This window comes from Pseudomonas sp. Z1-12, assembly GCF_051132015.1.
Lineage (GTDB): Bacteria > Pseudomonadota > Gammaproteobacteria > Pseudomonadales > Pseudomonadaceae > Aquipseudomonas > Aquipseudomonas zanjanensis.
This window is the reverse complement of record NZ_CP071647.1, coordinates 746,780-862,122: the sequence shown is the minus strand read 5'-3', so window position 1 is coordinate 862,122 and position 115,343 is coordinate 746,780. Positions and strand designations below refer to the sequence as shown.

Here is a 115,343-nt window from a genome sequence, read left to right as displayed (position 1 = left end):
TCGATGGTATTGATCAGCGGTTTGCTGGTCTCACCCATTTGAACCAGCGCCACCCCCATCAAGACAGAAAGCAGAATGACTTGCAGCATGACGCCATTGGAAAACGCACCGACAAAGGTTGGCGGGATGATGTTCATGAAGAAATCAACGGTGCCGCCCTGGGCAGAGGCGGCCTGGCTGTACTTGGCGATAGCACTGCCATCGAGTGTCTCGACATGGATGTTCATCCCCACGCCGGGCTTGGCGATGTTGACCACGACAAGGCCGATCACCAGCGCGATGGTTGAAAGAATCTCGAAATAGATCAGCGATTTTACGCCGATTCTTCCAACCTCTTTGATGTTGCCCATCTTGGCAATACCGACCACCACGGTGCCAAAAATAATCGGGGCCAACAGCATTTTGATCAGCCTGATAAAACCATCGGCAAAGGGTTGAAGCTTGGCGCCGAACTGCGGTTCGAAGTGACCAATTGCGGCGCCGACCACGATGCCGATCAGGACCTGCACATACAGCTGGCTATACCAGCGGGACTTGGAGATTTCCACGGGAGCACCTCATTTTATTGTTGTGATGGGCGTGTGGTGTGGCGTCAGTGGGTGACGCCTGATAACGGCGGCCCCAGGCGAAGAGGCCGCCGTTCGGGCTATCAGCCCTCGCCCAGTTCGCGCATGACGGCGTACAAGGCGGACTTGGCTTCGAAGCCGACGCCTGGAATATCCGGCAGCGCCACATAGCTGTTTTCGACGCGAATCCCGTCAGCAAAACCGCCAAACGGCTGGAACACATCCGGGTAGGATTCGTTACCACCCAGGTGCAGGCCCGCGGCGATATTCAGGGACATCTGATGGCCCCCGTGGGGAACGACACGACGCGAAGACCAGCCCATGTCTTCCATCACTTCCAGGGTGCGCATGTACTCGACCAGGCCGTAGGACAGCGCGCAGTCGAACTGGACGTAGTCACGATCGGAACGCATGCCGCCATGGCGCAGCAGGTTGCGGGCGTCTTGATGGGAAAACAGGTTTTCACCGGTAGCCATCGGCAGGTCGTAGTGCTTGGCCAACTCAGCCTGCAAGGCGTAGTCGAGAGGATCGCCGGCTTCTTCGTACCAGAACAGGTTGTAGGGTTTCAAAGCCTCTGCATAAGCAATGGCCGTGTCTTGGTCAAAGCGACCGTTTGCATCCACTGCCAGGCGACGCCCGTCACCGACCACCTTGAGTACCGATTCGATGCGACGAATATCGTCAGCCAGAGGCGCCGCGCCGATCTTCATCTTGACCACGTCGTAGCCGCGATCCAGATAGCTGCGCATTTCGTCCTGAAGCTTGGCGTCGTCCTTGCCTGGGTAGTAATAACCACCAGCGGCGTAGACCCAGACCTTGTCGTCGGCCACGCCGCTGCGGTAACGGTCAGCCAGCAGGCGATACAACGGTTTGCCTTCGATCTTGGCGACGGCGTCCCAGACGGCCATGTCGATGGTGCCCACGGCCACCGAGCGCTCACCATGGCCACCGGGTTTTTCGTTGGTCATCAAGGTTTTCCAGATGGCGAACGGATCGAGGTTATTGTGCTCTTTATCGATCAGCGACTCAGGGTCGGCTTCGGTGATGCGCGCCAGGAAGCGGTCACGCATCAAAGCGCCTTGGCCATAACGACCGTTGGAGTTGAAACCGTAGCCGATGACCGGTTTACCCTCGCGAATCACATCCGTGACGACAGCGACGACCGAGCAGGTCATTTTGGAAAAATCGATGTAGGCGTTGGCAATTGGCGAGGCGATGGAAACGGTTTTTTCACGGATGTCGACGATACGCATGATGGGGTCCTCTTGTTGTAGGTGACCCCACGTTATGCTTTGCGATGACACCCGCCCAATGCTAATAATGCCGCGCCCCATGCACAGGAGGCATTGCCCTTGGAACTCGTTTGGCTAGAAGATTTTTCAGCGTTGGCTGAGTACGGCAGCTTTGTACGTGCCGCTGAAGCACGCCACGTGACCCAACCGGCCTTCAGTCGCAGAGTCCGCGCATTGGAAAATTGGATGGGTGTCGAACTGTTCGTTCGCACGCCACAAGGCGCCACGCTGACCGAGGCGGGGAAGCAGATTCTGCCAAGCGCCCAAGAAACGGCCAGGCGCTTGTACCGAATGCGCAGCGAAGCCCAGGAAGTGGCGGGCATGGCGATCAAGACGCTGCAATTCGCGGCCACCCATTCGCTGTCGTTCACGTTCTTCCCAAGATGGCTGCGGAGCACGGAAAACGGCGCCCCCATCGAGGCGGTACGCCTGCATTCCGATAGCATGGCGGCCTGTGAGCAAATGCTGATTCAAGGCCACGTGCAGTTCCTGCTTTGCCATCGTCATCCCGATGTTCCACCGCTGTTGGCCCCTGATCAGTTCATCGGCAAAAAAGTGGGCGAGGACGTGCTCGTTCCGCTGGCGAGCGCTTCTGCCAGCTTCGCAAATGCGCCCGCATCGCTGCCCTACTTGGCGTATACCCAGGAGTCCGGTCTGGGACGCATCGTGGCTCATCGACTTCAGGGCAAGGAAGAATTCCTGCACCTCAAGCCGCTGTTCAGCAGCCACCTCGCAGCGGTGCTCATGTCCATGGCGCTGGAAAACAAAGGGGTGGCCTGGCTACCAAGAAGCCTGACCGAACAGGAAGTCGCCGACGGACGTCTTGTGCGGGCGCTCGATGAAAGCTGGGATATTCCGTTGGACATTCACCTCACTCGCCCAACGGGTGCCATTAGCCCATCGGCGGAGGAGTTTTGGGCGAAGTTAAAGGATTGCTGAAGTTGCTTCGCAAGCGTCGGGCCATTGCGCCTCGACGGTCATTTCAGGTGTGATCGCGCCTCATCTCTGCCCACTCGATCAACGCCTGGATCGACGGCCCCAGTGCATGTCCCATGGGCGTGAGCTTGTACTCCACTTTAGGTGGCACTTGTGGGTACACGGTCCGCTGCACAATGCCGTCCTTTTCCAACTGTTTTAGCTGTTGGATCAGCATCTTCTGGTTGATCCCTTCTATCAATTTCTCCAGATCCGAGAAACGCAGCGCGCCCTTCGCCGCGAAAAGCTGGCACAAGATAATGATCTTCCACTTCCCTTCCAGTACGCGAAGCGTTTCGGTTGTTGCCTCGGCCCATTTCCGACGATTTTGCGGGTCGCCGCAATCCCATTCCCGTTCCATTTCTTCCTCGATGGTGAGTTACACACCTTTTGGTAGGTACTTACCATTATCACACCAGCCTCCTAGAATCGGTGCAAGACAAATGACTCAGGAGGCTTAGCCATGAAAATCGGCATCATCGGAACCGGTAACATCGGAGGCACCCTCGCTCGCAAATTCAAGGCCGCCGGTCACGACATACGTGTGGCGAACTCTCGAGGCATCAACGGCGTTCGCGCATTCGCCGAAGAGATTGGAGCCAAACCGGTGGACATTCGCGGCGCAGTCGATGGCGCGGATGTGATCGTGCTGTCCATACCGCTACCGGCGTTGAGCGCGCTGCCTGCTGATCTGTTTGCCGCTGTACCAGATAGCGTCCCGGTGGTGGACACGAGTAACTACTACCCTGGCCTACGTGACCCCAACATTGCTGAAATTGATCAAGGGATGACGGAAAGCGTTTGGGTTTCGAAGCAGATCGGGCGACCTGTCATCAAGGCCTTCAACAATATTCTGGCCTATACCTTGGCGGAGTTGGGCAGCGCCCAAGGCACGCCAGGTCGCTTGGCAGCAGCAGTGGCCGGCGACGATGCCAAGGCTAAGGAAACGGTGATGTCCCTGGTCAACCAAGCGGGCTTTGATCCGGTCGACGGAGGTTCCCTGGAAGAGTCCTGGAGACAACAACCGTGTACGCCAGGCTATTGCTGTGACTACGACGCCGAGACGCTGCGCGACGCACTATTGGCAGCGTCCAAAGGGCAAGCCGCTGCGAAGCGAGAGGAGTTTCCTAAACACTTTGAGCGGCTCGGGCCCAACCCTAGACATGCCGATATTGTCGCGATGAACCGCTCCTTCAACGCACTGGATTGACGCAGTCCCAGGCTAATGCCTGTCAGTTAAATGGACACGCGGGCAAACACACAAACCGTGGCGAGGGAGCTTGCTCCCGCTGGGCCGGTCCGACGCTTCGGGCGAAGCGGCCCCAAGATTTTGCGGTCGCTGCGCAACCGAGCGGGAGCAAGCTCCCTCGCCATAGTTCTCTCTCTAGCCGTGACAATGCATCGAATGGACGGCTGGCTCAAACTCGTTGATATCTGTAAACCAAATGTAGGGAAATGCAGTCGCCAAAAGGCCAAAGCTCCTACATAAAGCTCGGAAAGCGGTGTCTTGTGACGCTTGAGCGGGACGGCCTATAGTTCCTTGTCGCCCCAATGGCGACTCGGGTTTGGCGACCCGGCAACGAGGTAGCTCCTTTCAACTGAATGAGGTCCTACCAATGAATCGATACATGCCCATCACCGGCATCGACTGCACCCCTGCTACCCTACTGATCGACACCGAAGCCCCGCTTGATGTCCTCTTCGAAACCGCTGACTACCGCATCCGCACCGTGACCCAACTGCTGGAAAACATCGCGTTCCGTTCGGAGATCAGTTCCGACACGCTGGTGCTTTCCGATTTTTGCAAAATGCTGACGATAGCGCTGCGCGACGGGTGTGATGTGATGGATGTGATTGGGGCGCAGGCGGCGGAGTAAGTGAAGACGGGCGACTATGGCCATAACGTAGCCCCCACCGTCGGGAGCAATTACATCTATCTACTCCGATGAGCTGTGGCGCAGTTCGTCAAGAACTGCGCCACAATCGCGCCAAAATCTTCTCAAACAGCGCCAACACACTCATGCCTTCGACCACCGACATATAACAGTATCCTGGCATCCAGGAGTGGGCGAGCCTCTCAGAGCTCTTGGCCTGGCACCCTAAATTTTCCGGCGAACGGCGCAGCGCATCCTTGCAAACCTGGCCGAAAGCAGCCAAATCACTGCACAGGGAGAAGGCAGGGCACGGCGTTATTTCGCAATAGGACACCCGGCTGAGACCCACACCCTGCCCTATTTTCAGCCTTTTGCCGACATCAATAAACGCTCCTCTCGACTGGCAGCGAATCTCCCCTTGTTCCGAGCCTACCTTTGTCCGCTGACCTTTCTGTATGTACCGGAGCAGGCCTACAGCCGAGCCACATTGGGCGTGTACGAAATGACCCGGGTAGAGCTGCTTCTCGACCTGTATATCTGGGCCTACGAACGCTCAACACTGGAATATCTGGCAATCAAGCAAGACCTTGCGGAGCCGGACCCTTTACGCCTGGCATGGCGAGACCTCATCAAGAAGACCATTCGGGAAATCGTCACTCACCCAGAGCTTGACCCGTTGTTCTGAATTCAACGCTCGGTAGCGGAATATGTTTCAGAAAGAGAACAGCCGGAAGTGCAAGCACTGATCGTCGAAGAACTCCGTCGCCTGCACGAAGGGGTGCTCGCGCGCTATGGGTTACGGCCATCAGAGTTCATGTCATGGAAGTCGCGCCATGGTCACTGATGGGAGATCACTGAGGTGATATTTGCCCTCTGCGTCGTCGCGTTGAACGCCACCATCGGTGTACTCATCAAAGTGTTGATGAACACCTTCACGATAGACAGGCTGACGGCCCTTGGGCCAGTCACCTATCCAGCCACACGGCCATCCACCTCTTAAATAGATGGCAAATATCCCCTTTTTCAGATGGAGCATGAGTTTTGTACAAGAAATTTACAGGGATCGTTTTTCTGTTATTGAGCGGCTGCTCACTGCATCCATATACCAAGGACGAACTGCTGAACACTGGCGTAACCAGCCCCGAGTACTGCCTGACGCAAGAGCGGGCGGTGGTCGAAGAGCGGGTGCAAGGCTACCTGAACCACTGCTTTCACCCACAAGTGACCGAGCTCACGACGGGGGAGACTCGTCAATACGATCCAATTGAAAGTCGACAGCAATGCCGACAGAAGCGACATGGTGCTATGGGCACCAACGATCTACGGCAGCCAGTTCTATATGAACGTGATCGTCTCGGAAAAGAACCCCGCTTGCAAAACCACCATGACTGCCGTGGCCTCAGGCTGGGGATTTGGACGAAATTTTCCGAAGATCCTGGATAGCGCGAATGGGGGAGACCCGTGGTGTCCGCTGTAACCACAAAAGAAGGGGATAGCAAAATAAAACTGCGCCATGAGCGAGCGATCAACAATCCGGCTTCTGTGGCGAGGGAGCTTGCTCCCGCTGGGCTGCGAAGCAACCCTCGCTATTCATCGCCAACCGACAGAGAGCAAACGCCCTTTCCACGATAAAACTATTGGACCGCCTGCCCGGCTGATCCAGAAGGCGTCGTTGTGACGGCCGGCTCTATAACTTTCGCCGAAAGACCTGTCTCGACATCACGAACTTCGTAATACCACCATTTCATCGACGAAATGCCATAAAGCCCATAGGTACGGCCACCGACCAAATCCACGGTCATTTCAATTGGACGTGAGTATCCAGTTCCAATAGCGTACTTAACGGAAAGTTTATGCTTTCCTGCGCCGAGTCGATACTCGGTTTGGCGGGCTAGCCAATATAGCGACGTATCGTCATCGATCTTGTCTATCGACAAATGCTTGTCGAACTGCCGAATTGTCGCAACCTCGGCCCAGGGTTTTCCTTCTGCGCTTTTATGTTCGTAATGAATGCATCCGGTCAGGGTGAAGCAGAATAAAGTCATCGCTACAAAGCGTAAAACAACGTCGTGTCGCATCAATGGCCCTCCAAGGCGCTTTTTTCATCTCGACTCAGCAAAACAATGGGAAAAGCGGACAGCTTATTTATAAACAGAGCAAAACCAACAAGCTAACCCCCTCTGCGCTCACAAAATAAATCTACCCCTTTTCACCACACCTCTTTCACCAAGCAGTTCGTTCGCTTTCTGACCCACAGTAATTACAAGGAACCGTTTTAATGCAACAACACACTTATTTGCTCCAGCAAACCAACAGATATGAATCCCCGCTCACCGTCATCAAACTCACCTACTTTTTTAAACAGCAAACCTTGCTTTTCAGAGAGCAAATAATGAAAACTCAAATCTTCCTCTACATCCCCCGACCACCCCTTATCAAGAGCAATTTGAACATCAAAACCCTTAGGGAGCGCAGCCACATATGAACAACGCTCTGCCTCAAGTACACTGGCGACGGTTTCAATAGACAGTTTCGACAGGCGCAATGCACCAAAAAACTTGATTTTTCCTTCCGCCTCGACAATGTACTCTTGCGAGTTACTGCCGCCTACAATCTCATACCCCCTAAACCTCAATGCCCCCCACAATTTTCGATGGCGGACAATCCGTGTATCTGGCTGCCATGCAGAACTACCTAAAAACAACCACAGATTGCAATCAGGAAATTTTTTCTCAATTAGATCATACAAATAACTTAATACTGAGGATACGGAATCGCTTGACGCCCCGGCAGTCAAAAAGCTTGCCACCGAGAGCACCCCGCCCTCTCGTTTCCTCGCACTGCGAATGTTAAACACCTCATTACTTACTAACAAATCAGGCGCACTTGTAACTTTAACATCAGTAGTCATAATGATTTCCGATTTCATCATTAAAGTGGGAGCCGCGATTTTGAGGATTCCCAACACCAAAGTCATGACCTCCCGCATCATCTCGGACTCTTACCGTTTTGGTACCGCCACCTGACGCAGGAACCTCGAACTCATAAATTGTTCCCGGCTGGGGATTACCTCGCTTATCGACATTCGGTAAAACCCGGCTTGGTTGCTGACTGGTGGGAATACCTGATTGACGCTTAGCTTCATTAAATGCACCACTGCGCCCCGCTCCTATAGGAGTCATATTTTCAGGAGCCGTGCCCTTTGCTTTATCCCCAACAACCCCAACCTTAACCCCGGTTGTACCACCCTTACCCCCAGCCGTCGACGAGAACAGCCCCCGGTCCTGACTCAATCCATCCGCCGCAAGCTCCGTCAGTAATGCAGCACCATCGCCTTTATCGGTACGCATCTTCTCGATGATGCCGGTATTGATGGCCCGCTCGTTATTTCGAGTAATTTCCCAAAGCGCTGCCGAACGATCGAGCCCGGCGCTCCTACCGTCATGCAGCATCTTCTCATTAGCCGGAATCTCATCCGCCAGCTGTCATTTTACTTACAACACCCGTTGGGTTGTTCCGTCAATACTGTCCGAACTCTTTGCTCCGAGCCGTATCGAGGTCGGTGTAATAGTCCCTGAGGGATAGGCAATCCGCTAGGGTGGCATTCAAATCCTTCCCTTTTGAGTCGATTTTCAATTCTATTCAGCCCCTTTCACCCCACTTCTAACAATTAATCTTCAATACTGAATTTAATCTGAGCACCATCTGGCAGGTCTCTGATTTGACTAGCTATATCAGCTCTAAGCTGCATCCCTTCCACAGCATCAGCCAAATACAAATTATCCAGCACGAACTCACCGCCAAGCACAAAAGGCACTTTTGGTAACAGACGCTTCCCCGCAGGAATTTGACCGTTCTGCTTTTGCCATTGATTCGCCAGCGGATGCCCTGTAAGCACATCAAAATCCACGAGAATACTTTTTGCCCAGCTTTCAACATCGTCAGCCAAGTACTCTAGCGAACCTGTTTCCGGGTCAAAAATATAGATTTTGCCATCTTTAAAACAGAACTGCCCACCAAAAACATCCTCAGCAAAAAAAAGGCATCCATCGGCCATACCTTTGTAGCCGCTGCGCCACAGAGCATCCGAATTCCAGTCATAAACTCCTATTTCTTGCTGATTAGAGTGTGTTGGAAATACGTGCAAAGCGCTTTCGAAAGCATAAAAACCGTTACGCCTGCGCAGCATTCCAAAAAACTGATCAGCTAATGTACCTAGCAACCCATGCGATAGATCTAATATTTTTGGTTCATGCTCGCTCAAAGATGAACTTGCGTTCGATAGTAAGGTATCCAAGCTAGTCATATTTTAATCCACCACATCTATTCGAATCTTCGTTCCGTTTGGCAGCTCTCTGCATTGAGCACCAATACAAGCGCCAGCCCCACGATTATCGCTAGGGTTGATATGTTTCACTGAAGAGCCTTGACCACCTTCTTGAAACATTGCAGGCGGATATTCATCACGATCAAGGCCTGGTTTGGTTTCAACACCCCGCAAAGAGTCACGTCTACGTGATGCTGCATTCGCGCGATCTATGGTCAGAGTACCAGGCTTACCCGCCTCAATAGCATCCTCGATGTGTTGCGCTGACTCAGGAAAGCGGCTTTTACTGACTGTCACAGTCTTTTCAGCATCGCTCCCAGCGGCACCGACACCTTTTGTTCCATCCTTTCCTACAACCCCAACCTTAACCCCGGTTGTACCACCCTTACCCCCAGCCGTCGACGAGAACAGCCCCCGGTCCTGACTCAATCCATCCGCCGCAAGCTCCGTCAGAAAGGCAGCCCCATCGCCTTTATCGGTACGCGTCTTCTCGATGATGCCGGTATTGATGGCCCGCTCGTTACTTCGAGTAATTTCCCAAAGCGCTGCCGAACGATCGAGCCCGGCGCTCCTGCCGTCATGCAGCATCTTCTCATTGGCTGGAATCTCATCCACCAACTGTTTCGTCACTTGCAAACAGCTCGCCGGGTTATTCCGGCAGTACTGTCCGAACTCTTTGTTCCGAGTCGTATCGAGGTTGTTGTAATAGTCCCTGACGGATTGGCAATCCGCCGGGGAGGCGCACGTATTGAGCTTCTGTTCTCTTTCGACCAGTTCGGCATGGAACAGATAGTTGAATTCCGTCGCTTTCTTGGCGATCGTCGAACCTGTATTCAGGTCGCCATCGACCGCAGCCGCTGCCAGAAGCCCCGTCAGTTGCGACAGCATTAGCTGCAGATCTTTGTTTTCACTCGCCACCTTGGCCATGCCGGGAATCAGCGCTTCATTCAAACCGGCGGCAACCGCACCGGTCTTGAAGTCGCTGCCCGTCAGCTCAGCCAGCAGGCCACCCATGATCGCGTGGGCAACAATTTTCTGGGGGCCGCCATCGGGGAACTTGATGGTATCGCCCACCCAGTTGAAGCCGGTCGCCATCGCCACATTGCCGGCCTCTCCCAGCAGGGCAGCATTGAAATTGCTGCCAAAGCTGCCACCATCGATCGCGGTGGAGATACTGCTGGAGATCACTGCTTGCCCGGTTGTGCGGATTGCAGTGTCAGTCGCGGTGTTCCAACGGAAGATATCCTTGGAGGAATTACTCGCGCTCGATGCCGAACCTGCCGAACCCGCCGACGGCTCGACGCCTTGAGTGGTCGTGCTGGAGCTGTCGGTACTACTAAACCATTCTTGGTCCGCGTATGCGGATGCATAGGCGGTAAAGCCGGCAATCGCCGCACTTTTCAGGCTATCGGCGCTGACTGTTTCCTTCAGCGCAAGTCCCAGGTTGCCTTTGTTCTCAATGGTGCTTGTAACCGCCGTGGTGCTCAGGCTGGTGGCGACCGCGAGATTGGTGCCCGACAGTCCGAAACCTGCCGGCCCCATGATGAACGACATCAAAATCGCGATGGCGATCTTGGCCCCGGCTCCCAGACCGGAGTTGTCATACTTGAAGCTGTCGTGGATTTCCTTCACCTGGCGCCAGTCAATGTCGCCACGCGCCTGGGCCTCTTTCATCCAGGCCAGTTCCGGTTCAGCCTTCACCATTGCATCGATGGTTTGGCTGACGCTCTGCTGATCCACTTGTTTGACATCGATGCGTAGCCCATCGACGGCCTTGATCACCAACTTACCTTGGGCAACCAGAGCACTCTGGCGCAAGGTTTCGTCGGTTCGCCCCTCGCCTTTCATCTTGTACCAGGCCAGGTCGCTTTTGCTCTTGGTATGGCTCTCGTCGTGGAAGTCCTTGACCCCTTCGAAGGTGATGCGCCCGCCGCTGTCGATGATCAGGTCGTTGCCGCTTTGCAGCTTCGCCACTTGATAGGTCTGATCGCCACCGCTGACCAACATCAGGTCGCCCCCGGTGCTGATCTCGCTTCCGACATGGGTGAGTTGCGTCACCTCATCGCGTCGTGCGGCTTTGCTGCCCCAGCTTCCCTTTTTCTTCATGTCATACAGCGAGTAATCACGGTTCTGCTCAGCCAGCAGACTCAGCTGCTTACCCGCCACCAGATACGCCTCGTTACCCGCCGCAATCTTGCTCGCGACCATCAACAGATCATTGCGCGCAGCAACCCTTACATCCCCTCCGGCATCGAGGGTGGTCGCCTGCTGCGAGACATGGTCTTCTTCCTTGTTGATCTTCTTGCCGCTGCGCTTGTAGCGGTACTCGCTGGAATTCTCGTTCGCCGCCGAGATCAGGGCGACCTCGTTGCCGCTCAGGTTGATATCGCCTTTGGCTTGGAGATGGCTGGCGACGACGGTCAGGTTGTTGCCGGCGGTGACGTTCAGGTCGCCGCCCGCCTTGACTTCACTGGCGTGCTGAACGGTCTGGCTCTGCTCCCAGAAGTGGCGTTTGTCCTGACGCATCGAGCCGCTTTCTTCGCGAGCCGCGGAGATGACGACGTCTTTGCCCGCACTCAAGTCCGCGTTGTTGCCCGCGGTGATCGCGCCGCCCACGTTGAGCAGATCGCCCGCTGCACGCAGGGTGAGGTTGTTGCCGGCCTCGATGCGCGCGGCGTTGTCGACAACGGAGGTTTTCGAACTGAAGCCCTTGCCGCTGTTCTCAAGGGTGGTGATGGTCCGGTCGTTGCGGATGTCGCCGGTCAAGGTCGAGAGCTCGACGTCCTTGCCTTTGAGGATGCCGCCTTGCATGTTGACCAGGTCTTTGCCCGCGACCAACTTGAGCCGCTCGCCAGCCTCGGCCAGGCGCGTGTTGATCAGATTGTTCCCGGCTGCCGCCGAGAGGTTCTCGCTGGCACGCAACGTCCCGGCGTTCTTCAGGTCGGTGCCCGCAATCAGGGTGAGGTTCTTGCCCTGGATCAACGCGCCATCGGCCATCAGCCGGTTGTTGGCCTGTGCCAGGTAGAGCACCGGCACCAGGACATGTTGACCATTGACGACCTGGTCTTCCATCCAGACGATGTCGTGGGTCAGCGCGGCGACTTGTTGCGACGTCAGGGTCACGCCAAGGGCCAGGTTCAGTTGTTCCTTGCTGGCGATGGCGTTGTTCATCAGGTACTTGAACATGCCTTCGTCGCTGGTCTGTCCGGCAATGAAACGCTGCCCAGTGCGGGCCAGCACCGCCTGTTGGATAAGGCGTTGTTCATACAAACCATCGCCCAGGCGCTTCCAGCTGGTATCGGGGTCATAACCCAGGTTACCCAGCAAGTAGTCCGAGCTCATGAACTTCCTGAGGTCGGTCAGCGCGGGGTTGGTTTCAATCAGGTATTTGGGGCCGGAGATGACCCGGCTGGCGTCCGAGCCCTGGACGGTGGCCCGGCTCTGGTCGTGGCTGTCTTGCGCGGCGGCCGCGCTGTCGACGACACGGAACAAACCATTCTCGCCAGTCGGCAAGGTGAACCCGGGCATGGTGGTCGGGTTGACTTGTTGTTGGGCCAGATCAGGCGGCAACTGCGGGTTGAGTACCACGACCGCTGGCTGTGCGGCGCTGGCCACATCGGTGGCCGCTGACTTGGTTGCGCCCGCCAGCGGTGCCTGGAACTGCACGATGCTACTGTTCTCCAGGCGCTGCGTAGCCTGGATGCTGATGTTGCCGCCCGATTGAACAACCGACGGCGCCAGCGACTCTCCTGGCGTTACGATCGTGATGTCGCCCACCTGGCGGAAACGGTTCAACGCATCGACCGGCAGTTGTTTCGGGTTGGCCTGGGCGTTGTAGGGAACGATGACCCTGCTGCGGAAACGCTCGTCGGTGCCATCGGTGACCCGGCCGGTGTTCCAGGTCCGCGTCCTGACGCTGGTGCCGGAAGCAGCGCCAACGTTGGCGAAGTTGTCGGCGGTAATCAGCAGGTCGGAAGCCGAGGCCATCACGCTGTATTGGTTGGTCACCGCAGAGCCATCAACAGTCAGCTTCGCCCCACTCATCAACGTGGCACTGGCCGATTCTTCAAGCACTGCGCTTTGGTAGGTTTCACTGGCCACATAGTCGACGTTGTGGTGGTCACCACCGCAGTCATAGCATTTGACACTGATGGAGCCCGACACCAGCTCATCGGTGGTGGAGAAGACGTCCTTGCGATTGATCAGGGTGTCGCTGCGCAGCGACATGTCCTTTGCCGATTCAAGGGTGCCGGAGATGTTCTCCAGCAGCACGCTGCGAGCGACGCCATCTCGGGCCGCGACATTCAGTGCCCCCAGGCTGTAGACGTCCGCACGATAGTTGGTGAAGCGATTGAAGCGCAGGGCCATGTCCGCGCCGCTGAAGATCAGGCCGCGCTCGTTACGGGCCTCGTTGGCAAGCAGCTCGACGGTATCGGCGCCACCCAGCGTGCCCGTATTGACCAGGCTCGTGGCGGCCAGGGAGAACTTGCCACCGCCAGTGATCCCGCCGGCATTATTCAGCGCACCGAGACTGGCGATGGTGGTCATGCCACCGCCGGCCAGGCGCGAACCGCTGGAGAGATCGAGGCTGGCGGCGCTCAGATCGAATTGATCGACACTGCTGAGGCGGCTGTTTTCGGTGCCGACATAAGCGCCGGTCAGCTTCAGATCAAAATCAACGTCGCTGCTGATGATGCCCGCGTTGTTCCAGGTGCCACCCGTAGCCAGCAGGCTTTGCACCGCGACCAACTTGCCGCTACTGGTCTGATTGAGCTGGCCCACCTTCAGGTTCAGGACGTTGGCTTGGATATCCGAGCTGTTGTCCCACCGCGCCGCGTCGACCGTCAGGGTGCCTGAGGTCATCAGGCTGCCTCCGATGTTGCTGAACCTGGCGAGGTCCACAGCTAAAGTGCCGGTGCCCACATGACGAACATTGCCGCCAGCATTGTTGAAGCCTGCCATCTGCAAGGACAGATCCTGGGTGGCCGCTTCAATGACGCCGCCCTGGTTGTCCAGCAGTTGATCAACCGTTAGCGTCGCCGTCCCCAGCTTGCCCACCGAGCGCAACTTGCCGCCCTGGTTATCAACTGACGCAGCACGGATCAGCAGGCCATTGGAGCCTTCCACCAGACCGCGCTGGTTGTTCAGTGCCCCGGTCAAACCAAAATCAATGGTGTTTGCCGCTGTGCGTCCGTCGATGTTGTCCAGATTCTGAGCACGTACAGTCAAAACCTGTTTGGCGAGCATTGCACCGTTGCGGTTTTCAAGCGTGGCGGTGGTGATATCAACGTCATCGGACAAAGCCGAAACCTGCCCGCCATTGTTGAGCACCGCTTGTTTCGCATCGAGATCGACGGACTGCGCCTGGATCAAGCCAGCTGCGTCGGCCGAGGCAAGCGACTCGCCGTTATCCAACACTTTGTCCAACGTGGTTTTCAGCCAACCGCCGACACTGGCAAGAACACCGCCACGGTTATCGAGACTGCTCGCCTCGATATCCACGTTCCCGGCCTGGGTGATGGCGCTGCCATCCTGGTTGAGGAAATCTCCGGTGATATCGACCTTCAGGTCACCTTGGCTAAGCAGACTGCCTTTGGTGTTATCGAGACCGCCGCCGCTGATCGTCAGTCCCTGCTCAGTACTGATGATCGCCTCGCTGTTATTGAGCAGTTGCTGGTAAGCGGTCAGGCTCATCGTCTTGACCGAGGCGATATAACCATCGTCGCTGTTGTTGATGTGGTCTGCGGTCAGGGTCAGTTTCCCCTGGCTGATCAACTTGCCGTCCTGCTGGTTGAAGCTTTTCAGCGTGGCAACGAGATCACCCTGGCTGGTGATTTGGCCGCCGCTGTTTTCAATGGCGCCGCCCTTGAGAGTCAGCGCGGCGTCGGTCGCAATTTTGCCGCCGCTGTTATCCAAGGTTTTCGCTTCGAGCTTCAGGAGGTCGTTACTGCTGATAACGCCCGCGCTGTTCTTTAGCTTCCCGGCGACCAGGGTCTGCTCGCCGTCGCTGGCGATAATGCCTTTATCACGGTTATCCAACGTTCCAGTGGCCAGCGCCTGAATTTTGCCTTGGCTGACCAGCGTGCCGGCGCGGTTATCGCTGTCCTTACTATCAAGCGTCAGGGTCTTGTCTGCGGAAAAGGTGCCGCCGCGATTGTCGAGGGTCTGCGTGGTCTTGGCTTTCAAGTCGCGACTGGCGATGACACTCTGCCCGCGGTTGTCGATATTCGCCGCGGTCAGCACGACATCGCCAACCTGGTTGCGGGTGTTATCGACGTTGACGCCCGCTTCAATGATGCCGAGGTTGTTGAGCTGGCCGTCGGTAGTCAGCGTGACCTTCTCGCGCGCCGCGATGGCGTGTTGGTTGCTGAGAGCGCCCTTGGTCGTCGCCTGGACATGGCTGCCGGCATAGATCGTCCCTTGGGCGTCCAGGCTTTGAGCCTTGATATCAACGGCACCCGCCGCCGTGGTTTGCGCCAAACTCAAATGCCCATTGGCATCGAGCTGAATATCCCCGCCACTGGCAACCATCTTGCCATCCAGCTTCACCCCGACACCCGCTTCGGTGCCCACCAACTTGATCGCCCCGGCATACATGCCGCCCAGCGCCGAAGAGTCGATCGCCAGTTCGGGCTTGGCGCTGCCGTCATCGGCCCGAGCGGTGGCATTCAGGGTGTTGGCATTAACATCATTGCGCCCAGCCACGATGGTCAGGTTCTTCGCCTGGATCTCGGCGTTGATCCTGGCGCTGCGAGTAATGATTTCGAAGCGGTCAACGTTGTTCGCGTTCAGGCCCGCGCCTTCAATGGCGACGCTGCCCTGGTCCACCTGATAGCGACCCACCTGGCCGTTTTCGATGATCGGCTTGCCCGTGGTCAGGGTCGCCTTGGGCGTATTGATAAACCCGCAACCGTTACAGGTAATGCCATAGGGATTGGCGACGATGACATGGGCCGACTGCCCCGCCACTTCGGTGTAGCCGCGCAATTGGCTCGGGTTGCCGCCGTTGACTTCGTTGAGGATGACTTTCGCGGCCGTACCCTTGAGGTTCGGGTTGCCAAGGATAACCCCGCCCAATTGCGTGGACTGGGCGGGGTTGGTGACGTTGTTGAGAATCACGCCGTTGCTGCCGACGTTGTAGTCCTTGAACTGGTTATGAGACAGGCCGTTGCCATTGGGCTTGGCGATGTTGACCACCGGCACGCCATTGCCGGCCTGGCCGAGGCTGGTGCCCGGCGCGCTGACCACGATGCCGCCCGCCTGGGCCCACATCGGCTGCCAGAACATGACGTTGGCCAATAGGAACGCCAGGCCACGCTTGGGCATGCCCCAGAAGGCGTCGCGGGTTTTCAGGGCAGCAGAAGGCTGGCGGGCCAGGAAGGCGTATTGGCGGTCGTCCATGATCAGGTCTCGTTGCAGCAAAAATTAAATGGATACATCCAAGCGGAAATAGATCGGCGCTTCGCGCTCGGTCAGGGCATCCGGACGTTCCAGGGAATGAGCGAAGGTGACGCTGGCGTTCAGGTGTTCACCACGGGCGAACAACCCCAGCGAATTGCTCGACATGCGCCCGTGCTCGTCGCCGTTGTAGCGAGTACCGCGAATCACGCCCTGGTCATAACCGAGGCTGGTGCCGTATTCAGCGAACACCGGGCGCAGCCACTCCAGTGTCACCGGACGACTCCAGCGCAAGTCGTTGCGCCAGTAGCCGCCGCTGTCGCCGGACAATGTCTGGTCCTTGTAGCCACGAATCGACGACAGGCCACCCAGGCTCATGCGCTGCGGGCTGAACAGCACGTCTTCGCTGCGCTGGCCGGTCATCAGGCTGCTGAAGCTGAAGGACTCGCCGCCCAGCATGAAGGGCTGCAAATAGCTGAGGGTCGCGGTGTATTTGCGATAGCGCGCATCCGGCACGCCAGGATCCGGCTCATGATCGCCCTGGGCATCGAGGGCACCGATACCCTGTTGCAAGCCCAGGTCGAGGTTGACGAAGGCATTGCCAATCCGCCGTCCATGGTTGATGCCGAACTGCGCCTCGCTGATGCGATTGCTGCTCTCGGCGAGCTTGCTGTCTTCGATGAAGTTGTTGGTGCGCAGGTACGAAAGGCCCGTGTTGAGTGAGGTCTTGCTCACCGCGTCGCGATGGACCACCCGCTCCAGGCGCACCTGATGGTTCTGGCTGTCGCCGCTCTGCTTGAAATTGAAGCCGTTGGCCTGGCCCAGCGCCCGGTACTCGCTTTCGCTGTAGGTGTAGCTCAGGTTCCACCAGCCAAACGGCAGGTTGTAATAGAGCATGCCATTGCGTGAGGTTTTCTGATGGTCGCTGACGGCATCGTGGCCGCCGCGCAAGGCCAGTTGGTCAGCCAGGCCCAAGGGGCTGTCCCAGTCCAGGGAGGCGCCCCATTGCTGCTCGCCGGTGCTTTTCTGCCCATCGTTATGCCGTGACAGGCCGGCGCGCCAAGGTTTTTGCGGGGTGTTGTTGACCCGCACTTCGCTGCCGCCGATGTTCTGCCCCGGCGTCAGTTCCATTTGTGCACGGTTGGACGGCAAACGGTTCAGTTGATCGACCATCTGCTCCATTTCACGCAGGTTGAGCAGTTCACCGGTTTTGCCGGGAAATGCCATCGCCAACTCGAGCTCCGACAGCTTACTGTTCTCGGCACCTTTCAATCCTTCCAGGCGCCCCTCGACGACCAGCACTTGCAGGTGACCGCTGGACAGGTCCTGTTGCGGCAAGTAGGCGCGACTGGTGACCAGGCCTTTTTCCAGGTAATGATCGGTGATGACTTTGAGCAACTGGTTAAGCTGCGGCACGCCCAGGCACTGGTTGAGAAAGGGCTTGAGCAGGCGCTGGCGCTCGCTTTCGGACAGGGCGTCGGCGCCCTTGAGCTCTATGGTCTTGATCGGGAAACAACGGGTATCGACAGGTGCCGTGGGCTGGGCCGGCTTCGCCTCCTTGCCAGGCAGGTCCTTGAGTTCTTCAAGACGTCGGCGCTGCTCTTCGAGCAGCCGGTCCTGACGCTCACGGATCAGGTCCGTATCGCCGGGGGTTGGCGCGGCGACGGCAATGTTCATCGCTAGAAAACACAGCGACGCGACGACTAGCCTCGTCCCTAAGGCAAATACGGACATGTTCGATCCCTCGATACAGAAATGGCAGCAGGCACGCACAGCCATGCGCGCACACCAGACCCTGCATATCGCCTTCGGTTCAAGAGAGCGGAAACTTTCTACGCAAAAAAGAGACGCGTCTCACAGACAGCGTCGACAATCACAGGGGAAAAAGACTTCTGTAAGGCACGAGCAGGTTCGCAACACTGTTCATTTAAGGCAGTGAAAATCCGTGGCGAGGGAGCTTGCTCCCGCTCGGTTGCGCAGCGACCGCAACATTGTGGGGCCCCTTCGCGGCCCAGCGGGAGCAAGCTCCCTCGCCACGGGTTCATCACTTTCTTAAGTGAATGGCTTCGACCTTGGTACGCACAGTGATGCGTTTTATCGGTTGACCGTTCCCATCATCTGCCTCACCGCTTGGCCTCGTTAAAAGATTGACCCTATCGAGCGTTAACACTGCGCCTATTAGCTATCTGGCAAAGGGGAACTAGCCTGAATTCAGGCTGGTGCAATCCGGCCGTGAAACCTGACAAAGAGATACGAAACGCTCAGAAACGTATTGGGCTTGCCGTGGGCCATTGCACTGGCAACTAGCGCACGTAGCCGTGTCGCCACACACGATCAGTTGAGCGAACTGTGAGCCCTGCGCCCTGTGTCATTTATTTCGCCTGTCGCTATCCGAAGCCCGGCCGGGCTGGATAGCTGGATGAATACGACCAAAGGTAGCTTCCCATGGCAAACGAATCGAAATGCCCGTTCAATCACGCCGCTGGCGGTGGCACGACGAACCGCGACTGGTGGCCGAACCAACTGAATCTGAAGATCCTGCACCAGCATTCCTCGCTGTCCGACCCCATGGGCGAGGATTTCAACTATGCCCAAGCGTTCAAGCGCCTGGACTTCCAGGCCTTGAAACAAGACCTCAATGCACTGATGACCAACTCGCAAGACTGGTGGCCGGCGGACTTCGGCCACTATGGGCCGCTGTTTGTCCGCATGGCCTGGCACAGTGCAGGCACCTACCGCACCGGTGACGGACGCGGTGGGGCGGGTTCCGGCCAGCAGCGTTTTGCGCCGCTCAACAGCTGGCCCGACAACGTCAGCCTCGACAAGGCACGTCGGCTGCTGTGGCCGATCAAGCAGAAGTATGGTCGCAACATTTCCTGGGCCGACCTGATCGTCCTCACCGGTAACGTCGCGCTGGAGTCCATGGGCTTCAAGACCTTCGGTTTTTCCGGTGGCCGCGCCGATGTCTGGGAGCCGGATGAAGACGTCTACTGGGGTTCCGAAAACAAATGGCTGGGGGGCGATGTTCGCTACGGCAAGCCCGACAAAGTCGCCATGCAGGATCCCGGCGAAGGCCAATTGGTCGCCGAGCCTGGCAACGAAGAAAGCCGCACTGACGACGGACGCAATCTGGAGAACCCGCTGGCTGCCGTGCAGATGGGGCTGATCTACGTCAATCCGGAGGGCCCCGAGGGCCAGCCGGACCCGGTCGCCGCCGGGCTGGACATCCGCGAAACCTTCGGCCGCATGGCGATGAACGACGAAGAAACCGTGGCACTGATTGCCGGCGGCCACGCCTTCGGCAAGACCCACGGCGCGGGACCTGCGGATAATGTCGGTGCCGAGCCCGAAGCCGCCGGCCTGGAGCTGCAAGGCCTGGGCTGGAAAAGCACCTTCGGCACCGGCAAGGGCGCCGACACCATCACCAGCGGCCTGGAAGTCACCTGGACCACCACGCCCACCCGCTGGAGCAACAACTACCTGGAGAACCTGTTCGGCTTCGAGTGGGAACTAACCAAGAGCCCGGCCGGCGCGCACCAATGGACGCCGAAAAACGGTGCGGGCGCGGGCATCATTCCCGATGCCCACGACCCGGCCAAACGGCGCAACCCAACGATGCTGACCACCGACCTGGCACTGCGCTTCGACCCGATCTACGAAAAAATCTCCCGGCGTTTCCTGGAAAACCCGGAGCAACTGTCCGACGCCTTTGCCCGCGCCTGGTTCAAGCTGATCCACCGCGACATGGGCCCGCTCTCACGCTACCTCGGCCCGGAACTGCCCAACGAAGAACTGCTGTGGCAAGACCCTATTCCAGCGGTCAACCATCCGCTGGTCGACGACAGCGACGTCGCCGCCCTGAAAGGCAAGCTGTTGGCCTCGGGTCTCACGGTTTCACAGCTGGTGTCTACGGCATGGGCCGCGGCTTCCACCTTCCGCGGCTCCGACAAACGCGGCGGCGCCAATGGAGGCCGCCTACGCCTGGCCCCGCAGAAGGATTGGCCAGTCAACCAGCCAGAGCAACTGGCACAAGTGCTGGCGATCCTCGACAAGGTCCGGAGCGCGTTCAACGCCGCTCAATCCGACGGCAAGAAAATCTCCCTGGCGGACCTGATCGTGCTGGCAGGCAGCGCTGGTATTGAACAGGCGGCGAAAAATGCCGGGCTCAGCGTGACGGTTCCGTTCGCACCGGGGCGCATGGACGCAAGCCAGGAGCAGACGGACGTCGAGTCGTTCGGTTTTCTCGAGCCCATCGCCGATGGTTTTCGCAACTACCTCAAGGGGCGGTACCGCGTGTCTGCCGAGGCGCTGCTGATCGACAAGGCACAACTGCTGACCCTCAGCGCCCCGCAAATGACGGCGCTGATCGGCGGTCTGCGGGTACTCGATACTAACGTCGGCCATACGGTGCACGGCGTCTTTACCCAACGGCCAGGGACGTTGAGCAATGACTTTTTCGTCAACCTGCTGGACATGGGGGTGGAATGGAAACCACTCTCTGACACTCAGGAAATCTTTGAGGCCCGCGACCGCAAGACCGGCCAGGTCAAATGGACCGGCACCCGTGTCGACCTGGTCTTCGGCTCCAACGCCCAGCTACGGGCCTTGGCCGAAGTCTATGCCAGCGCGGATGCGCAAGAACAGTTCGTCAACGACTTCATCGCGGCGTGGGTCAAGGTGATGAACCTGGATCGGTTTGATCTCAGGTGAAAAGTGTCCGAGGACATGGGGTCGTGCAAGGCGCCGGCCCCATGAACTTTTCTTCACCCTACGCCCCCGCGTGATTCGGTAAAGTCCCCTCGCTCATTCAAGAAACTAAGGTTTTAGCCCGCGCTCCCAGCGGGCTTTTTTTTGCCTGGCGTTCAGGCTGATGAAGGGCGTTGCCCGACACCGGTTGTTCCAAGGCCGCTCGCCCATAAAACAGCAACGCCATCAGCCAACAGCTCAACCAGACAAAGATCCCCGCCCAGAAGGTGTGGGACATGTAGTGCCAGCCCTGTAGGACTCGCGTCGTGCCATAGACAAACCCCAAGGCCAGCGCCCCATACATTACGGCTTTGGAGTGCCGCCAGCGGTAGCGGCGGGCGATGAAATACAGCGCCAACATCGTGAAGCCGCCGGATGCATGACCGCCGGGCCAGCAGCGACCATCACCGGCGACCTTCAGCAGATCGAAATTCTGGAACCATTCCCTGTGCTCGATCTTGCCGGCGTATTGGGTGGTTTCCACCGGGCAATACACGCTGGTGTGGCCCTTGAGGTAATGGATAACGCCCGTGCTGAGGGAAAAGGCGAAGACCACATAGAGAAAGTCGCGACGGTGCCTGTGGGCAAAGCGTAGGGGTTTGGTCAACCTGGCCTTGTCCAGCACACGAAGCAATACGGGGTGTTTCTCCGGCTTGAACAGCGGCCAGATAAACGACAGCAGTGCACCGACAATCGCCGCCTCGCCCGTCCAGTTCGGAATGACCCTCGCCCATTTGTGGGTGATTTGCTCGAACAGGCGCTCGTGCTGTAACGCAAAGACCTGGTGCAACGGGTCGTAGAAAAGATCGCTGATGGCGATGTCGATACGGGTCAGGTCGAACAGCAGGAACACCACGGCGGCACAGGCCAGGGGAATTCCGAGGTTGAGCCCGTAGAAACGGGCGCGAGCAGACGTCAGCATGAGCGGTCCTGATCGAGGGGAAAATTATTGGAATGTCACCGAGCGCCAATCGGAGGCTTCGATAAAACCGAGCAATCGTGGCGCTTGTGGCCGGGCGCTGGAAACGAACAACGAAGCCCCATAGCCGAACGAGGAAGTCGGGCGCTGGAGCGCGGTTTCCATCGCCTGCATGCATTCGCTGTGGGTGACCAGGATCAGGTTGCGCCCGGCCACCTTGTGGGCCAAGGCATTGCGCAGCAGATCGTGTCGGCAGTTGAATAGCCAATCGTCACCGGCACTCACCTTGTTGAACATGTACCCCGCCGTCTGCGCCGTGCGCACCCGTGGGCTGTTGTAGAGGTCGACGTTGTCCAGGCCCAGTTGTTCGAACCGGGCACCGAGGCCCACCGCAACGGCACGGGCGCGGTCGGTGATGCCTTCGCGGTCATTCAGGCACGCAGCCTTGGAGTGGTCGCAGCGCTCGACATGGCGCACCAGCACAATCATCTCGCCCTTGGCCCAGCCCTCGGCCAAGGCCCGGGCGCCAGCGACGTTGCCATGGGCCAGGTCCGGCACCGCCGCCGGGCTGAGTAGCCAGAAGACCAGCGGGATGACCAGCAGCGCCGAAGCCAGCACGACCATCGTGTTTTGGTAACGGGCGAAGCGACTCGTATCGATCGAGCGCGCCAGGCCGAAAAAACTCAGTCTCAGTTCCACATCAAGCCGCCCCGACGGCATCCACCCAGTGATTCGATGGCGCGACAGTAGAGAGGCCGACGTAGGCAGGCAGTGAAAGCGATGTGAAAAAAAACTTGGCGTGGGAGCAAAGCTTGCTCGCGAAACAGACACCTCGATTCTGTGGCAGAGCGCATCGCCTTCATCGCGGGCAAGCCTTGCTCCCACAGATACTCGGAAAAAAACTTTCAGATCCAGGACCAGCGGCCGATACAGGCCTGCACACGTTTTTGCTGGCTCTTAACAACAACAATCTTCCAGCGTACCGACGATCAAGCAGCACAACGTTCCTGGAGGAATTGATGAACAGCTGGTTTGGCAACATTAGCGTCAACATGAAATTGGGCCTGGGCTTTGGCCTGGTGCTGGTACTGACCTGCCTGCTGGCCCTGACCAGCTGGACCAGCCTCGGCGGGCTGATCGATCGCAGTAACTGGATGAGCGATATCACCCAGCTCAACGCCGGCCTGACCAAGCTGCGCGTCGTTCGCCTGCAATACATGCTGGCCAACGGTGACGAGACCGTCGCACAAAATGTGCAGACCACCCTCGATGGTTTCGTGGCGCAACAGAACGCCTTGCTCAGCAGCTTCAAGAGCCCGGCAAACGTCAAGCTGCTCAAGGAGCAGAGCGCAGTCATCGGCGCCTATCAGGTGTCCCTGAATAAGATGCGCAGCGCCTACCGCACCGGCAACAGCGCCCGCGATGTCATGGGCACCAACGCCGAGGTCGCCCACAAGCTGATCGAGACCATCGACGCCGACGTGCGCCAGATGGCCCTCAGCGACGAACGTTTCGCCCAGTTCCAGGCCATCACCGAGGCCAAGCAGGCCTTCATGCTGGCCCGCTATGAAGTGCGCGGCTACACCGCCAACAGCAACGCCGACACTGAACGCAAGGCCATCGCCCAACTGGACGCCGCCATCGCTTCGCTCAAGCCACTGAATGAACTTTTCTCCAGCACCCGCCAGGATGAACTGCGCCAGCTGGAAAACGCCCTGACCCAGTACCGCAGCGCTGTGCAGGCTTTCAAGCTGGCCACCGCCGACGTGGTGCAGGCACGCAAGGAAATGACCGACCAGGGCGCGACCATCGTGGCCCTGAGCGAGCAGCTGTACCAGATCCAACTCGACCGCCGCGACGCAGAAAGCGCCGAGGCCCGCACCCTGCAATTGATCAGCACCCTCCTGGCGTTGCTGGTCGGTGTCATTGCCGCCGTGATCATCACGCGCCAGATCACCGGCCCACTGCGCGAAACCCTGGCCGTGGTTGAACGCATTGCCAGCGGCGACCTGTCGCAGAACGTTATCGTCACCCGCCGCGATGAATTGGGTGTGCTGCAACAAGGCATCGCCCGCATGGGCGTGACCCTGCGTGACCTGATCAGCGGCATCCGCGACGGCGTGACCCAGATCGCCAGCGCCGCCGAAGAACTGTCCGCCGTGACCGAGCAGACCAGCGCCGGGGTCAACAGCCAGAAAGTCGAGACCGACCAGGTCGCGACCGCCATGCACGAGATGACCGCTACCGTCCAGGAAGTGGCGCGCAATGCCGAAGAGGCCTCCCAGGCCGCAGCCGCCGCCGACGGCGAAGCCCGCGCCGGCGATCAGGTGGTCAGCGAAGCCATCGCCCAGATCGAGCGCCTGGCCAGCGAGGTGGTGCGCTCTACCGATGCGATGACCGTGTTGCAACAGGAAAGCGACAAAATCGGCGCGGTGATGGACGTGATCAAGGCAGTGGCCGAACAGACCAACCTGCTGGCGCTCAACGCCGCCATCGAAGCCGCCCGCGCCGGTGAAGCAGGCCGTGGCTTCGCGGTCGTCGCCGACGAAGTCCGTGGCCTGGCCCAGCGTACGCAGAAATCCACCGAGGAAATCGAAGGCCTGGTGGCCGGCCTGCAGAACGGCACCCAGCAAGTGGCTGCGGTGATGAACAACAGCCGCAACCTCACCGACAGCAGCGTAGCGCTGACTCGCAAGGCCGGTGTGTCACTGGAGAACATCACCCGCACGGTGTCGAACATCCAGTCAATGAACCAGCAGATCGCGGCCGCCGCCGAGCAGCAAAGCGCCGTGGCTGAAGAGATCAGCCGCAGCATCATCAACGTGCGCGACGTCTCCGAACAGACCGCCGCCGCCAGCGAAGAGACCGCTGCCTCCAGTGTGGAACTGGCGCGGTTGGGCAATCAACTGCAGATGATGGTGAGCCACTTCCGCGTCTAATACCCGCCTCTATATCTGCATGACCCACTGTGGGAGCGAGCTTGCTCGCGAAGGCGTCAGATCAGCCAGCATTGAAGTTGACTGACCCACCGCCTTCGCGAGCAAGCCCGCTCCCACAGGGTTTGCATCAGCGCAGCCCACAAATCGCTCTTTCGTACAAATCTCCAGCCTCTAGTCCTACCGCCTTTCTTTGCCCACTCCTGTACGGTTTTCGCTTGGACAAGCACATTCCGTTCGCACAGGAGAGGCCCCACATGGACGTAAGCAACAACTTACTGTTGCACAGGCTCGTTGGCTCCCACGACGGCGAGGACGCCACAAAAACCGCTTTGAAAACCGCCCTGGAACAAATGGGCGTGACATCGGTGTTCGACATTGTGCGCATGAGCAAGGCGCAATTCGCCCAGGAAGTCGCCAGGTACTGCGATGCAAATGCCGAGCAGGCCTACGACAACGCGCAGAGCCATGCCCGAAGGATCAGTCGCTTATACCTTGAGCATCAACTCTCCTCCAGCAATACCAAGCGCCGTGTCCGACGCAGCCTGGGTTCAGACCCGACATCCGGGCCGATCAGCTATCAAGCGCTGTTTCAGGAAAACTGGGATCAATTCTGCAAAGACGGTGACATCGCCGCGATCGACTCGCCTGTGGCCTACCTGCGTGCGCTGTACCGGTTCGCCAGGCGGCTGGAAGGCAGCTCCACGGATGGCCGCAAGATATCCCTGGCATCACGTCGACCGGATCTCGACACACTGATGCTCGATCCACAGAGCGCCTTGGTTCCACGCCCGATGCTCAACATCGTCAACGACACGTTGCGCAGCCATATCGAGGCCAGTCTCAATGAGAGCACAACGGTTCATCAGGCCTTGGCCAGCGCACGCTATCCCTTTTCACTGCCCTATGACCTTCATCATCAGCAATGCCTGCTTGGGTTGGGCTCAGGCAAACCAGCCTTGGGCGAAGTGAATTACCGGATCAGTCTCAAGCTTCCGTTTTGCCAGGACGGCTCACCGTACGGATACGTTTCGCAACCACCCAGCGAGGCGCAAAAACTACTTTCAAGGCTCAGCCCGCAGCAGCAGAAAATCTTGCTCGCACCGCTCGCTTCGGATCTAGATTTCGAGGCACTGGAAGAAGCCTATGGCACCAAAGATCTCGCAGGCCTGCGAGACCTCAAATGCTTCAGGGAGCGCACCGGGCTATCGACGGAACAGGTCGAGCAGCTACTGGGGCATGGCAGATACAGCCCTCGTGTATCGTCCAATAACCCGCCCTCGACTCGTAACCGCCAGGACGCTACTTACATCAATGGCCCCTACGCGTCCCCGACGCTACAGCTTGAAACCCAAACGACCCGACAAGGGTTCAGTCACAAGTCCTTCGAACGTTTCGACCGCATGCAGCGAATGATCCGACTGCAGCAATGGACGGGCATTCCCTTTGCCGAACTGGATACCTTGCTCATCAACATCATGCATTCGGAAGGCAACACCGAAATGACACTCAGCGCCAATACCTTGCGAGCGCTTGGGGTCTATCAACACATGACGCGGCGCCATGGCATCACACCAGACGAGTTTGCCTCGTTCATCAGCGAAATGCCGACTCGCGCTAGCGCAGAGCGTGTTTCGTTGTTTGACCAGGTATTCAATCGCACCCGCCTGCTCGAAAGCCCTGCATGGGAAAGGCAGGCGACGGATCTCGAAACCACCGACCTGAATACGCTCAGCTACCTCGGCGCGGGCCTGGGACTTACCATCACTGAAGATGCGTTGTTGCTGCTTGTGAAACAGACTGAAAAATACCTGCCTTTGAAACAGGATTTGCCGACGATCTCCTCGCTCTACCGTCAGGCCCGTATCGCACGGATGTTCGGACTGTCGCCTCTTGAGTGCACGGAACTGGCTCGGTTACTCGGTGGGGATAAGTTCTGTCGGGCGTTGGTGACGGGGGCACTGGACACTACGTCCCCCGACATTCTCGACGTACTGATGGCGATGAATTGGGCAGTGGACTGGCTCAAGCAAAACCCTCTCGATGTGCTGGCGTGGTGTCGCCTGTTCGACACTTCCAGAGATGACTTACCGTTGAATCAAACTCTGGAAAACCGACTGGCCGCACTTCGAGAGCACGCCCAATCCACCAGTGACTACCCACGCCTGGTAGAAACACTGCTGCACGATATCGCTGACTTGTCCGCCGAGTACTCCCCCTGCGTGATGAAAATGGCCGAGACGAATGCCGAGGAAGTTGTCGACGCCATCATCTCAGCTGACGGCAAAGCCCCCCCGTTGCTGGCGCGCGTGCTTCGCACCGCGCAAGCCTGCCAGCACTTACATCTGAGCAGCAGCACGCTACAGACATTGATGGACCACCCCACGTGGTTAGCCTCGAACAGTTCGGGAACGCTTACACCTCAAACACTGTATCTACTCGAACGGTTCAGTCATTGCGCAAGACATCAGGCACAGTCAGAAGAGAACCTGTTGCACTACTTCCAACTCACCAATCAAGACCTGTCACAACATTCAGCAGAGACAGCCAACGGACTGTTGGCCCATCTGCTGGGCTGGAACGTTGAGCAAGTGAGTTGCCTGACAGCGCAACTGCCTTCAGGACGCGCCACCACGATGCAAGACGTAGATTGGGTCATGCGCTGCCAGGCGTGTTGCATCAGTACTGGCCTGTCGGCAAGCCTGCTGCTCAAGGCCGCCGCACTTAATGGCGACAGCCCGACCGAGGAGTGGAAAAACGTCGGTGAAGGGCTGATCGCGGCGTGCCATTGATGCGTCCATTTTATTCAAGGATTGAATATGACCGTTGCCATGAAAAAGCAGCTGGATGAAAGCCTGCGCGATGCGCAGTTGGCGTTCTACCTACACACGATCGCGCCGGGCAAAAGCTTGCCAGGAGCAGTGCGACTCAAGACTGCCCGAGACCTTTATGAATATTGGCTGCTGGACGTGCTGGTCAGCCAGGATGTGCCCACCACGCCCGTGGCGTGCGCCGTCGCCAGCCTTCAGCAATACATCAACCGCATCCTGATGAATATGGAGCCCGGTTACGACCGGGCAGGCATAACGCCCGAGCACCTGCAAACGTGGCGCAACGAGATGCATCAATACCCCATCTGGGCGGCCCATCAAAAGCTGCTTTATTTCCCGGCAAGTTATCTGGACCCCACCCTGAGGAGCAGCAAGAGCGACAACTTCCAGCAGCTGGAAAACGCCCTCAACCAGAACCGAATCCAGGCCGATGCGGTTCAGTCGGCGGTCATGGGCTACCTGACCCGATTCGAAGAAATCGCCAACTTGAATATTCTCAATGGCTATATCGATGGCGAGGACTTTGCCAACAGTACTTACTACTTCATCGCCAAATCCCGCACCGAAAACACTTATTTCTGGCGCTCGCTGGACATGGCGCAACGCCCGCTGAACGGTCCGCCACCACAGCCCCCTGCCATCGCCCCCAAACTGGATCAACCGGATCCGTATGCCTGGTCGGATTGGGAAAAAGCCGATGTGCCCATTCCCGAAAGTGCGGTGGAGCACACGATTCGTCCTGTCTGGTTCAACAACCGTCTGTTCGTTGTCTGGGCGGAATGCATCCATCAGGACCCGAAAGCCTCCAACATTGATTCCGCACATGCCCCTGCGCTGCAATCGGCGACAAGCCATCCGCTTTTTCGCTTGAGCTTTTGCTTCAAAAAGCAGAATGGAATATGGAGCACGCCGCGAATTTGTCTGCACCGGCATTGCGAGGACGAAGCGCTTTACGGCAAGGATATCAATGCTATCAAGCCGTTGTTATGTACCGTTGCAGAGCACCATCGCAACGGCACGCAGGATCTGCTTTTTCTGACATTGGGGGCCAAGGCCGACACGAAACCTGCATCCGACGACAACTGCATTTTTCTTGGAACCATTCGCATCAATAAAGACCTTAGCTTCCAGCCCTACTTGTCGGACTCTCCACCAGAAAAAACGGAAATCGAATTCAAGCATCTCAATGAAGCGCTCCGAGAAAAGTTTTTTAATGACCAGCGCATTCAAACCAAAAATTCTCTCCTCTTTACGCTCGTTCACGAAGATAAAGAAATAGCGGCCTTTCTGCCCGGGCTCCTCTTCTTACCTTCCAAAGCCAATCCAAAAATCACCGGACAATCGATAAGGGGTCAGGGAACTGTTCAGTTCCTGGACTTTTCCACATCCACTTTCCCTGACAAACCAAGTCAGCCGATCAGATTGAACACCACGTTCGCCGCAGAACTGATCCGCCGTACAGAGAACGGCCTGGATGAGTTGTTCGACTGGACGACACAACATTTGCCAGAACCGACCCTACCCGACGGCGTCAACAACGGGATGGACTTCCACGGCCCTTACGGCCGCTACTTCACCGAACTGTTTCTCTACTTGCCATGGCTGGTCGCCCATCGTTTGAACGCCGAGCAGCGCTATGACGAGGCCGAACGCTGGTTGCGCCGCGTCTTCGATCCAAGCCGCGGCAAAGAAGACTGCTGGAGGGCCGTTCCGTTAATCGATAGCAGCACGCCTTCGTATGCCGACCAGGCGCCCCACGACCCTCATCAGATCGCGCTCAGTCATCCAGCTCACTTTCGCAAGGCGCTCTACTTCCTGTACCTCGACATCCTGATCAATCGAGGCGACGCCGCGTACCGCGAACTGACCCCTGACGGCCTCAGTGAGGCAAAGCTGTGGTACGTACGGGTGCTGGATCTGTTGGGACCACGCCCGATCGTTCAACTCATCGATGATTGGGCGAGCATCAGTCTGCAAACGCTGAGCGAAGCGACCAACAAGAACTTGCGCGAATATGAACGATCGGAGCCCCACTCCCAGGCCTTATCGCCAGTCCGCGAGGGCACTTCGCACGCGTCATTGCCAGCCATCGATAGCCCGCATTTACGCCTACCGTTCCACCCGCAGTTGCTCCAGTGCTGGGACATTGCAGAAAGCCGCCTGTACAACCTGCGGCACAACCTCGATATGGCCGGCAAGCCGCTGCATCTGCCGATATTTGCAGCGCCGCTGGATCCTCGCGTGTTACTCAGTTCCGCGGTCTTGAATACTTCGGACAATACGGTTCGAGGGGTGCCGCCCACAGCTATCCCGCACTATCGGTTCTCGGTCATGCACAACCAGGCCTTGAGCGCAGTAGAAAGCCTCAGCCAATTTGGCACCACGCTGCTGTCGCTGATCGAGCGCAAGGAGCAGGCACAGCTACAAGAGCTACAGCAGCAGCAAGCCTGGAACCTGGCGAAAATTTCGGTCGACCTGCAACGCCAAGCAGTGAATATCGATCGTCAAAATCGCCAGGCGCTGCTCGCCAGCCAGGCAATAGCTCAAAACCGCTTAACCCATTACAAAAAACTGCTGGACGATGGCCTAAGTCGCAAGGAAATGGACGTCAGTGTGTACTCCATATCCAGCGGTTCGTTTGAGGCTGCTGCTTTGGCCTTCCAAGTGGCGGCGGCGGGGCTCATGCTGGCTCCAAACGTCGCGGGCCTCAGTTTTGGCGGCAGCCGTTGGGAGGGGCCGGCGCTCGCGGCCTCTGCGGCAGCCCATAGCGCTGCGATCATAAACCGCACGATAGCGGCCGACCTTGACCGTCAAGCCATATTCGATCGCCGCCGGGAAGATTGGCAACACACCTATGATCAATCACAGCTCGAACTGGCCCAGATTGACGCACAACTGGCGCAATTCACCGAGCAGGAAACCGCCACTCGCCTGCAACTGCGCCTGGCCGAATCAACCCTGAGCCAAACCAAGACTCATTACGACTTTCTCAGTAAGCGCTTTACCAGAGCTCAGCTGTATCAATGGCTGAACAGCCAGTTTGCCGCCCTCTATCGCCAGGCCTACGACACCACGCTCTCCCTGTGTTTGGCCGCCGAGCAATGTTGGCAATACGAAATCGCCGATTTCGACACGCGATTCATTCAGCCCGGCGCATGGAATACCACCTATCGAGGACTTGGCGCAGGCGAGCAATTGAAACTCAGCCTGTTGAACATGCACGCCGAATATCTGCGCCGTAACCAGCGAGAGCTGGAGATTCGCAAGACGATTTCATTGCGTCTATTGAAAGACCAGACCAAGACTTCAACGATCAACAAGCCATGGTTGGAAATGCATGCCGAACTGAAGAAAGGCCAATGCGAATTCGAGCTGTCCCAAGAACTGTTCGAGAGTGATTACAAAGATCAGAAGCACTACTTGCGTCGGATCAAAACCATCAGCGTTTCCTTGCCGACCGTTGTGGGTCCTTACGAAAACATCCGCGCCACGCTGACCCAGATCTCCAGCAAAGTATTCGTGTCTGCCGATGACCCGGGGCGGGTCATGGAAGGCTGGCGCGCCAACCAACAGATCGCCCTTTCCACCGGCGTCGACGACAACGGCCTGTTCACGCTGAACTTCAATGACGACCGCTACCTTCCGTTCGAATACACCGGTGCGGTCTCCACGTGGCAACTGAGCTTCCCGAACCCCGAAGCGCAAAAAGACCTGCTCGACTCGCTGACCGACGTCATCGTGCATGTGAGCTACACGGCCAGGGTCGGCGGAGGTGTGCCATGAATGAACAAACCGCACTGCCGATCACCGCGCCGTCGCTGCCCAAGGGGGGCGGCGCCATCCACAGTATCGGCAAAGGGTGGGGCGAAATAGGCGCTCATGGCACGGCTTCCTATGAGGTTGGATTGCCGATTTCTCCCGGGCGTGGCTTTGCTCCGTCCTTGACCCTGAATTACAGCAGTTCGGCCGGCAACGGCGTGTTCGGCACGGGCTGGGGATTGTCGTTGCCCAGCGTGGCACGCCGCACCAGCAAGGGCGTGCCGGCCTATAACGACGATGACGAGATTGTCGGCCCCAACGGCGTGGTCTGGTTGCCCGAACATGGCATCAGTCCAACTCAAGTCAATCGCTACAACGACCTGGACCTGGGCACGACCTACACAGTGACGCGCCACCTGCCAAGAATCGAAAGCAGCTTCGACCGGATTGAACATTGGTCGTCGGATGGGGATACGCCGGGTTTTTGGCTCGTGCACGGGGCCGATGGCAGTCTGCATGTCTACGGAAAAAATCCCGAGTCGCGACGAACAGATCCAAAAGACGCAAGCCGAGTAGGTGAGTGGCTGTTGGAGGAAAGCCTGAATACGCGTGGAGAGCACATTCAATATGTGTACGCGGGAAATGGCGGAGCCCAACGCTATTTGAGCCATGTGCGCTACGGCAATGTGAAGGCCGACACCAGCCTTTACGCTTGGAAAACAGATCCACCGAAGCCGGACCAATGGCACTTCGAGTTGGTGTTCGACTATGGGGAGCGAAGTACCGGGCATGAGGAGAAGCCGCCCTACGCAGGCCTGCAATCGCAAAAACGTAGCGATGCGTTTTCCACCTTTGCCTACGGTTTCGAACTACGTACCGATCGCCTATGTCGCCAGGTATTGATGTTTCATCGCTTCCCCGAGTTGAGCGCCGATCCTGTTCTCGTACGGCGTGTGCTGCTTGAGTACCGCGAGACCTCCCTGGGATATAACCTCCTGAGTGCAGCGCACGACCAAGCGTTCGGCGACGGAGCAGTGCCTCAAAGTCGTCCTCCCATGGAATTTCGCTACAGCGAGTTCAACGGCCTGACCGATGTTGGCGCCTGGAAACGTTTTGAGGGCGTGCTCGACGGCGAACAGGGTTTTCAACTGGTGGATTTGTACGGTGAAGGTTTGCCCGGCGTGCTCCATCGACGCGATGCAGGCTGGTATTACCGTGAACCCATGCGCGCTAGAGCCAAGACCGATGACGTGGCTTACGGTCAGTGGCAGGAGCTGCCCAAGACGCCTGTCACCGACACAGCGAAAACGCTGCACCAAACATTGAGTGACCTCACAGGCGACGGTCGCCTGGACTGGATCATTGCCCAACCGGGGCTCAGCGGTTTCTTTTCGCTCGGAGCGGATCGCAAGTGGTCGAACTTCGCGACCTTCCAGGCGTTTCCTAGCGAATTCTTCAGTCCGAAAGGGAATCTGGCCGACCTGATGGGTGAAGGGCTCAGCGACCTTGCCCTGATAGGCCCACGCAGCGTTCGCTTGTATGCCAACCAGCGCGAGGATGGTTTCGCTGCGGCGCGGGAAGTTCCTCGCGACGACGATGACGATGCCCTGCCGGTATTCAACGGGTCGCCTTCCGAACTGGTGGCGTTCAGTGATCTGCTCGGCAGTGGCCAGCAACACCTGGTGCGCATTCGCCACGACGAAGTGAAGTGCTGGCCAAACCTGGGCCAAGGGCGATTCGGCAAAGGCATCGTGTTGGATTTTCCGGGCCTCGCCTACCCCACCTTCGATGCCTCGCGCATCCGTCTCGCGGACCTGGATGGTTCCGGTGCCGCCGACCTGATCTATCTGCAAGCGGATCGAATGCTGATCTTCATGAACCGCGGTGGCAATGGCTTCGCTCCCGCAGTTGAGCTGCCCTGGCCGGCCGGCCTGCGCTACGACAATTTATGCCAGGTAAGCGTCGTCGACCTGCAAGGGCTGGGTTGCTCCAGCTTGGTGTTGAGCATGCCGCATCTGACCCCCGCGCAACATTGGCACTACGGTTTTGTCGACGAAAAACCCTATCTGTTGACCGTCACTTACAACAACATGGGCGCCGCCAACCGCATCACTTATCGCAGCTCGGCCCAGGAATGGCTGGACGAGAAAGCCTCGAGAGTCATAGCCAAAGAGTCCCTGGCCTGCCATGTACCGATGCCCCTGCATCTGGTATCGCGCCTGGTCCAGAGGGACGAGATCACCGGTAATCGCCTGACCCAGCGGTTTACCTATCGCCAAGGTTATTACGATGGCGTCGAACGGGAGTTCCGTGGCTTCGGCTTGCTGATCCAAACCGACAATGAAACCAATCCCAACGATGCCGATTCGCCAGGTTTCACAGAGCCTTGCTTGAAAAAAAGCTGGTTTCATACCGGCCAGGCAATGGACATGGACCCACGCGACTATCACGGTGCCGATTCGCAAGCCATGGCGTTGGGTAAAGCCATACTGTGCCGATACGACGAAAATAATAGTGAGGACGAACGGGTTGTTGCGACAGACGAAGCGACCAGACTTGAAATCTGCCGCGCCTTGAGCGGTCATTTACTGCGCAGCGAGACATACGCAGGAGGCAAAAACGAGACGCTGTATTCGGTCCAGGAAAACCGTTATCGGGTCCGTCTGCTACAGGCACCCCAAGGCCCGCGGCGCTATGCTTCCCTGTTGCCCCTGCTGCTGGAATCCATCGGTTATCAATACGAAGGCCAGAGCGACGACCCGCAGTGTCAGCACCTGATCAATTTGCAGCATGATCAGTACGGTGCAGTCATTCACAGTGTGAACGTCCACTACGCCCGACGCAAAACGGCTGCCGACACCCCGCCGTTCAGCGACCCAGACCCGCAACAATGGTGGCGGGATGCTCATGATCCGGCGCAACAGTTTTACCACCTGACACAAACTCGCGCCGAATTCATCAACCTGCAAACGCCTCAGGAGTGGCGCCTGGGCTTACCTTATCGCCAGCGGATAAACGCGTTGAAACTGCCCAAGGCGACTGAAGCCGGAGGGCTGGCACCAAAGGATATTTCTTTTGAGAAGATTTCCGAACTCGTCGCAAAGCCAAGCTGGACGACCCAGGCCGTTCTCACCAGCCTGTCCGTAACACGCTACAAGGAGGCTTCGGCAAACAGAACCTTGCCAGACGGCAAAGCCAGCTTCGAAGCCCTGGTTGACCATTTGGAAACCGCCGAGCTGGACGAAAACGCCCTGCAAGCCTTCGACCTGTTACCGGAAGGATCTCGTCCTGAGGGAGCACTGTTGAAAAAAATCGGTTATGAACCCATGACCGATTTCCTTCCCGCCAGCACCTCATCCAAGACGCTCTGGTCAGTCAAAAGTGGCTTCACGACCTACGCCGGTTTGGAAGGCTTCTACAAGACCAAGACCGTGCAGCCGAGCAACAGCCACGGCGTGACCAAGATCAGCTACGACCCATACACTTGCTTTGTAACCGGGTTCGAACTGCCTGATGGCTGCACGACCAAGGCGCAATACGATTACCGTACCTCCCTGCCCCAGCGCGTCGAAGACTCCAACGGTAAGGTGCAGGAAGCCCTTGCCGATGCCTTCGGCCAGGTACTGGCCAGCACCTTTTACGGCGACGAGAACAACAACGCTGTTGGCTTCAGACCGGTCGCAGCGTTCAAGCAATCGTCCAGGAGCGCGGCAGAAGCAATCACGCAAAGCCAGGACGCTTTGCAGGACGCCGCCACCGCCATCTATTACGCGCCATTCAGTTGGATGGGAAACGTATCGGCGTCAGCCCTGAAAGACACTGACTGGCTAGCGCGCTGTGTGAGCAACGGTGATGTACTGCCGACCGGGCATATTCGCGCCTCGGCTCGCGCCCGGCTGTCGAAACTCGAAGTAATTTCTGCCGACGATAAAAAACTGAAACGCGAAATTCGTACGTCGAAACGCGAGCCGATACACATTGCCACACTGGTCGCCGATCGTTACCCCAATGACGACCAGAAACAAATCCGCATCGCCATGACGTGCTTCGATGGCTTTGGTCGCCTGCTGCAAAGTAAGCAGCGAGTCGAATCAGGCATCGCTTACGTCGTGGATGCCAAGGGCGAACTGACACTCAACGAGGACGGCAAACCGCTGGAACAGATCACCGCAACGCGCTGGCTCGTCAGCGAACGGGTGGAATACAACAGCAAGGGCTTGGCGATCCGGATCTACCGTCCCTATTTTGCTGATCAGCATCGCTACATCAACGACAAATCCTTTCGGCAGTTCGGCCATTGCGACCAGCAGTTCTACGACGCATTGGGCCGCCCTACCCACACCCGTCTCGCCAGACAGAATGGACTTTCCTGGATGCGCCGGCAGACCCGTCATCCGTGGTACACCGTGGACGAGGACGAAAACGACACGCTGGAAGAAGTCATGGCCGAACACGCCCCGACAGTTGGAGGTGAGGCATGAGCCCACGACTTCATCGCAAGACTCCCGCCATCAACGCCGTCGATGGTCGCAGCCTGCCGGTGCGCCAGGTCGCTTACTGCCGAAGCAAGGAAGGCGAAAAATCCCAGATGCGCGCCAGCCGGCAAGAGTACGACGTCGCCGGGCGGCTGGTTGCCCAGCGCGACCCTCGGCTTGCCAACGCAACTGACGCCAATCTTGCGACCGTCTACAGCCTGTCCGGCAAACCATTGCGAGTAAACAGCGTCGACGCCGGATGGCGTCTGAACCTGCCCGGCGACGCCGGACAGATTTTGCGCAGTTGGGATCAGCGAGGAAACCACTGGCAATCGACTTACGACAACCAACTGAGACTGATCACAGTCGAGGAGCAAGCTGCGGGAAAAGAGCTGCGTAAAGTAGAGTGCTTGAGCTATGGCGACAGCTCGCAGGAATCGGCGGCGCTCAATCAATGCGGCGCGCTCATTCGCCACGACGACAGCGCGGGCACGTTGATCGTCGAGGCATATGCGTTATGCGGTAAACCGCTTGGCCAGACAAGGCACATGCTGATCGACGCTGCACAACCTGACTGGCCAACCGACTTGTACGATCGTGATGGTCTACTTGAAAAGGGCGAAGGCTACAAAACGAGTTGGTCCTACGACGCACTGGGACACATCATCCAGCAGACCGATGCCGCTCGACACGAACAGCACTACACCTTCGATGTCGCGGGCCAACTCAAATCCGCGAGCCTGAAAATAAAAGGCACCGAGGCCAAGAAAACGATCGTCGAGGACCTCGTCTACAACGCCTTCGGCCAAGTCGAGTCGCAAACCGCCGGCAACGGCGTGACGAGTCGCGCGGTGTTCGATCCGGCCAACGGGCGACTGACTTCGCTCAGCGCATCGGCGCCCGGCAAAACCTTGCAAGACCTCCACTACACCTACGACGCCGTGGGGAACGTGTTGCAAATTACCGACAACGTCCAACCGGAGCGTTTCAACAGCAACCAACGGGTAAAACCCGTCAGCACCTTCACCTACGACAGCCTCTACCAGTTGACCAGCGCCACGGGGCGTGAGGCGGCCGGACTGACGCACCCTCCCGCCCTTCCTACCGCCGGTACGATTCCATTCGACCCCACGCAACTGTTCAACTTTACCGAGCTATACACGTACGACAATGGCGGCAACCTGACCGAACTGCGTCATGTTCGCGAGGGGAATAACTACACCCGCACATTGAACGTGGCCGTCGCCAGCAATCGCCTCATGTCTTGGAGCCAGGGCGACGACGCAACCCAAACAACGATGGACTTCGATGACAACGGCAACCTGCAGGCCCTATGCCCAGGCCAGCCATTGAAGTGGAATAGCCGCAACCAACTAGATTGCGTGGTGCTGGTCAAGCGCGAAAACCGTGCCGACGACACCGAGCACTATGCCTACGACAGCAGCGGTCAACGTGTGCGCAAGATCAAGACAACCCATGCCGCTGCAATGATCCGCACTGAGGAAGTCCGTTACTTGCCGGGCCTCGAAATCCGTACCCGTCATAACGAACGCCTGGAGGTCATCACCCTGCAAGCCGGACGCTGCAGCGTGCGTTACCTGCATTGGACCGAAGGCCGACCGTCCGGGATCGCGGCCAATCAACTGCGCTATAGCCTTGATGACCACCTGGGCTCCAGCTCACTGGAACTCGACGACAAGGCCGACCTGATCAGCCAGGAAAGTTACCTGCCCTACGGAGGAACCGCTTGGGTGGCATCCCGCTCCGCCGTGGAGGCCGATTACCGGACCATTCGTTACTCCGGCAAGGAACGCGATGCCAGCGGGTTGTATTACTACGGGCATCGCTACTACGCGCCGTGGTTGCAACGCTGGATCAGTCCCGATCCGGCGGGGGCGGTTGATGGGTTGAACTTGTATTGCATGGTGGGAAACAACCCGATCAGGTATGTCGATCATCAAGGGTTGGTCATCACCGATGCCCAAGGGGTGGAAATCGACCCTGTCGAATGGACGAAACAGGATGGGGAGGAACGCTCGAAAAAAATGATGGCGCCACCCTCTCCAGCGAAGAAGGGCAAACAAGGCCCTGAAGCAGACCCCGATGCCAGCCCCGGTTTTAGCAAGACAAAACGCAACAACGTTATTGTTGTTCACTCCTATGGCGTTATTAAAGATCACGCGGGCGACAAAGATATGGCCATCATGGAGCATTACAATCTTCCCAAGCCAAAACCCAACGAAAACGGCGCACCGGGATATCGCGGGGTGGACCTGCATTATAATGGCTCCGCTACGAGCGAGGATTTCCAACTGAATTTCGGAAGCTACAAAATCAGCAATGCGGCTGATTACATGGAAAACCTGGCCCAAAATTACCGAGACAGGAAAAACGACCCACACTATCAGTTTCAAGTAGATGCCGATGCGCTGAGGCTGGACCCAACGCTAAGCAGAACAATGGACGACCTGTACGAACTTCAACAGCCAACCCGAGAATTTATCGAAAGACATATCGAGGCTTCCAATGGAATCATTCCAATACTAACTGGAGGACCAGGGGCTCATGGGGAAGTTGGAGCGCTGAACACCGTTATTGCGCTCTATCCGGGGAAGCGTGAAAGAATGCTTGCGGATACGACTCTGTTCACCGAGAAATTACAGAACGTGACGCAACCGGAGCCATTTACCGCCTGTTTCAATTGCAGCGGAATCATTCCACCAAACGTTAGTATCCCAACAGGCCGCCAACTGAGGACGCCACGTTTATATAATGTCCACGTAGCGTCGATCAATGAGTATCGTCAGTAAAGTTCAGCGCGGGTAACGACCAACCGATTGCCAAACGGATCGACCACCGCCATGTCCTGGCTACCCCGGGGCATGGCCTGCGTGAACGATCAGATCAAACCTAATTAGCCTGCCAGGGATTGATCACCTCAACCCCGGAAAACCCAAAATCCCGAACATTTCGAGTCGCAATCGAAGCGCCATGAGCTCGGCAAATAGCGGCGATCTGCGCATCGGCCATCGACACGCCTCGCCCCCTTGCTTCGCAGTTCGCCACCAGCGCCGCGTACTCAACGGCGGCATGGGCGTCAAACGGAAATATTCGCCCAACGAAGTCTTCTTCGAACATAGCCATCGCATGGGCTTCAAGTTTCTGTTTGCGCTTGCCGGATGGGAGCCGGGCAATGCCATGGAGAATTTCCGCCACGGTCACCGCAGTGATCGCAAGCTCCATCGCTGGCAGCACGTCGACCCAAGCCAACACTCTAGTGTCGGGTTCAGACCGCATGAACTCTGACAGGACATTGGTATCGAGCACGATCATTCGGAAAGATCCACCGCCTTTGCCTTCTCCTGTCGCGAAGGCAGATCGAGTTCAACCCCGCCGCTTGCACTAAACCTGCTGCGGATCCGGCTGCCAAGACCTCCTGCCTGGCTAACAGAGGCCAACGCCTTTCCCAAGATCAACCGGGCTTCTTCTTCCATCGAATGCCCATTATGGGCAGCAGCTATTCGCAGTTGTTCTTTGATCTGGTCGTCAAGGTTTCGAATCGTGATGCTGGCCATGATGCCCCCTGCAATCAATGAAATCATTGATTGAGGCTAACACACCTTGGGTCAGCAGGATCCAGAGAGTTGCTAAACGGCTCACACGTTAATCGCATTGGTAAACACCAACCGATTCCCGAACGGATCACTGATCGCCATGTCCTGGCTGCCCCAAGGCATGGCCTGGATCTGTGGGTGGGCGTAGCGGTATTGTTTGGCGAGCAATTGCTGCTGGAAGGCTTCCAGCTCATCGGTCTCGATCCGCAGCGCCGAGCCCGGCGTGCAATCGCCATGGTGCTCGGACAGGTGCAGCACGCAGTCCCCGCGGGAGACTTGCAGGTAGAGGGGAAAGTTGTCACCGAAGCGGTGTTGCCAGTCAACGGTAAAGCCCAGGAAGTCGACATAGAACGCCAACGCCTTGGCTTCATCGAAGATCCGCAGGATCGGGGTGGTTTTACCGAAGCTCATGGGGTGCTCCCTGGCTGAAAAGACCCAGTGTAGATGGGTTGACTCTAATGCTTCGGCTTTAAACCCGGCTTCTTTAGTGTCGCAATGCCATTATTGTGACGCCAATTAACACACTATCAGCCGCTTACACGCCATTCGATGGACCAAAGCCTCGACGCAGATCGCCTTCGCGCGCCAGGAAGCGCCCCTCCCGGCGTCCATTCGCCTGGCCGTCGCGATAGCTCAGGGCACCGTTGACCCACACACCATCAATGCCTTCGGCTGCCCGCTGGGGCTCATTGAAATCGGCAACGTCACGAATGGTGTGGGGATTGAACAACACCAGGTCCGCCCAATGGCCTTCACGGATTTCTCCTCGTTGCTTGAGGCCGAAACGCGCTGCGGAAAGGCCAGTCATCTTATGCACGGCGGTGTGTAACGGAAAAAGCCCGACGTCACGACTGAAATGTCCCAGCACCCGTGGGAAAGCGCCCCACAAGCGTGGATGAGGAAACGGGTCTTCGGGCAAACCGTCAGAGCCGACCATGGACAACGGATGGGCGAGGATCCGTCGTACGTCGCCTTCATCCATGCCGTAGTACACCGCGCCTGCCGGCTGTAGGCGCCGCGCCGCCTCCAACAGCGATACCTCCCAATCGCGGGCGATGTCGATAAGGTCGCGTCCGCCCATCGACGGATGCGGTGTCGACCAGGTAATGGTGATGCGATGGGCATCGGTCACTTGCTTGAGGTCCAAGGTCGAGGAGCTGGCCGCGTAGGGGTAGCAGTCGCAACCGACCGGATGGGTTTTCGCCGCGTTTTCCAATGCCGCAAGCACCTGCGGGCTTCGTCCCCAATTACCGGCGCCGGCGCATTTGAGGTGGGAAATGATCACCGGACTCTGCGCATGACGGCCGATCTGGAACGCCTCGTCCATGGCCTTGAGCACCGGTTCGAATTCGCTGCGCAGGTGGGTGGTGTAGACGGCGCCGAATGCGCTCAATTCTTCGGTCAGTTGCATGACCTCGTCAGTGGACGCTGCAAAGGCGTTGGCGTAGGCGAGGCCGGTGGACAGCCCCAAGGCACCGGCCTCCAGACTTTCGCGCAATTGCCGACGCATGGCGGTGATTTCTCCTACCGAGGCCGTGCGCAACAAATCGTCCATATGGTTACTGCGCAACGCCGTGTGCCCGACCAACGCAGCCACGTTGACCGCTGGCGTCGCCGCTTCCACCGCTGCGCGATAATCGGCAAAGCGTGGGTAGGCGAACGCCTGGGCCGTGCCGAGCAGGTTCATTGGATCTGGCGGATCGCCCCGCAGGCTCACCGGCGCGGCGCTGATGCCGCAGTTGCCGACGATCACGGTGGTCACGCCCTGGCTGAGCTTGGGCAGCATCTGCGGTTGGCGAATGACCACCGTGTCGTCGTGGGTGTGCACATCGATGAAGCCTGGCGCCAGCACGCGGCCGGCGGCGTCGATGTCGTCCTCGGCCCGGGCATCGCGCAGTTCGCCGATGCGTTCGATGCGACCGCCGTGGATCGCTACGTCGGCGTGGTAACCGGGCGTGTTGCTGCCGTCAATGACCAGTGCATTGCGGATAAGCGTGTCGTACAGCATGTCAGTCTCCCAGCGGCAAGTGATCGTCGCCGCCGCGGTAATCGTCCAGGGCGAGTTTGACTCGCCGCAGGCGCTCTTGATTGTCTTCGGGGTGGGCCAGCGCCAACTCGGTGGCGAGCACGTCGATGGCCAGCAGCATGCCGTAGCGCGCCGCCGTGGGTTTGTAGATAAAGGAAGTCTCGGCGCTTTGCAGGGGCAGCACGCAATCGGCCACTTGGGCCAGTGGCGAGTCGGCGCGAGTGATGGCTAGGATCGCCGCGCCGTAGCTGCGGGCCAGTTCAACCGCACTCAACAGCTCCGGCGTGATACCGGTCAGTGAGCAGGCGATGACCAGATGCTGGTCGCTCAGCGAGGTAGCGGTGATGCGCATCATCACCGGGTCGCGGCAGGCGGCAATCGGGTAGCCGAAACGCACCAGCCGCACCTGCAATTCCTCGCCGCACAGCGCCGACCAGCCACCCAGGCCGAACGCATGGATCATCCGTGCCTTGCCGATCATCCTCACGGCATCGCCAAACCGCGACTCTTCGAATCCTGACAAATGTTGGCGCAGAGTCGCTTCGATATCGCCGACGATCTGTCCATAAAACGCCGACTGCTCCGGCGCACCGGCCGGGTCGAGGAAACGGCTGCCGACGCCGCTGGCCTGGGCCAGTTGCAGGCGTAGGTCTCGCAGGTCTCGGCAACCGACGGTGCGGGCGAAGCGCGACAGGGTGGCGCTGCTGACTTCCGCCCGTTGGGCCAGTTCATCGAGGCTGGCGGAGGCTGCGAAGCCTACGTCTTCGAGCATCAGCCGGGCGATTCTTCCTTCGCCGGCGCTGAAGGAATCCTGACGGGCACGGATCTGGTAGAGGATGTCCATGACGGCTCCTTGCAGTGGCGGTCAAAGCACGCGCGCAAGCCCAAGGGTCAGGGCGAACGCGACCAGGGATATCAGTGTTTCAAGCACCGTCCAGGTCTTGAAGGTCTGCGTGACGGTCATATTGAAGTATTCCTTGATCAGCCAGAAGCCGCCGTCATTTACGTGGGAAAAGATAACCGACCCGGCGCCGGTCGCCAGCACCAGCAGCTCGGGATGGGGATAACCCAGGCCAATCGCCACCGGCGCGACGATGCCCGAGGCCGTGGTCATCGCCACCGTGGCCGAACCCGTGGCAACCCGCATCAGCGCGGCGAACAGCCAGCCCATGACCAGCGGTGACAACTGGAATTCCTCGGCCAGGCCGACGATCTGCTGCGTGACCCCGGCGTCCACCAGGATCCGGTTCAAACCACCACCGGCGCCCACCAGCAAAGTGATGCTGGCGGTCGGCGCCAGGCATTCGTTGGTGAATTTGAGGATCGATTCGCGGTTGAATCCCTGGGCCAGGCCGAGGGTCCAGAAACTGAGGATGGTCGCCAGCAGCAAGGCGATCACCGAGTTGCCGATGAACAGCAGGAACTGGTTGAAACCGCTGCCCGGCGTGGAGATAAGGTTGGCCCAGCCGCCGATCAGCATCAGAATCACCGGCAGCAGGATGGTCCCCAGGGTCACGCCGAAACCCGGCAGGTTGGCCCGCGGTTCACGGTCGAGAAATTGTCGCTCCAGCGGGTTCTCGGCCGGTAGCTGGATGCGCGGCACGATGAACTTGGCGTACAGCGGGCCGGCGATGATCGCAGTGGGAATGCCGATCAGGATGGCGTACAGCAAAGTCTGCCCCACCGAGGCCTGGAACACCTGCACCGCCAGCATCGCCGCCGGATGCGGCGGCACCAGCGCATGGACCACCGAAAGCCCGGCGACCATCGGCAGCCCCACCATCAGGATCGACACGCCCACACGCCGGGCGATAGTGAACGCGATGGGCACCAGCAGCACAAAGCCGACCTCGAAGAACAACGGCAACCCCACGAGGAAGGCAATGCACACCATCGCCCAGTGGGCGTTGCGCTCGCCGAAACGTTCGATCAGCGTCTGCGCCATGCGCTCGGCCCCGCCGGACTCGGCCATCATCTTGCCGAGCATCGTGCCCAGGGCCACCACCAGCGCAATGTGCCCCAGCGTCTTGCCGACACCCGCCTCGTACGCCCCCACCACACCCGACGGCGGCATCCCGGCCAGCAACGCCAGGCCAATGGAGACCAGGGTAATCACGATGAACGGATTGAGCCGGTAGCGCGCGATCAGGACGATCAGCGCGATGATAGCGATGGCCGCGTAGACCAATAGCCAATAACCAAAAGCAGGTGCCATGCGTTACTCCTCGAATGGGGTCGCGTCGATGTGTTGTGAAACTCATAAATCATTTCGACGACGAATCTTCAAACCTCCTGAAAGTAATTTTCGCGCAGAGGTAAAACTTGTCGCTGACGGACAACGCGACACGGCGTTGATGAAAATTCAGCGCAAGATTTTCATCGCTTTTGTGGCGAGGGAGCTTGCTCCCGCTGGGCTGCGAAGCGGCCCCAAATTCACCAGCACAATCGACCAACGGCTGGCCGCCCCGCACTCAATTCCGTACCATCCGCACCTGTTTTTTGCACCACTCCCCGGCAGCCGACGGTCCACCGGCGCCCAGTCAGGTAAATCATGAAACCCACACGTCTTCGCGCCGACGCCCTCGCCGGCCTCACCACCTCTTTCGCCTTGCTCCCGGAGTGCATCGCCTTCGCCCTGGTGGCCCATCTCAACCCGCTGATGGGGCTGTACGGTGCGTTCATCCTCTGTACGCTGACCGCGTTGTTCGGCGGTCGCCCCGGGATGGTCTCAGGCGCGGCGGGGTCGATGGCCGTGGTGATCGTCGCGCTGGTGGTGCAGCACGGGGTGCAGTACCTGTTGGCGACCGTGCTGCTGGGCGGGTTGATCATGATGGCGTTCGGGCTGTTGCGGCTGGGCAAGCTGGTGCGCATGGTGCCGCACCCGGTGATGCTTGGTTTCGTCAATGGCTTGGCCATCGTGATTGCGCTGGCGCAACTGGAGCATTTCAAGAAGGACGGCGTCTGGCTGAGCGGCACCCCGCTCTATCTGATGGCAGGGCTGGTGGCGCTGACCATGGCCATCGTCTACCTGTTGCCGCGCCTGACCCGCAGCGTACCGCCGGCCTTGGTGGCGATCCTCGGCGTTGGCCTGGCGGTTTATCTGCTCGGTCTACCGACCCGGACCCTGGGTGACATGGCCCACATTGCCGGCGGCTTGCCGACGTTTGCCCTGCCGGACATTCCCTGGAACCTGGAAACCCTGCAAATCGTCGCGCCCTATGCGGTGATCATGGCGATGGTCGGCTTGCTGGAAACCCTGCTGACCCTGAACCTGACCGATGAAATCACCGAGAGCCGTGGGTATCCGGACCGTGAGTGCGTGGCATTGGGCGCGGCCAACATGGCCTCTGGATTGCTGGGCGGCATGGGCGGTTGCGCGATGATCGGCCAGACGATGATCAACCTCAGCTCCGGCGGACGCGGACGGTTATCGGGCGTGGTGGCCGGGGTGATGGTGTTGCTGTTCGTGTTGTTCCTGTCGCCGTTGATCGAGCGCATTCCGCTGGCGGCGCTGGTGGGCGTAATGTTCGTGGTGGCGCAGCAGACGTTCGCCTGGGCCTCGTTGCGAGTGGTCAACAAAGTGCCAGCCAACGATGTGCTGGTCATCATCGCAGTGACGGTCATCACGGTGTTCACCGACCTGGCCGTGGCCGTGCTCTGCGGGATCATCATCGCGGCGCTCAACTTCGCCTGGCAACAGGCCCGGGAGCTGTATGCCGACACCCATGAGGAAGCCGACGGCAGCAAGCTGTATCGCCTGCACGGCACGCTGTTTTTCGCCTCGTCGACGCCGTTTCTCAACCAGTTCGACCCGGCCAATGACCCGGCCCTGGTGACCCTCGATTGCCGCCACTTGCGCTTCGTCGACTACTCGGCCGTCGCCGCGCTCAAGACCTTGCGTGAGCGCTACAGCAAAGCGGGCAAGCACCTGCGCGTGTATCACCTGTCCGAGCGCTGCAAACAAATGCTCAAGCGCGCGGGCGTGCAACACGACTGAAGCAACACCCAACAAAAACCTGTGGGAGCGAGCTTGCTCGCGATAGCGGTGGATCAGCCGACTTCATTACTGACTGACCTGGCGCCATCGCGAGCAAGCTCGCTCCCACAGGGGGTTATAGGACTGATGAAGATAGAGTGATCTCTGGCGATCAACTGTGGGAGCGAGCCTGCTCGCGAATGCGGTCTGCCAGTCAAAGCAAATGTTGCTTGGGCCTCCGCTTTCGCGAGCAAGCTCGCTCCCACAGGTCCTATGTTTTACTGACGGATCGCACCATTTCTTCAAGAATCCATTCCACCACCGACGTCCGCTTCGGTGCCCACCCCAGCAGCTCACGGGCATTGTTGCCGCGCATACTCGTTGCCCAAATCACTCTTGCCTTGAAGTTTCGAATCAACCCTTGAATTCCCGCGAGGCGTAGTCGGCGAGCTTGCCCTGGATGAAGTCCAGGAAACACTGGATCCGCAGGGCCAGTTGCGAATTGCGGTAGTACACCGCGTTGATCGGCTGGCGGTAGCCGCTGTTGGCATCGGCCAGCAGCACCTTCAGCCGGCCGGCCTGAATGTCGTCGCGGGTCATGAAGTCTGACAGGCAGGCAATGCCCTGCCCTTGCAGCGCCAAGTGACGCACGGTCTCGCCGCTGGACGCGCTGATGGCTGGCTGGATCGCCCAGCGATCACCGTGCACATGACGCAGCGGCCACTGATTGAGGCCATCGTTCTGGGCAAACCCCAGCAACGCATGCTCCGACAGTTCGGCAACGCTTGTGGGAGTGCCGTGCTGCTTCAAATAGGCCGGGCTGGCGAGGATGTGCAACGGGCTGCAACCCAGGGAGCGGGCGTGGAGCGTCGAGTCGATAAGGATGCCGATGCGGATGGCGATGTCAGTGCTTTGCTCCAACAGGTCGATGATCAGGTCGTTGCTGTTGAGTTCGAGTTGGATGTCTGGGTAAAGGCGGCGGAATTCTTCGATGTGCGGCACGATGGCATGCAGCATGAACGGAGAGGCCGCGTTGATCCGCAAGCGTCCCGAAGGATTTTTCTGGCGAGACGACAGGCGCTCTTCCAGCTCATCCATCTGGTCGAGGATGCCTTTGGCCTGTTCGAAGAAATACTTGCCCTCTTCGGTGAGGTCCATGCGTCGCGTGGTGCGGTTGATCAGCGTGGTATCGAGCTTGGCCTCCAGCCGCGACAACGTGCGGCTGACCGCCGACGGCGTCTGCCCGACTTGCTCGGCGGCGGCGGAGATGGATCCGCATTCGATCACGCAGACGAAAATCTGCAACTCGTCGGATCTGGCTTTCACAGACATCCTCTCGTGGAATGCACATCCAGTGTGAAGGATGCTTTTGTGGCGAGGGAGCTTGCTCCCGCTCGGCCGGGCTGGCGCTCCAGCGCGCAGCGGCCGCTTTTTTGGGGGGGGCTGCTGCGCAGCCCAGCGGGAGCAAGCTCCCTCGCCACAAAAGCCCGCTCGCCTTGGGTGCAGGATTACGTTCGGGTAAGTCCCGATAGTATCTGGATTACCGCGAAAGGCCGAACACCTCACGCAAATGCCGCTCATACCGCGCCACATCTTCTTCGATGTTCGGGCGCTTCATCACATCCACGCACAGGAAGGTCGGCAGGCCGGTCATGCCAAGGAACTGATTGGCCTTGTGGAACGGGAAGTACACCGCGTCCACACCCTTGGCTTCGAAGAAATCGCTCGGGTCGTCGAAGGCTTGCTGCGGGGCGTTCCAGGTCAGCGACAACATGTACTGCTTGCCTTGGATCAGGCCGCCGCTGCCGTATTTCTGCGAGGCATCGGAACGGGTCCGACCATCACTGGCGTAGAGGCTGCCGTGGCCTTCGGTGAAGACTTCATCGATGTACTTTTTCACGGTCCACGGCGCGCCCATCCACCAACCTGGCATCTGGTAAATGATCACGTCGGCCCAGAGGAACTTGGCGACTTCCTCCTGGAGGTCGTAGCCGCCATCGATGAAAGTGGTTTTCACATCAAACCCGCCACGGTCCAGCACGCTGAGCGCCGTCTCGTGGAGGGTGGCGTTGTAGCGACCGTCGGAATGGGCGAATTGTTTGCCGCCGTTGAGCAACAGGACTTTTTTCATGGTGAGCCTCATCAGGTTCCACGGCGTGGGCCGTTGGCTGGCCGCCGCATGGAAAGATTGAAATTGATGGCGGCAGAGTACCGACGAGCTTCGCGCGGAATAAGCACCGCAACGGCAAAAGTGATTTGACCTATACGCAAGAATGGACGGCTGATTGTTGCCGTAAGCTTCGGCACCTCTTTTAATTCAGGAGCCCTCTCCATGAGCGAACTGCACGGTTTCATCCTGCACGCCAAGACCCGCCCGGAAAAAGCCGAGGCCTTCGAGGCGCTGTTCCGCGCCTACGTCGAACCAAGCCGTGCCGAGCCTGGCTGCATCGAATATCACATGCTGCGGGACCAACAGGATCCAACGCTGTTTATCTTCTATGAGATCTGGGCATCCCAGGCACACCTGGAAGTGCATTCGAATCTGCCGCACATGAAGCAGTTTTCCGAGCAACGCATGGATTATCTGGAGCGCGACTTCGACATCCGTCGCGTCGACATGCTCAGCCCGTCCTCGGCTAGCCGCTGACCAGCAGATGGCCGCCGAGCGCACCGAGACCGATGAAAAATACCCGCTTGAACAACACGGCGCTGATCCGCTGGCGCAACCATTGCCCCAGCCACATCCCCAGCAGCGCCGGGACCAGCGCCAACAACGAAGCACTCAATTCGCCCCCGCCCAGCTCGCCGCGCCACAACAGGCCGGCGGCCAGGGTCAGGGTCGAAACGGTGAATGACAGGCCCAGGGCCTGCACCAGTCCATCCTTGCTCAAGCCCAGCGCTTGCAGATAAGGCACTGCCGGAATGACGAACACACCGGTAGCGGAAGTGACGAGGCCGGTCAGCAACCCGCAGATCGGAGCGATCCACGGCTCGGCATCGGGACCGACCCGCAGCGTCGGCAGCAACAGGCCACTCAGCGCATACAGCAACAACGCCCCGCCCAAGGCCCGCACCACCCAGGCCCCGTCTGTCATGCCGATCCACAGCGTACCGAGCCCGGTACCAATAAAAATCGCGAGTAACAGCGGCCACAAGCGCCGGATCAAGGTTTGCAGATGGCCGCCGAACGCCAGTTGCCAAAGATTGGTCAGGGTCGCCGGAATGATCAGCAGCGCCGCAGCCTGCGCCGGCGCCATAGCCAGACCGAGCAAGCCCATGGAGATGGTCGGCAGGCCGAGGCCGATCACGCCCTTGATGGTGCCGGCCAGCAGGAAGGTGCCGATGACCAGTAAGGAAAGGGCCAGGCCGAGGTTTTGATAGAAAGCGATGAGTGTGTTCATGGGGCTATCGTGCGCCCCGGGGCTTGGCTTGAAAATCTGCCATATACTGAGGGTGCCTCTCTTTCAGCAAGAGGCTGGAAATTTTGTGGATGCTACTGGCGCCATCGCGAGCAAGCTCGCTCCCACAGGGGATTGCATTTCAAACTGTGGGAGCGAGCTTGCTCGCGATGAGGATAAACCAGGCACCGCAACACTTGAGACAGGATCACCAGCCCATGCACTTCGACCTCACCGACCTGCGCCTCTACCTGAACATCCTCGACACCGGCAACATCACCGCCGGTGCGGCCCGCAGCCATTTGTCCCTGGCTGCGGCCAGTGCGCGAGTGCGTACCGTGGAAGCGTCCCTGGGCATCGACCTGCTTGAACGCGGACGACGTGGCGTATCGCCCACGCCGGCTGGCAAGGCGTTGGCCGAACACGCCCGGCTCCTGCTGCAACAGGCCGAACGCCTGCAACAGGACTTGGCCGAATACGCCAAGGGCGTCAAAGGCCGGGTGCGGCTGCTGTGCAACACCAGCGCCATGACCGAATACCTGCCCGAACTGCTGGCCGGCTTTCTCAAGACCCATCCCAACCTCGACATCGACTTGCAGGAGTTGCCCAGCTCACGGATCACCCATGCGCTGCGCGAGGGCGCGGCGGACCTGGGGATCGTTTCCGACGCGGTGGACACCGATGGCCTTCAGGCCTGGCCGTTTCGCGACGATCCGCTGGTATTGATCCTACCGAACGGACATCCCCTGGCTGACGGTCGAACCGTGCGTTTCAGCGAAACCCTCAGCCACGACTACGTCGGCCTGAACGCCGCCAGCGCCCTGGCGATTCACCTGGAAGAACAGGCCCTGCACATCGGCTCGCGCATGCAAATCCGCATTCGCGCCGAGGGTTTCGACGGGATGATTCGCATGGTGACCCATGGCGCAGGCATTGCCATCGTGCCGAAGGCGGCCGTCGATCGGCGACCGACCGAGCTGTCGTATCAATGCGTCCCACTGCAAGAGGCCTGGACCCACCGAGCGCTGCTGCTGTGCGCCCGCAACTTCGAAGGTTTGCCCACCTACGCCAAGGCCCTGGCTCGGCATCTGGCCGATTGATGCGCGTTTCTGGATAGCCCGGTGTCGACTACAGACATCTACCCACCCATGCCGCGCGTTAGGGTGCCTGTTCTCTTCCGCCCCTTTCGGAGCTCACATGACCGCCCCCATCACCGTCCTGCGCGACACCCATCCGCTGCCCGTACTCGATGCCTGCAAATGGGAAAAACTCGAAGGCGACCCGCACACCGTCAACCTCAACGCCTACACCAGCGAAGACGGCAGCAAGATCATGGGCACCTGGATCTGCACACCGGGCAAATGGTATGTGGAATACGTGAAGTGGGAGTACTGCCATTTCCAGGAAGGCTACTGCATCATCACCCCAGAGGGCCTGGAGCCAATCCATCTGCGCGCCGGTGATATTTTCGTCATCGAACCCGGCATGAAAGGCACCTGGGAAGTGGTCGAGACCGTGCGTAAATATTTCGTCTTCGCCTGAAACAAAAAACCGAGAGACCACCCGACGTGGTCTCTCGGAAAACAACCGTGAAAGCTTCACCGCTTCAGCACTGCCCTGTGGCGAGGGAGCTTGCTCCCGCTCGGTTGCGCAGCAACCGCCAACAAACAGGGCTGCTACGCAGCCCAGCGGGAGCAAGCTCCCTCGCCACAAAAGCCTCTCGATATCACAGGTTTACTGCGGCTTGCGATAGCTGTTCACAATCGCCGAAAAGTCCTTGCCGCCCTCGCCGCGCTGGCTCATCGCCTGGTACAACTGTTGCGCCACAGCCCCCAGCACCACCGGCTGATGGGCCTGCCGCGCGGCTTCGGTCGCCAGGCCCAGGTCCTTGAGCATCAGGTCGGCGCCAAAGCCACCCGTATAGCCACGGGAGGCCGGGGCCGTTTCGATCACGCCCGGCCACGGGTTGTAGGTGTCCGAACTCCAGCAGCGGCCCGTTGAGCTATTGATGATGCCGGCCAGCACTTGGGTGTCGATCCCCAAGGCATCGCCCAGGGCCATGGCTTCGCTGACGCCCACCATGGAAATTCCCAGCAGCAGGTTGTTGCAGATCTTGGCGATCTGCCCGGTACCGACTTCACCACAATGCACAATGTTACGACCCATTTGCGCCAGCACCGGTTGCAAGGTGGCAAACAACTCAGCCGTGGCGCCGACCATGAAGGTCAACGTGCCCGCCGCCGCGCCGCCGGTGCCGCCCGAGACCGGCGCATCGGCCATCGCCACGCCTTGTTTCGCCGCGGCAGCCGCTACGTCACGGGCGGTTTGCGGATCGATGGTGCTGCAATCCACTGCCGGCGTGCCGGCGGCGATGCCGGCCAGCACACCGTCTTCACCCAGCCAGACACTGCGCACATGGGCGGCGGCCGGCAGCATGGTGATGACCAGTGCCGCGCCCTGGGCCGCGTCGCGCGGCGAGGCGCTGATGGTACCGCCCAGCGCCGCCAGTTCAGCCAGTACCGTCTGGTTCAGGTCGAACAGGTTCAGCGAATGGCCGGCCTTGAGCAGGTTGCGCGCCATGGGGGCGCCCATGTTGCCCAGGCCGATAAATGCGATGTTCATGTCCGGCTCCTTAACGCAAATTGATGGTGGTGTTCACACCGTCATTGACGCTGTCGTCATCGAACCAGCGCGCGGTCACGGTCTTGGTCTGAGTGTAGAACTGCACCACTTGTTTGCCGTACGGACCGAGATCGCCGAGTTTCGAACCGCGGGAACCGGTGAAGCTGAAGAACGGCACCGGTACCGGAATCGGGATGTTGATGCCCACCTGGCCGACGTCGATTTCGCTCTGGAATTTGCGCGCCGCCGCACCGCTCTGGGTGAACAGGCCCGTGCCGTTGCCGAATGGGTTGGCGTTGACCAGGGCAATCGCCTGGTCGAGGGTGTCGACTTCCAACACCACCAGCACCGGCCCGAAGATTTCTTCGGTGTAGATGCGCATGTCGGTGGTCACGCCGGAAAACAGGGTCGGGCCGACAAAGTTGCCCTGCTCGAAGCCCGGCACGCTGATGCCACGGCCATCGAGCTCCAGCTTCGCCCCTTCCTTCACGCCACTCTCGATCAACTCGAGGATCCGCGCCTTGGCCCGTTTGGAAATCACCGGGCCGACATCCGTGCCCGGCTCGCTGCCGGCGTTAACCTTGAGCTTCTGCGCCAAGGCCTTGAGTTCCGGCAACCACTGCTTGGCCGCGCCCACCATCACCACCACGGAGGTGGCCATGCAACGCTGGCCCGCCGCGCCGAAACCGGCGCCGACCAAGGCGTTGAGGGTTTGTTCACGATTGGCATCGGGCAACACCACCGCGTGATTCTTGGCGCCCATCATCGACTGCACGCGCTTGCCGTGGCGACCCGCCAGGTCATACACGTGGGTACCGACCGCGGTCGAGCCGACGAAGGAAACCGCCTTGATGTCCTTGTGGGTGCAGAGCGCATCCACCACGTCCTTGCCGCCGTGCACCACGTTGAGCACACCCGCCGGGACGCCGGCCTCGATGGCCAGCTCCACCAGCAGCATGGTCGACAGCGGATCCTGTTCTGACGGCTTGAGCACGAACGTGTTGCCGCAGGCGATGGCCATCGGGAACATCCACAGCGGAATCATCGCCGGGAAGTTGAACGGCGTAATGCCCGCACACACGCCGATCGGCTGGCGCAGCGTGTAGGTGTCCACGCCACCGGCGACGTTCTCAGCGAACTCGCCCATTTGCAGGGTACCGATGGAGCAAGCGTGCTCGACCACTTCCAGGCCACGGAAGATATCGCCCTCGGCATCAGCGATGGTCTTGCCCTGCTCGGCACTGAGCACCGCGGCGATGCGCTTGGAATGCTCGCGGATCAATGCCTGGAGCTTGAGCATGATGCGCATCCGCGCGCCGATGGGCGTCAATTTCCAGGTCTGGAACGCACGCTGGGCAGCGGCAATGGCGGCATCGACTTCCGCGGCCGTGGCGAACGGAACCTTCGCCAACACCTGCTGGGTGGCCGGGTTGACGATGTCGTGCCATTCGCTGGATTGGGATTCGACCCACTCGCCATCGATCAGCAGTCTGACGGTTTGCAGGGTGGTATCGCTGGGCGTAAGGGAAACGTTCATGCTGGCCTCCGGGATTGTTCTTATGAGAGAGCGCTGGTTCAGCAAAGACCAAGGTGCGCGAGCACGGTTGGTGATGAGACGGTTTTTGGAGTATAGATGTGCAAACTTCTAATAAGAATGCACATAAAAGCCGGTCCATCATGCAAAAAAACATCACCTCCCTGGGGTCGCTGAATTGGGACGACCTCAAGTTTTTCCTCGAAGTGGCCCGCACCCGCAAGGCCAGCACGGCCGCCAAGCGCCTGGCCGTCGACTACACCACGGTGTCGCGACGCATCAGCTCGCTGGAAGCCTCGTTGGGCACGCTGCTGTTCGAGAAATCCCGGACCAACGGCTTTGTCCTGACGGCCGAAGGCCAGCGCCTGCTGGGTTATGCCGAATCGATCGAAAGCACTTTGCACATGGCCTGCGAGCAGGTCTCGGGCTCTGGCGTCGCGTTGTCCGGCCACGTGCGCATGGGCTGCACCGAAGGCTTCGGCAGCTTCTTCATCACCCCGCAGTTGAGCCACTTCGTCGACGCCTACCCAGCCATCTCGGTGGACATCCTGCCGCTGCCACACTTCATCAGCCTGTCCAAGCGCGAGGCCGACATCGTCATCGCCCTCGAACGCCCCGAACACGGCCCGTATGTGTGCTGCAAATTGTGCGACTACCGGCTGCAGCTCTACGCCACCCAGCCTTACCTCGACAATCACCCACCGATCCAGCGCCCGGCCGACCTGGCCAGGCACTCATTCATCAGCTACGTGGATGACCTGGCGTTCAGTTCCGAGTTGCTCTACCTGGCCAACGTCCTGCCCGGCGCCAATGCCCACCTGCGCAGCACCAGTGTGATCGCGCAATTCGTGGCAGCGCAGCAAGGCCGTTCGCTGGCAATCCTGCCCTGCTTCCTCGCCGCCCAGGATCCTCGGCTGTTGCCGGTGCTGCCGGAGGAAATCAATGTCACCCGGCAGTTCTGGATGTACTGTCGGGAGGACCTGCGCAAGCTCAAGCGAATTACGCTGTTGTGGGATTACATCCGCGAGGTGACTGAACAGAACCGGCCATTGCTGATGGGTGAGCGTCGGGAGATGGTATTCGCCGATTAGTCGGCGATGACCACGATGGCGACGCGGCGGTTTTCGGTGCGGCCCTCGACCGTATCGTTGGATGCGACCGGCTTGCTGCTACCGAGCCCGCGCGATTGAACGTTTTCTTGGCGCATGCCTACGCCGATCAATACCTTGCTCACGCTGTTGGCCCGACGTATCGACAGTTGTTCGTTATAGGCTTGAGAACCCGATGCGTCGGTATGTCCATCGATCCGCACCCGCTCGATCCCTGCCCCGAGCAGCGCCTTGCCAATTCGTTCGACGATTTCGGTGCTGGCCGGGTTAAGGCTTTCCACGTCGCTGCCGAACAGTACCTTGCCTGATAGACCAAAAGCCCAACCCTCGTCGGTCAATTTGAAACCTTGCTCCTTGAGCACGGCAATTTGTGCAGGACTAAGCCCTTTTTGCGGCGCGGTCTGGCAACCGGTGAGTGCCAGGACTGCCATGAACAAAAACGCGATAAACCGTTGCAGTGAAGTTCGAGGATAGAAACGCACGAGTCAGCTCCTGGTTTGAAGATCAGCGACGGAGTGATCCAACCCCGCCGTATGTTGACCGCCTCGGGCGAGGCGTTTGGCTTGATACATGGCCGCATCGGCGGCGTGTAGCAGGGTGCCCGGCGTGGCACCGTGATCGGGGAAAACGGCAATGCCGATACTGAGGGAGGTCAGCACGGAGGCGTTGCCGGGCAATTGAATCGGCATTTCCATGCTGGCGATGATCTTTTCAGCGATCAGCTCGGCGTCCTCGGCCTTGTGCAAAGGCGCCAGCAGCACGGCGAATTCGTCGCCCCCCAAGCGCGCGACCAAGTCATCCTCGCGCAACTGCGCCCGGACCCGGGTCGCCACGGCCGTCAGCACCGCGTCGCCGGCGGCGTGGCCGAAATTGTCATTGATGCCCTTGAACCGATCACTGTCCAGGTACAGCACGGCCACTTGTTCATTGAGCTTGCTGGCATTGCGCAAGGCGCGAATCAGCCGGCCCTCGAAAAATGCCCGGTTCGGCAAGCCGGTCAAGCTGTCGTGGCTGGCCTGGTGGGCCAGGGTTTCGTTTTCGCTTTGCAGATGGGTCTGCCAGGATTCCAGTTCATCGAGCAGCGCGTTGAAGTCATTGGCCAGATTATCCAGTTCGGCGATGGCGGCCGGCGGCACGCGTCGGTCCAAGGCTCGTTCACTGCGGGCCGCGTGGGCCACCTCGGCCAGGCTGCGCAGCGGCCCGGTGATCGCCCGCAACTGCCGCCGCGCCAGGTAAAGCGCCACCCAGGCACTCACCGCCGTGCACAGGATGATCCCCGCCAAACCGCTGAGCAAAAAGCGCAACAGGCTGCCGCCATGCCCCGCCAACACGATACGGCCGATGTTCTGCCCTTGGTGAACGATCGGCAGGCTGATGGGTTTTTCCAGGAATGCCTTGGCAATGTGCACTTCCAGTTCCGACAACAGGCCGGTTTGCGGTCGTTGCCAGCGCGCCAACAGACGGCCATGTTCATTGAATACCTCGGCATCGGCGACCTCCTCGGTGGAGGCGATCAAGGCCAGTGCCTCGGTGGCCGCGGCCGAATCATCGAAGACCACGGCGGCTTCCACGGTGTAGTTGATCGAACGGGCGATCAAGTGCAGGTTGTGATCCGCATAGACCCGTAGCGCCAACAGCCCGAGCAAGGTCAGGGACACACTGGCCATGGTAATGGCCACCAATGCGACGATCAGATGACCGCGACCGATGACCGAGCCCAGGGTGGGACGGACCCTTGGTTTGCTCTGCTTCATGGGGTTGCGGACCTGCGGCGGGAAAGCTGCAGCACACTCGGATGGATGCGCACGCCACTACGTGCCACGGAATCGAGGTTGACCTCGAAAGACACTTGTTCATCACCTACCCGCAGGCAGAACAGGCTACCCACAGTGCACTGGTCGCCGCCCTCACTGATGCTCAACACGGGCTTGCCGATCAAGGACGCAAACAGACGGGTGTGCTCATCGTTGGTCAGCCTGCCGACGTAGACCGCGTTGCACTCAGTGGCGATATTGGGATGATCGGCCAACAACCGCTGCACAATTACCGGCCGCCCCGTGGCCTGGGTGGTGCCCTTGACCAGATCGTCGGTGTATTGGGTCGGCCCGACGATGCACAGTTGCAGTTGAGTGGGTTCCACCGGCCAGCGGGCATAACTGAGAATGCCCAAGACCACTTGGGTCACCGCCTCGGCCCGCTGCTCGGCCTGGGTCGTGGAGGCCTGCTCCTGGGCAACTGCGACAGGCAGCAGCAGACACAAAAGGCCGGCAAGCAGAACATGCCCCCAGCCCTTGCTGCGCACTGCCTCCCCTACAGGCACTTCCATGGAAAATCTCTTGATCCAGACGATAAGTGCCGGAACGATAGCACAGTGCCAAAAAGCCAGCGAGACAGCGTGTTACGCAGGCTTGGAGCGAAACAGGCCAGGTCGTCACAAAGGCATGAATCCTTGAAAGCCAATGATTCAGTCAGCCTGCTCCAACGCCAGCATCAAACCGCTCAAGCGCTTGACCTTGCGCCCGACCGCCTCTTCGAAGACCCCCGCCCGCGGTTCGATCAAGCTGAACCATTGCTTGCCCCGGGTAATGGCGGTGTACACCAATTCCTTGGTCAAGACCGGGTTGAGCGCATCCGGAAGGATCAACGCGGTATGGGTGAATTCCGAGCCCTGGGATTTGTGCACCGTCATGGCATACACGGTCTCTACGTCGTTCAGGCGGCTGGGCAGGACGAAACGCACACTGCCCTGGCCGTCATTGCGCGGGAAAGCGACCCGCAGGACCTGTTTGCCGGCATCCGGCCCGTCACGCTCGGGAAGCTTGAGGGCGATGCCGATATCACCGTTCATCAACCCCAGCCCATAGTCGTTACGGGTCATCAGTACCGGACGGCCTTCGTACCACTGGTGATCGCTATCGATAAGGCGGGCCTTGAGCAACGTGGCGGTGATTCGCTGGTTCAATCCTTCGACGCCCCACGGGCCTTTGCGCACCGCGCAAAGCAATTGGAATTCGTCGAAGGCCGCCAGGACCTCACGGGCCCAATCGGCCCAGTAACGATCTTCCAATGGCTGAGAAATGGCCGGACGGCGCTGCCGCAGCAGGCTCAGGTAATGCCGATAACCCTTGGGTCCTTCCGGCTTGCCGTCGAGTAACAGTTTTTCCAGCTTCGTGTCGTGTTCACCTGCCAATTTCAAGGAAAACAAATCGACGTACTGCCCGTTATCCAATAATTGGCGGGCTTTTTCCGGCTGTTGCTGGTTGACCGAACGAGCGAGCTGACCGATCCCACTGCCTTCGCCGAAGCGCCGGGAATGCCTGAGCATGACCACTTGCTGCGCCAGGGGATGAGTGCCGTCGAGGTCTTGCTGCAGGTCGCTGGCCGCCAGGTTTTCCCCACTGACCGACTCCAGCCAGGCACGAGTCTGGGGGCTGTACCAGCCGTCCTCGGCGTCTCGACACAAATCCCCCAGCACCGCACCGGCTTCCACCGAGGCCAACTGGTCCTTGTCCCCCAGCAATACCAACCGTGCATGGGCCGGCAGTGCATCCAGCAGATTGGCCATCATCTCCAGGTCGATCATCGACGCTTCATCGACCACCAGCACATCCAGCGGCAAGCGATTGCCTGCATGGTGACGAAAATGCCGAGTGCCGGGACGACTGCCCAGCAATCGATGGACCGTCGTGACGTCGCAGGGAATGCGTTCGCGCACAGCCTCATCCACATCCAGGGTCCGGACCTGCTGGCTGATGGACTCGATCAGACGCGCCGCCGCCTTGCCCGTGGGCGCAGCCAGGCGAATCCGCAGCGGCTTCCCGGCCTCGACGGCCGGAGCCTGCAACAGGGCCAGCAGACGCACAACGGTGGTGGTCTTACCGGTGCCCGGGCCGCCGGTCACGATGCTGAAGGCCCCACGGGTCGCTAGCGCGCAGGCCAGTTTCTGCCAATCGATCGGGCCGCTGGCGTTGGCCGGCCCGAACAACCCGTCCAAACGCTCGCGCAGGTCACCGGGCGCCGCTTCCTGCTCGACCAACCGTTGACGCAACGCCTCGTCGATCCGCCGTTCATACCCCCAGTAGCGACGCAGATAAAGACGTTTGCCAGACAGTACCAATGGACGTTGCTGCGCCTCTTCGCTCTCGTCCACAGCCAAGGCCACCAGCCGACTGGAAGCCAGGGCCTTGCACCAATGGGCGCCGTCGAGCGTCTGCAATATTTGCGAGGGCAGCAGCATCGCGCCTGGCTGCGGATCGCCCTCGGGGGGCAGCGACAGGGCAAAGTCCGGTTCCTTGAGGGTCTCGAATATATCCAGGCAAACGTGCCCGTGGCCCAACTGATGGCTGGTCAGCGCAGCGGCGAGCAGGACCAATGGATCATCGTCGGGCGCCAGCTCATGGAGGAACGCCACGAAGGCCTTGTCCAGGGCTCGCAGCCAGCCGCGCTCGACCCAGCGCGTCAGCAACAGCAGCAGGTCCTGCGCACGGCTCAAAGGCGCCAGGTCAACCAGGCTTTCATCGTCGGACGCCTTGGGCAGCAGGTCGGCAAAGGAACGACTCATAGCAACTCTCCCTGTACCCACGCCGGTTCAGCCTTGGGTTCGGGCGCCCCTTGGAACAGCCGATCCAGCTGTTCGATCAAGGCCCGTGGCGGCTTGGTGAAATACACGCCCTGGCTGGTCGAGCGGGTCCCACGAAGGAACAGGTACAGCGCGCCGCCGACGTGCCGGTCGTAGTCATAATCGGGAAGCCGAGCCTTGAGCTGGCGATGCAGGGCCAACAGGTACAGCACGTATTGCAGGTCGTAGCGATGGTCCAGGATCGACTGTTCCATGGCCTGTACGGTGTAGGCCATGTCATCGACACCCAGCCAATTGGACTTGTAATCGGCCACGTAATACCGGCCGTCGTGCTCGAACGTCAAATCGATGAAGCCCTTGAACATGCCGTTGAGCAGCACCGGCTCCGCCGCGACGCGGGCGACACCGCCATGGGTGAACTGGCAAACCAGTTGATCGAGCTTTTGCACATCGACCTTGTGGCTGGCGAACCAGAACTCCATCTCGACCTGGAACCGGGTCAGTTGTTCGAGCACCACCGGCGCCTGGTCGCTGCCGACGGGCATGGGCATTTTGATCAAGTGCTGCAGCCAGTCGCTCAGCGTGGTGATCCAGCCTTTCCAACCTCGGCGATTGCAGCGTCGGGCAATGGCATCCTCGATATCTGCCGACGCGGATGAAAACCCTTCCCCGGCAGCCCACTCCAGCAAGCCATGGAGGAAAGTGCCGGGGCTGGGGCCGCGGGGAAAGCGGTGGATGTCGCCACCGACGGCGATGGTCTCCCTGGACGCGTCCGGGTCAAGACGCTCATCGTCGAACAGTTTCTGGGCCTGTGGATTCTCCGGCGCGGTATCGCTGCCTTCGCTCAGGCTTTCGCCGATGCGCAAGGCGCTGTAGGAGGCGATCCACCAATTTTCGCTGGCTTTTCGCAAGGGCACCAAGGGCTCGAGCAACACGGCGTCGTTGCGTGGCGGCCGATAGTGTTCGTCGGTAGGTTCGGGCATGGGCTGGCAGCTCACCGCGACGCTGTCGTGTTGCAGATCTTCCAGCCAACGCCTCAGCTCCATCGAATCGGTCAACGGCGCGCCACCGCCCAACAGATAACCCAGCGCGGACACATGCAGGATCGAGCTGTTGTTATTGCCCCGCTTGAGATCCGCGACTCCCAACCAGCAGGCATGTTGTGCGCGGGTCAGTGCCACGTAGAGCAGCCGCAGATCCTCGGCCAGTCGCTCGTCATCGGCCTTGGCGATCAATTCGGCGGTGGGCTTGAGACTGATCTGCGCCTTGTTGGCCTCGTCGTGGTAATGCAACGGCAATCGACTGCCATCCACCGGTTTCGTCGAGCAGATGAAGGGCAGGAAAACCAACGGATATTCAAGCCCCTTGGACTTGTGGATCGTGACCACCTTGACCAACTGCTCATCGCTTTCCAGGCGCAGGATCTGCTCTTCTCCCGCCTGTCCGGACAAGGCCAGGTGCTCGGACAAATGCCGGATCAAGGCTTGTTCGCCATCCAGCTCGCCGGCGGCCTGCTGCAACAGTTCGCACAGGTGCAGCAAGTTGGTCAGCACCCGCTCGCCATCGCTGCGCGTCGTCAGCGCCTGGGGCAATTCGAAATCATGCAGCAGGCGCCGCAACATCGGCAGCACGCCCTGGCTGCGCCAGACCGTGCGATAACCGCGAAACTGCATGACCCGGGCTTCCCAGGCCAGCTCATCCTGATTGAGACGCTCCAGCTCCGTCAGCGGCAGGTTCAACGTGATGCTGGCCAGCGCTGCCCGTAGCGGTCGCTCCACATCCGGCTCGGCGCAGGCCTTGAGCCAGGTCAGCAAATCCCGCGCCTCTTGCGAAGCAAAGACCGAATCCTTGTCGGACAGATAGACACTGCGCACGCCCCGCGCGGACAACTCGTCGCGCACGGCCTGCGCCTCTTTACCGTCGCGCACCAGGATAGCGATATCTGCCGGGCGCAACCCGCGCAGCGTTTCGCCATCGACGGTGAAGCCGTCGCGCCCCGACTGCCCACCGTTGAGCAATGCCGTGATCTCACTGGCGCAGGCGGCTGCCATGGATTGCCGATACACCGCACCGGAGAGCGGCTGGTCCGACGACAGGTGCCAGATGTTCAGTGCCGCAACGGCGTGTCCTGCCACCTGCAGGGACTCCTTGCGGCCCTGGGACTCAACGGACAGGAACGGCACCGGGTTCTCGCCCGAAGGCTCACGGAACAGAAAAGCCCCACGCCCCTTCGGGCGGGACTCGGCCTTCTGGAAAATATGGTTTACCGCCCCCACCATCGCATGGCTGGAACGGAAGTTCGTGCCCAGCGTATGCAACCTGCCATCCGTGGCCTCGCGAGCGCGCAGGTAGGTGTAGATGTCGGCACCGCGAAAGGCGTAGATCGCCTGCTTCGGATCGCCGATAAGGAAAAGTCCGGTCCCGGGGTCGTTGTCTTCAATACGGTAGATGCTTTCGAAGATCCGGTACTGAACCGGGTCGGTGTCCTGGAATTCATCGATCAGCGCCACCGGAAACTGCTCGCGGATCAGGCTCGCCAGGCGCTCGCCCCCGTCGGCCTGCAACGCCGCGTCGAGACGCAGCAGCATGTCGTCGAAGCCCATTTCGGCGCGGCGACGTTTCTCCGCTTCGAAACGCGTCCCGACCCATTGCGCGGCATGCTGCAGCACGGCGGCATCAGGGGTGGGCAACGCATCCAGGCTGGCCTTGAGACCGGCCATGGCCTCCAGTCCGGGATGGTTGGGCACTTCGCCTTTCCAGGCTTCGGCCATGCCCTCGGGCGTCAGGCGTGTGAACCCGGTGCCGATATCCAGCAGTTCGTGGCTTTCGTCATCGACCCAGGCGGTGATTTTCTGAAACCACGGCTCGAAGTAACGCGCCTGCATCTTGCGTCCATCAACAGACTTGCTGGCGACGCCTTGCTGGCAGATCTCCAACAGTTCCACGGCCCATTGCCGCCACGGCGCCTTGAGATCGAGCAAGGCGGCACTGCGCTCCTGCAACGAGGCGGCGATTAGCTCGGCAGGCTCAAGCCCGTCAGCGTCGCCAGGCTCGCTGGAAAACAACCCCCTCACCCGTGGCAACAGCGCCGCTGGACCTCCCCAATGGGTACGCACCCAGTTCAGCGCCTCGCCTTGCATCGAATAGCAGAACAGCCGCCAATAATCGCGCAATACCTCGCCCAGCAATTCGCTGTGGTCGGTTTCCAGGGTCTGGGTGAACAGGCTGCCGCTGTCGAAGGCATGCTCACGCAACATGCGCTGGCACCAGCTATGGATGGTCGAGACGGCCGCTTCGTCCATCCACTGCGCGGCGATGTCCAGCCGATTCGCACAACCCGGCCATTGCTCGGCACTGAATTCATCGCGCAATGCGCCGATCAGTGAATCCGGAGCTGGAATCTCATCGCGAAAGAAACGTGCGGCTTCGGCCAGACGGGTGCGAATTCGTTCACGCAACTCCTTGGTGGCGGCGTCCGTAAACGTCACGACCAGAATTTGCGGCGGAAGCAACTCGCGGCCAAAACCGGACGCCGAACCGCCGTGCCCTAGCACCAGGCGCAGGTAGAGCGCCGAAATGGTAAAGGTCTTGCCGGTACCGGCGCTGGCCTCGATCAGTTGGCTGCCCCGCAGCGGGAAAGCCAGGGCCAATGGTGCCTGCTGACTCATGAACGGGTCTCCTCGCTGACCAACGAACGCCACGGGGCTTCGAGTAATGGTCGGTAAAGCGCATCGCACCAGTCGGGGAATGTTTCGTCAGCCATCAAGGCCGCGAAATCAGGAAACTGTCGAGCCAAGGCCGGGTTTTCCCGCCGCTCGCCCTCGAACGTCTGTCCGTCGCCCTCATAGGCTTTGCGCGCCGCGGCTTCGGCCTTGAGCAGATCACTCTGGCCGAGCCAGGCGAACGCCGTCTTCACCGCGATCGGTAGCGGTTGGCGCATACCGGCCTGCCAGGCCTGCAATAGGTCGCCAAGCATTTTTTTTGCGGCGGGCTCTTCAAAAGGTGGCAACAGCAAGCTGTCATCACTGGCCACCAGCGCCGTGGTCAACGACAAGCCGTTAGCGCAGGCCACGAGATGATTGACCCAGGGCCGTATCAGGCGATGCCACTTGCGGGTCTTGGTGGAGCCGATGCTGTTGGGTATGGCGGTGATGGCGAGGACCGCACCATCGGAGCGTTGGTGCAGGCCACTGAGCCACCCTTCGACACTCACTCCCTGCGATTGCAGGCTGACCGGCACAGCACTGGTCAGCGGTGTGGGCCACAACGCCAGAAGCTGTTGGTAGCGCTGGAGCAGATCCGGCAAGGGTTCGATCAATTCGCGCTGCATGCACTCACCGAACCCGGCCATCGGTAACAACCCGCTGTTCTGGAGCCTCTGGGCATGGGCGGCCAAAGCCAGGTCCGGCTGGTCCAGGCGTACCAAGGCGGCCTCGAGCAGGCTGTCGCTCAGGGTGTAGCGTTGCAGCGCGTCGAGCACGAAAGGTTCGTCATCGGCCAGAGGTGCTTCGATGGCGTCGAAGAACACTTTCAGCCTCTGGCTGAAGAAATGGCGGACGGGGTTGCGCAGGAAGTCCTGCAACTGACCGAGGCCCAAGGGCTCCTCCTGGACATAGGGTTCCAGCACCTGAGTTTTGTCAGTGTCATCGGAGATGTCGTGGAGCATTCGCCATTCGCTCGCGTAACTGAACAGCTCGTCTCCTTGATGGAAATAACGCGCGCTGAACGGTTGCAGCGGATGCTCCTGAGTCAGGGCATCGAGGAGAGGCTTGCTGTCATCGGCCAACCGCCAGCCATTGGCGAGGTGATCGCGCAGTTGGCCGATCAACACCGATGCCGGCCGCTCGCTGTTATCGCGGATACTGCGTCCCACCCAACTGATATAGAGCTTTTCCCGGGCCGAGAGCAGCGCTTCCAACAACAGGTAACGGTCGTCCTCACGGCGAGAACGATCGCCCGGGCGATAATCGCCACCCATCAGATCGAAATCCAAAGGCGGTTGGGCTCTTGGGTAATCACCATCATTCATCCCCAGCAGGCACACCAACTTGAAGGGGATCGCACGCATTGGCATCAAGGTGCAGAAATTGACGGCTCCGGCCAGGAAGCGTTGGGACAGTCGCCCCTGATCCAGCCCGGCCAACCACGCTTCACGCACCACCGTCAGCGGCAGTTCATCGTGCAGCCCTACCGACTCACAGGTTTCCAGCCAGGTTTCACGCAAGTCCTCGAGTTGCGCCAGCAAATAGTCGTCATGCTCGTTACTCGCCTGGAAGAACAACTGCATCAGATCGTGCAGACGCGAACCCCATTGCTGCGGCGAGGCTGGCTGGGTGAGTTCTTGGTGGGCGACTTCCAAGGCATCCAGCAAAGCAACCAGCGGACCGATCAGCGCCGCGTCCAGGCCACCGATCTCGTCATAGGGTTCGATGCCGTCATAAGCCTGCGAGCTGCCGACGGCGTACCCCAGCAGCATGCGCCGCAAGCCGAAATGCCAGCTGTTCTGCTCAAGCTCCGCGGGCAAGCCCAACCCGGCGCGGTGTTCGGCACTCATTCCCCAGCGAATCCCCGCCCCTTCGATCCAGCGATGCAATGTCGGCAGGTCGGCCTCATCGATACCAAACCGTTCGCGCAACGCCGGGACATCCAGCAGATCGAGGATTTCACTGACCGGGAAACGACTGTCCGGCAGCTTGAGCAAATGCTCGACGGCGATCAGCAGTGGATCACGTCCGCGCTGGCCCTGGTCGGTCAACGTGAATGGAATGAAACGCGGGTCGCTCCTGTCGAGCTGGCCGAACACCGCGCGAATGTGCGGTGCATAACTGTCGATGTCCGGGACCATGACGATGATATCCCGTGGGCGCAATGTCGGATCCGCACTGAAATGGGCCAGCAACTGGTCATGGAGAATTTCCACTTCACGCTGGGCGCCGTGGGCCACATGAAAACGGATCGAACCGTCTCGTTCCGTGTCGACGACGGGCCAGTGTTCCCGGGTTTCATTCAGGGGGCGCAGTTCCAGGATGTCATCCTGCAACTGGCTGAGAAGGGTCGTCGGGGTCCCGTCAGTGAACAGGTCGATGCGCCCGTCACGAAATACTGCGCGATAGCTGTTGGGGTCATCGTAGCTGTCGAGCAGGTTGATATAGTCGCGCCCCTGCTTGCCCCAGGCGGCCAATAACGGATGGGCATGTTGATGCAGGGTTTGCGGATCGAGGGCGGCAGGCATGCCAGCCTTGCGTGCCTGGCGCTTGTATTGATGACGTAGCAAGTCCTTGTCGGCAACGATGTCCGCCCAATGGTGGCGACACGGGTTATGCACGCAGAGTAGAACCTGGCTGAACCGGGAAAGACCGGCAAGCGCCTCGAGGACTTGGGCAGGCAACGAGGAAATACCGAACACGATGACTCGCGCGGGCAAGCCTTTCGGAGCTGCTTCCAGGTTGTTGATACGTTCGATGTAGCGCTGGTGGACGCCTGCGCGGCTTTGCGCCATGCCTTGTTCCCCCACATCCAGCAACAAGGCTCGCCACAGTTCCGCTTGCCAGCAATTCGCCGGCGCGAGCGGCTTGATTTCACCTCGGACATTTCGGGTCTGGTGTCGACCCTCAGCCCAGTCCTCGAGCCAGTCGGCCCGGTACACCTGGTATTGGTCGAACAGATCGGCAAGGCGCTCGGACAGCTGATAGCGCTTGCGCAAGTCGGTGTCGTGGGTAAGGAATCGTCGTAGAGGTTCGAAATGCGGCTGCTCGATAAGCTGCGGCAACAGGCGCATCAGGCGCCAGGTTAGCGGAGCCTTGTCCAACAGCGACTTGGCCGGAATCTGATCACGCCCCAGGACCATTCGATAGAGCTGCCACATGAAGCTGCCTGGCAGTTGCACATCAATAGCCGCCGCGATACCGCAGCCGCCGGAGTCATCATCTTCCGGGTCTTCAGCCAGTGCGAGCTTGAGCCATTGGGCAATACCATTGCTCTGTACCAGCGCGATTTCATTTTCAAGGGGAGCCAGTGGATAGCGCCGCATCAGGCTGATCACCAGGCTGCGCAATTCATCAAGGCGATTCCCGTGAACCACCATGAAAGCAGGGCTGAGGGACGTTGCGTCCGGCATGAAAGGCATCCTTGAAAATGCAAAAGCTAGGGCAGAACCTTAGCACTGTCGGGGGACCGTGACAGCCGGGAGCAGTCCGAGCTTGTCGTAAGAACTTTCCCGCGGGCAAAACAAAACCCCTACCTGCATCAGCAGATAGGGGTTTCGGAATTTAATCTTGACGATGACCTACTCTCACATGGGGAAACCCCACACTACCATCGGCGATGCATCGTTTCACTGCTGAGTTCGGGATGGGATCAGGTGGTTCCAATGCTCTATGGTCGTCAAGAAATTCGGGTACCGAATCGTGGCCTGACGGCCTCGCTTCAGCAAATTGGGTATGTGACAGCTTTCGGTGTTTTGTGAGATTCGAACTTTCGGTTCGTTTCGTCTTCACACACCGCAATCTGGTGCTCTTTCGAGTCAGCAAATTGCTTGGGTGTTATATGGTCAAGCCTCACGGGCAATTAGTACAGGTTAGCTCAACGCCTCACAGCGCTTACACACCCTGCCTATCAACGTCGTAGTCTTCGACGGCCCTTCAGGGGACTCAAGGTCCCAGTGAGATCTCATCTTGAGGCAAGTTTCCCGCTTAGATGCTTTCAGCGGTTATCTTTCCCGAACATAGCTACCCGGCAATGCCACTGGCGTGACAACCGGAACACCAGAGGTTCGTCCACTCCGGTCCTCTCGTACTAGGAGCAGCCCCTCTCAAATCTCAAACGTCCACGGCAGATAGGGACCGAACTGTCTCACGACGTTCTAAACCCAGCTCGCGTACCACTTTAAATGGCGAACAGCCATACCCTTGGGACCGGCTTCAGCCCCAGGATGTGATGAGCCGACATCGAGGTGCCAAACACCGCCGTCGATATGAACTCTTGGGCGGTATCAGCCTGTTATCCCCGGAGTACCTTTTATCCGTTGAGCGATGGCCCTTCCATACAGAACCACCGGATCACTAAGACCTACTTTCGTACCTGCTCGACGTGTCTGTCTCGCAGTCAAGCGCGCTTTTGCCTTTATACTCTACGACCGATTTCCGACCGGTCTGAGCGCACCTTCGTACTCCTCCGTTACTCTTTAGGAGGAGACCGCCCCAGTCAAACTACCCACCATACACTGTCCTCGATCCGGATAACGGACCTGAGTTAGAACCTCAAAGTTGCCAGGGTGGTATTTCAAGGATGGCTCCACGCAGACTGGCGTCCACGCTTCAAAGCCTCCCACCTATCCTACACAAGCAAATTCAAAGTCCAGTGCAAAGCTATAGTAAAGGTTCACGGGGTCTTTCCGTCTAGCCGCGGATACACTGCATCTTCACAGCGATTTCAATTTCACTGAGTCTCGGGTGGAGACAGCGCCGCCATCGTTACGCCATTCGTGCAGGTCGGAACTTACCCGACAAGGAATTTCGCTACCTTAGGACCGTTATAGTTACGGCCGCCGTTTACCGGGGCTTCGATCAAGAGCTTCGCGTTAGCTAACCCCATCAATTAACCTTCCGGCACCGGGCAGGCGTCACACCCTATACGTCCACTTTCGTGTTTGCAGAGTGCTGTGTTTTTAATAAACAGTCGCAGCGGCCTGGTATCTTCGACCGGCGTGGGCTTACGCAGCAAGTGCTTCACCCTCACCGGCGCACCTTCTCCCGAAGTTACGGTGCCATTTTGCCTAGTTCCTTCACCCGAGTTCTCTCAAGCGCCTTGGTATTCTCTACCCAACCACCTGTGTCGGTTTGGGGTACGGTTCCTGGTTACCTGAAGCTTAGAAGCTTTTCTTGGAAGCATGGCATCAACCACTTCGTCACCCAAAGGGTAACTCGTCATCAGCTCTCGGCCTTAAGATCCCGGATTTACCTAAGATCTCAGCCTACCACCTTAAACTTGGACAACCAACGCCAAGCTGGCCTAGCCTTCTCCGTCCCTCCATCGCAATAACCAGAAGTACAGGAATATTAACCTGTTTTCCATCGACTACGCTTTTCAGCCTCGCCTTAGGGACCGACTAACCCTGCGTCGATTAACGTTGCGCAGGAAACCTTGGTCTTTCGGCGTGGGTGTTTTTCACACCCATTGTCGTTACTCATGTCAGCATTCGCACTTCTGATACCTCCAGCAAGCTTCTCAACTCACCTTCACAGGCTTACAGAACGCTCCTCTACCGCATCACTTACGTGATACCCGTAGCTTCGGTGTATGGTTTGAGCCCCGTTACATCTTCCGCGCAGGCCGACTCGACTAGTGAGCTATTACGCTTTCTTTAAAGGGTGGCTGCTTCTAAGCCAACCTCCTAGCTGTCTAAGCCTTCCCACATCGTTTCCCACTTAACCATAACTTTGGGACCTTAGCTGACGGTCTGGGTTGTTTCCCTTTTCACGACGGACGTTAGCACCCGCCGTGTGTCTCCCATGCTCGGCACTTGTAGGTATTCGGAGTTTGCATCGGTTTGGTAAGTCGGGATGACCCCCTAGCCGAAACAGTGCTCTACCCCCTACAGTGATACATGAGGCGCTACCTAAATAGCTTTCGAGGAGAACCAGCTATCTCCGAGCTTGATTAGCCTTTCACTCCGATCCACAGGTCATCCGCTAACTTTTCAACGGTAGTCGGTTCGGTCCTCCAGTTAGTGTTACCCAACCTTCAACCTGCCCATGGATAGATCGCCCGGTTTCGGGTCTATTCCCAGCGACTAGACGCCCTATTAAGACTCGCTTTCGCTACGCCTCCCCTATTCGGTTAAGCTCGCCACTGAAAATAAGTCGCTGACCCATTATACAAAAGGTACGCAGTCACCCAACAAAGTGGGCTCCCACTGCTTGTACGCATACGGTTTCAGGATCTATTTCACTCCCCTCTCCGGGGTTCTTTTCGCCTTTCCCTCACGGTACTAGTTCACTATCGGTCAGTCAGTAGTATTTAGCCTTGGAGGATGGTCCCCCCATATTCAGACAAAGTTTCTCGTGCTCCGTCCTACTCGATTTCACTTCTAAGATCCTTTCGCGTACAGGGCTATCACCCACTATGGCCGCACTTTCCAGAGCGTTCCGCTAAAATCAAAGAAGCTTAAGGGCTAGTCCCCGTTCGCTCGCCACTACTAAGGGAATCTCGGTTGATTTCTTTTCCTCAGGGTACTTAGATGTTTCAGTTCCCCTGGTTCGCCTCTTGCACCTATGTATTCAGTACAAGATAACCATCTTATGATGGCTGGGTTCCCCCATTCAGACATCTCCGGATCAAAGTCTGTTTGCCGACTCCCCGAAGCTTTTCGCAGGCTACCACGTCTTTCATCGCCTCTGACTGCCAAGGCATCCACCGTATGCGCTTCTTCACTTGACCATATAACCCCAAGCAATCTGGTTATACTGTGAAGACGACATTCGCCGAAAATTCGAATTTCTCAATTAAGAGAACTCACAAATTTTACCTTAGCCTGATCCGTTACCAGTGAAAGTAACGTTCAGTCTATCTTTCTATCACATACCCAAATTTTTAAAGAACGAACTAGTCAAAGACTAGAAATCAACATTCACCATCAAACCGATGGAATGCTCATTTCTAAGCTTTATACAATCGAAGCAGTAGTGGTGGAGCCAAGCGGGATCGAACCGCTGACCTCCTGCGTGCAAGGCAGGCGCTCTCCCAGCTGAGCTATGGCCCCGTATTTCTACAGGCGTTTCCCACACAAAATTGGTGGGTCTGGGCAGATTCGAACTGCCGACCTCACCCTTATCAGGGGTGCGCTCTAACCAACTGAGCTACAGACCCAATTTCGAGCTACTAAGGCCGACCTCACCCTGCTCTTTACCACAGAGCATGGGGTGCGCTCTAACCAACCAAGCTACAACCCTTTTGGCTGCTTCTTTCGTCTTCTTCAATGAATCAAGCAATTCGTGTGGGAGCTCATGGAGCAGCTGCGGTCGTCGATTAAGGAGGTGATCCAGCCGCAGGTTCCCCTACGGCTACCTTGTTACGACTTCACCCCAGTCATGAATCACACCGTGGTAACCGTCCTCCCGAAGGTTAGACTAGCTACTTCTGGTGCAACCCACTCCCATGGTGTGACGGGCGGTGTGTACAAGGCCCGGGAACGTATTCACCGCGACATTCTGATTCGCGATTACTAGCGATTCCGACTTCACGCAGTCGAGTTGCAGACTGCGATCCGGACTACGATCGGTTTTGTGGGATTAGCTCCACCTCGCGGCTTGGCAACCCTCTGTACCGACCATTGTAGCACGTGTGTAGCCCAGGCCGTAAGGGCCATGATGACTTGACGTCATCCCCACCTTCCTCCGGTTTGTCACCGGCAGTCTCCTTAGAGTGCCCACCATTACGTGCTGGTAACTAAGGACAAGGGTTGCGCTCGTTACGGGACTTAACCCAACATCTCACGACACGAGCTGACGACAGCCATGCAGCACCTGTCTCAATGTTCCCGAAGGCACCAATCCATCTCTGGAAAGTTCATTGGATGTCAAGGCCTGGTAAGGTTCTTCGCGTTGCTTCGAATTAAACCACATGCTCCACCGCTTGTGCGGGCCCCCGTCAATTCATTTGAGTTTTAACCTTGCGGCCGTACTCCCCAGGCGGTCAACTTAATGCGTTAGCTGCGCCACTAAGAGCTCAAGGCTCCCAACGGCTAGTTGACATCGTTTACGGCGTGGACTACCAGGGTATCTAATCCTGTTTGCTCCCCACGCTTTCGCACCTCAGTGTCAGTATCAGTCCAGGTGGTCGCCTTCGCCACTGGTGTTCCTTCCTATATCTACGCATTTCACCGCTACACAGGAAATTCCACCACCCTCTACCATACTCTAGCTCGACAGTTTTGAATGCAGTTCCCAGGTTGAGCCCGGGGCTTTCACATCCAACTTAACGAACCACCTACGCGCGCTTTACGCCCAGTAATTCCGATTAACGCTTGCACCCTCTGTATTACCGCGGCTGCTGGCACAGAGTTAGCCGGTGCTTATTCTGTCGGTAACGTCAAAACACTAACGTATTAGGTTAATGCCCTTCCTCCCAACTTAAAGTGCTTTACAATCCGAAGACCTTCTTCACACACGCGGCATGGCTGGATCAGGCTTTCGCCCATTGTCCAATATTCCCCACTGCTGCCTCCCGTAGGAGTCTGGACCGTGTCTCAGTTCCAGTGTGACTGATCATCCTCTCAGACCAGTTACGGATCGTCGCCTTGGTGAGCCATTACCCCACCAACTAGCTAATCCGACCTAGGCTCATCTGATAGCGCAAGGCCCGAAGGTCCCCTGCTTTCTCCCGTAGGACGTATGCGGTATTAGCGTCCGTTTCCGAGCGTTATCCCCCACTACCAGGCAGATTCCTAGGCATTACTCACCCGTCCGCCGCTCTCAAGAGGTGCAAGCACCTCTCTACCGCCCGACTTGCATGTGTTAGGCCTGCCGCCAGCGTTCAATCTGAGCCATGATCAAACTCTTCAGTTCAAACATCTTTGGGTTTTGAGAAAACCCTAAACTTGGCTCAGCAATCGTTGGTTACATCTTTGATTTCTCGCGGAGTAACTTGTGATGCTGATAATCTGTTGACTAGCAGTCTGACTCCACAAGCACCCACACGAATTGCTTGATTCAGTTGTTAAAGAGCGGTTGGCTGAGTCTTTCGTCTCAACCGAGGCGCGCATTCTACAGCGCCCCGTGTATCTGTCAAGCGGTTATTTTAAGAAGTTTTCAAAGTTTCCTTTTCAACTTCAACCACTTGCGCTTCCGATCTCTCGTTAGCGGGAGGCGAATTCTACAGCGTTACTCGCTGCTGTCAACACCTCTTTTTCACCGCTTTCGACCGAGAAGATCGAACCGCCGACAGAGCCAAACATCACCGCTCTATCTGCTCCTTCCGGGCTTCGATGAACTGAAGCCAAACACCTTCGAAACCTACTTAACTCTTTGAAACTCAAGGAGTTTTCCGTTTCGACTGCGCCGGAAGTGGGGCGAATTATAGACTTCCAGAATCTGCCGTCAACACCTATTTCAACAATTCTGTCATATCAGCCAAAAAGCCCCGTAAACACAGAGGCCGGCGCCCAAGGGCGCCGGCCTCTTCACTTCCAATTACAAGCTGGGGAAAGCGAATTGCGAAGCCTCATGGCTGGCACGCTGCGGCCAACGCTGGGTAATGGCCTTGCGACGGGTATAGAAACGCACGCCGTCCGGGCCATAGGCATGCAGGTCGCCGAATAGCGAACGCTTCCAGCCACCAAAGCTGTGATAGGCCACTGGCACCGGCAATGGAACGTTGACGCCCACCATGCCGACTTCGATCTCATCGCAGAACAACCGCGCCGCTTCGCCATCGCGGGTGAAGATGCAGGTGCCGTTGCCATATTCGTGATCATTGATCAGTTGCATTGCCTCTTCCAGGCTATTGACCCGGACGATGCACAGCACCGGCCCAAAGATCTCTTCTTTATAGATACGCATCTCGGGGGTCACGCGATCGAACAGGCAACCACCAAGGAAGAACCCCTCCTCATGCCCGGCCACACTCAAGCCGCGACCATCAACCACCAGTGAAGCGCCTGACGCCACGCCCTCTTCTATATAGCCACTGACCTTGTCCCGATGCTGACCGGTCACCAGCGGCCCCATGTCCAACCCGCAAGACGTACCGGCGCCAATCTTAAGCGCCTTGATCTGTGGCACCAGTTTGGACACCAGCGCATCCGCCACTTGGTCGCCGACACACACCGCCACCGAAATTGCCATGCAACGCTCACCGCATGAACCGTATGCCGCGCCCATCAGCGCGCTGACGGCATTGTCCAGGTCGGCATCCGGCATCAGCACCGCATGGTTCTTCGCCCCACCCAGCGCCTGGACACGTTTGCCACGTCGAGTGCCCTCGGCATAGATGTACTCGGCAATCGGCGTCGATCCGACAAAACTCAGCGCCTTGACTTCCGGCGCTTCGATCAGTGCATCCACCGCAGCCTTGTCGCCATGGACGACGCTCAGTACACCCTTGGGCAAACCGGCTTCCAACAACAACTGGGCGATCAGCAGCGTCGAACTCGGATCACGCTCGGACGGCTTGAGAATGAAGCAGTTGCCGCAGACGATCGCCAGCGGATACATCCACAACGGCACCATCGCCGGGAAGTTGAACGGGGTGATGCCCGCCACCACGCCTAAAGGTTGAAAGTCTGACCAAGCATCAATGTTCGGTCCTACGTTACGGCTGTATTCGCCCTTCAGGATTTCCGGCGCAGCACAGGCAAACTCGACGTTTTCGATGCCGCGCTTGAGCTCACCGGCCGCATCTTCCAAGGTCTTGCCGTGTTCCTCGCTGATCAACTGGGCGATACGCGCCTCGTTCTGCTCCAGCAATTGCTTGAAACGAAACATCACTTGGGCGCGCTTGGCCGCCGGTGTATTGCGCCAGGCCGGAAAAGCCGCCTTGGCGGCATCGACGGCCTGCTGGATCGTCGCGCGATCAGCCAATGGCACCTTATGAATGGCCTGGCCAGTGGACGGGTTGAACACATCGGCGGTGCGAGCGCTGTCGCTCAGCAGTTCGCCATTGATCAAATGCGGGATGAGGCTCATGGGGACTCCAGAATTATCCACAGGCGCCCGTGGCCGGGCGCCCGTTGTTAAAAGAATGCGTCAGTCGAGTTTGTTCAGCACTTCACCGACTGCATCGAACAGGCGATCCAGGTCCTGTGGCTTGCTGTTGAACGTTGGCCCGAACTGCAGAGTGTCGCCGCCGAACCGCACATAGAACCCGGCCTTCCACAACGCCATGCCGGCTTCGAACGGACGCACGATGGCATCGCCATCGCGCCCGGCGATCTGGATCGCGCCGGCCAGGCCATAGTTGCGGATGTCGATGACGTTCTTCGCGCCCTTCAGGCCGTGCAAGGCATTCTCGAAATGCGGGGCGATTTCGGCCACGCTCTGCACCAGGTTTTCCTTCTGCAGCAGGTCCAGCGCCGCCAGGCCCGCCGCGCAGGCCACCGGGTGTGCCGAGTAGGTGTAGCCGTGGGGGAATTCCACTGCGTACTCGGGCGTTGGCTGGTTCATGAAGGTCTGGTAGATCTCCGAGCTGGCAATCACCGCGCCCATGGGGATCGCGCCATTGGTGACTTGCTTGGCGATGCACATCAGGTCAGGGGTCACGCCAAAGCTGTCGGCACCAAACATCGAACCGGTGCGGCCGAAACCGGTGATCACTTCGTCGAACACCAGCAGAATGCTGTGCTGGTCGCAGATTTCCCGCAGGCGCTTGAGGTAACCCTCAGGCGGCACCAGTACGCCGGCCGATCCTGCCATCGGCTCGACAAACACCGCAGCGATATTGGACGCATCGTGCAGTTCGATCAGCTTCAACAGCTCATCCGCCAAGGCGATGCCACCCTCTTTCGGCATGCCACGGGAATAGGCGTTGCTGGCCAGCAAGGTGTGGGGCAAGTGATCGACGTCCATCATGGCCTGGCCGAACAGCTTACGGTTGCCGCTGACACCGCCGAGGCTGGTGCCGGCGATGTTCACACCGTGATAACCACGGGCACGGCCAATCATCTTGGTCTTGGTCGCCTGGCCCTTGAGACGCCAGTAGGCGCGGACCATCTTCACTGCGGTATCGGCGCACTCGGAACCGGAATCGGTAAAGAACACATGATTGAGGTTGCCTGGGGTCAGGCTGGTGATCTTTTCCGCCAGTTGGAATGACAGCGGATGACCGTACTGGAACCCCGGCGAATAATCGAGAGTACCCAGTTGCTTGGCGACCGCTTCCTGGATTTCCTTGCGGGTGTGCCCGGCGCCACATGTCCACAGGCCCGACAGCGAGTCGTAGACCTTGCGCCCCTTGTCATCCACCAACCAGCTGCCTTCGGCAGCGACGATCAGGCGCGGATCGCGCTGGAAATTGCGATTGGCGGTGTAAGGCATCCAGTGGGCATCCAGCTTGAGCTGGCTAGCCAGGGAACCGGCAGCGTGTTCGGGCATGTTCATCGACAAAACCTCGCAGGTCATAAACGACAGGGGATCGAAAGGCGTTCTTGCAGCTAAGTTGCCACGACGATAAAGTCAATGAAATCCAACTTTTGTAACCTTCAGTCGGCGGATCACTAAACTATGAGCGCTCGTCGTCCCGATCCTCTGGCCCAGGTCAGCGACTTTGATATTCGCCTGCTGCGCATTTTTCGCAGCGTCGTGGAATGCGGTGGATTCTCCGCCGCGGAAACCGTACTGGGAATCGGCCGCTCGGCCATCAGCCAGCAGATGAGCGACCTTGAACAGCGCCTCGGCCTGCGTCTGTGCCAGCGTGGGCGCGCGGGGTTTTCCTTGACCGAAGAAGGGCGCGAGGTCTATCAATCGGCGTTGCAGTTGTTGAGCGCACTGGAAAGTTTTCGCACCGAGGTAAACGGGCTGCACCAGCATTTGCGCGGTGAGTTGACCATCGGCCTCACCGACAACCTAGTCACCCTGCCCCACATGCGCATCACCCACGCCCTGGCGCAATTGAAAGAGCGGGGGCCTGACGTGCAGATCCAGATTCGCATGATCGCCCCCAACGAAGTCGAGCAAGGCGTGCTCGACGGTCGCTTGCATGTCGGCGTGGTGCCCCAGGCCAGTGCCCTGTCCGGGCTGGAATATCAACCGCTCTACGGTGAACGTTCGCTGCTGTACTGCGCGGTCGGGCATCCTCTGTTTTATGTCGATGACCAACAACTTGAAGACGCACGCCTCAACAGCCAGGACGCCATCGCCCCGACGTTCCGCCTGCCGGCCGAGATCCAGGCCCATTACCAGGCACTTAATTGCACCGCGAGTGCATCGGACCGCGAAGGCATGGCGTTCCTGATTCTTACCGGGCGCTACATCGGCTACCTGCCCGATCACTACGCCAACCTCTGGGTCCAGCAAGGTCGGTTGCGGGCCCTTAAGCCTGGGGCACGGTTCTATGACCTGAGTTTGGCGTCGGTCACGCGCAAAGGGCGCCGGCCTCACTTGGTGCTGGAGAGTTTTCTCGAGAGCCTCGCAGCCACCCGCTGACCTTTTTACATCCCTGTGGGAGCGAGCTTGCCCGCGATGGCGGAGTGTCAGTCCCACCTATGCTGAATGACCCTCCGCCATCGCGAGCAAGCTCGCTCCCACATGGGTTGGGTTGGGAAAGTCTTTGGCCGAGGGCTTTTTAGTGTGATGGCACTTGTCGGATCGATGCCGGTGCGCTATCAACGCACTTGCTTGCCCACAGACCCAGCCCGGAAACGCCCATGACCTTTGAAGTCCCTGCCCACGGTGGCAAGCCCACCAGCCGCATTCGTCAAAAGAACGAAGAGACGATTCTCAAGGCCGCCGAAGATGAATTCGCTCGCCACGGGTTCAAAGGCACCAGCATGAATGCCATCGCCCTGAAGGCCGGGCTGCCCAAGGCGAACCTGCATTATTACTTCACCAATAAACTCGGCCTGTACGTGGCGGTGCTGAGCAACATCATCGAATTGTGGGACAGCACCTTCAATACCCTCACCGCCGAGGATGACCCGGCCGAAGCCTTGACCCGCTACATCCGCGCCAAAATGGAGTTCTCTCGTCGCCAGCCCCAGGCCTCGCGACTGTTCGCCATGGAAGTGATCAGCGGGGGCGAATGCCTGACCGAATATTTCAACCAGGATTACCGTGCCTGGTTCAATGGCCGGGCCGCCGTGTTCCAGGCCTGGATCGACGCCGGCAAGATGGACCCGATCGACCCGGTGCATCTCATCTTCCTGTTGTGGGGCAGCACCCAGCATTACGCCGACTTCGCCACCCAGATCTGTCGCGTGACCGGTCGCAGCAAGTTGACCAAGCAGGACATGGTCGACGCGGGCGACAACCTGATCCGCATCATTCTCAAGGGCTGCGGCCTGACACCCACTCTTTAAGATCGCCATGCCCTTTACCCTTGCCGGTTTTTGCGAGCACCGCGAAGAAATTCGCAAAAGCCGCTTCATCACCTTCGCCGCGCCCATCACCAGCCCCGCCGATGCCCAGGCTTTTATCGAGCAGCACAGCGACTTGGATGCCACCCACAATTGCTGGGCCTGGAAACTCGGCGACCAGTACCGCAGCAACGACGATGGCGAGCCGGGTGGCACCGCCGGGCGGCCAATCCTGGCCGCGATCGAAGCCCAGGCCTGCGATCAGGTCGTGGTGCTGGTGATTCGCTGGTATGGCGGGATTCAACTGGGCACCGGCGGGCTGGCCCGAGCCTACGGTGGCGGCGCGAACAAATGTCTGCAAAACGCTGAGAAAATCGAATTGATCAGCCGCGTGCCGCTGCACTGTAGTTGCGGGTTCGCCGAACTGCCCCTGGTGAAACTGCGCGTCGCCGAGTGCGGTGGGCTGGTGAATGAAGAGCGCTTCACCGCCAATGGCGTGGACCTGCAATTGGCCGTAGGCGAAGCCCACATCGAAACCTTGCAAACGCAACTGGCCGACCTGAGCCGTGGACGGATTCTGCTGGCACGTTGAGATCACCCTGCAACCTTTTAGGGCACCTCGGAGGGTCCGACTTGCCCACATCCACTGTGCACCCGACTGTGGATAACCTGAGCACATCCCTCTGTAACCCTTCTGTCATGCGGGTTTCAGCGGGTTGCTCATTTTTCAGCCAAAGTCCTTCCCAAGCGCCAAATCCATCCACAAAACAACCGCTTGCGGCGGTTTATCACCTTTAGAAGAAAGCCCCGTAGTGCTTATGCCCGAGTTTCCGGCTTGCACACAATAACTGTGGAGCAACCTGTGGATAACCCGTTCATGGCTCCTTCCGCCCCATGAAGGATATGGCTCACAGCCGCTTGTTCAATTTTTGACCACCCATTTCAGGGCAAACCGCTGCCTGGGCCAGACCCGTTCGCGCCAAGGCGGTGCAGAATTTCTCCACTACAGATGCTCAGGCCTGACGCGAAAGGCCTCAGCAACGGGACTCAAGACAATTTCCTGACCTGATGGCCAGGAAATTGCTTTATCCACAGGCATTCCTGTCCATCGGCCCGAGCCTGTCATGTCCAACCCCGACTCCATCGCGCGCCTGCTATTGCGCAAGATCAGCAAACGCTACCCCGGTTGCCTGGCCAACGACGCCATCGACCTGAGCATCCAGCCCGGCGAGATCCACGCCTTACTGGGGGAAAACGGTGCGGGCAAAAGCACCCTGATGAAGATTATCTACGGCGTCACTGCTGCCGATTCGGGTGAGGTGATCTGGCAAGGCCAGCGCGTCAACCTGCGTAACCCGGCCCAGGCTCGCAGCCTGGGCATCGGCATGGTGTTCCAGCATTTCTCGCTGTTCGAAACCCTCACCGTTGCGCAGAACATTGCTTTGGCGATGGGCGCGGCAGCCGGTACGCCAGCGCAACTGGAGCCCCGGATCCGCGAGGTTTCCCGGCGCTACGGCATGGCCCTGGAACCGCAGCGGCTAGTTCACAGCCTGTCGATTGGCGAGCGCCAGCGGGTAGAGATCATTCGCTGCCTGATGCAAGACATTCGGTTGTTGATTCTCGATGAACCGACCTCGGTACTCACGCCCGCAGAAGCCGAAGAACTGTTCGTGACCTTGCGTCGCCTGGCGAGCGAGGGCTGCAGCATTTTGTTTATCAGCCACAAGCTCGGGGAGGTGCGCGCGCTGTGCCACAGCGCCACGGTGCTGCGCGGCGGACGCGTCTCAGGGCATTGCACCCCGGCGCATTGCTCGGACCGAGAGCTGGCGCAACTGATGGTTGGCGAGGCCGCGGGATTGATCACGGATTACCCCAAGGTCAGCGCAGACAAAGCCTTCCTGCACATCAACAAGTTGTCTTGGCACAACCCGGACCCGTTCGGCTGCTCGTTACGAGACATTGACCTTGAGGTTTGCAGCGGCGAAATCGTCGGCATCGCCGGGGTGGCGGGCAATGGCCAGGACGAATGGCTGGCGTTGCTTAGTGGGGAAACGCCGCTTCCCCGCCAGCAAGGCGAAACGATTCGATTCGGCGGCCAGCCCGTAGCGCACTTGCGCCCCGACGCTCGTCGCCGGCTTGGCCTGGCATTCGTCCCCGCCGAACGCCTGGGCCATGGCGCCGTGCCGCAATTGAGCCTGGCGGATAACGCCTTGCTCAGCGCCTTCCAACAGGGCCTGGTCAGCCATGGGCTGGTTCGACGCAGCAAGGTAGAACACCTGGCCGAGGAGATCATCCGTCGTTTTGGCGTGAAGACGCCCGACACCAAAACCCCAGCGCGCAGCCTTTCGGGGGGCAACTTGCAGAAATTCATCCTTGGCCGGGAAATCCTTCAACAGCCGAAGCTGCTGGTGGCCGCGCACCCGACCTGGGGCGTGGACGTCGGCGCGGCGGCGACCATCCATCGCGCCCTGATCGCCCTGCGCGACGCGGGCGCGGCGATCCTGGTGATCTCCGAAGACCTCGATGAACTGTTCCAGATAAGCGACCGTCTCGGTGCCTTGTGCGGCGGGCGTCTGTCGGCCTTGCGTCCCACCGTCGAGACCCGCCTCAGCGACGTCGGCGCCTGGATGGCCGGCCAGTTCGATGCCCCTCAATCCCCTGCCACCGTGCCGGTTTAACGGAGCTCCACATGCTGCTTTCTCTCGAACCCCGCGGCCAGCAATCGCGCCTGATGCTCTGGTGCTCGCCGCTCTTGGCCGCCGTGTTGACCCTGGGCTGCGGCTCGCTGCTGTTTATCGCCCTTGGGCATGACCCGTTGCAAACGTTGTACACCCTGTTGATCGCCCCGATCAGCGACCTGTACGGCGTGTCCGAATGGCTGGTCAAGACCTTGCCGATCCTGCTCTGCGCCCTCGGCCTGGCAGTGGCCTATCAGGCGCGAATCTGGAATATCGGCGCCGAAGGCCAATTGCTCCTGGGCGCCCTGGCCGGCAGTGCCGTGGCGGTGAACATCATCAACGTGCAAAGCCGCTGGGCATTGGTGTTGATCCTGCTGACCGGCACCCTGGCCGGGGCGGCTTGGGCCGCGCTCACGGCGTGGCTGCGCACGCGCTTCAACGCCAACGAGATCCTGACCAGCATCATGCTCAATTACATCGCCCTGAACCTGCTGCTCTTTTGCGTCCACGGGCCGTTGAAAGACCCGGCGGGGTTCAACTTCCCGGAGTCGGCGATGTTCGGCGAGGCCAGTCGCCTGCCGTTGCTGCTGGACGATGGCCGGGTCCATGCCGGGCTGTATTTCGCCCTGCTGGCGCTGGTAGCGGTGTGGGTCTTGCTGCAGAAAAGCTTCGTTGGTTTTCAGATCAAGGTGCTGGGCCTCGATGCCCGCGCCGCTGGTTTTGCCGGCTTTCGCCAGAAGCCGCTGGTGTGGCTGGCGCTGCTGATCAGCGGTGCGCTGGCCGGTCTGGCCGGCGTCTGCGAAGTCGCCGGGCCGATCGGCCAACTGGTGCCGCAGGTGTCGCCGGGCTATGGCTATGCGGCGATTACCGTGGCGTTCCTCGGGCGCCTCAATCCCATCGGCATTCTGTTTGCCAGCCTGTTGATGGCCCTGCTGTATATCGGTGGTGAGAGTGCGCAGATGTCGCTGAACCTGCCCCAGGCAATCACCCAGTTGTTCCAGGGGATGATGCTGTTTTTCCTGTTGGCCTGCGACGTGCTGATTCTCTACCGGCCACGCCTGAACCTGCGCTGGACCCGGCGCGCCCAAACTACCGCGGTACAGGCAGGAGTCTTGTGATGGATATCGACCTGTTGAGCAATATTTTCTATGCCATGGTTCGCTGCGGCACACCGCTGCTGCTGGTGGCCCTGGGTGAGTTGGTTTGCGAAAAAAGCGGCGTCCTGAACCTGGGCCAGGAAGGCATGATGCTGTTCGGCGCGGTGATTGGTTTTATCGTCGCGTTCAACAGCGGCCACCTCTGGCTCGGCGTGCTGTTGGCAATGGCTGCGGGGATGCTGTTGTCGGCATTGTTCGCGCTGGTGGCGCTGGTGTTCAACGCCAATCAGGTTGCTACCGGACTGGCGCTGACGATTTTCGGCGTGGGCCTGTCGAGCTTTGTCGGGGCGGCCTGGGTCGGTAGACCGCTGGCGGGCTTCGAGCCGCTGGCCATTCCCTACTTGAGTGACATCCCGCTGATCGGACGAATGCTGTTCGCCCAGGACCTGCTGGTGTACCTCTCCTTTGCGCTGTTTGCGCTGGTGGCGTGGGTGATCGTGAAAAGCCGCGCCGGATTGATCATCCAGGCTGTCGGCGAGAACCCCGATGCCGCCAGTGCCATGGGCCTGCCGGTGTTGCGGGTGCGGACCCTGGCGGTGCTGTTTGGCGGCGCCATGGCCGGGTTGGCCGGCGCCTATCTGTCACTGGCCTACACGCCGATGTGGGCCGAGAACATGAGCGCCGGGCGCGGCTGGATCGCCCTGGCGCTGGTGGTGTTCGCCAGTTGGCGGGTGTGGCGCCTGCTGCTGGGCGCCTACCTGTTCGGTCTCGCCAGCATCCTGCACCTGGTGGCCCAGGGGTTGGGGTTGGCGATTCCGTCGAGCCTGCTGGCGATGCTGCCCTATGCCGCGACCATTTTGGTGCTGGTATTGCTGTCCCGGGATGCCGTGCGCACGCGACTGTATGCGCCGGTGTCCCTGGGGCAGCCTTGGCAGGCGGGGCATTGAGACAGACCGCGGCGCGCCTATCGCGAGCAAGCTCGCTCCCACACTTGACCAGGGTGAACACTGAATTCAGGTTTGACTCAGCTCCCCCTGTGGGAGCGAGCTTGCTCGCGATGAGGCCCGAACAGGCAACACCTGAACCAAACCCCACACCACTTCGAAAAACAGGAAAACCCACAACACCGCACTGGCTCCATGAAGCAGCGCATACAGCATCCAGGCCGAGAACAGAAACCGCCCCACCGCGTCATAACGCCCGTACAGTAGCTGCGGATCCCGAATCCGCAGCACCGCCCACACGCAGACAATCGAGCCCATCAGATTCACCATCAGCACATGCGCCGGCGCAAATGGTGGCAGGTCCCCAGGCAGGTCAAAGAGCTGAGTCATGCTCATCAACACACCGTGCACCGCCGCAAAGCTCCACGGCGTGGCCAGCGCGGCCGACACGATCAGGTCGTACCAGGCGCTGCCAAGCACCACCCGGCGATATTGCATCGAACTCCACATACACGTTGCTCCAGATAATCGAGGAGCAAAGAGGCTAAAGCCTGGGGTATGCTCCAAGGTCAAGTCCTCTGGAGCTTCGCAATGCGTATCGGTGAATTAGCCCAAGCCTGCGCCGTCAGTCGAGACACGCTGCGTTTCTACGAGCAACGTGGCCTGATCGCAGCATCGCGCAGCGCCAATGGCTATCGCGACTACCCCGCCGACATCGTCCAACTGGTGCTCTATATCAAGACCGCCCAGCGCCTGGGCTTTACCCTGGGTGAGATCGGCGCGAGCGTCGCCGCCCTGTGGAACGCCCCCGACCCGGACTGCGCCGTGACGCAATTGCTGCAAGACAAGCTGAACCTGATCGAAACCCGCATGACCGAACTCGACGCGTTGCGTCAAGAGCTGAAACAACGGCTCGGGCAACGTTGTCCATTAAACCCGTGACCTTTTTCTTTCAAGGATGCCCCTCATGACTTCGGCAAGAAACGCATTGATCATCGGCGCCTCCCGGGGCCTGGGCCTCGGCCTGGTGAAGACGCTGCTCAGCGATGGCTGGAACGTGACCGCCACCGTGCGCAACCCGCAGAACGCCGAGGCTTTGAAAGCGCTGGGCCCGGTGCGGATCGAAAAGCTCGACATGGACGACCAGCAAGCCGTCATCGCCTTGAGCCAGCAGCTCAAGGGCGAGACCTTCGACCTGTTGTTCGTCAACGCCGGGGTCAAGGGCCCGGATAACCAGAGCCCGGGCGGCGCGACGCTGGCCGAAGTCGGCCAGCTGTTCTTCACCAACGCGGTGGCGCCGATCAACCTGGCCCAGCGCTTCGTCGGCCAGATCCGCGACGGCAGCGGCGTGCTGGCCTTCATGAGTTCAGTGCTGGGCAGCGTGACCATGCCCGACGCGCCGGAACTGGCGCTGTACAAGGCCAGCAAGGCAGCGCTCAATTCCATGACCAACAGCTTCGTCAGCCAACTGGGCGAGCAGTCATTGACGGTACTGTCGCTGCACCCGGGCTGGGTGAAAACCGACATGGGCGGCGAAGGCGCGGACCTCGATGTCGAGACCAGCACCCGTGGGCTGATCGACCAAGTGAATGCCTTCGCCGGCAAGGGTGGGCATCACTTCGTCAACTACAAGGGCGAAACAATCCCCTGGTAACCACCCGATACCCTGTGGGAGCGAGCTTGCTCGCGATGGCGCCTGATCAGTCGACATTGATGCTGAATATCAGGCCGCTATCGCGAGCAAGCTCGCTCCCACCAAGCCCTCTCCTACATTGAAACCTGGCTCAGGCACTGGAAATGTGTCCGGCGACCTGAGTAAACTCCGCACCTCGCCCTATCCAATGGGCGACCCTGGATCAGCAGACAGGGCATCACTGAGCTGGCTAACCTGAACCCACTTTCAGAGGAGCCGGCCACCATGCCTGCGACCCGTACCTGGTTAAAAAATCCCCTCGCCATTTTCACGGCCAACGACCTCGATGCCCGTGGCGGTCTCGTCCTGCAGGACGGTGTGATCGTCGAACTGCTGAGCGCCGGCCAACAACCCGCCCAGCCCTGTGACCACGTCTTCGACGCGCGAGAGCATGTGATCCTGCCGGGGTTGATCAACACCCATCATCACTTCTACCAAACCCTGACCCGCGCCTGGGCGCCGGTGGTGAACCAGCCGTTGTTCCCCTGGCTGAAAACCCTCTACCCGGTATGGGCGCGGCTGACCCCGGAAAAACTCGCCCTGGCGAGCAAAGTGGCCTTGGCCGAGTTGCTGCTGTCGGGCTGCACCACGGCGGCCGACCATCATTACCTGTTTCCCCAGGGCCTGGAAAATGCCATCGACGTGCAAGTGCAAAGTGTCCGTGAGCTGGGCATGCGCGCGATGCTGACCCGTGGCTCCATGAGCCTGGGCGAGGCCGACGGTGGGCTGCCACCGCAACAGACCGTGCAGCAGGGCGAGGTGATTCTTGACGACAGCCAGCGCTTGATCGCCGAATACCACGAGCGCGGCGACGGCGCGCAGATCCAGATTGCCCTGGCGCCCTGCTCACCTTTTTCGGTCACGCCACAGATCATGCGTGCCAGTGCCGAGTTGGCGGAGAAGCTCGACGTACGCTTGCACACGCACCTGGCCGAAACCCTCGACGAAGAAGCGTTCTGCCTGCAACGCTTCGGCCTGCGCACCGTGGATTACCTGGACAGCGTCGGCTGGCTCGGCCCACGCACTTGGCTGGCCCACGGCATTCATTTCAACCCGGACGAAATCGCCCGACTTGGTGCCGCCGGCACCGGTATCTGCCATTGCCCCAGTTCGAACATGCGCCTGGCCTCGGGCATTTGCCCGACCCTGGAGCTGACCGCCGCCGGCGCCCCCGTGGGCCTGGGTGTCGACGGCTCGGCATCCAACGATGCCTCGAACATGATCCTCGAAACCCGCCAGGCGCTGTACATCCAGCGCCTGCGCTACGGCGCGCAAGCGATTACGCCGGAGCGCGTACTGGGCTGGGCGACCCGGGGCTCGGCGCAACTGCTCGGGCGCAGCGATATCGGCGAATTGGCCGTGGGCAAACAGGCCGACCTGGCGCTGTTCAAGCTCGATGAGCTGCGCTTCTCCGGCAGCCATGACCCGGTCTCGGCCCTGCTGCTGTGCGGCGCGGACCGGGCGGATCGGGTGATGATCGGTGGGCAATGGCGGGTGATCGACGGGCAAGTCGAGGGGTTGGACTTGAAGGGCTTGATTGCCGATCACAGCCAGGCGGCGCGGGAATTGATCGCCGGCGCCTGACCCCAACCCAAATCCCCTGTGGGAGCGAGCTTGCTCGCGATAGCGGCCTGACATTCAACTTCAATGCTGTTTGTCTGGCGCCATCGCGAGCAAGCTCGCTCCCACAGGGGGATGGTGCTGGGCTCAGAGGCCCAGCAGGGACAACATGATAAACGTCGCGAACAACACAAAATGGGTCATGCCTTCGATGGCATTGGTTTCACCATCGTTGAGGTTGATTGCGCAGACGATCAGGGTGATGAAAATCATCACCGTCTGCACCGGGGTCATCGCCATCTGGAAAGGCTGGCCGGTGTAGAGGGCCATGGCTTCCATCACCGGTACGGTGAGGATCACGGTGGACAACGAAGCCCCCAGCGCGATGTTCACCACCGCCTGCATGCGATTGGCGAGGGCCGCGCGCAGGGCGGTGAGGATTTCCGGCGCGGCGGAGATCGCCGCTACCAGGATCGCCGTGACCACGGGCGGAGCACCCGAGCCTTCCAGCCCCAGGTCGATGGCCTTGGACATCACTTCAGCCAACGCACCGATCACCACCACGCCAAACACCAGCGCACTGATGGAAATCGTCAGGCTGACAGGTTCCGGTTCGTTTTCCACCGGTTCTTTCTTGCGGCGCTTTTCCGGGTAGCTGTAGCTGAAGAAGTAACTGTGGGGCCCGACCTGCATGCGCAGGAACAGCGTATACAACACGATCATCGCGCCGATGGTGAAGGCAGAATAGGTTTTCCAGCTATCCCGGGGGATGAACTCCGGCACCACCATCGACACGCCCATGGCCGTGAGAATCATCACACTGTAGGTGCGCGCCGAATCGTCGTTGTAGACCTGCTCGCCATGCTTGATCCCGCCCATCAGCGCCGCGAGCCCGAGGATGCCGTTGATGTCGAGCACGAGCGATTTCTGGACATGTCAAATATTGCTTAATTGTTTTATTCATACATATCAGCAATTTACCAAGTTTATTGAAATTTTTCTGACATTCAAATTTGACACCACCTGGTCGAAAGCTACGCTCAAGCTACTGAGTGGAGGGCAATGTCGATGCAGTACCGCCTCGCCGAAGAAGGCCTAATCCATTTCCGTATGCGAGATCCGTTGAAGCGGTCAGGCTGGCGACTTGCCATTGTTCCCTTTCCATCATCGGTGCATCTAAATGACGTAATACTCCTCTGTGACAGCACCGTGCAGCTGTGTACCACAGCAGCCGTTGAGACCAAGTTGGGATACGTATGCGGCTTACGGCGAAAGTTGAATTTTCTAGCAAGTTGGAAGAGTCGGCTCCCTAGAACAGGAAACGATTGGAGGCCATTCTGTCTCGCACACTTTGACTTTCATCTGTCCGACATCACCTGCTCTAGCGCCTCGTTCATGAGTCGAAAATCATCTTGGTCTTTCGCGCGAGCTTTATACAAGCAGTTGAAGATCGACGGGCGCATGCCTTGGAATGTGCCAATTCCGACAGTGAAGATGGGAGGAGCAACACTCGGGTTCGAAGATAGTGCGACTCGGACCGTACTTGGTGAGAGTCGAGACGCGGTGGATTTCAATGGCCAGACTCTCCCTAAGAAATACTTGGTGGATCTAAGCTTCGCATTACCCGAAGAAGAGTACATTAATACAATTGAATCCAAACTTAAATTAGCATCATCTGCGGTTCGCGAAGGGTGTCATGAGTATTGGACCAGGATGAAAATAGCGCACGCCAATGGACAAAAAGCTATCGGCGCGATTAGCAAGGATCAAATCGAGGAAGTGCTAGCCTCAGGAATGTATCTCGCCAATAAAAAATTAGCTTTATGCGATCCGAGATCACCTATGGGGATTAACTGGTTCTTGGCCGTAGCTAATTACTACCTACTAAACGATCCTAACTTGAATCCTATTTCATTTACATCTTTAGCAAGGCAATATCCATTTTTTAGAAGCCTTAAATCTTCACCAAATTTCAAACGCCTTATCGGGCCAGCGTTGCGAAAGCTTGCTGGGGTTGGAAATGACGACAGAATGCCGACAACTGAAATACTGAATAGGTTACTTGGATTGTTATCCATAAGAGACTGCTCAGCGGCGGCCGCACTACTGACTATTGAGAATCCAAATTTTAATTCAATGGCGCTTCAACAAGCAAAATTAATAGATGACGAAGGTAACAGCTTTTATACCATCACAATCAACGGAAACGTTGTCTTCAGTGTAGAAAAGCCAAGAGCACGGGCGCGGAAGTCATCATCTCTTTCGCCTATCTCTGAGATGATAATGGATGATCTGATTCGATCGACTTATATAATCCGAGAAAAAATGTCGGCCGCATGCGATGAGCGGTATTGTTATCTATTTTTAGTATCCCATAAAACTACTATGGGAACTACAATGGATATAGATTCAAAAATGAATGGCGGATGGGGATTAAACCTTTATGACGCCATATATCTTAACAACAGCGTGCCCCAATTAAAGCCAGACACATTCACGCTTTCAAACATCCGCAATACAGAAGGCATCATCGAATTCCTCGCCAAAGGCAGCTTAGCTGCCATGGCAAAAAAATTGGGCAATACAATTCATAGTGTAATCGAATCATACATACCGCCTTGGCTAATAGAGCACTGGTGTGAAAGGCTAATTCGAAGGTTTCATCAAAAGCTTGTGATCGTTGCTAATGCCAAAACACCATGGTTACTTCCAGCTTCCGATTTTACTTCGCATGAACAGATTATTGAGTTTGTTAAAAGCATGCTGATGGAAGGAAGAGAAGGGGATGCATTCACCAAAGTTATTGAAGAGAGGTTTGGAAGCGAGAACAAAACCAAAGCTTCTGAAGTTTTGTTCATAAACCTGAAGCCCGACTCATTAGCTGCCCTGTACGCGTATGAAAACTTGTTGGACAGTGGGTCTACCACTGCAACCATGGAGAATCTCAATGAGGAAGAAGCTAAGCTTGTAGCGTTGGCTAGGCTGATGAGGTGCGTAGCTGAGAATCCAGCTAGTTCGACCTCTGACATTTCGGCAAATATAGAACTGCAAGGTGAGTCTCTGGCTGAATTCAAGCTTATCCATTGGCGCGCCTGTGAGTTAGCAAAGGATTTCTTGGCACGGTTTCGTTCCGCAACGGTCTTCTATAAGGATTAGGTCAATGGGAAGATATACGGCGAAACCTATTGACGAAAATTCGGAATTGCAACGTTTGCTGGCTAATGCCAATAGCCTTATGTACCCCCACGCCAACTTAGAAGCAAGGCCATGGTTACTGCAAGGCGATATGGGAAGTAGCTTCTGGTTGGTGAAGAACAATGGTCGCAATAAAGAACTGACCGTGTACTTCAATCACCCTCTTCCAGATGGCACAAATCTTTGCGATCCATGTAATAGGCAAATGTTGCACACCGTCCAGCAAATAGCTGCAATGATACGCAACAATCCGATGGCCTATCCGATAAACGCCCAGCGCTGGATTGAACATGTAGCCACCTCCCTCCAAGTGTGTTCATGGCTTGTCCTCCATGAAGACAAATATGAACCAAAAAAATATGGCTTCATGCGCCTCGACGATAATGCATTGACCAATCTTATGACCGATCTATCAATAGGGAGTTGGACAGAGGCTCTACAATACATCCCGAGGATTATTGAAGCAATTCACACGCTAATAGGATCTAAAGCCTGTCTAACTTCGCTATTGACTACACCGCTTGAACTTCCCGAAAGCTTCATAACGGAGGCCCTGAAATATTTATCCACCAACAAATGGTATACAACAGCACACCAACGGAATGACACCAAAAATAACGGAGTCCTATCACGCAAAAAACTTGGACAACTAATCGGATGTGATGCTGAGCAGTTACGACACGCTCCTAAAATTCGTGTATTTCTTCGGCAATTTGAACCAGAACTACAACATCCAAAGCTATTAATAAAAGCGAGCCCCAGAACAAATCTCCATAGCCAAAATACTATGACACTTGTCGAGGCCAAACATCACCGGCCCACTAAAAAGTCACTGAAGAACCAAGTTGATCTGCTTTCGGCGATTTTCCACTCTCACCTTTTTTTACCTCAACTAGTTCCACCGATAGACATAGATTGTTCGAAAACAATTTTAGAACTGAAAGGTAACACCCAGCCTTCTAAGCACCATAATACATTACGCTTGGGAATTGGACTACACCTCCTTCAACAAGCATGCAAATGGGTAGTTCTCTATGGGGATGGTATAGTTGAAGCGTGCCTGTTTTATGCCCAGGAATTCAAGCAGTATGACAATCTCGAACCGAGTTCGCGCTCAAGGGAACTCGATAAACTATACAACTCTACATCCAATATGTGGCTCTCGACCCCAATTGAAGGACTGGTGGAAAGACCTCTAGCAATTGAGTTAAACATCAAATCCCGGCAACTCAAAGCCGCAAGAAGCATAGATCCGAAACAAATGTCTTTTCATCAAGTGGTCAACGGTTACATTGGAGCCTGCGCTATTTTAATCGGAATGCTTAAGCCTATCCGAGAAGACGAACTGGTCCACCTCGCAAGAAAATCTATGCTTCTATCGACCTTCGATGAGGGACTTTGGCTAGAACATACAGCAGGCAAAAAAGGAATGAATGGAGTTAATCCTACAATTCAAAGACCTATACCATCTATAGTCGGCCAGGCAATCAGTCAGTTACAACACCTAGGAGAAAACCTAAAAAAAATAAATGAGGATTCCAATGCTCATTCCGATGAACTGTTCTACTTCCCCACAACTAAAACATTCCCTTACTCAGATGGTAAATCTCTCAAACATCGAGTGGCTCGCGCTATGGATACGTTCTGCGATATCGTAGAAACCACGGTCGATGACTCAGGTTGCAGGTGGTACGTACGAATTCATGAACTACGACGTTTCTTTATTCACACAATCTACCGCCACGAGACTAGTCACGTACTTGACGCTATCGGCTGGTATGTTGGACACGTGGATGCAGAGCACACTAAGGCTTACTATGAAGACACCCTACGCGGAGAAGAATTACAAGGCTATGAGATTGAATCTGTAGCATCCCGCTTGATAGATTTTGGAGCACGACATCTAGCCGTCAAAGAAAATCCAGGCACAGCAGTTTTGTATAAAAAAGTTTGCGACGCTCATAACGTAAAAAGTCTTTCTGGTGTGCCAGCGGAGGACTATCAGAACACAATCAAAAGAATGCTAGCGGCTGGAGAATTCAGCATCCGGCACTACATTGTTCGCTTTCATGCAGAGGACATCCAAGAGATGGACATCGAAATCGCAATTATCGTTGGAAATAACGCTGATGAAAACGTCTACTAATACGCAAGTAATTGAGCGATTCGAGTGGCTGTACCAAGTCAAAAACAAAGAAATAGCTCTGAGCTTCGAACAAATGGAACTCTTTGAAACAACGAAGAAATTCTGTACTTTAGAAATACCGGGACGGTTCAAACCAGTATCTTATAATAGTTTAAAAAAATATTGCCTATCACTTACGCTCCCTTCCCACTTGAGAACTTCAGAGAGTGTATGGAATCATTTACTCCGACTTAGAGAGGATGCTTACAAGTCTACCCTTGTGTCGTACTCGGAAACCACGGAAATTGAGGCAGAGCAACTTTTATCGGAGATGTCTAGACACATGCATCGATATGAAACCGCTTATTTTTCTCTCTTCCGCGAAATAAGATCAATCGCAGAATCGGATCCGAACCTACCCGATTTATCTCGAAAGAGATTGACACAGATTCTTAGCCAGTCAAAAGCTATTCACATGACATCATTCGCTAACCTCGCCCGTTATGATGAGTCTGCAAACCTCAAAATAATTGACGGAGGTAAATCCTAATGCAATTGTTCGGATCAGTAGACACAGTTAAAATCCCTTCGTCTATCGGGTATCGAGAACCGGCATCCGTAACCTACCGCACTTATAGTACTTTATACCACCTGACTTGGCCCAATGGCGCGCCTTGTGCTCTAGCGAATGAGTGGCTGCGCCAACAGAGCCGAAAAAAAGGTGGTAATGATAGAACCGAAACCTCACGGACTTACGCTTCACAACTATCCTTTTTATTGAGACACTGTTACAAGTACCGCCTGGATTTTTTCGACTTGCGCGATGAAGACATTCAACGATTAGTAACTTATCTGAAGGAAGAGAGCATTGTAAAAAAAGGGATAGTCCGAAACCGCCGAAATAACAATCAAATCATTGCTATAATACAAACAATCATCCGATTCCTGCGGTGGCTTCAGATTCAGTTCACACTCAATGGTGACGCGATTCTGCTAGGCGATGAGTCATCGAGCGCTCAGATACATATCACCATTGGCCGCAACCCGAAGACTGGTCGTACTACTTACACGCATGCAAGCATGCCAAAACAAGTAGCTCCAAAGGGAGATAAAATTCCAATCCCCGATGAATACATAAGTAAATTAAGGGATACCATTTTTCATAAGTGCTACGGTGACCCCACAGCGGTGCCCATAGATGAACCAATCGAAAAATCTAGCGTTAGAATCGTAAAAAATCGTTATATCTATGAGCGCCGAATGTTTTCTGTTCTCATGTTCAAAATTAGCGGACTCAGGCCCATGGAGCTATGTAAGATTCCATTAAACGAAAACAAAAACCTAATCAAAGAGCGTGCGGTATACCTTCCAACTGGAAAAACAAGAAACAACGATCTTCCGTTAAGAAAATTTCCTCTTTCCATTGGCGAGGCCAATCGAATAGAAAAGTATTTTAATGCGCGTTCAGAGTTCTTATCTGCTATGGACAAGAACATAATTAACCCCGATGCAACACACGCGATATTACTCACCGACGACTGTCAGCCCTTGAATGAAAAATCACTAACTCGGGATTTTTCACGGCTAGTTGATGCGGCGGGGCTAGGCAATGTGAAACTGTGCCTATCGATGTTTAGACACAGATTCATAACCATTGAAATTCTTCTAGAAATGCAAAGGGCGACCAATAACCCTAATGTGGCTGCCATTTGGAATGAAGGGATTCGCCATAGTATTTGCGCGATTGTCGCTGCAAAAACAGGTCACGGGAGCGCGGAGTCACTATTTACATACTTCCATGAAGCATATAAATTCAGCACGAAATTTGACACATATAGTGAGGCGATTGAGCATCTCAGACAGTTGGATGACAAACTCGAAGACCTTACTGTCATGGGCTATGAGATTCGCAGAGCATTGGCGTCAAACCAAGTGGATTTTGCGTTCGCGGAAAGTACACTTGAATCACTGGAGAAGATAAAGTCTGACGTTGAAGCACTTAAGACGGTAGCGCTTAAAAATCAGCTTTAAGCTTACGACTCGCTGCGTAAACTTCGTGCCAAGCGCACCACTGAGACCATCATAATGCCGGCAATGACTCCAATGCCCGCCTCGGGGAGATATCCTTGCAGGTGAGGTTTCAGGGTTGCAGGAATCAACCAGCTTGGTACCTCTGACATGGCTTGTGCGATGAACGATCCGCCTACGAAGAACATCGCTATTGTTCCTATCCATGACAGCAACTTCATTAGCTTCGGTGCGACAGCAATAAGTCCTGCCCCTACGCTTCGTACCGCTTGCGCGAAGACGCCATGGGTGGTGACTTTCTTCATGCGCAACCCCAGGTCATCGATCCGGACAATGCCGGCGACCAGGCCGTAAACACCAAACGTGACCAACAGGGCGATCAGGCTCAGAGTAGCGACTTGCTGAAGGAAAGGCGCTTCAGATACAACATTCAACGTGATGACTACGATTTCAGCGCTCAACACGAAATCCGTAGTGATAGCGCCTTTAATCTTCTTGGCCTCATACCTCTTCGCCTCTTCTTCGCTGAGCACCTTCACCTTGCGCGCGCCATCCCCTTTGTCTTTGGGAGTGAGCTTCTCAATCAAAGACTCGATGCCCTCATAGCAGAGGTATATGCCGCCGATGACCAGAAGCCCGTGCACGATCACTGGAGAGATGTAATTCAGCCCAAGCGCCAAGGGAACCAGGATGGCCTTGTTAACAAGCGATCCCTTCAGGACGGCCCACACCACCGGCAACTCACGATCCGCCTTGAGTTCAACCACCTTCTCCGCATTCACTGCCAAGTCATCGGTGAGGACGCTCGCCGTCTTCTTTGCCGCCACCTTGCTCATCACGGAGATGTCGTCCAGCAGCGTTGCAATGTCGTCAAATAATGCAAAAAAACTGCTCGCCATCAGTTAACTCCTTCGGCCCACTCCCTAGACAGCAGTGACGTCTCGACGTTCTCTTCAGCGTACAGTCGTGGACGTAGGACTCGATGTGCAACTGCGGATCAGCTCAGCAGCGTTCGTAAAAACTCGCGAACCAATATCTTACGAACGACTGCTTTTGAGCTATTCACAGTGGGGATCCGCAATCCAAATCGCCGGACGAAAGATGAATTGGGTTTTTCATTGTGCGTGATTGGTTACTTTGCCGTACGTGGTCTAGCATGGCGCTACTAATTGCCCACAATTACGGATATCCGAGCTTCTGGACTCCATCGTTGGAAGGGCCTCCAACAACTAGATGCGCAGGCCCCCACAACGATCATGAAAATTGACTACGTCGAGCTAAAACAGTACAGAAACTTCGCTGACGCCCACGTAAATTTTGCCAAGAACAGTCTGGTGATCGGAAGCAACGACGTTGGCAAAACGAACATGATTCATGCGTTGCGACTCTTACTGGACAAGAGCCTATCGGACGCAGATATAGAACCCTCGACACGCGATTTCCATTGCGCGCAGGATGGCACTCAGGCCGACTCCTTTTCCATCCGTATTGCATTCTCTGAGGTGACCCAGGACGCTGTACTTTCCCAGCTCAAGGGCCTAGTCAGCGCTGCTGGTCATTTTTTTCTTGAGTTTCGCGCCTACAGCGCGGACCACAGCTACGAGATCGCTGCCGGCCATGACCTCGCCAAGATGGAGGTTCTTCCTAGCCGCTATTATCTGAAGTATCTGCACCTCAAGTACATCCATTCCCAGCGGGATCTGCTGCGCTATATCCGCTCGGAAAAACAGCACCTACTACGTCTCGCGCAGGCTGCGCGCAACCAGACGCAGACTGACGCGGACACTACGCAACTGGTGGCGCTCAGCGAGCTGCTGGAATCCGTGAATAAGGGGGTGAAGAACCTGCACTACGTTGCGGAAGCGACCAAAGATCTGAACGACGAATTGAAGGCGCTCTCCCACCATCACGCTGGCTACAACGTGTCTCTAGATACCGGTGCGATCGGCATTGAGCAGTTCATCGAACAGCTGGAGCTGGGCGCAAGCACCAACGGCTCGCGCGTGATGCTCGGGGGCGATGGTCGCAACAATCAGATCCTCCTGGCCTTGTGGAAGGCCAAGAGCGTGCTGGAGTACGATCAGCACAGCGAGGTGGTGATCTACTGCGTCGAGGAGCCCGAGGCGCACCTGCACCCACACCAGCAACGCAAGCTCGCGAGCTACCTCATCAGCGCACTGCCCGGCCAGACAATTGTTACTTCGCATTCTCCGCAGATCGCTGCAAGCTACCGACCGGACTCGATTGTGCGCCTCCTGCGCGACAACGGAGCGTCCCGCGCGGCGAATCAGGGATGCTCCGATTGCATCGACAGTGCATGGACAGGGCTTGGCTATCGAATGAGCATTCTTCCAGCGGAGGCATTTTTCGCTTCGGCGGTCATGCTGGTAGAGGGGCCATCGGAAATGCTGTTCTACACAGCGCTGGCACGATCGCACAGCTTCGATCTTGATCAGTGCAATGTGTCCCTGCTTTCTGTCGATGGCGTGTCGTTCGAGGTTTACAAGCGCGTGCTTAATGCACTGGAAATTCCATGGTCCATGCGGACCGACAACGATATCTCAAACATATCGCTTGGTCCTCAAGGGGCGCAGGTGACGTGGCGCCAAGTGGCCGGCATCAATCGCGCTCTGGCGATGGCAGGTCTACCTCCACAGCTACATCGCCCAGTGCCTTACGATCAAGCCGCCTCTTTGGCAGATGGCAACTGGCACGCGGTAAGTGCCGCCGTTGCCCCTTCAGGCATTTTTATCTCGCGGATCGATCTAGAGCACGATATCGCCACCGAACTTCCGACGCTGCTAACTGGGTTCAACGGCCATCAATTGGCTGAGGCTGTCACCTACCTACAAGGCAAGAAAGCCATTCGCATGCAGCAGTTCATTGTGCACTGCGGGGGTCTGCTTCGTGCGCCCCTTGATGGGCACCTGTTAAAACCGCTGATCCATTGTATGAACGCAGCTGCGCAGGCCTAGTAATGACAGTTTTCACGCCGAGTTTGGAACAAAACCAAGCCATTCAATGCGAGGGCGACATGGTTATCGTCGCCCGCCCCGGAAGCGGAAAAACTAGCGTCCTGTCATGCAAGGTCCGAAATTTGGTGTCCGAACTACGCCCCTATCAGGGCATCATCGCCATTTCCTTTACGAACAAAGCGAGCGATGAGCTGGAGCGACGCTGCAAGGCCGACGCCTTCGATGTGAAAAGCTCTTTCTTCGGCACGATCGACGATTTTTGCTTACGCGAAATTGTTTTTCCGTTCGCGCGACAGTTGATGCCTCTGGCCGCTGAATTGGAAACGGTCAAGGTTGGAGAGCTACCTGAATCGGTGAGGCGCATGCTGCCAGCAACACCAATTCAAAACGGGTCCGTTGCAAACACGGCCGAGTTTCTACCGTTCTTGCAGGAGGCACTCGCACAGGGGTTCGTCCCTCTGGAAGCCGTGGGTATGCTCGCCAGCCATGTGATCGACCAGTCCCTTGCCTGCCAGAAATACCTCACGGCAAGGTATTGCGGCGTGTTTATCGATGAATACCAAGACAGCGGGTACTTCCAACACCAACTCTTTTTGAAGCTCAAGAGTCTGGGGTTAACCGCCGTTGCAGTCGGCGACGTTGACCAGTCCATTTATGTTTTCGCGCATAAGGATCCGCGCTACCTGCTAGCACTTACGGTTCCGGGCAGCGGCTTTGCCTACTTCGCCATCACCACCAACTTTCGAAGTCATCCATCCATTAGCGACTTTGCACTTCGCCTGCTCAACCCAAATCACCCGATCGCGCCGACGAACGAAATGCGGGTGTTAATTAAGACGATCGATGGGAACCAGCGTGCAATGGGTACTTGGTTAGAAACAGCCATTCCTCATCTCATGCAACACTTTCAAGTGGAGTCGGCCGGAAGGGTCGCCATTCTGTGCCGACATCAGCACTCGGCTAGATTGATTGCCGACCACTTGAATCTTGGCCACCATCTTGTCGAGGTGCCCCCCTTCGAAACCACACCGTCGGCCGAGGCTGGCATTTACTCGGATCTGCTGAGTTTGCGCTACGACCAACAGCTGACCGCCGAAACACTGATTGAGCGCGCCGGTGCGCTCAAGCTTGCCTCTCAAGAGCGACGTGCACTCCGCCGGGCGATTCTAAGTTGCCGGTCTTGCGTAGAGGGCGACCTGGTGACGACCGTACTCGACGCGGCCATACGTTTAACGGGGCGGCAGTCCTCGCCAGCGGGCACCATGGAACTTAGGGCTATCTGCGAGGATGCCGACAAGCTTCGCAGGTTTCAAAGCCCAAGTCGCGATGCCGTTCAGATAATGACGCTGCACAAGGCGAAAGGGCTGGAATTCGACATCGTTTTCCATGCCGACCTTTACGATCACGTAATCCCGACTCGCCTTTATCCTCCGAATACGTTCCAGGTTATCTTTGCGAATGAAATTCAGTGCCTAAATCTGCATTACGTGGGTATTACACGGGCAATTAAGGCTTGTGTGTTAATGACGTCGACCTCTCGCATCAATGGACAAGGGGAGGTTAAAAACGGTGCTCCATCACAGTTCATCGGGAGGAACGGGACTAGCGCAATATCCATTCCTTGGTAACGTCAAAGATGGGGCAATCCAGTACGCTGCTGAGGAGCAATAGGTTTTTATCGAACCCTGGGACGATTTCGGTAATGCGGCCGATAACGCCCCGGCGCGTTGTTAGCCATCGACCGCAACGAGGTGTTTACTTAGATGACACGTGATGATGAAGGTGTATTGACGTCTACTCTAAGACTCAAAGCAGGCATCATGAACATTAAGCAGCTTCAAGCCGATATAGAAGAACATTTTCAGCTATTCGAGCGTGTTCCGCTCAGAGCTGCTTGGCAGAGGCGAGATGCAAAGGTTTGTTTGATTTGGACGGGAACGGTCTTGATAGCTCTTCTATGGGCCTTGGTAACTGTTCCTAATGTAATGCTTACTGATTTCATCCCTACTCTACTCCCGATATTGATAATCACGATGATATGCGCGATTCACATGGGGGAAGTATCATCACAGGTGCGCGCAACGCGCCTCGGAGCAGGCCCTACAACCTCGCTTACCGAACGCTTGCACTTAAAGCAACAGTGGCTGTGCGCTCGCTATGAATGCACGCCAGAAAAGCTCTTAGACAAAGCACGGGAGATTAGACTCCTGTGGGAGGAGCGCGAGGAAATCCGGAACTTGGCTAGCGACGACACGATGGGGCCGCGCTTCGCTGCATTCCTAAGACTTCCCGACCCCGCGAGATTCATAGGGTTGTTGACTGCTATTGCCGCAATTTTTGCCACTGTAGTGACACTCGGAAGCAACATAGACTCATTTTTCGAGGCGCTGCAAGACTGGAAAACCATCGTGGCCAATATTCTAATTTCGACCGTTTTGCTCGCCGAACTAATACTTCTATGGATTATGGTTACTGGGATGGTAGGTCAAATTGGACCTTCTATTTTGGAGCAAGCTGGACTATTACCTCTGAGTAGACGTCGAGTGTATCGCTATCTATTCACGATGCACATTGCGAGCGAGCCGATCACTCCGTTCGGGAAGAAGTTGCCACTATTTTTGAAAGCAGTATCACTATTATTCGTTCCTATTCCCACTCTATGGACGAAAGCCCGAGCCCGTGTGCTGAGTCAGATCTGATTTAAACCAGTGGGTAATGAGAAGCAAAGCCCCGCGTCGACCACACGACTCAGGCCTTCAAAACATCGCCCTGTAAGTCTTCAGCTTCAGGGCTCCTGGCCGACGTAAATTCTAAAACCACAAATTCTCCTCGGATCTACTCATGATGGTTAAGCGCGCCCCCCAAGATGTTTCGCTTTCGAGCACAGTCACCGTCGCCGACTACCGAGCGTTCAAACGGGCAAAGGACAAGGAAAGCATTGCTGATTTCGTGTACCAGCGATTTCAGGAGCGCTATCTCAGGCCCTTCGAGTCTAAGGAGCATAAGCATGGCTTTGCCATGATGGCATGTGCGTGCCTGATGATCGAAACGCTAGAGGCTTTCTGGACTGGCTCCGCAAAGTCGGGTCTCAGCGGAGTTGCTTTCAGCCGCTTCTTCGACCGTGTTGATCATTTTTCATCCCTGCGAGAACACGGCAGACTCTTCTACAAGCACGTTCGTTGCGGAGTCATGCACCAAGGCGAAACAACCGGTGGGTGGAGAATACGAAGAGATACTTCTCAACTGTTTGATGCCGAAAACCTGGTCGTTGATGCCACACGATTCCTCGCTGCGCTCGAAATATCACTCCGCGAGTATTGTGATTTGCTCAAAGAGTCGCCTTGGGAAAGCGAGGTTTGGAGCCGTCTCCAGATGAAAATGAGGTTTATCTGCGCGGGTGCTCTGGTACCGCCTGAATATCTGGATGTCCCAGCGGCATCGTAGGCGTTCGCCCCTCTGGCCGAAGGCAAAGTGGCTGAACGGCTTCTGCCATTCATCCCCTTGAGGCCCTGCTCCCCAAGCTGGACACTAAACTCGTATGAGACGCTGGAGCAAACACATGACCCAAAGAACATCACAGATCCCTCCTGAAGTCCCGGTAGCCAAGCCGTCCACGGGCTCATCGAGCCAGGTCCGTCCTGTAGCGCCATTGAAGCCTACGAAGCTTTCCCTGGAGAGCCTGTTAGCAGAAACACCTGAGAACAGTCGAGACGAAGCCTGGGAAAAAATGGCGCCGGAGGGAAAGGAATTCTAGTTTGGTAGGATTGCCAGCCCCGAGGAGCCCTCGGCATCTGATTCGCCGAACCTGTCCGATGCGCGATCGGCCCTGATGTAAGGCGATTTTAGCTGGGAGATTCGGCCTCAGAACCCATCGGTAAAGAAACCCCATTTGCCGACCAATTCATTTATTGCGAGCGAAATCCTCGACTCAGCCATCAGCTCCGCAGGCGTGTAACTCAACGCCACCGCAACCGTCATAGCAAACTCATTCAGATCTCCTGGCTCGTATGGCCAGATTTGCAGTTTCATCACCGACGGGTCGTTGGGACTATATTCATCGACAACCTCTACCGCGCCCTCTAAAAGCAGATAATTCGTGAGCGATATGGCCATGGTTTTTTGAAGATAGTCCGCCAACAGCGTCCGCGAATCCAGAAACGTGTCGCCAGCTTCGCCTAGCGCGGGATGGCTGAACGCACGGACGCATAACGATATCAATCGAGGCGACGATACGAGGCTCCTAACGTGACGTAAATCCACCAGCCCTTGATTGAATTCCCATTTCAATTCACCGCGCAAACGATTCTCTAGGTTTGGGTGGGTAGCCATCACCACAAAAGTCGCGCGAACCAGTTGCGAAGTCAAACGCCAACCCCATATTCAAGCCGTTTGAGCATCAGGTAAATCGCCCGGCACCCCTCCTCCGTTGCCAGCAACTCGCACGGTCGCCGACCAGCAAAAGCGGTGCGTTCTTGCTGTACCCAAAGCACTGCACCTTCTCCGAAAAACGACAAAATCGCGTCTACGGCTTCTACATAGCTTGCGATGTAATTGTCGTTATTCTTAACGTTTTTAACCCTAGCTATTTTTCCCGCCGCTGAATGTTGGCTACAGCGAGCCTGAAGCCAACCATCAACACTTATAACCCCACCTGGCATCCCGCACATCTCACAAACACTACCTGATACCACCTCCGCGATCTCGAAAGCGGCACCGATGCTCTCGTCACCGCCGCGATGGTAGATCCTGAGCTGACCGAACTTTTCTTTCACCTGCGTGACCTCCACGTCGAGCGCGCTCAACGGGGCACGTCGCTGAACAAGCCACAAAGTTGCTTGGATCAGATCACCCCAACCGTCATTGCATTCAAAACCGAAGATTGCATCTCCGCAGATGTCTTTCGGAAAAAGCAGAGAGCGGTACTGAGCTGCAAGAATCCTTTCGATTAAATTATTCATTGCCCATTGCCCGCTTTGACCACAACGAAACTCGGGGCCGACCTAGCAATTTTGATGGATAAACCTGTCCGTCCATCAGCTCGTAGCAGGTCCGTTCGTCCGCCTCTTGGATCTCCCGTATTGGCTCCATCAACCAATTGCCTTTTTGATTCAGCCAAGGCGGGGATACGAGCTGAACCTCACGAATGAACTGTCCAGACGTGTCCCTTGAGGCCAAATCCAAGAGGAATTGTACTTTCGAAATCATGAACTGCTGCTGCGAGGAACCCTCCTCGCCTGCCACTTCATATGTGACAAAAAACCACTCGTCATTCGACTTTTGCGAAATGTACTTCCAGCGGCGTACGCCTTCCTCAAGCACGAAGAAATGATTTTCCACACGTGCTTGCTCGTGAGTTTCGAACATATTATGTCTCCAAAATATTGCAATACGTACTATAGTACGCTGCTAACATTTTCTCAATGTGGCCATATACTCCTTTTTAGGAGTAGCGCATGAGGGAGCTTAATGAAGCGTTCGGACAGGCCTTAAGGGATATGCGGCTCAAGGCCAATCTCGCCCAGGTGGACTTTCCACCGAACGTGAGCAGGGAACACATCAGTCTGCTTGAGCGCGGCCTTCGTTCGCCCAGCTTGGACGTAATCGATAAGCTTGCCGAGGTGATTGGCATCTCGCCATTGGCGCTAGTGCTCCAGTGCTATCTATACCGTGATCCATCCAAAGACATCGAGATCCTGGTAGGAATAGCAATGAGCGAGGTCAGGAAAGAAATGATTGCCGGCGCGCCAAAAAAACAGGATCGCGATGAGCCTTAAGCCATGCATAAACGTCCGTCAAGCACGTGTTAGGTGATAAAGATACGCAGTGTGATCGCAGACACTGACGACTATGTGGTTGATGGTCGATCACGCCTTAACGTGTTTCGCTCGTTCACATAAAGGGCCACTGAAACGACGATGATTTCATAATGCTGCTCAGGTAGGCTTTTCTACAGAAGCCAGTACCTATACACAGGGGCGCTCGGACTATCCAAGCGAAATATGTACATGGTTTAGAGATGCCTTGGACATCAGCCCTGGATCGACTGTGATTGATTTAGGTGCCGGTACCGGCAAGCTCACTCGACTGCTGGATTCAATGGAAATTGATGTCATTGCCGTAGAGCCGGTCAAGGCTATGCGAATCGGATTTGCCAAGGGTCTACCGAACGCTCAGATTCTGGAGGGAACAGCCGAATCCATTCCCGTCGGGGCTGGAGCGGCGCAGGCGCTGATATGCGGCCAGGCCTTCCACTGGTTCGCGAATGAAACAGCTCTCTCTGAGATTCATCGAGTGCTCAAGCCGAATGGCCGGCTCGGATTAATCTGGAATGTGCGGGATGAGTCAGTGGACTGGGTAGCCGCCATCACCCAAATCATCACTCCCTACGAAGGCCATACTCCACGCTTTTATACCGGAGACTAGCGGCTACCCTTCAAGACCGGCTACTTCTCAGAGCCCGAATTGACTTGCTTTGATTACATCCATTCAGGCAGCGCCCAGTCTGTCATCTTGGATCGCTTCCTGTCAGTGAGCTTCATCGCGGCTCTACCACCAGCAGAGAAAGAATTGGTGGCTGACCAACTGTTGTCTTTGATTCAGACCCATTCAGCTCTGCGCGGGCGTAAGACGATTGAGTTCCCTTATCAGAATCACGCTTATTCATGTAGCCGTCTGGATTGAATCAGGCCGTTTCCACGTAAAAGTCGCCATGCCATCGCTGAATTGCTGAGGTGGTTGAAGGTAACCAACAGTCAGCACGCCGGGCGATTGAAGCGGGTTTCAACAGCGATGAATTGCAGGTAGCCTCAGCTACCTGCCTTAGTAGCTCCTCTCCACCGGGAGCACTAGCGCGATGACCAGTACGGTGGTTCTGTTCCTACACATATCTGTTCAAGCATCCCGTGCAGTCTTATTCACTGGCCACGCCTAATGGCGTGAAAGGGGCCATAGTCCTGGAGGGTTTGCTGGCACAGGGCGAACCGATGCTGAATACGAAGCCTAGTTGATTCGCATCGGAGAATGTGATCAGTTCTAAACTGGCTTTGTCGAGATAAGACCGAACTCAAACATCACAGCCCTCCTCGATCGAAGCCTAAAACTGCCGATTTGCATCTTTGAGTCCGACTCGATCCTGCTCTACCTCGCAGAAAGGTTTGGCGCTTTGTTTCCTAGGAAGTCGAGGGTATACCACGTCGTAATTGAACCATGATTGGTCTTTAGTCAAACGCATGAGTCATGCCGGTTGATCATGCCGGGGAACCTCGACCAAGATCACTCCATTTTTTTTAACCATCAGCTGCTGATACCTCATTGCAAATAAACGAGCCGTCTTCTCCTCTTCGTCTCTGGCAGGCCACCAATTTGCGAGTTCCAGACGCCTCTGCCGCAACCGATTGAGTCGACGTGGCAACCACCAGACCGGACGAAGGATTGGCGTCTAGTTTCAAACGGCAGCGATCATTGCACACGAAATTGTGGGGCAACTCTGTGACGTGCTATCACGCTCCTGCTTTCCGCTGCTTTCGTTGCGTGTAGTTTGGCAAGCATCTTTGGTGGCTATAGCCGCAGCGCGCTGTTGGAATTTGGTTAAGTTCAATTTTTCAGCACAGGCCAAGATGCGACTCTGTTTTTTCCTAAACGCTTGGCCGCGTAAAGCGCCGAGTCAGCCGCTTTCAAAAGAGAGGCTTGATCCGCCTTGCTAGTTTCTGTGGAAGAAACTCCAAAAGAAGCTGTGACTGTGAAGGTCTGACCGTGGTCCGTAAGGCTCATTTCTTCCAATGATGTTCGTATGGCTTCAGCTCGTGACGCAGCGTCTTTCAATGTGCACTCTGGCAGGATAATAATCAGCTCTTCTCCGCCAAATCGACACGCAATATCGGAAGATCTCATTGATTGCACAATCAAGGCGGAGACTGCACGAAGCACAGCGTCACCTGCTGCGTGGCCATAAGAGTCATTCAGTTGCTTGAAATTATCAAGGTCCATCATGACGACACTGAGGCAAGACCCGTTGCGCTCAGAACGCGCTAGCTCGCGGTTGAGCGTCTCATCCATGAAGCGCCGGTTATACAGTCCGGTGAGAGGATCCTTTATGGACTGTGTTTCCAATACTTGACGCATTCTGCCGTTCGCCAAAGCCAGAGCCGTTTGCTCCGCTACGGCTTCAGCAATCTGGAGCCCCTCCTCCGAAAGATCCTGCAACCCAACTTGGCGGATATGTAATAGCCCCAGGATCTCGCCATAAGCCATTAATGGGAGACAGCAATCGGTCACTCGGTCGGGGCCCGACGTCGGTGGGTAATGAGGGCAGCAAAGATCGTGGTGATGCTCAGTCAAATGCCATCGCCCTTGCCTGATCGCCCAGCAATCTTTGGGGTTGAGTATGACATCACTGCCTTCCTCCTGAGCCTGTCCCCACGACGCAGCTTGTTGGAGGACATCAGCCGAGTTGCGATAGAGAAAAAATTCCCCTTCACTGGCTGGTATCAATCGTTGGCAGTAAGTACTGGCTAGTTGGAGTGTTTCCTTCTGAGACAACTCTGTCTGTACCAACCTCGCCAGCTCAGCGAGAAGGGCGATCTCCCCATTTCGGCGCTTCAAACGCTCCAGACTCTGGCTCAATTGATCGCTGGCCAGGATCGCGGTTGCGGCGGACTCAGCCTGTCGACGAACGCTACGGCGCATGGATAGGTAAATAAAACGACCTAAACCCAGGGTAACGATAAAACTGACAATAGAAATCGCGACGGCCCAGCGAATGTTGTTCAAGAGTTCGCGCTCCAGCGCCGCGAGTTCTTCCGTTTCGTCAGCAATCAGTTCTGCGCCGAGTGTGCGCACGGTGTCCATCAGGTCTTTGCCACCGCCTGCGGCAATCTCCGCCTCTGCCGCATCATTCCCATGAAGACTCACAAGTTTTATCACCTGATCCAAGTGCACCATTCTCAGTTCAGAGTGCCGGGCGAATTCCTCGACCCGCCCAACCTCTTCGGCTGGATCATTTTGATAGGATGCGCGCAGGCTTTTTAGTGCCGAAGGCAATTGGGATACGGCGATATAGTAAGGCTGTAGAAAGGCGTCTTTTTCGGTCAAGGCGTAACCACGTTCACCAGTCTCAGCGTCAACCAACAAGCCCTGAACGTTGCGGATACGATCTATCTGGGCCTCGACAACGTTTCGCTCCAGGCGCGTCTCATTCGTCCAAAATAACGTGATGGGACCAACGGCAGCAGTAACGGCCATGACTAGAGTCGCGGCAACCGTAGCAAAAAGAAGGCTTGCTTTACGTCTAGGCATTGAAGATTACACTCGTAAATACCAAGGTTGTCAGCTAACGGAACGACATCAGAAGCCAGAGCTGACAAACGATTTATCGCATTCCATAAAGAGGTAAGCAAGCTGTATCGCCATGTATCGCCTAGGCTTTAGCCTTGCGCTGATAAGTATGACACTCGATCCTTGGAGTACTGGATTATGACCAAAAAGCCAATCACCGAATATGCACGATGCGACTACGCTTCCCTGCACCGAATACCACAGATCCCACGGGCCAGCACAGTCTCGGTACCGGCAATGGACGTCCGTTCGGAGGCGGGCGACATAGCGCCGATGCAGAATTAGTAGGCTTGCGGGCTAACAGAAATAAGCCATTCCAGCGTGATTGACTGCCTCATTGAGGTGTAGCTTAATTAGTGCCAAGGCCTCGTCAAAACCTTAGGCGAGGCCACTCAGGAACTATGCGGGCTGCGTAGCTGTTGGCTGATCTCGGTTAGCCGGCAGCTACTTGCGGAGTCTACGCGGTGCGTAATGGCAGCGCTAGACTGGACGCACTTAGTTGCAGAGCCTGAACGACTCGGGCTATAAACAGTTTACCGTTAGAGCTTTTTGGTGCGTAGAAATCCCAACGTCAAGACCGTCATGCCCGCTTAACGCGAACAACATTGCCTTTAACACTGGACTCAGAAGGTGTATTGGCCGGACGCTCTTACGGTGTACGAGATAGAAAGCCACGCCTTCACTTGGCTCCGGCTTTATCACACCTAAATACGAAATGGAAAATCCGTGCCAATGGAAAAACCTGAAATCCGCCGCAATCCGAACTTTTACTGCGTACGAGATTGTAAACAGCTACCCGCTCTCGCGGGGAACCCGCCTGTTCTACAACTATCAATCCCGCGACAACAGTGTCACAACAGCCATCTTAAAAAATAAAAGAACGCCATGCTGGTGACCAGCGTTAACAGTACGCTCTTCTTCCATAGCATAATTGAGACGGCGAACAATCCTGCTACTACGTATGGGTTTTTGAGGGAAAAATCCAGCTGATGTTCAGGCAAGAATATAATGGGCGCGCATATGGCAGTCAGTAGTCCAGGCACTGCAAACCCAAGGAAATCCCGCAGGTTCCGACCCAGCCTCAACGGCAGGCGCGGTTCCAAAAAAACGTAGCGATTCATGAACAGGATGACGCTCATGAACATGATGACTAACCAGACCTTCACTTGCAGATATCCCCGTATCTTTTGCAGACAAATCCCGCAGTCATACCAGCGAGTCCGGACAAAATAAGCGCCGCCTCTACCTGTAAATAACTGAGTAGTACCGATGTAAAAAGTGACACGACTACACAAATTACCGTAGGTAGGTTCCGGACGTTTGGGATGATCAAAGCAATGAAGGTGGCTGCAATCGAAAAATCCAGACCCAGATTAGCTAGTCCAGGGATGCTGCTGCCCAGAATGATTCCAGCGCAGGTGAAAACATTCCAGAGAATATAGAACGTCAGGCCAACCCCGAGTGCGTACCACCGGTCGAAGCTTCGCGGGTCATGATGGCTGGTGAGAGCGAACAGCTCATCCGTGAGGAGAAAGCCCATTCCTGCTCGCCAGCGCATATTCATGGGGCTGATATGCGCTCGCATATGTAGCCCGTATAGTAAATGCTGCGATGTGAGTAAGAACGCCGTCAGGAGAATCGACACGATACTCGCGCCGCTTTTCAACATGCCTATGGCAACGAGCTGCGCCGCACCCGCGAACACAAAAGCAGACAACCCTTGCCCCTGTGCCGGAGTAAGTCCGGCATCAATCGCTAGCGATCCCGCCAGTAATCCCCATGGCGCACAGGCTAGCGAAAGTGGCAGTACGGCCAAAGCACCCTGACGGTACGAGTTGACCGATTGATTAGAAATTATCTGCACCTTGGCACTCTTTTAATTCTGACCTCCTCTGAAGGAGGTTTACGACTAGGTATGGCCCAACGCTCGAATAAATTAACCGAGAGTAAAACATGTGAAAGTTTAACACGAGCCGTACGGCCAATGTCCTAAAGAATGCGATATAGGCCCTGCTGAACTCTCTACACCGACTACGACCTTAAACCTCATGATAGGAGGCTACTAGCTACATCTACGGTTTAGAACCGAGATGTGTTGAAAAAGTCTGATAGTGATTTGTTGCAACGCAATTAATGATCGAAGAAGACATTCCTCCGTGAACGTCTTCTACCAATACAGCTTCAGCATTCCAGATTGGACAAAGCGATCGCCAAATGACGTCGCTTCTCCAGAGCTGCTAAAAGCGATTACAAATGCTGCTCCGATTGCCGGAACACTCGATACTCTTCCTGCCGCTCGTCCGTGATGTATTCCGGAATCGGGAAGTCCCACCAACCCGGCACCCAAGGTCCTGCGGCATCGCGGTCGGTCGGGATTTCGATCAGCACCGGCACGTTCAGATCCAGCGCTTCTTGCAAGGTCGGCTCCAGGTCTTCCGGACGCTCCACCCGGTAGGATTTCAAACCGAATGCTTCACCCACCGCTTTGAAATCCGGGCTATACGGCGTGCCGTCCGGGTGGTTGAACTCGGTACCGATGTGACGGCTGGTTTGCTTGCGCTGGCCACCGCGAATCGACATGTAGCCCGCGTTGTTCTGGATCATGAAGATCACGGGGATGTTGTTGGTCACGCAGATGGCAATTTCCTGCGAGGTCATCAGGAAGTCGCCATCGCCGAGAATGCACACCACCGGCTGATTCGGCGCCGCCAGTTTGGCACCGATGGCCGCCGGCACTGCCCAGCCCATCGACGAGAAACCGCCGGAGGTCAGGTGAGTGCGTGGGGTGTAGACCGGGAAAGTCTGCTTGACCGCACCCTGGGTGTTGCCCGACCCCACCACAACGATGGTGTCACGCGGAAAGATCTTGCGCAGTGCGCCGAGCGGGCGTTGCGAGGTGAACGGGAAGCGGTCGGAGTCGCGACGCCCGGCCAGTTTGGTCTCCCACTCGTCCTTATAACCGGCCAGGTCGCTCATGTACTGCTCGCGCTCGGCGCTGAAGCCCTTGAGGCCTTCGACGATGGCCGCCAGCGCGTATTTGGCGTCGGCGCAGATGCCCACCGTTACCGGGTAGTTCTTGCCGATTTCGTGCGGATCGATATCGATGTGAATCAGTTTCGACGGCGGAATGGCGAAGGTTACGCCCTTGGCATAACTCGACGACGACCAGTCGGTGAAGCGGCAACCCACAGCGACGATCACATCGGCTGTCGACGCGACCTTGTTACCGCACAGGGTGCCGGTCTGACCGACGCTGCCGGCGAACAGATCGTGGTCTTCGGGGAAGCCACTCTTGCCGTTCCAGGTGGTCACCACCGGAATTTTCAGAGCTTCGGCCAAGGCCAGGATCTCGGCATGCGCCTCGCCGGTGATCACGCCGCCGCCGATGACCAGCACCGGACGCTGGCAGGCCTTGAGTTCTTCTACAGCCTGAGCGGTGGCCGCCGGATCCGGGAACGATTTACCGATTGGCGTGCGTTCTTCCAGCGCGTGCAAGGTCACCTCGGCCGCTTCGGCTTGCACGTCCATCGGTATTTCGATGTGCACCGGGCCTGGGCGGCCAGTGACCATGGCGCTCCAAGCGCGGTGCATCATGAACGGCAGCTCTTCGACGCGGGTGACGACCCAGTGCCGCTTGGTCACGGCTTCGGCGATTTTCGGGAAGTCGTTGTCGGTGTAGCGTTCCAGCTCTTGCAGCAAACCATGACCGCGCATGTGCGTGGGCGGCCCGCCGGTGATCAGCATCAGGCTGGTGGAATCGGTGAACGCGGTGGCCAAGCCGATGATGGTGTTGGTGGCACCGGCGCCGATGGAGGTGACAGCGGCCATCGGTTTACCGGCGACCCGGTAGTAACCATCCGCCAGGTGAACGGCGCTTTGCTCATGAAAGACCTGAATGAACTTGATCTTCGAATCTTCTTCGAGGAAGGCGTCGGTGAGCGTCCAGATGCCATGGCCTGGAATCCCGGCGACGTACTCGACCCCGTAGTTTTTTAACGTTTGCGCCACGATCTGGCTGCCAGTGAGTTTTTTCACGTCAAACCTCTTTTTTTATAAATTGGGTGGGCACCTTAGCGCCGGTGAAGAGACTTAGCGGTAGCGTCCCTGCCCCGCCTGGCATCAGATCGCGCCAGTGCCGTACGGCACGTCTTTGTGACCGTAGCGTCGAACGCGCAAGTTCGCCTGTTCGGCATGGCCAACAAACCCTTCCATCATGCACAGCCGGGAGCAGTACTCGCCGATCAGTGCCGATGCTTCGTCCGTTACTACTTTTTGGTAAGTGCAGGTCTTGATGTACTTGCCTACCCACAAACCACCCGTGTAACGCGCAGCCTTATTGGTCGGAAGCGTATGGTTGGTGCCAATGACCTTATCGCCGTAGGACACGTTGGTACGTGGGCCGACAAACAATGCGCCATAGTCGTGCAGGTTGTTCAGAAAGAAATCGTCGTCACGCGTCATGATTTGCACATGTTCGGATGCGTACTGATCGGATATCTGCACCATCTCTTCAAACGAGTCGCAGAGGATGATTTCACCGAAGTTGTTCCAGGCTTCACCGGCGATGGCCGAGGTCGGCAGTTTTTCCAGTTGTTGTGCAACGCAACGTAGCGTGTCATCTGCCAGCGCACGGGATGTCGTCACCAGGACGGCCGGCGAGTCAACACCGTGTTCGGCCTGCCCCAACAAATCGGTAGCGCAGATTTCTCCATCGACACTATCGTCCGCGATGATTAGCACTTCAGTAGGACCGGCGAATAGGTCGATACCCACGCGACCGAACAACTGACGCTTGGCTTCAGCCACGTAGGCGTTGCCTGGGCCTACGATGATATCCACCGGCGAAATGCTTTCAGTGCCTAGCGCCATAGCCGCCACTGCCTGAATGCCGCCCAGGCAATAGATCGAATCGGCACCGGCCATGTGCTGCGCTGCCACGATGTACGGCGCCGGTTTGCCTTTGAAAGGTGGAGCGGCAGTGGCAATATTTTTTACCCCGGCAGATTTTGCAGTAACAATCGACATGTGCGCCGAGGCCAGCAGCGGGTATTTACCGCCCGGCACATAACAGCCAGCCGCCGACACCGGGATATGTTTATGGCCGAGAATCACGCCGGGAATACTTTCGATTTCCACATCCAGCATGGACTTCCGCTGCGCGTCGGCAAAACGTCGAACCTGAGTCTGAGCGAACAGAATGTCGTCGTGTTCACGTTGCGTGAGCGCGTTCATACATTCCTGAATTTCTACGTCCGAAAGCCTGTAGTCAGTGCGATCCCAGCCGTCAAACTTGATCGAAAGCTCACGCACCGCTGCATCGCCGCGTTTTTCGATATCCAGAAGAATCTGCGAAACATTGTTTTTCAAAGCGTCGGCAGCCGCCACCAACTGTTCTTTGGGCCGCGCTTGTTTAATCCACTGAGCCATACATCACCTGTTTTGTAGGCGCAGAAAACCACTGTACTCAACTTTAGATAAAGTCGAATACGGTTATTTCTACGTTTTAGTTGCTATGAGCCGGACAGTCGAACTCTTAACCATCCGGCCCCACGGATACGTTTTAAAAGTGCTACAGATCCAAGCCTTCGGCGAGTTTCTTCACGGCTTGTTCAGGAGTCATTTTCGGGTCGTTGGCGAAGTGAGTAATCACATCGATAATCGGCCCACGCAAGTCACGGGATAACGCCGTATTCTCAACGAACGATGGAATTAGGCTGCCATCCTTAATGCTTTCATCACGGTCGGCGAACGCTTGCTTGGAGCATTCATTAAACTTGTCACGTGAAACGTCGAGTCGTGCCGGAATCGAGCCGCCCTTGAGATTCAGGTTTTCCTGAACTTCTTTGGACATGGCAAGATTTGCCAGCGTTGCCTGGTTTTTCTGCTCATCATCCTCGTGTTTGAAGAATGCTAGGAAATCAGTCAGAAACACGTAGGTGTGACCATGGCCTGGGGCAGCCGTACACAAGTAATCCACTCCCGGCTTGAGACCTGCCGCAGCGAATTCGCCGTTGGCCCAATCACCCTGGAACTGCATGGCAGCTTCGCCTCGAATCACTTTGCCGGTCGCGATCGCCCAGTCCAGACCTGCGCGGTTAGGGTCGCTCAATTGCAGTACCTTCCGGTAGGTTTCAAAAACCTTGACCATTTCCGGGCCGCTCAGAGCGGCTTTGTCGGTTTCGATGATCGCCTTTTTATAGAACTCGACACCTGCCTGACCGATCAATACGTTGGTCCAGACTTCCGCTTCCTGCCAGTCGTCGCCGCCCATGGCCAACGGGATGATGCCGCCGGCTTTCATCTTCGCGCCAAGAGTGAGGAATTCGTCCCAGTTGGTCGGCACTTTGCCGCCATACTGATCGAGTACCTTTTTATTGATCCACAACATGTTTTCGCGACGCTGGTTCAGCGGCACTGCAACGGTTTTGCCGTTGCTGTTCATGTACTTGTAGAGTTCGGGCGAAATCAGTTTGCTCCATCCCCCCGCTTTGTCTTGGGCGGTCAGATCCGCCAGCGCTCCAGCTTCGGTGTATTCAAGGACAAACTGGGCTTGAGCTTGTGATGCCAGAGGTGGGTTGCCAGCAGCAAAACGCGATTGCAGGGTCTGGGTCATGTTCTTACCCCCATCGCCCGAAACTGCCGCGTCTTGCCATACCAGGCCATTGGCCTCTACAGCATCGCGCAACACTTTCATCGCTGCTGATTCCGAAGGTGACGTCCACTGGTGCATCACTTCGACGGAGTTGCTTGCGGCCCAGCTCGACAGACTCATCGCCGATGCAGCAATGCTGAACGTCGCCAGCACCCAAGGTTTAACACTGGATTTGTTGTTGTTTTCAAACTTCATGATTGGCCCTCACCAGGCGCTGAATCGAAACGAAAGTTGAACGACATCCACCTACTGCACTTACTTTTTAAATTGAGCCCGCCGCGAGTTTCCCCGCAGCCTGAAGCGCTTGGCGTTCTAACGTTTGCACGTCGACTTGCTCAATACGAAGCCCGGTCTGTTCGTTGAAGATCTGGATAGCGGAGTTCTCTACACAAAAGGTTGCACGCCCCAGATTCAATGGGGTTTTCGAGCGTAGTCGTGCCGTTAGCGGATGCCCGCCAATCACTAGATCGGCGTAGATATCAGAACCGGTCGGCTCGATCAGTTCGATAGTGGCGTCGATTGCCTGCACAGCCCCGCTGCCTGAATCCCCTGGCAAGGAGATCGCTTCCGGGCGTATCCCGGCCAATACAGCCTGGCCATCTTGCAACTCGGAAGTCACCTTAGGGCCCGCGACGTTCAAGCGACTGACCGGACCGTGATTGTTGGCGAACTCAAGCCAGGAACCGTTGCGATCAAATCGATAGACCGCTGGAATCAGGTTCATTGGAGGTGAACCGATGAAACCGGCAACGTAGGTATTGACGGGCTTATCGTAGATTTCTTCCGGGGAGCCTATTTGCTGAACCACACCCGACTTCATGATCACAATCTTCGTTGCCAGGGTCATCGCTTCCACTTGATCGTGGGTGACATACACGATAGTGGCTTGCAGACGCTGGTAGAGCTTTTTGATCTCGGCCCGCATGTCTACACGCAACTTGGCGTCGAGGTTGGACAGCGGCTCATCAAAGAGAAAAATCTTCGGTGAGCGAACCAATGCTCGCCCGATGGCGACACGCTGACGCTGGCCACCTGAAAGCTGGCTCGGTTTGCGATCGAGCAACGGCTGGATTTGCAAGGTATCCGCCACCCGGGCAATTGCCTTGTCACGCTCTTGCGCAGAGATACCCCGAACCTTCATTCCAAAGGCGATGTTTTCGCGCACGGTCATCGTCGGGTACAGCGCGTACGACTGAAATACCATCGCAATATCGCGATCCTTGGGCTCTAAACCTTCTACCGATTCATTGTCGATGAGGATATCGCCTGAGGTAATGTCTTCCAGGCCGGCAATAGCTGAGAGCAACGTCGACTTGCCGCAGCCGGAAGGGCCAAGTAACACCAGAAACTCGCCGTCACGTGCTTCAACATTGATGTCGTTGAGAATGGCGATATCACCGTATGACTTGTGCAGATTTTTGATACTAAGAGATGCCATGGTGTTACCCCTTCACGGAACCGGCCATCAAGCCGCGAATGAAATATTTGCCGGCGAACAGATACACGGCGAGTGTAGGCAGAGCAGCGAGAATCGCTGAAGCCATGTCCACGTTGTACGGGCGCTCACCGGTGCTGCTGCTGACGATGTTGTTAAGGGCAACCATGATGGGCACCTTGTCTCCGGACGTGAACGCGACACCGAACAGGAAGTCGTTCCAGATACCGGTGAACTGCCAAATGACGACCACCACCATGATGGGCAACGACATGGGTACCATCACGTACCAGAACGTCTGGAAAAAACCCGAGCCGTCAATGCGTGCGGCGTTAGTCAAATCTTTAGGTACCGACACAAAGTAGTTGCGGAAAAACATCGTTGTGAACGGTAGTCCGTAGATTGTGTGCGCGAATATCAGCCCTGGAATTGTTCCCGCCAGGCCCATTTTTCCGAGTAAGGTAGCCAGCGGGATCATCACCGCTTGCGACGGCACGAAGCAGCCGAACAGAATCATCGCGTACACCAGATTCTGCCCACGAAACTTCACTTGAGTCAGGGCATAACCGTTGATGGCGCCAATAACGGCCGAGATCAGGGTTGCGGGGATCACCAAATAAAACGTATTGGCAAAAAACGGACTCAGCCCCGTGCAGTTCACGCCGACGCAGGCTTTTGACCATGCATCAATCCAAGGCTGAAACGTGATTGCCTGCGGCAGGCTGATCAACTCACCTGTACGAATCTCGCCCATGCTTTTTAGTGAAGTAGTGATCATCACGAACAGCGGGGCAAGGAAGAACAGTGCGAACACGATCAGCGTGGTGTACAGCACCGTCCAGCCGAGCGTCCGTCCAAGTGAAAACTTGCGTGTCTTCCTCTTGATCACGGGCCGCGCCGCGGCGGGATTAGCGAGCGTTGTTGCGTTCATTCCGGATCTCCGAGTAGAGGTAAGGAGTGATGATGGCAACGACCGTCATAGTGATCATCACCGCACTGGCAGCGCCTTGAGCGAGCTGTCCACGGCCAAACGTGTACTGATACATGAAGGTGGTCGGCAGATCGCTCGAAAAACCGGGGCCACCGTTGGTCAACGCAACCACTAGGTCAAATGAGCGCAGCGCCTGATACAAAAGGATCACGACAGCGCTGAAAAATACCGGGCGCAGGGTTGGCAGTACGATGGACCAGTAGACGCGCGGCAGACTTGCGCCTTCCAAGCGGGCGGCTTTGAACAATTCGGCGTCTACGCCGCGCAATCCCGAGAGAAAAATCGCCATGATGAAGCCAGACGATTGCCAGAATGCTGCAATCACCAAGGTGTAAATCGACTTTTCCGGATTGATCAACCAGTCGAAGCTAAAACTAGTGAAACCCAGATCGTGGACAAACTTCTCAAGGCCAAGGCTGGGGTTGAGAATCCATTTCCACGACACGCCCGTCACAATGAACGAGATCGCCATTGGATACAGATAGATACTGCGGATAAAGTTTTCCATCCGCACTTTCTGATCGAGAAAGATCGCCAACAGCAATCCCACTACGATCGAAAGGCCAATGAAGAGGAGCGAGAACACCCAAAGGTTGTTGACAGCTACCAGCCAGCGATCCGTGCGCCAGAGCTTTGCGTATTGCTGCCAGCCCACAAAATCGAAGTTGGCGGCAAAGCGCGAAGAGGTAAAGGAAATACCAATTGTCCAGCCGATGAAGCCATAGACAACGATTCCCAGAATGACGACCGTAGGCAGCAGCACTGCCCATGATTTGAATTGCCAGCGCGCAAAAAGCCGACTGGTCGCTGATCTAGCAGGAACAGACATGGTCGTCCCCCCTAATAATCAGATGCAGCATGGCCGAAGCCTCTGCAATCGAATCCAAAGCTGAACCTTTGAGTTTCATAACGGCTTAACTCCTCTCTTTGGGCAGGTTTTTATAATTGGGATAAGCGCGGGTTCTTCGTTGTAAGCCCGTTGAAATCACCTTAAGCCGCATCCTGTTGCGTCTCAATTTCTCAGGAAAGCGTTAGTTGACGCACTTTGAAGCAGTCATTACCTAAACAAGCGTCATCGCATCGAGTTAGCGATGAATCAGCGGTAATGTCGTGATTACATCGGCCGCACCTAATACGCGAGCGATGGTTTCTGCGCTCTTCACTGCAACCTGCTCTGCGGTCATATCGGTAAGCACCGGAGAGAACACTTCCGGCCCTACCTGATTCAAACCGCCGGTAGCGGCCAGCGCTTTGATAAGTGCGGTGAGCGGAAACTCACCATCCCCCGGAAACAGTCGGTCGTAACAGTTATCCTTGATTGAAACGCCGGCAGGGAGGGCTAAAGGTCCGTCGTTGAGTTGGACACAGTGGATGCGATCCCCAGGGATTTCATGCAGCAAAGAAATATCCGATCCCCCGCGCACAAAGTGCCAAGCATCAAATACCAGGCCGCCATTCGCTGCGCCCGAATCGCGCACGATATCCCATGCCATGGCCAAGGTCGGCACTCCCCACAAGGGAATAAATTCAAGGTCGCAAAACATGCCGTGACTGGCGGCTAATTCACAAATTTTGGCGAAATGCTCGACAATTTCCGCATGCGGCATTGCTTTAAGCGGGAACGTGGCATTGAGGCTCATGTGAGTGCAACCCAACGCGTCACTGAGTTGCATGAAG

Annotated in this window: 79 protein-coding genes, 2 tRNA genes, 3 rRNA genes and 4 pseudogenes (2 of these 88 running past the window's edge); 37 read left to right on the top strand and 51 right to left on the bottom strand. The window is 57.3% G+C overall.

Features of this window, described 5'->3' with window-relative positions; genetic code table 11:
• Both dctA and J3P85_RS03640 read right to left on the bottom strand, forming a co-directional pair.
• On the bottom strand, positions 1–548 hold the 5' portion of the coding sequence (dctA, locus tag J3P85_RS03645) for a C4-dicarboxylate transporter DctA (protein ID WP_207963369.1). The gene continues 760 nt to the left of window position 1, outside the view; the window shows 548 of its 1,308 coding nt (coding positions 1–548); its start codon is at positions 546–548; its stop codon lies beyond the left edge, outside the window.
• 101 nt (positions 549–649) lie between these two features.
• Positions 650–1,819, bottom strand: a complete 1,170-nt coding sequence (locus tag J3P85_RS03640; RefSeq protein ID WP_250965881.1) for a mandelate racemase/muconate lactonizing enzyme family protein — start codon at positions 1,817–1,819, stop codon at positions 650–652.
• A gap of 99 nt (positions 1,820–1,918) precedes the next feature.
• Here J3P85_RS03640 and J3P85_RS03635 point away from each other — a divergent pair, with 99 nt between their 5' ends.
• A complete protein-coding gene (locus J3P85_RS03635) occupies positions 1,919–2,797 on the top strand; it encodes a LysR family transcriptional regulator (RefSeq protein WP_434704947.1) in 879 nt (292 codons plus the stop codon).
• A 43-nt stretch (positions 2,798–2,840) separates the two neighbouring features.
• Here the strand turns inward: J3P85_RS03635 and J3P85_RS03630 are convergent, their stop codons facing one another.
• Positions 2,841–3,194 (bottom strand): winged helix-turn-helix transcriptional regulator, encoded by a 354-nt coding sequence (locus J3P85_RS03630; RefSeq protein WP_202894655.1) that lies wholly within the window; start codon positions 3,192–3,194, stop codon positions 2,841–2,843.
• 102 nt (positions 3,195–3,296) lie between these two features.
• Here J3P85_RS03630 and J3P85_RS03625 point away from each other — a divergent pair, with 102 nt between their 5' ends.
• From J3P85_RS03625 to J3P85_RS03610, 4 genes are all read left to right on the top strand, one after another.
• Positions 3,297–4,043, top strand: coding sequence for an NADPH-dependent F420 reductase (locus tag J3P85_RS03625; RefSeq protein ID WP_434704946.1), 747 nt, complete (start codon positions 3,297–3,299; stop codon positions 4,041–4,043).
• Between the two features lie 406 nt (positions 4,044–4,449).
• Positions 4,450–4,710: a hypothetical protein gene (locus J3P85_RS03620; RefSeq protein ID WP_434704945.1), complete on the top strand. Its 261-nt coding sequence runs from the start codon at positions 4,450–4,452 to the stop codon at positions 4,708–4,710.
• A 415-nt stretch (positions 4,711–5,125) separates the two neighbouring features.
• Positions 5,126–5,392 carry a hypothetical protein gene (locus J3P85_RS03615; protein WP_434704944.1) on the top strand — a complete coding sequence of 89 codons (267 nt, stop codon included), beginning with the start codon at positions 5,126–5,128 and terminating at the stop codon, positions 5,390–5,392.
• 356 nt (positions 5,393–5,748) lie between these two features.
• A complete protein-coding gene (locus tag J3P85_RS03610) occupies positions 5,749–6,150 on the top strand; it encodes a hypothetical protein (RefSeq protein ID WP_434704943.1) in 402 nt (133 codons plus the stop codon).
• A gap of 191 nt (positions 6,151–6,341) precedes the next feature.
• Here J3P85_RS03610 and J3P85_RS03605 read toward each other — a convergent pair whose 3' ends face one another.
• The 6 genes from J3P85_RS03605 to J3P85_RS03580 form a co-directional block, all read right to left on the bottom strand.
• Complete coding sequence (locus J3P85_RS03605) at positions 6,342–6,785, bottom strand: hypothetical protein (protein ID WP_250965875.1); 444 nt, start codon at positions 6,783–6,785, stop codon at positions 6,342–6,344.
• A gap of 197 nt (positions 6,786–6,982) precedes the next feature.
• Complete coding sequence (locus J3P85_RS03600; protein WP_434704942.1) at positions 6,983–7,684, bottom strand: hypothetical protein; 702 nt, start codon at positions 7,682–7,684, stop codon at positions 6,983–6,985.
• Positions 7,608–8,159, bottom strand: coding sequence for an HNH/endonuclease VII fold putative polymorphic toxin (locus J3P85_RS03595; RefSeq protein WP_434704941.1), 552 nt, complete (start codon positions 8,157–8,159; stop codon positions 7,608–7,610). The genes J3P85_RS03600 and J3P85_RS03595 overlap by 77 nt, the downstream gene beginning before the upstream one ends.
• A 218-nt stretch (positions 8,160–8,377) precedes the next feature.
• On the bottom strand, positions 8,378–9,013 hold the full coding sequence (locus J3P85_RS03590) for an SMI1/KNR4 family protein (protein WP_434704940.1): 636 nt from the start codon (positions 9,011–9,013) through the stop codon (positions 8,378–8,380).
• A gap of 3 nt (positions 9,014–9,016) precedes the next feature.
• Entirely contained in the window at positions 9,017–16,435 is a 7,419-nt protein-coding gene (locus J3P85_RS03585) for a DUF637 domain-containing protein (protein WP_434704939.1), read from the bottom strand.
• A 24-nt stretch (positions 16,436–16,459) separates the two neighbouring features.
• A complete protein-coding gene (locus J3P85_RS03580) occupies positions 16,460–18,166 on the bottom strand; it encodes a ShlB/FhaC/HecB family hemolysin secretion/activation protein (RefSeq protein ID WP_434704938.1) in 1,707 nt (568 codons plus the stop codon).
• Positions 18,167–18,877: 711 nt separating this feature from the next.
• On the opposite strand from J3P85_RS03580, the gene katG reads away from it, so the two are divergent.
• Positions 18,878–21,142, top strand: a complete 2,265-nt coding sequence (katG, locus tag J3P85_RS03575) for a catalase/peroxidase HPI (RefSeq protein WP_434704937.1) — start codon at positions 18,878–18,880, stop codon at positions 21,140–21,142.
• Positions 21,143–21,239: 97 nt separating this feature from the next.
• On the opposite strand, the gene J3P85_RS03570 is transcribed toward katG, so the two are convergent.
• Together J3P85_RS03570 and J3P85_RS03565 are read right to left on the bottom strand one after the other, a co-directional pair.
• Positions 21,240–22,100 (bottom strand): phosphatase PAP2 family protein, encoded by an 861-nt coding sequence (locus tag J3P85_RS03570; protein ID WP_434704936.1) that lies wholly within the window; start codon positions 22,098–22,100, stop codon positions 21,240–21,242.
• A gap of 24 nt (positions 22,101–22,124) precedes the next feature.
• Entirely contained in the window at positions 22,125–22,817 is a 693-nt protein-coding gene (locus tag J3P85_RS03565) for a histidine phosphatase family protein (RefSeq protein ID WP_434704935.1), read from the bottom strand.
• Positions 22,818–23,116: 299 nt separating this feature from the next.
• Between J3P85_RS03565 and J3P85_RS03560 the strand changes: the two are divergent.
• The 6 genes and pseudogenes from J3P85_RS03560 to J3P85_RS03535 form a co-directional block, all read left to right on the top strand.
• Positions 23,117–24,130, top strand: a pseudogene (locus tag J3P85_RS03560) (methyl-accepting chemotaxis protein); the annotation flags it as partial.
• Positions 24,131–24,172: 42 nt separating this feature from the next.
• On the top strand, positions 24,173–25,036 hold the full coding sequence (locus J3P85_RS03555; RefSeq protein WP_411387460.1) for a methyl-accepting chemotaxis protein: 864 nt from the start codon (positions 24,173–24,175) through the stop codon (positions 25,034–25,036).
• Between the two features lie 254 nt (positions 25,037–25,290).
• Positions 25,291–27,825: a Tc toxin subunit A gene (locus J3P85_RS03550; RefSeq protein ID WP_434704934.1), complete on the top strand. Its 2,535-nt coding sequence runs from the start codon at positions 25,291–25,293 to the stop codon at positions 27,823–27,825.
• Positions 27,826–27,852: 27 nt separating this feature from the next.
• Entirely contained in the window at positions 27,853–31,647 is a 3,795-nt protein-coding gene (locus J3P85_RS03545; protein WP_434704933.1) for a neuraminidase-like domain-containing protein, read from the top strand.
• The gene (locus J3P85_RS03540; protein ID WP_434706320.1) at positions 31,644–36,104 is read left to right on the top strand and encodes a SpvB/TcaC N-terminal domain-containing protein; all 4,461 of its coding nucleotides are present in this window, start codon (positions 31,644–31,646) and stop codon (positions 36,102–36,104) included. Before J3P85_RS03545 ends, J3P85_RS03540 begins: the two co-directional genes overlap by 4 nt.
• Entirely contained in the window at positions 36,101–38,908 is a 2,808-nt protein-coding gene (locus J3P85_RS03535; protein WP_434704932.1) for an RHS repeat-associated core domain-containing protein, read from the top strand. Before J3P85_RS03540 ends, J3P85_RS03535 begins: the two co-directional genes overlap by 4 nt.
• A gap of 100 nt (positions 38,909–39,008) precedes the next feature.
• On the opposite strand, the gene J3P85_RS03530 is transcribed toward J3P85_RS03535, so the two are convergent.
• The 6 genes from J3P85_RS03530 to J3P85_RS03505 form a co-directional block, all read right to left on the bottom strand.
• Positions 39,009–39,431, bottom strand: coding sequence for a type II toxin-antitoxin system VapC family toxin (locus tag J3P85_RS03530; protein WP_434704931.1), 423 nt, complete (start codon positions 39,429–39,431; stop codon positions 39,009–39,011).
• Complete coding sequence (locus tag J3P85_RS03525) at positions 39,428–39,673, bottom strand: FitA-like ribbon-helix-helix domain-containing protein (protein WP_018613040.1); 246 nt, start codon at positions 39,671–39,673, stop codon at positions 39,428–39,430. Before J3P85_RS03525 ends, J3P85_RS03530 begins: the two co-directional genes overlap by 4 nt.
• A gap of 81 nt (positions 39,674–39,754) precedes the next feature.
• On the bottom strand, positions 39,755–40,123 hold the full coding sequence (locus tag J3P85_RS03520) for a glyoxalase superfamily protein (RefSeq protein WP_186730460.1): 369 nt from the start codon (positions 40,121–40,123) through the stop codon (positions 39,755–39,757).
• Between the two features lie 124 nt (positions 40,124–40,247).
• Positions 40,248–41,720, bottom strand: a complete 1,473-nt coding sequence (locus J3P85_RS03515) for an N-acyl-D-amino-acid deacylase family protein (protein WP_434704930.1) — start codon at positions 41,718–41,720, stop codon at positions 40,248–40,250.
• 1 nt (position 41,721) lies between these two features.
• A complete protein-coding gene (locus tag J3P85_RS03510; RefSeq protein ID WP_434704929.1) occupies positions 41,722–42,582 on the bottom strand; it encodes a MurR/RpiR family transcriptional regulator in 861 nt (286 codons plus the stop codon).
• 21 nt (positions 42,583–42,603) lie between these two features.
• Positions 42,604–43,953 carry a gluconate:H+ symporter gene (locus tag J3P85_RS03505; RefSeq protein ID WP_434704928.1) on the bottom strand — a complete coding sequence of 450 codons (1,350 nt, stop codon included), beginning with the start codon at positions 43,951–43,953 and terminating at the stop codon, positions 42,604–42,606.
• Between J3P85_RS03505 and J3P85_RS03500 the strand changes: the two genes are divergently transcribed.
• Positions 43,952–44,293, top strand: coding sequence for a hypothetical protein (locus J3P85_RS03500; RefSeq protein ID WP_434704927.1), 342 nt, complete (start codon positions 43,952–43,954; stop codon positions 44,291–44,293). The two genes, J3P85_RS03505 and J3P85_RS03500, sit on opposite strands and share 2 nt — an antisense overlap.
• A complete protein-coding gene (locus J3P85_RS03495) occupies positions 44,290–45,735 on the top strand; it encodes a SulP family inorganic anion transporter (RefSeq protein ID WP_434704926.1) in 1,446 nt (481 codons plus the stop codon). Before J3P85_RS03500 ends, J3P85_RS03495 begins: the two co-directional genes overlap by 4 nt.
• Positions 45,736–46,128: 393 nt before the next feature.
• Here the strand turns inward: J3P85_RS03495 and J3P85_RS03490 are convergent, their stop codons facing one another.
• On the bottom strand, positions 46,129–47,040 hold the full coding sequence (locus tag J3P85_RS03490; RefSeq protein ID WP_434704925.1) for a LysR substrate-binding domain-containing protein: 912 nt from the start codon (positions 47,038–47,040) through the stop codon (positions 46,129–46,131).
• A gap of 214 nt (positions 47,041–47,254) precedes the next feature.
• Positions 47,255–47,845: an NAD(P)H-dependent oxidoreductase gene (locus J3P85_RS03485; protein ID WP_250963946.1), complete on the bottom strand. Its 591-nt coding sequence runs from the start codon at positions 47,843–47,845 to the stop codon at positions 47,255–47,257.
• A 201-nt stretch (positions 47,846–48,046) separates the two neighbouring features.
• Between J3P85_RS03485 and J3P85_RS03480 the strand changes: the two genes are divergently transcribed.
• A complete protein-coding gene (locus J3P85_RS03480) occupies positions 48,047–48,361 on the top strand; it encodes a putative quinol monooxygenase (RefSeq protein WP_207963412.1) in 315 nt (104 codons plus the stop codon).
• On the opposite strand, the gene J3P85_RS03475 is transcribed toward J3P85_RS03480, so the two are convergent.
• On the bottom strand, positions 48,351–49,115 hold the full coding sequence (locus tag J3P85_RS03475; RefSeq protein ID WP_434704924.1) for a sulfite exporter TauE/SafE family protein: 765 nt from the start codon (positions 49,113–49,115) through the stop codon (positions 48,351–48,353). The two genes, J3P85_RS03480 and J3P85_RS03475, sit on opposite strands and share 11 nt — an antisense overlap.
• 215 nt (positions 49,116–49,330) lie before the next feature.
• Here J3P85_RS03475 and J3P85_RS03470 point away from each other — a divergent pair, with 215 nt between their 5' ends.
• A complete protein-coding gene (locus J3P85_RS03470) occupies positions 49,331–50,212 on the top strand; it encodes a LysR substrate-binding domain-containing protein (protein ID WP_434704923.1) in 882 nt (293 codons plus the stop codon).
• A 97-nt stretch (positions 50,213–50,309) separates the two neighbouring features.
• Entirely contained in the window at positions 50,310–50,654 is a 345-nt protein-coding gene (locus J3P85_RS03465) for a cupin domain-containing protein (RefSeq protein WP_060739285.1), read from the top strand.
• 192 nt (positions 50,655–50,846) lie between these two features.
• Here J3P85_RS03465 and mmsB read toward each other — a convergent pair whose 3' ends face one another.
• Entirely contained in the window at positions 50,847–51,734 is an 888-nt protein-coding gene (mmsB, locus tag J3P85_RS03460) for a 3-hydroxyisobutyrate dehydrogenase (RefSeq protein WP_046063065.1), read from the bottom strand.
• Between the two features lie 10 nt (positions 51,735–51,744).
• Entirely contained in the window at positions 51,745–53,271 is a 1,527-nt protein-coding gene (locus J3P85_RS03455; protein WP_186705932.1) for a CoA-acylating methylmalonate-semialdehyde dehydrogenase, read from the bottom strand.
• A 140-nt stretch (positions 53,272–53,411) separates the two neighbouring features.
• On the opposite strand from J3P85_RS03455, the gene J3P85_RS03450 reads away from it, so the two are divergent.
• A complete protein-coding gene (locus tag J3P85_RS03450) occupies positions 53,412–54,359 on the top strand; it encodes a LysR family transcriptional regulator (RefSeq protein ID WP_250963951.1) in 948 nt (315 codons plus the stop codon).
• Here the strand turns inward: J3P85_RS03450 and J3P85_RS03445 are convergent.
• From J3P85_RS03445 to J3P85_RS03385, 13 genes are all read right to left on the bottom strand, one after another.
• Positions 54,356–54,808 carry an OmpA family protein gene (locus J3P85_RS03445; RefSeq protein WP_434706319.1) on the bottom strand — a complete coding sequence of 151 codons (453 nt, stop codon included), beginning with the start codon at positions 54,806–54,808 and terminating at the stop codon, positions 54,356–54,358. The genes J3P85_RS03450 and J3P85_RS03445 overlap by 4 nt on opposite strands.
• A gap of 54 nt (positions 54,809–54,862) precedes the next feature.
• Positions 54,863–56,131 (bottom strand): diguanylate cyclase domain-containing protein, encoded by a 1,269-nt coding sequence (locus tag J3P85_RS03440; protein WP_434704922.1) that lies wholly within the window; start codon positions 56,129–56,131, stop codon positions 54,863–54,865.
• Complete coding sequence (locus tag J3P85_RS03435) at positions 56,128–56,703, bottom strand: YfiR family protein (RefSeq protein ID WP_250963954.1); 576 nt, start codon at positions 56,701–56,703, stop codon at positions 56,128–56,130. The genes J3P85_RS03440 and J3P85_RS03435 overlap by 4 nt, the downstream gene beginning before the upstream one ends.
• Positions 56,704–56,841: 138 nt before the next feature.
• Positions 56,842–58,938, bottom strand: a complete 2,097-nt coding sequence (gene recD, locus J3P85_RS03430) for an exodeoxyribonuclease V subunit alpha (protein WP_434704921.1) — start codon at positions 58,936–58,938, stop codon at positions 56,842–56,844.
• The gene (gene recB / locus J3P85_RS03425; protein WP_434704919.1) at positions 58,935–62,624 is read right to left on the bottom strand and encodes an exodeoxyribonuclease V subunit beta; all 3,690 of its coding nucleotides are present in this window, start codon (positions 62,622–62,624) and stop codon (positions 58,935–58,937) included. The genes recD and recB overlap by 4 nt, the downstream gene beginning before the upstream one ends.
• A complete protein-coding gene (gene recC, locus J3P85_RS03420; protein ID WP_434704918.1) occupies positions 62,621–66,073 on the bottom strand; it encodes an exodeoxyribonuclease V subunit gamma in 3,453 nt (1,150 codons plus the stop codon). Before recC ends, recB begins: the two co-directional genes overlap by 4 nt.
• A 155-nt stretch (positions 66,074–66,228) precedes the next feature.
• Positions 66,229–66,344: ribosomal RNA gene (gene rrf, locus J3P85_RS03415) — 5S ribosomal RNA — on the bottom strand.
• Positions 66,345–66,501: 157 nt separating this feature from the next.
• Positions 66,502–69,393, bottom strand: a 23S ribosomal RNA gene (locus J3P85_RS03410).
• Between the two features lie 246 nt (positions 69,394–69,639).
• A tRNA-Ala gene (locus J3P85_RS03405) sits at positions 69,640–69,715 on the bottom strand.
• 30 nt (positions 69,716–69,745) lie between these two features.
• Positions 69,746–69,822, bottom strand: a tRNA-Ile gene (locus J3P85_RS03400).
• Between the two features lie 160 nt (positions 69,823–69,982).
• Positions 69,983–71,519 (bottom strand): 16S ribosomal RNA (locus J3P85_RS03395).
• Together the 16S, 23S and 5S rRNA genes with 2 tRNA genes alongside form the textbook arrangement of a ribosomal RNA operon.
• 624 nt (positions 71,520–72,143) lie before the next feature.
• Positions 72,144–73,637: a CoA-acylating methylmalonate-semialdehyde dehydrogenase gene (locus J3P85_RS03390; RefSeq protein WP_434704917.1), complete on the bottom strand. Its 1,494-nt coding sequence runs from the start codon at positions 73,635–73,637 to the stop codon at positions 72,144–72,146.
• A gap of 60 nt (positions 73,638–73,697) precedes the next feature.
• The gene (locus J3P85_RS03385; protein WP_060739305.1) at positions 73,698–75,047 is read right to left on the bottom strand and encodes an aspartate aminotransferase family protein; all 1,350 of its coding nucleotides are present in this window, start codon (positions 75,045–75,047) and stop codon (positions 73,698–73,700) included.
• 123 nt (positions 75,048–75,170) lie between these two features.
• On the opposite strand from J3P85_RS03385, the gene J3P85_RS03380 reads away from it, so the two are divergent.
• From J3P85_RS03380 to J3P85_RS03355, 6 genes are all read left to right on the top strand, one after another.
• Positions 75,171–76,091, top strand: a complete 921-nt coding sequence (locus J3P85_RS03380; RefSeq protein ID WP_434704916.1) for a LysR family transcriptional regulator — start codon at positions 75,171–75,173, stop codon at positions 76,089–76,091.
• A gap of 221 nt (positions 76,092–76,312) precedes the next feature.
• Complete coding sequence (locus tag J3P85_RS03375) at positions 76,313–76,963, top strand: TetR/AcrR family transcriptional regulator (RefSeq protein ID WP_434704915.1); 651 nt, start codon at positions 76,313–76,315, stop codon at positions 76,961–76,963.
• 7 nt (positions 76,964–76,970) lie between these two features.
• Complete coding sequence (locus tag J3P85_RS03370; RefSeq protein ID WP_434704914.1) at positions 76,971–77,552, top strand: IMPACT family protein; 582 nt, start codon at positions 76,971–76,973, stop codon at positions 77,550–77,552.
• Positions 77,553–78,084: 532 nt separating this feature from the next.
• A complete protein-coding gene (locus tag J3P85_RS03365; RefSeq protein ID WP_434704913.1) occupies positions 78,085–79,638 on the top strand; it encodes an ABC transporter ATP-binding protein in 1,554 nt (517 codons plus the stop codon).
• 11 nt (positions 79,639–79,649) lie between these two features.
• Positions 79,650–80,756 carry an ABC transporter permease gene (locus J3P85_RS03360; protein WP_434704912.1) on the top strand — a complete coding sequence of 369 codons (1,107 nt, stop codon included), beginning with the start codon at positions 79,650–79,652 and terminating at the stop codon, positions 80,754–80,756.
• Entirely contained in the window at positions 80,756–81,682 is a 927-nt protein-coding gene (locus tag J3P85_RS03355) for an ABC transporter permease (RefSeq protein ID WP_434704909.1), read from the top strand. The genes J3P85_RS03360 and J3P85_RS03355 overlap by 1 nt, the downstream gene beginning before the upstream one ends.
• 66 nt (positions 81,683–81,748) lie before the next feature.
• Here the strand turns inward: J3P85_RS03355 and J3P85_RS03350 are convergent, their stop codons facing one another.
• Complete coding sequence (locus tag J3P85_RS03350; RefSeq protein WP_434704908.1) at positions 81,749–82,189, bottom strand: hypothetical protein; 441 nt, start codon at positions 82,187–82,189, stop codon at positions 81,749–81,751.
• Between the two features lie 81 nt (positions 82,190–82,270).
• Between J3P85_RS03350 and J3P85_RS03345 the strand changes: the two genes are divergently transcribed.
• From J3P85_RS03345 to J3P85_RS03335, 3 genes are all read left to right on the top strand, one after another.
• Positions 82,271–82,621 (top strand): MerR family transcriptional regulator, encoded by a 351-nt coding sequence (locus tag J3P85_RS03345; protein WP_186707958.1) that lies wholly within the window; start codon positions 82,271–82,273, stop codon positions 82,619–82,621.
• A gap of 25 nt (positions 82,622–82,646) precedes the next feature.
• Positions 82,647–83,333, top strand: coding sequence for an SDR family oxidoreductase (locus J3P85_RS03340; RefSeq protein WP_186707956.1), 687 nt, complete (start codon positions 82,647–82,649; stop codon positions 83,331–83,333).
• A gap of 264 nt (positions 83,334–83,597) precedes the next feature.
• Positions 83,598–84,956 (top strand): 8-oxoguanine deaminase, encoded by a 1,359-nt coding sequence (locus J3P85_RS03335; protein ID WP_434704907.1) that lies wholly within the window; start codon positions 83,598–83,600, stop codon positions 84,954–84,956.
• A gap of 123 nt (positions 84,957–85,079) precedes the next feature.
• On the opposite strand, the pseudogene J3P85_RS03330 reads toward J3P85_RS03335, so the two are convergent.
• Positions 85,080–85,850, bottom strand: a pseudogene (locus J3P85_RS03330) (calcium:proton antiporter); the annotation flags it as partial.
• 543 nt (positions 85,851–86,393) lie between these two features.
• Between J3P85_RS03330 and J3P85_RS03325 the strand changes: the two are divergent.
• From J3P85_RS03325 to J3P85_RS03315, 3 genes are all read left to right on the top strand, one after another.
• The gene (locus tag J3P85_RS03325) at positions 86,394–88,088 is read left to right on the top strand and encodes a hypothetical protein (protein ID WP_434704906.1); all 1,695 of its coding nucleotides are present in this window, start codon (positions 86,394–86,396) and stop codon (positions 88,086–88,088) included.
• A gap of 4 nt (positions 88,089–88,092) precedes the next feature.
• Positions 88,093–90,273, top strand: a complete 2,181-nt coding sequence (locus J3P85_RS03320) for a hypothetical protein (RefSeq protein WP_434704905.1) — start codon at positions 88,093–88,095, stop codon at positions 90,271–90,273.
• A 795-nt stretch (positions 90,274–91,068) separates the two neighbouring features.
• Positions 91,069–92,283: a hypothetical protein gene (locus J3P85_RS03315; protein WP_434704904.1), complete on the top strand. Its 1,215-nt coding sequence runs from the start codon at positions 91,069–91,071 to the stop codon at positions 92,281–92,283.
• A 2-nt stretch (positions 92,284–92,285) separates the two neighbouring features.
• On the opposite strand, the gene J3P85_RS03310 is transcribed toward J3P85_RS03315, so the two are convergent.
• A complete protein-coding gene (locus tag J3P85_RS03310; RefSeq protein ID WP_434704903.1) occupies positions 92,286–93,179 on the bottom strand; it encodes a DUF808 domain-containing protein in 894 nt (297 codons plus the stop codon).
• Between the two features lie 357 nt (positions 93,180–93,536).
• Here J3P85_RS03310 and J3P85_RS03305 point away from each other — a divergent pair, with 357 nt between their 5' ends.
• The 4 genes from J3P85_RS03305 (at position 93,537) to J3P85_RS03290 (ending at position 98,699) form a co-directional block, all read left to right on the top strand.
• Complete coding sequence (locus tag J3P85_RS03305) at positions 93,537–95,255, top strand: ATP-dependent nuclease (protein WP_434704901.1); 1,719 nt, start codon at positions 93,537–93,539, stop codon at positions 95,253–95,255.
• A 2-nt stretch (positions 95,256–95,257) separates the two neighbouring features.
• Complete coding sequence (locus J3P85_RS03300) at positions 95,258–96,883, top strand: UvrD-helicase domain-containing protein (RefSeq protein WP_434704900.1); 1,626 nt, start codon at positions 95,258–95,260, stop codon at positions 96,881–96,883.
• Between the two features lie 192 nt (positions 96,884–97,075).
• On the top strand, positions 97,076–97,954 hold the full coding sequence (locus tag J3P85_RS03295; RefSeq protein ID WP_434706318.1) for a hypothetical protein: 879 nt from the start codon (positions 97,076–97,078) through the stop codon (positions 97,952–97,954).
• Positions 97,955–98,096: 142 nt separating this feature from the next.
• The gene (locus J3P85_RS03290; protein WP_434704899.1) at positions 98,097–98,699 is read left to right on the top strand and encodes a hypothetical protein; all 603 of its coding nucleotides are present in this window, start codon (positions 98,097–98,099) and stop codon (positions 98,697–98,699) included.
• Positions 98,700–99,116: 417 nt separating this feature from the next.
• Here the strand turns inward: J3P85_RS03290 and J3P85_RS03285 are convergent, their stop codons facing one another.
• From J3P85_RS03285 to J3P85_RS03275, 3 genes are read right to left on the bottom strand one after another with little or no spacing between them, the layout of a single operon-like run.
• Complete coding sequence (locus tag J3P85_RS03285; protein WP_434704898.1) at positions 99,117–99,620, bottom strand: hypothetical protein; 504 nt, start codon at positions 99,618–99,620, stop codon at positions 99,117–99,119.
• Entirely contained in the window at positions 99,617–100,213 is a 597-nt protein-coding gene (locus J3P85_RS03280) for an MbcA/ParS/Xre antitoxin family protein (protein WP_434704897.1), read from the bottom strand. The genes J3P85_RS03285 and J3P85_RS03280 overlap by 4 nt, the downstream gene beginning before the upstream one ends.
• A complete protein-coding gene (locus tag J3P85_RS03275) occupies positions 100,206–100,619 on the bottom strand; it encodes a hypothetical protein (RefSeq protein WP_434704896.1) in 414 nt (137 codons plus the stop codon). Before J3P85_RS03275 ends, J3P85_RS03280 begins: the two co-directional genes overlap by 8 nt.
• Positions 100,620–100,708: 89 nt before the next feature.
• Here J3P85_RS03275 and J3P85_RS03270 point away from each other — a divergent pair, with 89 nt between their 5' ends.
• From J3P85_RS03270 to J3P85_RS03260, 3 genes and pseudogenes are all read left to right on the top strand, one after another.
• Positions 100,709–101,029, top strand: a complete 321-nt coding sequence (locus tag J3P85_RS03270; RefSeq protein ID WP_434704895.1) for a helix-turn-helix domain-containing protein — start codon at positions 100,709–100,711, stop codon at positions 101,027–101,029.
• Between the two features lie 148 nt (positions 101,030–101,177).
• A pseudogene (locus tag J3P85_RS03265) lies at positions 101,178–101,936 on the top strand (class I SAM-dependent methyltransferase); the annotation flags it as partial.
• A 212-nt stretch (positions 101,937–102,148) separates the two neighbouring features.
• A pseudogene (locus tag J3P85_RS03260) lies at positions 102,149–102,426 on the top strand (glutathione-dependent disulfide-bond oxidoreductase); the annotation flags it as partial.
• Between the two features lie 422 nt (positions 102,427–102,848).
• On the opposite strand, the gene J3P85_RS03255 reads toward J3P85_RS03260, so the two are convergent.
• The 10 genes from J3P85_RS03255 to J3P85_RS03210 all read right to left on the bottom strand — a co-directional run.
• Complete coding sequence (locus J3P85_RS03255; RefSeq protein ID WP_434704894.1) at positions 102,849–104,495, bottom strand: sensor domain-containing diguanylate cyclase; 1,647 nt, start codon at positions 104,493–104,495, stop codon at positions 102,849–102,851.
• 944 nt (positions 104,496–105,439) lie between these two features.
• Positions 105,440–105,733 carry an AzlD domain-containing protein gene (locus J3P85_RS03250; RefSeq protein WP_434704893.1) on the bottom strand — a complete coding sequence of 98 codons (294 nt, stop codon included), beginning with the start codon at positions 105,731–105,733 and terminating at the stop codon, positions 105,440–105,442.
• A gap of 17 nt (positions 105,734–105,750) precedes the next feature.
• Positions 105,751–106,446: an AzlC family ABC transporter permease gene (locus J3P85_RS03245; RefSeq protein WP_434706317.1), complete on the bottom strand. Its 696-nt coding sequence runs from the start codon at positions 106,444–106,446 to the stop codon at positions 105,751–105,753.
• A gap of 389 nt (positions 106,447–106,835) precedes the next feature.
• Positions 106,836–108,623 carry a thiamine pyrophosphate-binding protein gene (locus J3P85_RS03240; RefSeq protein WP_434704892.1) on the bottom strand — a complete coding sequence of 596 codons (1,788 nt, stop codon included), beginning with the start codon at positions 108,621–108,623 and terminating at the stop codon, positions 106,836–106,838.
• Between the two features lie 84 nt (positions 108,624–108,707).
• A complete protein-coding gene (gene hisD / locus J3P85_RS03235) occupies positions 108,708–110,015 on the bottom strand; it encodes a histidinol dehydrogenase (protein ID WP_434704891.1) in 1,308 nt (435 codons plus the stop codon).
• A 142-nt stretch (positions 110,016–110,157) separates the two neighbouring features.
• The gene (locus J3P85_RS03230; RefSeq protein ID WP_434704890.1) at positions 110,158–111,435 is read right to left on the bottom strand and encodes an ABC transporter substrate-binding protein; all 1,278 of its coding nucleotides are present in this window, start codon (positions 111,433–111,435) and stop codon (positions 110,158–110,160) included.
• Between the two features lie 67 nt (positions 111,436–111,502).
• Positions 111,503–112,678, bottom strand: coding sequence for an ABC transporter ATP-binding protein (locus J3P85_RS03225; protein ID WP_434704889.1), 1,176 nt, complete (start codon positions 112,676–112,678; stop codon positions 111,503–111,505).
• A 4-nt stretch (positions 112,679–112,682) separates the two neighbouring features.
• Complete coding sequence (locus J3P85_RS03220) at positions 112,683–113,606, bottom strand: carbohydrate ABC transporter permease (protein WP_434704888.1); 924 nt, start codon at positions 113,604–113,606, stop codon at positions 112,683–112,685.
• A complete protein-coding gene (locus J3P85_RS03215) occupies positions 113,584–114,495 on the bottom strand; it encodes a carbohydrate ABC transporter permease (protein ID WP_400652191.1) in 912 nt (303 codons plus the stop codon). The genes J3P85_RS03220 and J3P85_RS03215 overlap by 23 nt, the downstream gene beginning before the upstream one ends.
• 256 nt (positions 114,496–114,751) lie before the next feature.
• Positions 114,752–115,343 carry the 3' portion of a sugar phosphate isomerase/epimerase family protein gene (locus tag J3P85_RS03210; RefSeq protein WP_434704887.1) on the bottom strand. The gene runs 293 nt beyond the window's last position, so only the last 592 of its 885 coding nucleotides appear in the window; the start codon falls outside the window, past its right edge; it ends in the stop codon at positions 114,752–114,754.

Bases quoted from the DNA above. Each gene is read 5' to 3' on its own strand.
- J3P85_RS03570 (WP_434704936.1), bottom strand. From the start codon at position 22,100: ATGCTGACGTCTGCTCGCGCCCGTTTCTACGGGCTCAACCTCGGAATT.
- J3P85_RS03435 (WP_250963954.1), bottom strand. From the start codon at position 56,703: ATGGAAGTGCCTGTAGGGGAGGCAGTGCGCAGCAAGGGCTGGGGGCAT.
- J3P85_RS03445 (WP_434706319.1), bottom strand. From the start codon at position 54,808: ATGGCAGTCCTGGCACTCACCGGTTGCCAGACCGCGCCGCAAAAAGGG.
- recC (WP_434704918.1), bottom strand. From the start codon at position 66,073: ATGCCGGACGCAACGTCCCTCAGCCCTGCTTTCATGGTGGTTCACGGG.
- J3P85_RS03290 (WP_434704899.1), top strand. From the start codon at position 98,097: ATGATGGTTAAGCGCGCCCCCCAAGATGTTTCGCTTTCGAGCACAGTC.
- J3P85_RS03600 (WP_434704942.1), bottom strand. From the start codon at position 7,684: ATGACTTTGGTGTTGGGAATCCTCAAAATCGCGGCTCCCACTTTAATG.
- J3P85_RS03470 (WP_434704923.1), top strand. From the start codon at position 49,331: ATGCACTTCGACCTCACCGACCTGCGCCTCTACCTGAACATCCTCGAC.
- J3P85_RS03465 (WP_060739285.1), top strand. From the start codon at position 50,310: ATGACCGCCCCCATCACCGTCCTGCGCGACACCCATCCGCTGCCCGTA.
- J3P85_RS03305 (WP_434704901.1), top strand. From the start codon at position 93,537: ATGAAAATTGACTACGTCGAGCTAAAACAGTACAGAAACTTCGCTGAC.
- J3P85_RS03275 (WP_434704896.1), bottom strand. From the start codon at position 100,619: ATGTTCGAAACTCACGAGCAAGCACGTGTGGAAAATCATTTCTTCGTG.
- J3P85_RS03250 (WP_434704893.1), bottom strand. From the start codon at position 105,733: ATGTTCATGAGCGTCATCCTGTTCATGAATCGCTACGTTTTTTTGGAA.
- hisD (WP_434704891.1), bottom strand. From the start codon at position 110,015: ATGGCTCAGTGGATTAAACAAGCGCGGCCCAAAGAACAGTTGGTGGCG.
- J3P85_RS03270 (WP_434704895.1), top strand. From the start codon at position 100,709: ATGAGGGAGCTTAATGAAGCGTTCGGACAGGCCTTAAGGGATATGCGG.
- J3P85_RS03310 (WP_434704903.1), bottom strand. From the start codon at position 93,179: ATGGCGAGCAGTTTTTTTGCATTATTTGACGACATTGCAACGCTGCTG.
- J3P85_RS03365 (WP_434704913.1), top strand. From the start codon at position 78,085: ATGTCCAACCCCGACTCCATCGCGCGCCTGCTATTGCGCAAGATCAGC.
- J3P85_RS03390 (WP_434704917.1), bottom strand. From the start codon at position 73,637: ATGAGCCTCATCCCGCATTTGATCAATGGCGAACTGCTGAGCGACAGC.
- J3P85_RS03545 (WP_434704933.1), top strand. From the start codon at position 27,853: ATGACCGTTGCCATGAAAAAGCAGCTGGATGAAAGCCTGCGCGATGCG.
- J3P85_RS03540 (WP_434706320.1), top strand. From the start codon at position 31,644: ATGAATGAACAAACCGCACTGCCGATCACCGCGCCGTCGCTGCCCAAG.
- J3P85_RS03580 (WP_434704938.1), bottom strand. From the start codon at position 18,166: ATGTCCGTATTTGCCTTAGGGACGAGGCTAGTCGTCGCGTCGCTGTGT.
- J3P85_RS03585 (WP_434704939.1), bottom strand. From the start codon at position 16,435: ATGGACGACCGCCAATACGCCTTCCTGGCCCGCCAGCCTTCTGCTGCC.
- J3P85_RS03550 (WP_434704934.1), top strand. From the start codon at position 25,291: ATGGACGTAAGCAACAACTTACTGTTGCACAGGCTCGTTGGCTCCCAC.
- J3P85_RS03625 (WP_434704946.1), top strand. From the start codon at position 3,297: ATGAAAATCGGCATCATCGGAACCGGTAACATCGGAGGCACCCTCGCT.
- J3P85_RS03450 (WP_250963951.1), top strand. From the start codon at position 53,412: ATGCAAAAAAACATCACCTCCCTGGGGTCGCTGAATTGGGACGACCTC.
- recB (WP_434704919.1), bottom strand. From the start codon at position 62,624: ATGAGTCAGCAGGCACCATTGGCCCTGGCTTTCCCGCTGCGGGGCAGC.
- J3P85_RS03295 (WP_434706318.1), top strand. From the start codon at position 97,076: ATGAACATTAAGCAGCTTCAAGCCGATATAGAAGAACATTTTCAGCTA.
- J3P85_RS03385 (WP_060739305.1), bottom strand. From the start codon at position 75,047: ATGAACATGCCCGAACACGCTGCCGGTTCCCTGGCTAGCCAGCTCAAG.
- J3P85_RS03620 (WP_434704945.1), top strand. From the start codon at position 4,450: ATGAATCGATACATGCCCATCACCGGCATCGACTGCACCCCTGCTACC.
- J3P85_RS03350 (WP_434704908.1), bottom strand. From the start codon at position 82,189: ATGTGGAGTTCGATGCAATATCGCCGGGTGGTGCTTGGCAGCGCCTGG.
- J3P85_RS03340 (WP_186707956.1), top strand. From the start codon at position 82,647: ATGACTTCGGCAAGAAACGCATTGATCATCGGCGCCTCCCGGGGCCTG.
- J3P85_RS03530 (WP_434704931.1), bottom strand. From the start codon at position 39,431: ATGATCGTGCTCGATACCAATGTCCTGTCAGAGTTCATGCGGTCTGAA.
- J3P85_RS03280 (WP_434704897.1), bottom strand. From the start codon at position 100,213: ATGAATAATTTAATCGAAAGGATTCTTGCAGCTCAGTACCGCTCTCTG.
- J3P85_RS03520 (WP_186730460.1), bottom strand. From the start codon at position 40,123: ATGAGCTTCGGTAAAACCACCCCGATCCTGCGGATCTTCGATGAAGCC.
- J3P85_RS03325 (WP_434704906.1), top strand. From the start codon at position 86,394: ATGCCTTGGAATGTGCCAATTCCGACAGTGAAGATGGGAGGAGCAACA.
- J3P85_RS03595 (WP_434704941.1), bottom strand. From the start codon at position 8,159: ATGCTGCATGACGGTAGGAGCGCCGGGCTCGATCGTTCGGCAGCGCTT.
- J3P85_RS03480 (WP_207963412.1), top strand. From the start codon at position 48,047: ATGAGCGAACTGCACGGTTTCATCCTGCACGCCAAGACCCGCCCGGAA.
- mmsB (WP_046063065.1), bottom strand. From the start codon at position 51,734: ATGAACATCGCATTTATCGGCCTGGGCAACATGGGCGCCCCCATGGCG.
- J3P85_RS03555 (WP_411387460.1), top strand. From the start codon at position 24,173: ATGGGCGTGACCCTGCGTGACCTGATCAGCGGCATCCGCGACGGCGTG.
- J3P85_RS03515 (WP_434704930.1), bottom strand. From the start codon at position 41,720: ATGCTGTACGACACGCTTATCCGCAATGCACTGGTCATTGACGGCAGC.
- J3P85_RS03300 (WP_434704900.1), top strand. From the start codon at position 95,258: ATGACAGTTTTCACGCCGAGTTTGGAACAAAACCAAGCCATTCAATGC.
- J3P85_RS03360 (WP_434704912.1), top strand. From the start codon at position 79,650: ATGCTGCTTTCTCTCGAACCCCGCGGCCAGCAATCGCGCCTGATGCTC.
- J3P85_RS03505 (WP_434704928.1), bottom strand. From the start codon at position 43,953: ATGGCACCTGCTTTTGGTTATTGGCTATTGGTCTACGCGGCCATCGCT.
- J3P85_RS03510 (WP_434704929.1), bottom strand. From the start codon at position 42,582: ATGGACATCCTCTACCAGATCCGTGCCCGTCAGGATTCCTTCAGCGCC.
- J3P85_RS03255 (WP_434704894.1), bottom strand. From the start codon at position 104,495: ATGGCCGTTACTGCTGCCGTTGGTCCCATCACGTTATTTTGGACGAAT.
- J3P85_RS03375 (WP_434704915.1), top strand. From the start codon at position 76,313: ATGACCTTTGAAGTCCCTGCCCACGGTGGCAAGCCCACCAGCCGCATT.
- katG (WP_434704937.1), top strand. From the start codon at position 18,878: ATGGCAAACGAATCGAAATGCCCGTTCAATCACGCCGCTGGCGGTGGC.
- J3P85_RS03455 (WP_186705932.1), bottom strand. From the start codon at position 53,271: ATGAACGTTTCCCTTACGCCCAGCGATACCACCCTGCAAACCGTCAGA.
- J3P85_RS03370 (WP_434704914.1), top strand. From the start codon at position 76,971: ATGCCCTTTACCCTTGCCGGTTTTTGCGAGCACCGCGAAGAAATTCGC.
- J3P85_RS03495 (WP_434704926.1), top strand. From the start codon at position 44,290: ATGAAACCCACACGTCTTCGCGCCGACGCCCTCGCCGGCCTCACCACC.
- J3P85_RS03215 (WP_400652191.1), bottom strand. From the start codon at position 114,495: ATGTCTGTTCCTGCTAGATCAGCGACCAGTCGGCTTTTTGCGCGCTGG.
- J3P85_RS03475 (WP_434704924.1), bottom strand. From the start codon at position 49,115: ATGAACACACTCATCGCTTTCTATCAAAACCTCGGCCTGGCCCTTTCC.
- J3P85_RS03380 (WP_434704916.1), top strand. From the start codon at position 75,171: ATGAGCGCTCGTCGTCCCGATCCTCTGGCCCAGGTCAGCGACTTTGAT.
- J3P85_RS03525 (WP_018613040.1), bottom strand. From the start codon at position 39,673: ATGGCCAGCATCACGATTCGAAACCTTGACGACCAGATCAAAGAACAA.
- J3P85_RS03335 (WP_434704907.1), top strand. From the start codon at position 83,598: ATGCCTGCGACCCGTACCTGGTTAAAAAATCCCCTCGCCATTTTCACG.
- J3P85_RS03345 (WP_186707958.1), top strand. From the start codon at position 82,271: ATGCGTATCGGTGAATTAGCCCAAGCCTGCGCCGTCAGTCGAGACACG.
- J3P85_RS03220 (WP_434704888.1), bottom strand. From the start codon at position 113,606: ATGAACGCAACAACGCTCGCTAATCCCGCCGCGGCGCGGCCCGTGATC.
- J3P85_RS03590 (WP_434704940.1), bottom strand. From the start codon at position 9,013: ATGACTAGCTTGGATACCTTACTATCGAACGCAAGTTCATCTTTGAGC.
- J3P85_RS03500 (WP_434704927.1), top strand. From the start codon at position 43,952: ATGCGTTACTCCTCGAATGGGGTCGCGTCGATGTGTTGTGAAACTCAT.
- J3P85_RS03605 (WP_250965875.1), bottom strand. From the start codon at position 6,785: ATGCGACACGACGTTGTTTTACGCTTTGTAGCGATGACTTTATTCTGC.
- J3P85_RS03440 (WP_434704922.1), bottom strand. From the start codon at position 56,131: ATGAAGCAGAGCAAACCAAGGGTCCGTCCCACCCTGGGCTCGGTCATC.
- J3P85_RS03640 (WP_250965881.1), bottom strand. From the start codon at position 1,819: ATGCGTATCGTCGACATCCGTGAAAAAACCGTTTCCATCGCCTCGCCA.
- J3P85_RS03565 (WP_434704935.1), bottom strand. From the start codon at position 22,817: ATGCCGTCGGGGCGGCTTGATGTGGAACTGAGACTGAGTTTTTTCGGC.
- J3P85_RS03230 (WP_434704890.1), bottom strand. From the start codon at position 111,435: ATGAAGTTTGAAAACAACAACAAATCCAGTGTTAAACCTTGGGTGCTG.
- J3P85_RS03535 (WP_434704932.1), top strand. From the start codon at position 36,101: ATGAGCCCACGACTTCATCGCAAGACTCCCGCCATCAACGCCGTCGAT.
- recD (WP_434704921.1), bottom strand. From the start codon at position 58,938: ATGAGTCGTTCCTTTGCCGACCTGCTGCCCAAGGCGTCCGACGATGAA.
- J3P85_RS03485 (WP_250963946.1), bottom strand. From the start codon at position 47,845: ATGAAAAAAGTCCTGTTGCTCAACGGCGGCAAACAATTCGCCCATTCC.
- J3P85_RS03320 (WP_434704905.1), top strand. From the start codon at position 88,093: ATGGGAAGATATACGGCGAAACCTATTGACGAAAATTCGGAATTGCAA.
- J3P85_RS03355 (WP_434704909.1), top strand. From the start codon at position 80,756: ATGGATATCGACCTGTTGAGCAATATTTTCTATGCCATGGTTCGCTGC.
- J3P85_RS03630 (WP_202894655.1), bottom strand. From the start codon at position 3,194: ATGGAACGGGAATGGGATTGCGGCGACCCGCAAAATCGTCGGAAATGG.
- J3P85_RS03225 (WP_434704889.1), bottom strand. From the start codon at position 112,678: ATGGCATCTCTTAGTATCAAAAATCTGCACAAGTCATACGGTGATATC.